126 protein-coding genes, 1 tRNA gene and 2 pseudogenes are annotated in these 108,126 nt (G+C 58.8%); 82 read left to right on the forward strand and 47 right to left on the reverse strand.

All coding sequences use genetic code 11. The features are described 5' to 3' along the window. From nuoC to cspD, 13 genes are all read right to left on the reverse strand, one after another. Window positions 1-1,583 (reverse strand): NADH-quinone oxidoreductase subunit C/D (nuoC, locus tag ACQKEN_RS16710; RefSeq protein WP_427687126.1); only part of this gene is annotated, 1,583 nt, incomplete at its 3' end. A gap of 74 nt (window positions 1,584-1,657) precedes the next feature. Beyond that, window positions 1,658-2,332: a NuoB/complex I 20 kDa subunit family protein gene (locus ACQKEN_RS16715; RefSeq protein WP_065989126.1), complete on the reverse strand. Its 675-nt coding sequence runs from the start codon at window positions 2,330-2,332 to the stop codon at window positions 1,658-1,660. A 10-nt stretch (window positions 2,333-2,342) separates the two neighbouring features. Then, window positions 2,343-2,756: an NADH-quinone oxidoreductase subunit A gene (locus tag ACQKEN_RS16720; protein WP_037008823.1), complete on the reverse strand. Its 414-nt coding sequence runs from the start codon at window positions 2,754-2,756 to the stop codon at window positions 2,343-2,345. Window positions 2,757-3,244: 488 nt separating this feature from the next. Continuing rightward, window positions 3,245-4,570: an isocitrate lyase gene (gene aceA / locus ACQKEN_RS16725; RefSeq protein WP_427687129.1), complete on the reverse strand. Its 1,326-nt coding sequence runs from the start codon at window positions 4,568-4,570 to the stop codon at window positions 3,245-3,247. A gap of 637 nt (window positions 4,571-5,207) precedes the next feature. Continuing rightward, on the reverse strand, window positions 5,208-5,996 hold the full coding sequence (locus tag ACQKEN_RS16730) for a secretin N-terminal domain-containing protein (RefSeq protein WP_427687131.1): 789 nt from the start codon (window positions 5,994-5,996) through the stop codon (window positions 5,208-5,210). Window positions 5,997-6,160: 164 nt separating this feature from the next. After that, the gene (locus ACQKEN_RS16735; protein WP_427687133.1) at window positions 6,161-6,586 is read right to left on the reverse strand and encodes a GNAT family N-acetyltransferase; all 426 of its coding nucleotides are present in this window, start codon (window positions 6,584-6,586) and stop codon (window positions 6,161-6,163) included. Beyond that, entirely contained in the window at window positions 6,579-7,745 is a 1,167-nt protein-coding gene (locus tag ACQKEN_RS16740; RefSeq protein WP_074892009.1) for a cupin domain-containing protein, read from the reverse strand. Before ACQKEN_RS16740 ends, ACQKEN_RS16735 begins: the two co-directional genes overlap by 8 nt. An 84-nt stretch (window positions 7,746-7,829) precedes the next feature. Next, window positions 7,830-9,200 (reverse strand): adenylosuccinate lyase, encoded by a 1,371-nt coding sequence (gene purB, locus ACQKEN_RS16745; protein WP_410935464.1) that lies wholly within the window; start codon window positions 9,198-9,200, stop codon window positions 7,830-7,832. A gap of 132 nt (window positions 9,201-9,332) precedes the next feature. Continuing rightward, window positions 9,333-9,953, reverse strand: coding sequence for a high frequency lysogenization protein HflD (gene hflD / locus ACQKEN_RS16750; RefSeq protein WP_122536337.1), 621 nt, complete (start codon window positions 9,951-9,953; stop codon window positions 9,333-9,335). Next, window positions 9,953-11,083: a tRNA 2-thiouridine(34) synthase MnmA gene (gene mnmA, locus ACQKEN_RS16755; protein ID WP_122536338.1), complete on the reverse strand. Its 1,131-nt coding sequence runs from the start codon at window positions 11,081-11,083 to the stop codon at window positions 9,953-9,955. Before mnmA ends, hflD begins: the two co-directional genes overlap by 1 nt. Window positions 11,084-11,176: 93 nt before the next feature. Then, entirely contained in the window at window positions 11,177-11,617 is a 441-nt protein-coding gene (locus tag ACQKEN_RS16760) for an NUDIX hydrolase (RefSeq protein ID WP_427687137.1), read from the reverse strand. Between the two features lie 198 nt (window positions 11,618-11,815). Then, window positions 11,816-14,041: an NADP-dependent isocitrate dehydrogenase gene (locus ACQKEN_RS16765; RefSeq protein WP_427687139.1), complete on the reverse strand. Its 2,226-nt coding sequence runs from the start codon at window positions 14,039-14,041 to the stop codon at window positions 11,816-11,818. Window positions 14,042-14,639: 598 nt separating this feature from the next. After that, complete coding sequence (cspD, locus tag ACQKEN_RS16770) at window positions 14,640-14,906, reverse strand: cold shock domain-containing protein CspD (protein WP_427687141.1); 267 nt, start codon at window positions 14,904-14,906, stop codon at window positions 14,640-14,642. A 222-nt stretch (window positions 14,907-15,128) separates the two neighbouring features. On the opposite strand from cspD, the gene clpS reads away from it, so the two are divergent. Then, window positions 15,129-15,491: an ATP-dependent Clp protease adapter ClpS gene (gene clpS / locus ACQKEN_RS16775; protein WP_237252308.1), complete on the forward strand. Its 363-nt coding sequence runs from the start codon at window positions 15,129-15,131 to the stop codon at window positions 15,489-15,491. A gap of 30 nt (window positions 15,492-15,521) precedes the next feature. Next, window positions 15,522-17,792, forward strand: a complete 2,271-nt coding sequence (gene clpA / locus ACQKEN_RS16780) for an ATP-dependent Clp protease ATP-binding subunit ClpA (protein WP_427687143.1) — start codon at window positions 15,522-15,524, stop codon at window positions 17,790-17,792. Between the two features lie 301 nt (window positions 17,793-18,093). On the opposite strand, the gene infA is transcribed toward clpA, so the two are convergent. The 3 genes from infA to aat form a co-directional block, all read right to left on the reverse strand. Then, window positions 18,094-18,312, reverse strand: coding sequence for a translation initiation factor IF-1 (gene infA / locus ACQKEN_RS16785; protein WP_002553999.1), 219 nt, complete (start codon window positions 18,310-18,312; stop codon window positions 18,094-18,096). Between the two features lie 101 nt (window positions 18,313-18,413). Then, the gene (locus tag ACQKEN_RS16790; protein ID WP_133777202.1) at window positions 18,414-19,121 is read right to left on the reverse strand and encodes an arginyltransferase; all 708 of its coding nucleotides are present in this window, start codon (window positions 19,119-19,121) and stop codon (window positions 18,414-18,416) included. A gap of 47 nt (window positions 19,122-19,168) precedes the next feature. Further along, on the reverse strand, window positions 19,169-19,858 hold the full coding sequence (gene aat / locus ACQKEN_RS16795) for a leucyl/phenylalanyl-tRNA--protein transferase (RefSeq protein WP_427687146.1): 690 nt from the start codon (window positions 19,856-19,858) through the stop codon (window positions 19,169-19,171). Between the two features lie 453 nt (window positions 19,859-20,311). Here aat and ACQKEN_RS16800 point away from each other — a divergent pair, with 453 nt between their 5' ends. From ACQKEN_RS16800 to cysG, 6 genes are all read left to right on the forward strand, one after another. Next, complete coding sequence (locus ACQKEN_RS16800; protein ID WP_427687148.1) at window positions 20,312-22,717, forward strand: DNA translocase FtsK; 2,406 nt, start codon at window positions 20,312-20,314, stop codon at window positions 22,715-22,717. 76 nt (window positions 22,718-22,793) lie between these two features. Next, window positions 22,794-23,417, forward strand: a complete 624-nt coding sequence (gene lolA, locus ACQKEN_RS16805; protein ID WP_427687150.1) for an outer membrane lipoprotein chaperone LolA — start codon at window positions 22,794-22,796, stop codon at window positions 23,415-23,417. Window positions 23,418-23,435: 18 nt separating this feature from the next. After that, complete coding sequence (locus ACQKEN_RS16810) at window positions 23,436-24,758, forward strand: replication-associated recombination protein A (protein WP_192174829.1); 1,323 nt, start codon at window positions 23,436-23,438, stop codon at window positions 24,756-24,758. After that, entirely contained in the window at window positions 24,758-25,135 is a 378-nt protein-coding gene (gene crcB / locus ACQKEN_RS16815; RefSeq protein WP_427687152.1) for a fluoride efflux transporter CrcB, read from the forward strand. The genes ACQKEN_RS16810 and crcB overlap by 1 nt, the downstream gene beginning before the upstream one ends. A 13-nt stretch (window positions 25,136-25,148) precedes the next feature. After that, on the forward strand, window positions 25,149-26,429 hold the full coding sequence (gene serS / locus ACQKEN_RS16820; protein ID WP_427687154.1) for a serine--tRNA ligase: 1,281 nt from the start codon (window positions 25,149-25,151) through the stop codon (window positions 26,427-26,429). After that, a complete protein-coding gene (gene cysG, locus ACQKEN_RS16825) occupies window positions 26,430-27,824 on the forward strand; it encodes a siroheme synthase CysG (RefSeq protein WP_427687156.1) in 1,395 nt (464 codons plus the stop codon). 160 nt (window positions 27,825-27,984) lie between these two features. On the opposite strand, the gene ACQKEN_RS16830 is transcribed toward cysG, so the two are convergent. The 7 genes from ACQKEN_RS16830 to ACQKEN_RS16860 form a co-directional block, all read right to left on the reverse strand. Next, window positions 27,985-28,986: a glutathione S-transferase family protein gene (locus ACQKEN_RS16830; RefSeq protein ID WP_427687158.1), complete on the reverse strand. Its 1,002-nt coding sequence runs from the start codon at window positions 28,984-28,986 to the stop codon at window positions 27,985-27,987. 97 nt (window positions 28,987-29,083) lie between these two features. After that, window positions 29,084-30,085: a glycosyl transferase family protein gene (locus ACQKEN_RS16835; protein ID WP_427687160.1), complete on the reverse strand. Its 1,002-nt coding sequence runs from the start codon at window positions 30,083-30,085 to the stop codon at window positions 29,084-29,086. Beyond that, on the reverse strand, window positions 30,082-30,417 hold the full coding sequence (locus ACQKEN_RS16840; RefSeq protein ID WP_427687162.1) for a TusE/DsrC/DsvC family sulfur relay protein: 336 nt from the start codon (window positions 30,415-30,417) through the stop codon (window positions 30,082-30,084). The genes ACQKEN_RS16835 and ACQKEN_RS16840 overlap by 4 nt, the downstream gene beginning before the upstream one ends. Further along, window positions 30,414-30,713 (reverse strand): sulfurtransferase complex subunit TusB, encoded by a 300-nt coding sequence (tusB, locus tag ACQKEN_RS16845; RefSeq protein WP_427687164.1) that lies wholly within the window; start codon window positions 30,711-30,713, stop codon window positions 30,414-30,416. Before tusB ends, ACQKEN_RS16840 begins: the two co-directional genes overlap by 4 nt. Further along, window positions 30,713-31,075, reverse strand: a complete 363-nt coding sequence (gene tusC / locus ACQKEN_RS16850) for a sulfurtransferase complex subunit TusC (protein ID WP_427687166.1) — start codon at window positions 31,073-31,075, stop codon at window positions 30,713-30,715. Before tusC ends, tusB begins: the two co-directional genes overlap by 1 nt. A gap of 1 nt (window position 31,076) precedes the next feature. After that, window positions 31,077-31,469 (reverse strand): sulfurtransferase complex subunit TusD, encoded by a 393-nt coding sequence (tusD, locus tag ACQKEN_RS16855; protein ID WP_427687168.1) that lies wholly within the window; start codon window positions 31,467-31,469, stop codon window positions 31,077-31,079. Between the two features lie 114 nt (window positions 31,470-31,583). Then, window positions 31,584-32,255: a Bax inhibitor-1/YccA family protein gene (locus tag ACQKEN_RS16860; RefSeq protein ID WP_074891968.1), complete on the reverse strand. Its 672-nt coding sequence runs from the start codon at window positions 32,253-32,255 to the stop codon at window positions 31,584-31,586. Window positions 32,256-32,425: 170 nt separating this feature from the next. Here ACQKEN_RS16860 and ACQKEN_RS16865 point away from each other — a divergent pair. Continuing rightward, window positions 32,426-32,516 (forward strand) — tRNA-Ser (locus tag ACQKEN_RS16865). 125 nt (window positions 32,517-32,641) lie between these two features. Here ACQKEN_RS16865 and ACQKEN_RS16870 read toward each other — a convergent pair. The 5 genes from ACQKEN_RS16870 to ACQKEN_RS16890 are packed head-to-tail and all read right to left on the reverse strand — an operon-like array spanning window position 32,642 to window position 35,681. Continuing rightward, the gene (locus tag ACQKEN_RS16870; RefSeq protein ID WP_427687170.1) at window positions 32,642-33,691 is read right to left on the reverse strand and encodes a tyrosine-type recombinase/integrase; all 1,050 of its coding nucleotides are present in this window, start codon (window positions 33,689-33,691) and stop codon (window positions 32,642-32,644) included. 1 nt (window position 33,692) lies between these two features. Continuing rightward, window positions 33,693-33,935, reverse strand: a complete 243-nt coding sequence (locus tag ACQKEN_RS16875; protein ID WP_427687172.1) for a DUF4224 domain-containing protein — start codon at window positions 33,933-33,935, stop codon at window positions 33,693-33,695. 22 nt (window positions 33,936-33,957) lie between these two features. Next, complete coding sequence (locus tag ACQKEN_RS16880) at window positions 33,958-34,578, reverse strand: hypothetical protein (RefSeq protein ID WP_427687174.1); 621 nt, start codon at window positions 34,576-34,578, stop codon at window positions 33,958-33,960. A 54-nt stretch (window positions 34,579-34,632) separates the two neighbouring features. Beyond that, a complete protein-coding gene (locus ACQKEN_RS16885) occupies window positions 34,633-35,358 on the reverse strand; it encodes a hypothetical protein (RefSeq protein WP_427687176.1) in 726 nt (241 codons plus the stop codon). Further along, window positions 35,355-35,681 (reverse strand): hypothetical protein, encoded by a 327-nt coding sequence (locus ACQKEN_RS16890; RefSeq protein ID WP_427687178.1) that lies wholly within the window; start codon window positions 35,679-35,681, stop codon window positions 35,355-35,357. The genes ACQKEN_RS16885 and ACQKEN_RS16890 overlap by 4 nt, the downstream gene beginning before the upstream one ends. A gap of 140 nt (window positions 35,682-35,821) precedes the next feature. Between ACQKEN_RS16890 and ACQKEN_RS16895 the strand changes: the two genes are divergently transcribed. Further along, a complete protein-coding gene (locus ACQKEN_RS16895; RefSeq protein ID WP_427687180.1) occupies window positions 35,822-37,081 on the forward strand; it encodes a hypothetical protein in 1,260 nt (419 codons plus the stop codon). Between the two features lie 87 nt (window positions 37,082-37,168). Here ACQKEN_RS16895 and ACQKEN_RS16900 read toward each other — a convergent pair whose 3' ends face one another. Then, window positions 37,169-38,092 (reverse strand): DNA cytosine methyltransferase, encoded by a 924-nt coding sequence (locus ACQKEN_RS16900; protein WP_427687182.1) that lies wholly within the window; start codon window positions 38,090-38,092, stop codon window positions 37,169-37,171. A gap of 80 nt (window positions 38,093-38,172) precedes the next feature. On the opposite strand from ACQKEN_RS16900, the gene ACQKEN_RS16905 reads away from it, so the two are divergent. Together ACQKEN_RS16905 and ACQKEN_RS16910 are read left to right on the forward strand one after the other, a co-directional pair. Continuing rightward, window positions 38,173-39,066, forward strand: a complete 894-nt coding sequence (locus ACQKEN_RS16905) for a hypothetical protein (protein WP_427687184.1) — start codon at window positions 38,173-38,175, stop codon at window positions 39,064-39,066. A 64-nt stretch (window positions 39,067-39,130) separates the two neighbouring features. After that, window positions 39,131-39,334: a hypothetical protein gene (locus tag ACQKEN_RS16910; protein ID WP_427687186.1), complete on the forward strand. Its 204-nt coding sequence runs from the start codon at window positions 39,131-39,133 to the stop codon at window positions 39,332-39,334. On the opposite strand, the gene ACQKEN_RS16915 is transcribed toward ACQKEN_RS16910, so the two are convergent. Beyond that, a complete protein-coding gene (locus ACQKEN_RS16915; protein ID WP_427687188.1) occupies window positions 39,328-39,582 on the reverse strand; it encodes a hypothetical protein in 255 nt (84 codons plus the stop codon). The two genes, ACQKEN_RS16910 and ACQKEN_RS16915, sit on opposite strands and share 7 nt — an antisense overlap. A gap of 93 nt (window positions 39,583-39,675) precedes the next feature. On the opposite strand from ACQKEN_RS16915, the gene ACQKEN_RS16920 reads away from it, so the two are divergent. After that, window positions 39,676-40,050, forward strand: coding sequence for a hypothetical protein (locus tag ACQKEN_RS16920; protein ID WP_427687190.1), 375 nt, complete (start codon window positions 39,676-39,678; stop codon window positions 40,048-40,050). 31 nt (window positions 40,051-40,081) lie between these two features. Here ACQKEN_RS16920 and ACQKEN_RS16925 read toward each other — a convergent pair whose 3' ends face one another. The 5 genes from ACQKEN_RS16925 to ACQKEN_RS16945 all read right to left on the reverse strand — a co-directional run bounded on the left by ACQKEN_RS16925 (window position 40,082) and on the right by ACQKEN_RS16945 (window position 42,278). After that, window positions 40,082-40,303, reverse strand: a complete 222-nt coding sequence (locus tag ACQKEN_RS16925; RefSeq protein ID WP_427687192.1) for a LexA family protein — start codon at window positions 40,301-40,303, stop codon at window positions 40,082-40,084. A 91-nt stretch (window positions 40,304-40,394) separates the two neighbouring features. Next, entirely contained in the window at window positions 40,395-41,207 is an 813-nt protein-coding gene (locus ACQKEN_RS16930) for a DUF2303 family protein (RefSeq protein WP_427687194.1), read from the reverse strand. A 30-nt stretch (window positions 41,208-41,237) separates the two neighbouring features. Next, window positions 41,238-41,585, reverse strand: coding sequence for a hypothetical protein (locus tag ACQKEN_RS16935; protein ID WP_427687196.1), 348 nt, complete (start codon window positions 41,583-41,585; stop codon window positions 41,238-41,240). A 94-nt stretch (window positions 41,586-41,679) separates the two neighbouring features. After that, the gene (locus tag ACQKEN_RS16940; protein WP_427687198.1) at window positions 41,680-41,994 is read right to left on the reverse strand and encodes a hypothetical protein; all 315 of its coding nucleotides are present in this window, start codon (window positions 41,992-41,994) and stop codon (window positions 41,680-41,682) included. Further along, window positions 41,991-42,278 carry a hypothetical protein gene (locus tag ACQKEN_RS16945; protein WP_427687200.1) on the reverse strand — a complete coding sequence of 96 codons (288 nt, stop codon included), beginning with the start codon at window positions 42,276-42,278 and terminating at the stop codon, window positions 41,991-41,993. The genes ACQKEN_RS16940 and ACQKEN_RS16945 overlap by 4 nt, the downstream gene beginning before the upstream one ends. Before the next feature lie 442 nt (window positions 42,279-42,720). On the opposite strand from ACQKEN_RS16945, the gene ACQKEN_RS16950 reads away from it, so the two are divergent. After that, window positions 42,721-43,044 carry a hypothetical protein gene (locus tag ACQKEN_RS16950; protein ID WP_427687202.1) on the forward strand — a complete coding sequence of 108 codons (324 nt, stop codon included), beginning with the start codon at window positions 42,721-42,723 and terminating at the stop codon, window positions 43,042-43,044. Window positions 43,045-43,434: 390 nt separating this feature from the next. Here ACQKEN_RS16950 and ACQKEN_RS16955 read toward each other — a convergent pair whose 3' ends face one another. Continuing rightward, on the reverse strand, window positions 43,435-43,623 hold the full coding sequence (locus tag ACQKEN_RS16955) for a hypothetical protein (RefSeq protein WP_427687204.1): 189 nt from the start codon (window positions 43,621-43,623) through the stop codon (window positions 43,435-43,437). A gap of 6 nt (window positions 43,624-43,629) precedes the next feature. Continuing rightward, entirely contained in the window at window positions 43,630-44,205 is a 576-nt protein-coding gene (locus ACQKEN_RS16960; RefSeq protein ID WP_427687205.1) for a hypothetical protein, read from the reverse strand. Between the two features lie 743 nt (window positions 44,206-44,948). Here ACQKEN_RS16960 and ACQKEN_RS16965 point away from each other — a divergent pair. Beyond that, a complete protein-coding gene (locus tag ACQKEN_RS16965; protein WP_427687326.1) occupies window positions 44,949-45,266 on the forward strand; it encodes a DUF1654 domain-containing protein in 318 nt (105 codons plus the stop codon). A 231-nt stretch (window positions 45,267-45,497) separates the two neighbouring features. Here the strand turns inward: ACQKEN_RS16965 and ACQKEN_RS16970 are convergent, their stop codons facing one another. Continuing rightward, window positions 45,498-46,364 (reverse strand): XRE family transcriptional regulator, encoded by an 867-nt coding sequence (locus tag ACQKEN_RS16970; RefSeq protein ID WP_427687328.1) that lies wholly within the window; start codon window positions 46,362-46,364, stop codon window positions 45,498-45,500. 83 nt (window positions 46,365-46,447) lie between these two features. Between ACQKEN_RS16970 and ACQKEN_RS16975 the strand changes: the two genes are divergently transcribed. From ACQKEN_RS16975 to ACQKEN_RS17040, 14 genes are all read left to right on the forward strand, one after another. Next, a complete protein-coding gene (locus tag ACQKEN_RS16975) occupies window positions 46,448-46,687 on the forward strand; it encodes a hypothetical protein (RefSeq protein ID WP_122537659.1) in 240 nt (79 codons plus the stop codon). 81 nt (window positions 46,688-46,768) lie between these two features. Then, the gene (locus ACQKEN_RS16980) at window positions 46,769-47,371 is read left to right on the forward strand and encodes a hypothetical protein (RefSeq protein ID WP_427687207.1); all 603 of its coding nucleotides are present in this window, start codon (window positions 46,769-46,771) and stop codon (window positions 47,369-47,371) included. A 64-nt stretch (window positions 47,372-47,435) separates the two neighbouring features. Continuing rightward, window positions 47,436-48,194 (forward strand): phage antirepressor KilAC domain-containing protein, encoded by a 759-nt coding sequence (locus ACQKEN_RS16985; protein ID WP_427687209.1) that lies wholly within the window; start codon window positions 47,436-47,438, stop codon window positions 48,192-48,194. A gap of 11 nt (window positions 48,195-48,205) precedes the next feature. Continuing rightward, window positions 48,206-48,982 carry a helix-turn-helix domain-containing protein gene (locus ACQKEN_RS16990; protein WP_427687330.1) on the forward strand — a complete coding sequence of 259 codons (777 nt, stop codon included), beginning with the start codon at window positions 48,206-48,208 and terminating at the stop codon, window positions 48,980-48,982. Then, complete coding sequence (locus ACQKEN_RS16995) at window positions 48,982-49,662, forward strand: replication protein P (RefSeq protein ID WP_427687211.1); 681 nt, start codon at window positions 48,982-48,984, stop codon at window positions 49,660-49,662. The genes ACQKEN_RS16990 and ACQKEN_RS16995 overlap by 1 nt, the downstream gene beginning before the upstream one ends. After that, window positions 49,662-50,174 (forward strand): hypothetical protein, encoded by a 513-nt coding sequence (locus tag ACQKEN_RS17000; RefSeq protein WP_427687213.1) that lies wholly within the window; start codon window positions 49,662-49,664, stop codon window positions 50,172-50,174. The genes ACQKEN_RS16995 and ACQKEN_RS17000 overlap by 1 nt, the downstream gene beginning before the upstream one ends. Then, window positions 50,171-50,395, forward strand: coding sequence for a DUF3310 domain-containing protein (locus ACQKEN_RS17005; RefSeq protein WP_423574326.1), 225 nt, complete (start codon window positions 50,171-50,173; stop codon window positions 50,393-50,395). Before ACQKEN_RS17000 ends, ACQKEN_RS17005 begins: the two co-directional genes overlap by 4 nt. Window positions 50,396-50,501: 106 nt before the next feature. After that, window positions 50,502-50,747, forward strand: a complete 246-nt coding sequence (locus tag ACQKEN_RS17010; RefSeq protein ID WP_427687215.1) for a hypothetical protein — start codon at window positions 50,502-50,504, stop codon at window positions 50,745-50,747. Next, on the forward strand, window positions 50,729-51,031 hold the full coding sequence (locus tag ACQKEN_RS17015) for a DUF1364 domain-containing protein (RefSeq protein WP_427687217.1): 303 nt from the start codon (window positions 50,729-50,731) through the stop codon (window positions 51,029-51,031). Before ACQKEN_RS17010 ends, ACQKEN_RS17015 begins: the two co-directional genes overlap by 19 nt. Window positions 51,032-51,143: 112 nt before the next feature. Next, window positions 51,144-51,560, forward strand: coding sequence for a VRR-NUC domain-containing protein (locus ACQKEN_RS17020; protein ID WP_427687219.1), 417 nt, complete (start codon window positions 51,144-51,146; stop codon window positions 51,558-51,560). Continuing rightward, window positions 51,557-52,846, forward strand: a complete 1,290-nt coding sequence (locus tag ACQKEN_RS17025) for a tyrosine-type recombinase/integrase (protein WP_427687220.1) — start codon at window positions 51,557-51,559, stop codon at window positions 52,844-52,846. Before ACQKEN_RS17020 ends, ACQKEN_RS17025 begins: the two co-directional genes overlap by 4 nt. Then, a complete protein-coding gene (locus tag ACQKEN_RS17030; protein WP_427687222.1) occupies window positions 52,843-53,037 on the forward strand; it encodes a hypothetical protein in 195 nt (64 codons plus the stop codon). Before ACQKEN_RS17025 ends, ACQKEN_RS17030 begins: the two co-directional genes overlap by 4 nt. Beyond that, window positions 53,034-53,348, forward strand: a complete 315-nt coding sequence (locus ACQKEN_RS17035) for a hypothetical protein (protein WP_427687223.1) — start codon at window positions 53,034-53,036, stop codon at window positions 53,346-53,348. Before ACQKEN_RS17030 ends, ACQKEN_RS17035 begins: the two co-directional genes overlap by 4 nt. A gap of 10 nt (window positions 53,349-53,358) precedes the next feature. After that, entirely contained in the window at window positions 53,359-53,907 is a 549-nt protein-coding gene (locus ACQKEN_RS17040; RefSeq protein ID WP_427687225.1) for a hypothetical protein, read from the forward strand. 358 nt (window positions 53,908-54,265) lie between these two features. Here ACQKEN_RS17040 and ACQKEN_RS17045 read toward each other — a convergent pair whose 3' ends face one another. Beyond that, a complete protein-coding gene (locus ACQKEN_RS17045) occupies window positions 54,266-54,538 on the reverse strand; it encodes an XRE family transcriptional regulator (RefSeq protein WP_427687227.1) in 273 nt (90 codons plus the stop codon). A 41-nt stretch (window positions 54,539-54,579) separates the two neighbouring features. Then, complete coding sequence (locus ACQKEN_RS17050) at window positions 54,580-54,798, reverse strand: hypothetical protein (protein WP_427687229.1); 219 nt, start codon at window positions 54,796-54,798, stop codon at window positions 54,580-54,582. A 366-nt stretch (window positions 54,799-55,164) separates the two neighbouring features. On the opposite strand from ACQKEN_RS17050, the gene ACQKEN_RS17055 reads away from it, so the two are divergent. From ACQKEN_RS17055 to ACQKEN_RS17205, 31 genes are all read left to right on the forward strand, one after another. Then, the gene (locus tag ACQKEN_RS17055; RefSeq protein WP_037010788.1) at window positions 55,165-55,533 is read left to right on the forward strand and encodes a hypothetical protein; all 369 of its coding nucleotides are present in this window, start codon (window positions 55,165-55,167) and stop codon (window positions 55,531-55,533) included. Next, a complete protein-coding gene (locus ACQKEN_RS17060; RefSeq protein WP_037010785.1) occupies window positions 55,533-55,871 on the forward strand; it encodes a hypothetical protein in 339 nt (112 codons plus the stop codon). Before ACQKEN_RS17055 ends, ACQKEN_RS17060 begins: the two co-directional genes overlap by 1 nt. Further along, complete coding sequence (locus ACQKEN_RS17065) at window positions 55,872-56,369, forward strand: DUF2514 family protein (RefSeq protein ID WP_427687232.1); 498 nt, start codon at window positions 55,872-55,874, stop codon at window positions 56,367-56,369. Between the two features lie 130 nt (window positions 56,370-56,499). After that, a complete protein-coding gene (locus ACQKEN_RS17070; RefSeq protein ID WP_427687234.1) occupies window positions 56,500-57,006 on the forward strand; it encodes a hypothetical protein in 507 nt (168 codons plus the stop codon). Further along, entirely contained in the window at window positions 56,993-57,211 is a 219-nt protein-coding gene (locus ACQKEN_RS17075; protein ID WP_427687236.1) for a hypothetical protein, read from the forward strand. The genes ACQKEN_RS17070 and ACQKEN_RS17075 overlap by 14 nt, the downstream gene beginning before the upstream one ends. A 72-nt stretch (window positions 57,212-57,283) precedes the next feature. Next, the gene (locus tag ACQKEN_RS17080; RefSeq protein ID WP_427687238.1) at window positions 57,284-57,574 is read left to right on the forward strand and encodes an HNH endonuclease; all 291 of its coding nucleotides are present in this window, start codon (window positions 57,284-57,286) and stop codon (window positions 57,572-57,574) included. A 157-nt stretch (window positions 57,575-57,731) separates the two neighbouring features. Next, the gene (locus tag ACQKEN_RS17085; protein WP_427687240.1) at window positions 57,732-58,247 is read left to right on the forward strand and encodes a terminase small subunit; all 516 of its coding nucleotides are present in this window, start codon (window positions 57,732-57,734) and stop codon (window positions 58,245-58,247) included. Then, on the forward strand, window positions 58,248-59,936 hold the full coding sequence (locus tag ACQKEN_RS17090; RefSeq protein ID WP_427687242.1) for a terminase large subunit: 1,689 nt from the start codon (window positions 58,248-58,250) through the stop codon (window positions 59,934-59,936). Further along, on the forward strand, window positions 59,933-60,094 hold the full coding sequence (locus ACQKEN_RS17095) for a hypothetical protein (RefSeq protein ID WP_427687244.1): 162 nt from the start codon (window positions 59,933-59,935) through the stop codon (window positions 60,092-60,094). Before ACQKEN_RS17090 ends, ACQKEN_RS17095 begins: the two co-directional genes overlap by 4 nt. After that, window positions 60,087-61,388 carry a phage portal protein gene (locus ACQKEN_RS17100; protein WP_427687246.1) on the forward strand — a complete coding sequence of 434 codons (1,302 nt, stop codon included), beginning with the start codon at window positions 60,087-60,089 and terminating at the stop codon, window positions 61,386-61,388. Before ACQKEN_RS17095 ends, ACQKEN_RS17100 begins: the two co-directional genes overlap by 8 nt. Before the next feature lie 2 nt (window positions 61,389-61,390). Further along, window positions 61,391-62,254, forward strand: a complete 864-nt coding sequence (locus tag ACQKEN_RS17105) for a head maturation protease, ClpP-related (RefSeq protein ID WP_427687248.1) — start codon at window positions 61,391-61,393, stop codon at window positions 62,252-62,254. 70 nt (window positions 62,255-62,324) lie between these two features. Beyond that, a complete protein-coding gene (locus ACQKEN_RS17110; protein WP_427687250.1) occupies window positions 62,325-63,521 on the forward strand; it encodes a phage major capsid protein in 1,197 nt (398 codons plus the stop codon). Window positions 63,522-63,574: 53 nt separating this feature from the next. Beyond that, entirely contained in the window at window positions 63,575-64,078 is a 504-nt protein-coding gene (locus ACQKEN_RS17115; RefSeq protein WP_427687252.1) for a hypothetical protein, read from the forward strand. 1 nt (window position 64,079) lies between these two features. Beyond that, window positions 64,080-64,421 carry a head-tail connector protein gene (locus ACQKEN_RS17120; RefSeq protein ID WP_427687254.1) on the forward strand — a complete coding sequence of 114 codons (342 nt, stop codon included), beginning with the start codon at window positions 64,080-64,082 and terminating at the stop codon, window positions 64,419-64,421. Further along, entirely contained in the window at window positions 64,422-64,742 is a 321-nt protein-coding gene (locus ACQKEN_RS17125) for a head-tail adaptor protein (protein WP_427687255.1), read from the forward strand. A gap of 8 nt (window positions 64,743-64,750) precedes the next feature. Beyond that, window positions 64,751-64,942, forward strand: a complete 192-nt coding sequence (locus ACQKEN_RS17130) for a hypothetical protein (RefSeq protein WP_427687257.1) — start codon at window positions 64,751-64,753, stop codon at window positions 64,940-64,942. A gap of 2 nt (window positions 64,943-64,944) precedes the next feature. Further along, window positions 64,945-65,379, forward strand: a complete 435-nt coding sequence (locus ACQKEN_RS17135) for an HK97-gp10 family putative phage morphogenesis protein (protein WP_427687259.1) — start codon at window positions 64,945-64,947, stop codon at window positions 65,377-65,379. Then, on the forward strand, window positions 65,376-65,762 hold the full coding sequence (locus ACQKEN_RS17140; RefSeq protein WP_427687261.1) for a DUF3168 domain-containing protein: 387 nt from the start codon (window positions 65,376-65,378) through the stop codon (window positions 65,760-65,762). The genes ACQKEN_RS17135 and ACQKEN_RS17140 overlap by 4 nt, the downstream gene beginning before the upstream one ends. Window positions 65,763-65,841: 79 nt before the next feature. Beyond that, window positions 65,842-66,321: a phage tail tube protein gene (locus ACQKEN_RS17145; RefSeq protein ID WP_427687263.1), complete on the forward strand. Its 480-nt coding sequence runs from the start codon at window positions 65,842-65,844 to the stop codon at window positions 66,319-66,321. Window positions 66,322-66,405: 84 nt separating this feature from the next. After that, window positions 66,406-66,768: a GTA-gp10 family protein gene (locus ACQKEN_RS17150; protein ID WP_427687265.1), complete on the forward strand. Its 363-nt coding sequence runs from the start codon at window positions 66,406-66,408 to the stop codon at window positions 66,766-66,768. 404 nt (window positions 66,769-67,172) lie between these two features. Then, on the forward strand, window positions 67,173-67,469 hold the full coding sequence (locus tag ACQKEN_RS17155; protein ID WP_427687267.1) for a hypothetical protein: 297 nt from the start codon (window positions 67,173-67,175) through the stop codon (window positions 67,467-67,469). An 88-nt stretch (window positions 67,470-67,557) separates the two neighbouring features. Continuing rightward, window positions 67,558-74,133, forward strand: coding sequence for a tape measure protein (locus ACQKEN_RS17160; RefSeq protein ID WP_427687269.1), 6,576 nt, complete (start codon window positions 67,558-67,560; stop codon window positions 74,131-74,133). Beyond that, window positions 74,130-75,038 carry a hypothetical protein gene (locus ACQKEN_RS17165; protein ID WP_427687271.1) on the forward strand — a complete coding sequence of 303 codons (909 nt, stop codon included), beginning with the start codon at window positions 74,130-74,132 and terminating at the stop codon, window positions 75,036-75,038. The genes ACQKEN_RS17160 and ACQKEN_RS17165 overlap by 4 nt, the downstream gene beginning before the upstream one ends. After that, the gene (locus ACQKEN_RS17170; RefSeq protein WP_427687273.1) at window positions 75,038-76,225 is read left to right on the forward strand and encodes a pyocin knob domain-containing protein; all 1,188 of its coding nucleotides are present in this window, start codon (window positions 75,038-75,040) and stop codon (window positions 76,223-76,225) included. The genes ACQKEN_RS17165 and ACQKEN_RS17170 overlap by 1 nt, the downstream gene beginning before the upstream one ends. Then, entirely contained in the window at window positions 76,222-76,869 is a 648-nt protein-coding gene (locus ACQKEN_RS17175) for a hypothetical protein (protein ID WP_427687275.1), read from the forward strand. Before ACQKEN_RS17170 ends, ACQKEN_RS17175 begins: the two co-directional genes overlap by 4 nt. A gap of 13 nt (window positions 76,870-76,882) precedes the next feature. Next, on the forward strand, window positions 76,883-77,419 hold the full coding sequence (locus tag ACQKEN_RS17180) for a hypothetical protein (RefSeq protein WP_427687277.1): 537 nt from the start codon (window positions 76,883-76,885) through the stop codon (window positions 77,417-77,419). Between the two features lie 94 nt (window positions 77,420-77,513). After that, on the forward strand, window positions 77,514-77,960 hold the full coding sequence (locus ACQKEN_RS17185; RefSeq protein ID WP_427687279.1) for a structural protein P5: 447 nt from the start codon (window positions 77,514-77,516) through the stop codon (window positions 77,958-77,960). A 36-nt stretch (window positions 77,961-77,996) separates the two neighbouring features. Next, complete coding sequence (locus ACQKEN_RS17190; RefSeq protein WP_427687281.1) at window positions 77,997-78,212, forward strand: hypothetical protein; 216 nt, start codon at window positions 77,997-77,999, stop codon at window positions 78,210-78,212. Continuing rightward, window positions 78,209-79,456 (forward strand): SGNH/GDSL hydrolase family protein, encoded by a 1,248-nt coding sequence (locus tag ACQKEN_RS17195; RefSeq protein ID WP_427687283.1) that lies wholly within the window; start codon window positions 78,209-78,211, stop codon window positions 79,454-79,456. Before ACQKEN_RS17190 ends, ACQKEN_RS17195 begins: the two co-directional genes overlap by 4 nt. Window positions 79,457-79,786: 330 nt before the next feature. After that, the gene (locus tag ACQKEN_RS17200; RefSeq protein WP_427687285.1) at window positions 79,787-81,658 is read left to right on the forward strand and encodes an AAA family ATPase; all 1,872 of its coding nucleotides are present in this window, start codon (window positions 79,787-79,789) and stop codon (window positions 81,656-81,658) included. Window positions 81,659-82,048: 390 nt separating this feature from the next. Next, on the forward strand, window positions 82,049-82,819 hold the full coding sequence (locus ACQKEN_RS17205; protein ID WP_427687287.1) for a DNA adenine methylase: 771 nt from the start codon (window positions 82,049-82,051) through the stop codon (window positions 82,817-82,819). Here ACQKEN_RS17205 and ACQKEN_RS17210 read toward each other — a convergent pair. Then, window positions 82,803-83,513, reverse strand: coding sequence for an SOS response-associated peptidase (locus tag ACQKEN_RS17210; protein WP_427687289.1), 711 nt, complete (start codon window positions 83,511-83,513; stop codon window positions 82,803-82,805). The genes ACQKEN_RS17205 and ACQKEN_RS17210 overlap by 17 nt on opposite strands. A gap of 98 nt (window positions 83,514-83,611) precedes the next feature. On the opposite strand from ACQKEN_RS17210, the gene ACQKEN_RS17215 reads away from it, so the two are divergent. The 5 genes from ACQKEN_RS17215 to ACQKEN_RS17235 all read left to right on the forward strand — a co-directional run bounded on the left by ACQKEN_RS17215 (window position 83,612) and on the right by ACQKEN_RS17235 (window position 86,353). Continuing rightward, complete coding sequence (locus ACQKEN_RS17215; protein ID WP_427687291.1) at window positions 83,612-83,908, forward strand: hypothetical protein; 297 nt, start codon at window positions 83,612-83,614, stop codon at window positions 83,906-83,908. Between the two features lie 4 nt (window positions 83,909-83,912). Continuing rightward, window positions 83,913-84,251 carry a LexA family protein gene (locus tag ACQKEN_RS17220; RefSeq protein WP_427687332.1) on the forward strand — a complete coding sequence of 113 codons (339 nt, stop codon included), beginning with the start codon at window positions 83,913-83,915 and terminating at the stop codon, window positions 84,249-84,251. A 2-nt stretch (window positions 84,252-84,253) separates the two neighbouring features. Further along, a complete protein-coding gene (locus ACQKEN_RS17225) occupies window positions 84,254-84,463 on the forward strand; it encodes a hypothetical protein (protein WP_427687293.1) in 210 nt (69 codons plus the stop codon). A gap of 461 nt (window positions 84,464-84,924) precedes the next feature. After that, window positions 84,925-85,803: a hypothetical protein gene (locus ACQKEN_RS17230; protein WP_427687295.1), complete on the forward strand. Its 879-nt coding sequence runs from the start codon at window positions 84,925-84,927 to the stop codon at window positions 85,801-85,803. Window positions 85,804-85,819: 16 nt separating this feature from the next. Continuing rightward, window positions 85,820-86,353, forward strand: coding sequence for a hypothetical protein (locus tag ACQKEN_RS17235; RefSeq protein WP_427687297.1), 534 nt, complete (start codon window positions 85,820-85,822; stop codon window positions 86,351-86,353). A 330-nt stretch (window positions 86,354-86,683) separates the two neighbouring features. On the opposite strand, the gene ACQKEN_RS17240 is transcribed toward ACQKEN_RS17235, so the two are convergent. Continuing rightward, window positions 86,684-87,175, reverse strand: a complete 492-nt coding sequence (locus ACQKEN_RS17240) for a DUF4145 domain-containing protein (protein WP_427687298.1) — start codon at window positions 87,173-87,175, stop codon at window positions 86,684-86,686. A 1,029-nt stretch (window positions 87,176-88,204) separates the two neighbouring features. Further along, window positions 88,205-89,830 carry a methyl-accepting chemotaxis protein gene (locus tag ACQKEN_RS17245; RefSeq protein ID WP_427687300.1) on the reverse strand — a complete coding sequence of 542 codons (1,626 nt, stop codon included), beginning with the start codon at window positions 89,828-89,830 and terminating at the stop codon, window positions 88,205-88,207. Window positions 89,831-90,091: 261 nt separating this feature from the next. Here ACQKEN_RS17245 and ACQKEN_RS17250 point away from each other — a divergent pair, with 261 nt between their 5' ends. Next, on the forward strand, window positions 90,092-90,976 hold the full coding sequence (locus ACQKEN_RS17250) for an EamA family transporter (RefSeq protein ID WP_427687302.1): 885 nt from the start codon (window positions 90,092-90,094) through the stop codon (window positions 90,974-90,976). 80 nt (window positions 90,977-91,056) lie between these two features. Here the strand turns inward: ACQKEN_RS17250 and ACQKEN_RS17255 are convergent, their stop codons facing one another. Together ACQKEN_RS17255 and ACQKEN_RS17260 are read right to left on the reverse strand one after the other, a co-directional pair. After that, the gene (locus ACQKEN_RS17255) at window positions 91,057-91,506 is read right to left on the reverse strand and encodes a DUF805 domain-containing protein (RefSeq protein WP_427687334.1); all 450 of its coding nucleotides are present in this window, start codon (window positions 91,504-91,506) and stop codon (window positions 91,057-91,059) included. A 16-nt stretch (window positions 91,507-91,522) separates the two neighbouring features. Continuing rightward, window positions 91,523-91,876, reverse strand: coding sequence for a DUF4190 domain-containing protein (locus ACQKEN_RS17260; RefSeq protein ID WP_427687304.1), 354 nt, complete (start codon window positions 91,874-91,876; stop codon window positions 91,523-91,525). A 329-nt stretch (window positions 91,877-92,205) separates the two neighbouring features. Here ACQKEN_RS17260 and ACQKEN_RS17265 point away from each other — a divergent pair, with 329 nt between their 5' ends. Beyond that, complete coding sequence (locus ACQKEN_RS17265) at window positions 92,206-94,428, forward strand: TonB-dependent siderophore receptor (RefSeq protein WP_427687306.1); 2,223 nt, start codon at window positions 92,206-92,208, stop codon at window positions 94,426-94,428. Between the two features lie 45 nt (window positions 94,429-94,473). Here the strand turns inward: ACQKEN_RS17265 and ACQKEN_RS17270 are convergent, their stop codons facing one another. After that, on the reverse strand, window positions 94,474-95,202 hold the full coding sequence (locus tag ACQKEN_RS17270) for an SOS response-associated peptidase family protein (RefSeq protein ID WP_427687308.1): 729 nt from the start codon (window positions 95,200-95,202) through the stop codon (window positions 94,474-94,476). Between the two features lie 98 nt (window positions 95,203-95,300). Between ACQKEN_RS17270 and ACQKEN_RS17275 the strand changes: the two genes are divergently transcribed. The 15 genes and pseudogenes from ACQKEN_RS17275 (at window position 95,301) to ACQKEN_RS17345 (ending at window position 107,390) form a co-directional block, all read left to right on the forward strand. Beyond that, window positions 95,301-95,741 (forward strand): LexA family protein, encoded by a 441-nt coding sequence (locus tag ACQKEN_RS17275; protein ID WP_122625290.1) that lies wholly within the window; start codon window positions 95,301-95,303, stop codon window positions 95,739-95,741. Window positions 95,742-95,851: 110 nt separating this feature from the next. After that, window positions 95,852-96,821: pseudogene (locus tag ACQKEN_RS17280) on the forward strand (transglycosylase SLT domain-containing protein); the annotation flags it as partial. A gap of 1,251 nt (window positions 96,822-98,072) precedes the next feature. Continuing rightward, complete coding sequence (locus tag ACQKEN_RS17285; RefSeq protein ID WP_427687311.1) at window positions 98,073-98,939, forward strand: sigma 54-interacting transcriptional regulator; 867 nt, start codon at window positions 98,073-98,075, stop codon at window positions 98,937-98,939. Between the two features lie 148 nt (window positions 98,940-99,087). Beyond that, on the forward strand, window positions 99,088-99,996 hold the full coding sequence (locus ACQKEN_RS17290) for a sigma 54-interacting transcriptional regulator (RefSeq protein ID WP_122536368.1): 909 nt from the start codon (window positions 99,088-99,090) through the stop codon (window positions 99,994-99,996). Between the two features lie 168 nt (window positions 99,997-100,164). Then, window positions 100,165-100,494, forward strand: coding sequence for a hypothetical protein (locus ACQKEN_RS17295; RefSeq protein ID WP_427687313.1), 330 nt, complete (start codon window positions 100,165-100,167; stop codon window positions 100,492-100,494). 53 nt (window positions 100,495-100,547) lie between these two features. Further along, entirely contained in the window at window positions 100,548-101,600 is a 1,053-nt protein-coding gene (locus ACQKEN_RS17300) for a type III secretion system effector HrpZ (RefSeq protein ID WP_427687315.1), read from the forward strand. A 41-nt stretch (window positions 101,601-101,641) separates the two neighbouring features. Continuing rightward, window positions 101,642-102,016, forward strand: a complete 375-nt coding sequence (sctI, locus tag ACQKEN_RS17305; RefSeq protein ID WP_065989211.1) for a type III secretion system inner rod subunit SctI — start codon at window positions 101,642-101,644, stop codon at window positions 102,014-102,016. A gap of 9 nt (window positions 102,017-102,025) precedes the next feature. Next, on the forward strand, window positions 102,026-102,829 hold the full coding sequence (sctJ, locus tag ACQKEN_RS17310; protein ID WP_427687317.1) for a type III secretion system inner membrane ring lipoprotein SctJ: 804 nt from the start codon (window positions 102,026-102,028) through the stop codon (window positions 102,827-102,829). Further along, window positions 102,829-103,371, forward strand: a complete 543-nt coding sequence (locus ACQKEN_RS17315) for a type III secretion protein (RefSeq protein WP_427687319.1) — start codon at window positions 102,829-102,831, stop codon at window positions 103,369-103,371. Before sctJ ends, ACQKEN_RS17315 begins: the two co-directional genes overlap by 1 nt. 38 nt (window positions 103,372-103,409) lie before the next feature. Beyond that, entirely contained in the window at window positions 103,410-103,991 is a 582-nt protein-coding gene (gene sctL / locus ACQKEN_RS17320) for a type III secretion system stator protein SctL (protein WP_427687336.1), read from the forward strand. A gap of 90 nt (window positions 103,992-104,081) precedes the next feature. After that, entirely contained in the window at window positions 104,082-104,306 is a 225-nt protein-coding gene (locus ACQKEN_RS17325; RefSeq protein ID WP_133777273.1) for a type III secretion protein, read from the forward strand. Next, complete coding sequence (locus ACQKEN_RS17330) at window positions 104,293-104,721, forward strand: type III secretion protein (protein WP_205484174.1); 429 nt, start codon at window positions 104,293-104,295, stop codon at window positions 104,719-104,721. The genes ACQKEN_RS17325 and ACQKEN_RS17330 overlap by 14 nt, the downstream gene beginning before the upstream one ends. 1 nt (window position 104,722) lies before the next feature. Then, window positions 104,723-106,828 (forward strand): type III secretion system outer membrane ring subunit SctC, encoded by a 2,106-nt coding sequence (sctC, locus tag ACQKEN_RS17335; protein WP_427687322.1) that lies wholly within the window; start codon window positions 104,723-104,725, stop codon window positions 106,826-106,828. Continuing rightward, window positions 106,825-107,028, forward strand: a complete 204-nt coding sequence (gene hrpT / locus ACQKEN_RS17340; RefSeq protein ID WP_074891941.1) for an HrpT family type III secretion system protein — start codon at window positions 106,825-106,827, stop codon at window positions 107,026-107,028. The genes sctC and hrpT overlap by 4 nt, the downstream gene beginning before the upstream one ends. Window positions 107,029-107,030: 2 nt before the next feature. Next, window positions 107,031-107,390 carry a type III secretion protein HrpV gene (locus tag ACQKEN_RS17345; protein WP_427687324.1) on the forward strand — a complete coding sequence of 120 codons (360 nt, stop codon included), beginning with the start codon at window positions 107,031-107,033 and terminating at the stop codon, window positions 107,388-107,390. Window positions 107,391-108,032: 642 nt separating this feature from the next. Here the strand turns inward: ACQKEN_RS17345 and ACQKEN_RS17350 are convergent. After that, window positions 108,033-108,125, reverse strand: a pseudogene (locus ACQKEN_RS17350) (alkaline phosphatase family protein); the annotation flags it as partial. Window position 108,126 lies beyond the last annotated feature (1 nt).

Here is a 108,126-nt window from a genome sequence, read left to right on the forward strand (position 1 = left end):
GAGATTCTGTAACGGCGGGATGGGTGCCCTTGGGGAGTATCGTGCAGGAAGTGCGTGATCAGGGTTTCGATGTGCTGCAGGGTGCGTTCTTTCGGCGGCGGCGTGGTCAGCGGGTGATCCGCCTTGTACGGGCCGGCCGGCATGTTGCGCATGCACTGCTCGATGATTTTCAGGCTCTGGCGCATCTCTTCGACGCGCACGATGCAGCGATCGTAGGCGTCGCCGTCGTGGGCCAGGGGCACTTCGAATTCGAAGTTCTCGTAACCCGAATACGGACGCGCCTTGCGCAGGTCGAAGTCCAGACCGGTCGCGCGCAGGCTGGGCCCGGTGACGCCCCATTCCAGCGCTTCCTTGGTGTTGTACGCGGCAACGCCGACGGTACGACCTTTAAGAATGCTGTTCTGCAGCGCTGCCTTGGTGTACTCGTCCAGACGCTTGGGCATCCAGTCGATGAAGTCCTTGACCAGTTTCTCCCAACCGCGAGGCAGGTCGTGGGCAACGCCGCCGATGCGGAACCAGGCCGGGTGCAGACGGAAACCGGTGACGGCTTCGATCACGGTGTAGGCGCGCTGACGGTCGGTGAACGTGAAGAACACCGGGGTCATGGCGCCCACGTCCTGGATGTAGGTCCCCAGGAACAGCAGGTGGCTGGTGATACGGAAGAACTCGGACATCATGATGCGGATGACGTTGACCCGATCCGGCACGGTGATGCCGGCCAGTTTCTCGACCGAGAGCACGTAAGGCAGGTTGTTCATCACGCCGCCGAGGTAATCGATGCGGTCGGTGTACGGAATGTAGCTGTGCCAGGACTGGCGCTCGGCCATCTTCTCGGCGCCACGGTGGTGGTAACCGATGTCCGGCACGCAGTCGACGATCTCTTCGCCGTCCAGCTGCAGGATGATGCGGAACGCACCGTGGGCCGAAGGGTGGTTCGGGCCCAGGTTGAGGAACATGTAGTCCTCGTTGGTGCCGGAACGCTTCATGCCCCAGTCTTCCGGACGGAAACGCGCGGCTTCCTCTTCCAGTTGCTGCTTGGCGAGGGTCAGGCTGTACGGGTCGAATTCAGTGGCGCGAGCCGGGAAATCCTTGCGCAGCGGGTGACCTTCCCAGGTCGGCGGCATCATGATGCGGGTCAGGTGCGGGTGGCCCGGGAAGTCGATCCCGAACATGTCCCACACTTCACGCTCGTACCAGTTGGCGTTCGGCCAGATACCGGTCACGGTGGGCATGCTCAGGTCGCTTTCGGAGAGCGCGACCTTGATCATCACGTCACTGTTACGTTCTATCGACATCAGGTGATAGAACACGGTGAAATCGGCATCCGGCAAGCCGCGGCGCTTGGTACGCAGGCGTTCGTCGACGCCGTGCAGGTCGTAAAGCATCACGTACGGCTTGGGCATCTGACGCAGGAAGGTCAGAATTTCAATCAGCCGCGCACGTTGCACCCACAGCACAGGCATGCCAGTGACGGTGGACTGGGCGCTGAAGGCTTCAGCGCCAAAACGGTTATGGAGTTCAACGACGACTTCTTGGTCGTCAGCCTTGTGAGGCGGGATGTACAGAGCGGTGTCTGCAGTCATAGGTCTCGATCGCTATCGGTCAACGTACAGAATGAACCCAGGTTCAGGCTTCTTTTTGTAAAAGAAAAACTGGATCAGACTTCGTCGGGGCTGCGCAGGTTGGTCACCGCAATACGCTGTTCGCGGCGCTGTTCCTTCTGCGACGGCATCTCGGCGCGATAAACGCCCTGGTCACCGACGACCCAGGAAAGGGGACGACGCTCCTGGCCAATGGATTCCTGCAGCAGCATCAAGCCTTGCAGAAACGCCTCTGGACGGGGCGGGCAGCCGGGCACGTAAACATCCACAGGGAGGAATTTATCCACGCCCTGAACCACGGAATAGATGTCGTACATGCCACCGGAGTTGGCACAGGCGCCCATGGAAATGACCCACTTGGGCTCCAGCATTTGCTCATAAAGACGCTGGATGATAGGGGCCATCTTCAGAAACGGTGTGCCGGCGATCACCATGAAATCCGCCTGACGCGGCGATGCCCGGATCACTTCGGCACCAAAGCGCGCGATGTCGTGGGGCGCCGTGAAGGCGGTGGTCATTTCCACATAGCAGCACGACAGACCGAAGTTGTACGGCCAGAGGGAGTTCTTGCGACCCCAGTTGACGGCACCGTTCAGTACGTCTTCGAGCTTGCCCATGTAGATGTTTTTGTGGACTTGGTCTTCTAACGGATCGGAAACGACTTCGCGTTCGCCGATGGGGTACTGCTCGTTAGGAGCATCCGGGTCGATCCTGGTGAGATTATATTGCATTGCCAAAGCCTCATTGTTTTAGCTTCGCCTGCCGGTTACGACGACCAACGGGAGCCCAATCGAGCGCCCCTACCCGCCATAGGTAGACAAGACCTGCCAACAGAATTGCTATGAAAACGAGCGCTTCGGCGAAGCCGGTCCAGCCGCTTTCGCGGACGGACACAGACCAGGCGTACAGAAAGAGGGCTTCAATGTCGAAAATCACGAACAGCATCGCGACCAGATAGAATTTTGCCGAGAGCCGCAGACGGGCGCCACCGGTGGGCAGCATGCCGGATTCGAACGGTTCGTTCTTGCTGCGGCCCCAGGCTTTGGAACCCAGCAGGCTGGAGAGGCCGAGCATGAAGGCGCAGAGGCCGACGACACCAAGGAGAAACACGGCGAAGCCCCAATTGTGGGCAATCAATCCTGTCGAGTCGGGCATGCTGGCAGTCCTTAACAGAGAGCAAAGGTCTCTGGGCTTGAAAGAAGTAGAAGCAGTGACGATATGTCGCAGTGCGATCAATCCCGGGATTTTATGTGCAAAAGGAGGGCAAGTAAATTTTCTGCATCAAATTTATTCGCAGGATTAATGAGATAGGTCACGGTTTTCATGCTCAGCCCCAGCGGGGACGGGCATCCAAGAGGGTTTGGAGAAATATGTTTCGCACAACGGAGAGACAGTACAGCGCGGCTTAAATGATAATAAATATCATTTGGCGGCTGTGTTTGATGTGTGTCACAGGAACGTGACGAAGTTCCCGATTAATTACCCGGGAGAAGAAGTCGGTAATTGATTGTGTGGTTAATTAACTTTTACGCGCTGATTTGAGTTGTCTATCGTTAATAGTTGACTGGCATCGTAGGTTAAATCGGCCGCTGTCATGAGAAAGCCGCCCGAAGGCGGCCTCTGAATCCCCACTCTATGGTGGCTTAATGGAACTGTTCTTCTTCCGTCGAGCCCGTCAGTGCAGTTACCGAAGACTTGCCCCCTTGAATGACCGTGGTCATGTCATCGAAGTAACCGGTGCCCACTTCCTGCTGGTGCGCCACGAAGGTGTAGCCCTTGGCGGCGTCGGCAAACTCCTGCTCTTGCAGTTTCACGTAGGCGGTCATGTCGTTGCGGGCGTAGTCATGTGCCAGGTTGAACATGCTGTGCCACATGTTGTGGATGCCGGCCAGTGTGATGAACTGATGCTTGTAGCCCATTGCCGACAACTCGCGCTGGAATTTGGCGATGGTCGCGTCGTCCAGGTTCTTCTTCCAGTTGAAGGAAGGCGAGCAGTTGTACGACAGCAACTGATCCGGGTATTCCTTCTTGATCGCTTCGGCGAAGCGACGGGCCTCGTCCAGATCCGGCTTGGCGGTTTCACACCAGATCAGATCGGCATACGGCGCATACGCCAGGCCGCGAGCAATCGCCTGGTCCAGACCGGCGCGTACTTTGTAGAAGCCTTCCGGCGTGCGAGTGCCGGTGACGAACGGCTGGTCATACGGGTCGCAGTCCGACGTCAGCAAGTCCGCCGCGTTGGCGTCGGTGCGCGCCAGAATGATGGTCGGCACGCCGGCCACGTCAGCCGCCAGACGGGCGGCCACCAGTTTCTGTACGGCCTCCTGGGTGGGGACCAGCACCTTGCCGCCCATATGGCCGCATTTTTTCACCGAGGCCAGCTGGTCTTCGAAGTGCACACCGGCAGCGCCTGCCTCGATCATGCTCTTCATCAGTTCGTAGGCGTTGAGCACGCCGCCGAAACCGGCTTCAGCGTCGGCAACGATCGGCGCGAAATAATCGATATAGCCTTCGTCACCCGGGTTCTTGCCGGCTTTCCACTGGATCTGGTCCGCGCGGCGGAACGAGTTATTGATCCGCTTGACCACGGTTGGCACCGAGTCCACCGGGTACAGCGACTGATCGGGGTACATCGATTCGGCAGAGTTATTGTCCGCAGCGACTTGCCAGCCAGACAGGTAGATCGCCTGGATGCCGGCTTTGACTTGTTGCACGGCCTGGCCACCGGTGAGGGCGCCCATGCAGTTGACGAAATCCTTGTCGGGACGGAAGGACGGCTTGGCCCCCTGGGTCACCAGCTTCCACAGCTTGTCAGCGCCCAGCTTTGCAAACGTGTGTTCAGGCTGAACCGAGCCACGCAGGCGGACGACGTCAGCAGCGGAGTAGGTGCGGGTTACGCCTTTCCAGCGTGGATTCTCGGCCCAGTCTTTCTCGATGGCTGCAATTTGTTGTTCGCGTGTCAGTGCCATGGGGTAAACCTCGTTGCTTGGTGTTGTGGGTCTTGAGGTGAAGCTCCTTGCTTCGCCGGCGCCGGTCTTTCTTCAAGGCGCACTGATGGCTGCTCACTGAATCGGAAAGCATGGTTTCTCAGTCAGATTTTTTTCGCCATCAGGATGATGAGGCGATGAAGCCGCCTTTTGGACGGAAATGACGCTAATCGGCACGAACATGATGAGTTCGGGCGCGATCAGGAGGCGTTCTGCACAACCTCCGATCAGCGGGAGCGAGGCCATCATGCCTCGGCAATTTTGCCTCGTCAAACACTTTGTAGTGCTTTTTAGGTCGCACTACATCTTTCATCTAATGCGACTTGTCGGTCAGTTTCGGGCGGGCAAGTGCTGGAAGGGGAAGTCACCGTGAATACGGGGCGGTCACGGGAGAGGGACTAGATGTAGTGCCGGATCGGGCACTACATTTATCAGTGAGGCCGTTGAGTCTCAGGATCGATGTCATTACCCACGTCTGGTGCGAAATGTATAGGACCCGGCTGCTGGCGAATCCATTGTGTCAGGCAGCATATGCGCACCTGACCCAACGCGTTCGCCAGCAAGCCGGCCCCTACAGATTGCAGGGCGTCGATTCAGTGGAGGCGTAAACGATGTCCCCTCAATCCAGGCTGTCGACCTTCACCCGCAGTTGCATGTCGTTGCTGCCCTGTGTCGAGTAGCGTCGGACGACGCCATGCTCGTCGGCGCGAGACTGATCGCTGGCGCCGGCCAGCGTGATCCACTCACCCAGCCGACCGCTGACTTGCGTGTCGGTGCTTTGCACCTTGATCGCGTCAGCCTGTTGCTGGCTCATGCGGTCATTGTTGGTGCTGATGCTCAGGTGGACGATGTCGCCGGTGACCGTCGCCGTGACATAGAAGCCCTGGGTCACATTTCGATACTGCGTGTTGGTCTGCGGGTAGCCATAGCCATCGGACTGCACCGAGGTGATCGGGATGCTCTGGCCCATCTGAATCAGCGCCGGCGTCCCTTCGTTGGCCTGAACCTGTTGTACGCCACCCTCGCGGCTGGCGGTACCGTAATTCTGGATGCGCGTCCGGCCGTCGGCGCTGATGCGTCCGTCCTGCGAACGCACGGTGCCGTTGACCGAGTAACCCTGGTCGCTCTGGACCGTGCTGTCACTGGTGTCGACGCTGATCATCAGCCGCTTGGGCGCGGTGTCGAGTTGCCCGAGAAGATCGCGCAGTTCGCTGATCTTGTCCGGTTCGGCGTTGACGATCAGCTTGTTGCCATAGGCATTGACGCTGCCTTCATTGCCCAGAAACGACTTCACGGTGGGCAGCAAGTCATCGCTGGTGCGGTAATTCAGGGGGATGACTTCAGTGGCGGCCGCGGCCGTGAAGCTGCAAGCCATCAGCAGTGAAGCGAGCAGGGTGCGTAATGACATCGATGTGGTCTCCGCAAAAGGCGCGTCTGAACGACGAGTTTGCCAGTTTGTCGGCCCGCGCAGCACCAAGTTGAATTGCCGACAGCAAAACGCCCCGGCGATCGCGTTCCAGCATAGGCAACTGAAGCGCGAGCAGCGGGGCGCAGAGATGTCGCAATGGGCAATCAGTGCGAGTTACGCACCATGTCCACGTGGGGCAGGCCGGCTTCGAGGAACTCGTCGCTGACCACGGTAAAGCCAAAACGCTCGTATAACGCTGTGGCATGAACCTGCGCGCTAAGCCGCTGCTGTTTCAGATCGCGGCGCTCTGCTTCGGCGAGGATGGCAGTGATCAGCGCCTCGCCCACGTTCAAACCGCGCCAGTCTTTCAGCACGGACAGGCGGCCAAACTCACCATCGGCGAGCAAGCGCGCGGTGCCCACCGCGTAATCGCCTTCCAGTGCCAGAAAATGCAGGGCGCCTGCATCTTCCGAGTCCCATTCCAGTTCAGGCGGCACCGACTGCTCGGACACGAATACAGCGTCGCGAATGCGCCGGATGTCGGCGTTGTCTTTCTGCCAGTCGGCTACCCGTACGTGGATCTTATTCATCAGCAAACCCCAGACTTCCTTGTTTGACCAGCTCACAGAGCAGGTTACGTCCATCGTCATCTGCCAGCCATTGGCCCAGATTGTCGATGTGCAGCGCATCGGCCGCGCAGATCATTTTCAGCAGTTCACGCAGATGGCCCGGCAACAGACGGCTCTGACCGCTGGCGAACAGCAGCAGGTCGTCGTCGACTTCCGACCACGCCAGTCGCGCGCTCGGGTTGCGGATCAGCACGGCGCCCTGTTCCAGGCTGTCGAGCAGCTCGCTCTCGGCCAGTTCCGGGCCAACCACCAGCTCGGGATAACGAGGCTCGGTCATGAACTGGCCAAACCAGGTCAGCAGCAGGCGCTCGTCACCCATGTGCTCGGCCAGCAAGCCCTTAAGGCGGTCGAGTGCATCATGTTGAATCTGATGCGGATCGCTGACCGGTTGCGCGTCGGCGTCGGTGTAGCGTTCTTCTTCAGGCATGAACTGGCTGAGGAAGTCGGTGAAGTGGGTCAGTACTTCGGCGGCGCTTGGCGCGCGGAAGCCCACCGAGTAGGTCAGGCATTCATCTACCGCGACACCACAGTGGGCCAGGCGCGGGGGCAGGTAGAGCATGTCGCCCGGCTCCAGCGTCCACTCGTCGGTACCCTGGAAGTCGGCGAGGATGCGCAGGTCGGCGTGCTCGAGCAGTTTGCTCTCGGAGTCGCACATCTGGCCGATCTGCCAGTGACGCTTGCCGTGGCCCTGCAGCAGGAACACGTCGTAGTTGTCGAAATGCGGACCCACGCTGCCGCCCGGCGCGGCGTAGCTGATCATCACGTCATCGATGCGCCAGCTTGGCAGGAAGCGGAAGTTTTCCAGCAGTTCGCTGACTTCAGGCACGAACTGATCCACAGCCTGGACCAGCAGGGTCCACTCGCGCTCCGGCAGTTTGCTGAAGTCGTCCTCGGCGAACGGACCGCGACGCAGCTCCCACGGACGCTCGCCTTTCTCGAGGACCAGGCGCGATTCAACTTCTTCTTCCAGCGCCAGGCCGGCCAGTTCGTCGGCGTCGATCGGGCTCTGGAAATCCGGAATGGCCTGACGGATCAGCAAAGGTTTCTTCTGCCAGTAGTCGCGCAGGAACTCGCGCGCTGTGATGCCACCTAGGAGCTGAAGAGGGATGTCAGGATTCATGTGTAACCTATTGAAAAAACGAGTTTTTACGACGGGAATAAAAACGCCCGGCTCAGCCGGGCGTTCAGAGCGGGTGCCGTGCAGTCAGATGCGCTTGGCTTGCGCGACAGCGTTGCCGATGTAGTTCGCCGGCGTGAGCTTCTTCAGCTCGGCCTTGGCTTCGGCAGGCATGTCCAGACCGTCGATGAAGGTCAGCAGCGCTTCAGGACCAATGCCCTTGCCGCGCGTCAATTCCTTGAGCTTCTCGTACGGGTTCTCGATGTCGTAGCGACGCATGACCGTCTGGATCGGCTCGGCCAGCACTTCCCAGCAGGCGTCCAGATCGGCGGCGATCTTCTGCTCGTTGAGCTCCAGCTTGCCGATGCCTTTCAGGCTCGCCTCGTAGGCAATCACGCTGTGAGCGAAGCCCACGCCCAGGTTGCGCAGCACGGTGGAGTCGGTCAGGTCACGCTGCCAGCGGGAGATCGGCAACTTGCTGGCCAGATGCTGGAACAGCGCGTTGGCGATGCCGAGGTTGCCTTCGGAGTTTTCGAAGTCGATCGGGTTAACCTTGTGCGGCATGGTCGACGAACCGATTTCACCGGCGATGGTGCGCTGCTTGAAATAGCCCAGGGAGATGTAGCCCCAGATGTCGCGGTCGAAGTCGATCAGGATCGTGTTGTAACGGGCGATCGCGTCGAACAGCTCGGCGATGTAATCGTGGGGTTCGATCTGCGTGGTGTAGGGGTTGAAGCCCAGGCCCAGCTCGTCTTCGATGAAGGCGCGGGCGTTGGCTTCCCAGTCGATGTCCGGGTAGGCCGACAGGTGCGCGTTGTAGTTGCCGACGGCGCCGTTGATCTTGCCCAGCAACGGCACGGCAGCGACTTGAGCGATCTGACGCTCCAGGCGGTAAACGACGTTGGCCAGTTCCTTGCCCAGGGTGGTCGGCGAGGCCGGCTGACCGTGGGTGCGCGAGAGCATCGGCACGGCGGCGAAACGGATCGCCAGCTCGCGGATGGACTCGGCTATCTGACGCATCAGCGGCAGCAGCACGGTGTCACGGCCTTCGCGCAGCATCAGCGCGTGGGACAGGTTGTTGATGTCTTCGCTGGTGCAGGCGAAGTGAATGAACTCGCTGACCTTGGCCAGCTCCGGCAACTTCGCAGCCTGCTCCTTGAGCAGGTACTCGATGGCCTTGACGTCATGATTGGTGGTGCGCTCGATCTCTTTGACGCGCTCGGCGTGCTCGAGGGCGAAGTCATTGGCCAGGGCATCGAGGATGGCGTTGGCTTCGGCGGAAAACGCCGGGACTTCAGGGATCTGCGGGTGAGCTGCCAGGCGTTGCAGCCAGCGTACTTCCACCAGGGCGCGGAAACGGATCAGGCCGTATTCGCTGAAAATCGGGCGCAGGGCCTGGGTTTTGCCGGCGTAGCGGCCATCTACAGGGGAAACCGCAGTGAGCGAAGAAAGCTGCATGGGGTGTTCTCGGACTGTCAGGCGACGAAAAGGGGCGCGTATCATACATGAAAATTCCGGTCAGCCGAGGCTGGCTGACCGTTATGAATCGCGCGATGTCGGGTTCGGAGCGGGCTGAATGGCGTTGGTCACTCAGCGGTGAAGCAATGGATACAGTTCTTTCAATAACTTGCGACGGCTGATAACCAGTTGCCAGCGGTGACCGCCCACTTGTCGCCAAAGTCGCGCGCAGCGAATTCCGGCCAGTAACAGTGCGCGGATTTTCGAGGCATTGTTGGGTTGCTGCAGATTGCGCATGTCACCGTGGACCTGAATCCGCTGACGCAAGGTGCTCAGGGTGTCCTGATACAGCGCGCCGCTGGCGGCAATGACGTTCTCGTGAGCGATGCCGAAATGCTCGACCTGGGATTTGATCTGCGGCAGGCGCTTGCCGATGGTGTCGAGCATGTCGTCGCGCTTGGACAGTTGACGCTCCAGGCCCAGCATCGCCAGGGCATAACGCAAGGGTTCCCGCTGCAGCGTGGCCGGATCGCGTTCCAGGGCGCTGGCGAGGGCGCGATAGCCCTCGTGCAGATTGAGGTCGTCGCCACCGAACACGTCCAGCGTGTCTTTCGGGTCCATGACCAGCAGCGTGCCCATCAGGCAACCAACGGCCGCTTCACCGGCCTGGCCGGTCTTGGCGATGCGATCGACCAGCACGGCGGCCTGAAAGACCCCGGCCAGTGCGACAAGTTGTTCCTGAATCGGGGTCATCAACGTGCATCCCTGGTGTGCCACGGCTCGGCGATTTCGATGACGCCGCCACCCAGGCAAACCTCGCCGTCGTAAAACACCACGGACTGGCCCGGCGTTACCGCGCGTTGCGGCTCGTCGAAGGTGGCCCGGTAACCGGTTTCAGTGCGTTCCAGGGTGCAGCGCTGGTCGCTCTGGCGGTAACGCACCTTGGCGGTCAGCTGGCGCGGGCTGCTCAGGTCGATCGGGTTGACCCAGTAGATCTCCGACGCGAGCAGGGCGCGGGAGAACAGCCACGGGTGTTCGTTGCCCTGGCCGACGATCAGCTCGTTGTGCTCCAGGTCCTTGACCAGTACATACCACGGCTCATCGCCGGCATCTTTCAGTCCGCCGATGCCCAGGCCCTGACGCTGGCCGATGGTGTGGTACATCAGGCCGGCATGCCGACCGATGACTTCGCCTTCGGTGGTTTTGATCTCGCCGGGCTGCGCAGGCAGGTATTGCTTGAGGAAGTCGGTGAAACGACGCTCGCCGATGAAGCAAATGCCGGTCGAGTCCTTCTTCTTCGCGGTCGCCAGCTGGTATTTCTCGGCGATGGCGCGCACCTCGGGCTTCTCCAGTTCACCGACCGGAAACAGGGTCTTGGCAATCTGCTCGCCGCCGACGGCATGCAGGAAGTAGCTCTGGTCCTTGTTCGGGTCCAGGCCCTTGAGCAGTTCGGTGCGGCCGTCGATGTCGCGGCGACGCACGTAGTGACCGGTCGCGATCAGGTCGGCGCCGAGCATGAAGGCGTAGTCGAGGAAGGCTTTGAACTTGATCTCGCGGTTGCAAAGGATGTCCGGGTTTGGCGTGCGCCCGGCTTTGTATTCTTCGAGGAAGTGCTCGAAGACGTGATCCCAGTACTCGGCCGCGAAGTTCACGGTGTGCAGTTTGATGCCGATCTTGTCGCACACGGCCTGGGCGTCCGCGAGGTCGTCCATGGCGGTGCAGTATTCCGTTCCGTCGTCTTCTTCCCAGTTCTTCATGAACAGGCCTTCCACCTGATACCCCTGCTCCATGAGCAGAAGCGCGGAGACCGAAGAATCCACGCCGCCGGACATGCCGACAATGACGCGCTTCTTTTCTGTATCGGAAAAGGCTGAATCAGACATAGGAATTCGATTGGGTAGCAGCAGGAAAGGGCGGGATTCTAACAGGGAGTCGGCGCCAAGGCTAAAAGCTATTCAGTTGCGCTGGGCGGCCGGTCAGTCGCGTACAACCTCCAGGCTGTGAATCGGACCTGCGAGGTAGTCATCGATGCATCGCAACACCAGCTCGCTGCGCCAGCGCTCCGGTTGGCTGGCGAGTTCGTCGCGGCTGAACCAGGGCGCGCCGACGATGCCTGTGTCCAGCGCACGCTCGGGGTGGTGCCGCGTCGCTTTGGCTGAAAAACATACGCGCTGGTATGTCACGCCATTACTTGGCGCGGTGTACAGGTAAATGCCGACGACGCCCGTCAGTTCGACGTCCCAGCCGGTTTCTTCCAGGGTTTCGCGGATGGCCGCTTCACGCAGCGTCTCATCAGCCTCCAGGTGACCGGCAGGCTGATTGAGCACCAGCTTGCCGTTTTTCAATTCTTCGACGAACAGAAAACGGCCGTTGTCTTCGATGACGGTTGCGACGGTGATGTGGGGGTGCCAGGTCATTGGGGCTTCTCGTTAATCTGTAGGAGCCATCCGAGTTTACGAGGGTCGCGAAGCGGAGTGTCAGTAAACCGCATTCGCGACCGTCGTAACTTTCGATGGCTTCTACAGGGAGCGGTGTCAGCAAAAAAAAAGCCCCGGCGCAATGGCCAGGGCTTTCTTGTCGCAGTTGGCAGCTTTTCAGCCGCCGACTGGCGCGCCTTACTTCAACGCATTGATCGCGTCGTTCAGGGTCTTGCTTGGGCGCATGGCGTTGCTGGCCAGTTCCGGGGTAGGGAAGTAATAGCCGCCGATGTCCAATGGCTTGCCCTGTACGCTGTTCAGCTCGGCGACGATGGTCGCTTCGTTGTCAGCCAGGGTTTTTGCAAGCTCCGTGAACTTGGCTTGCAGCGCCGTATCTTCGGTCTGTGCCGCCAGAGCCTGAGCCCAGTAGGTGGCCAGGTAGAAGTGGCTGCCACGGTTGTCGATACCGCCGACCTTGCGCGATGGTGACTTGTTGTTGTCCAGGAACTGACCGGTGGCCTTGTCCAGGGCTTTTGCAAGTACCAGCGCTTTCGGGTTGTCGTAGACGTTGCCCAGGTGTTCGAGGGAGGCGGCCAGTGCCAGGAATTCGCCCAGCGAATCCCAGCGCAGGAAGTTCTCTTCGTTCAGCTGTTGAACGTGCTTCGGCGCCGAACCACCTGCGCCGGTTTCGAACAGACCACCGCCACTCATCAGCGGCACGATGGACAGCATCTTGGCGCTGGTGCCCAGTTCCATGATCGGGAACAGGTCGGTCAGGTAGTCGCGCAGCACGTTGCCGGTCACCGAAATGGTGTCCTTGCCCGCACGGATGCGCTCCAGGGAAACCTTCATCGCGTCGACTGGCGACTGGATGCTGATGTCCAGGCCTGCCGTGTCGTGATCCTTCAGGTAGTGCTCGACCTTCTTGATCATCGCCGCGTCGTGGGCGCGCTCAGGGTCCAGCCAGAAAATGGCCGGTGTGCTGCTCAGGCGCGAACGGTTGACGGCCAGTTTGACCCAGTCCTGAATCGGCGCGTCCTTGGTCTGGCACATGCGCCAGATGTCGCCGGCTTCAACGTTCAGCTCCATCAAGACCTGACCCTTGTCGTCGGTCACACGGACCACGCCATCGGTTTCGATCTGGAAGGTCTTGTTGTGCGAGCCGTACTCTTCGGCTTTCTGCGCCATCAGGCCAACGTTTGGCACGCTGCCCATGGTGGTCGGGTCGAAGGCGCCGTGTTGCTTGCAGTCTTCGATCACAGCCTGATAGATGGTCGCGTAGCAACGATCCGGGATCACGGCCTTGGTGTCCTGCAGGACGCCGTCGTTGTTCCACATCTTGCCGGAATCACGAATCATCGCCGGCATCGAGGCGTCGACGATGACGTCGCTCGGCACGTGCAGGTTGGTGATGCCCTTGTCGGAGTTGACCATGGCCAGAGCAGGGCGGGTCGCGTAAACAGCTTTGACGTCCGCTTCGATCTGCGCTTGCTGATCGGCCGGCAGGTCTTTGATGCGGGCGTACAGGTCGCCGATGCCGTTGTGCAGGTTGAAGCCGATTTCTTTCAGGACGTCAGCGTGCTTGTTCAGCGCTTCCTGATAGTACTCGGCGACGAACTCACCAAACATGATCGGGTCCGAGACCTTCATCATGGTGGCTTTCAGGTGCACGGAGAACAGCACGCCCAGCTTCTTGGCGTCTTCGATTTCACGGGCCACGAAAGCGCGCAGGGCTTTCTTGCTCATGACGGCGCAGTCGATGATCTCGCCGGCCAGTACCGAGGTCTTGTCCTTCAGCACGGTGGTGCTGCCGTCTTTGCCGATCAGTTCGATCTTCACGGCGCCAGCGGCTTCGATCAGCGAGGATTTTTCGCTGCCATAGAAATCGCCGTTGTCCATGTGCGCCACGTGGGACTTGGAGTCCGCAGACCAGGCGCCCATTTTGTGCGGGTGCTTGCGCGCGTAGTTCTTGACGGAGAGCGGCGCTCGACGATCAGAGTTGCCTTCACGCAGAACCGGGTTCACGGCGCTGCCTTTGACTTTGTCGTAGCCAGCCTGGGCAACCTTGTCGGCTTCGGTCACGACTTCATCCGGATAATTCGGGATGTCGTAGCCCTTGGCTTGCAGTTCCTTGATCGCGGCCTTCAGTTGGGGAACCGAGGCGCTGATGTTCGGCAGCTTGATGATGTTGGCTTCCGGCGTCGTCGCCAGTTGGCCCAGCTCTGCCAGATCGTCGGAAACCTTCTTGTCACCCAGGCGCTCGGGAAAGCTGGCGAGGATGCGGGCTGCAAGCGAGATATCGCGGGTTTCAACGGCGATGTCAGCGGAGGCGGTGAACGCTTCGATGATAGGCAGCAGTGAGTAGGTGGCGAGGGCTGGCGCTTCGTCAGTGAAGGTGTAGATGATCTTCGAGCGGTTGGACATATTCGGGATAACTCTCTTCTTTGCTGAGCGTACACAAAATTTCGAGATGCGCAGGGTAGGCACTTTCGCCCAAAGTATCGATGAGCCGAAAGTCGAGAATTTCGTCGCGTGATAGGGGGTGCATCAGTCGAGCGTCAAACGGTCGGACCCGGGTAGCGGTCTGGCCTGTCGAGGGCTGAAAGCCTGGCTTCAGGTGGTTCGGCCCCCAATGACCCAACGGTCACCGGCGCTGAGTATATCACTGCACCCGGCCATTACTACGGTACTCGTGTGACGGCTTTACGGTGTCCGGCGCGATCGCGCGGGCCTCGGGAGGTGTCAGGATTTCCCTGGAAAACCTTCAGCCCTTGTAGCACGGGGGCTGCGGCAACCTGTCGCAGTATCATCAAGACGACAAGGCTGGTCCGATCGCCCACCGGATTTCGACTAAAGGAGCACCTGTGGCCCGGTGCCTTTTACTCGCTTCTATATAGATGCGCGCAATGTATAGAGGAGCCGCAGAGATGAGCAGCACAAAAAAAGCCGGTCAACCCTGAACGGATTGACCGGCTTCTCGAATCTCGCGCTTGAACGGTCCGGCTCAGGCGTGATTGTTGCGCTATGCCTGTTGCTTCTCGAAATGTCGCTCTTGCTGGTGTGCTGCCTCAGGAAGATCAGCAACAGCTTTCGCACTGATGCCTACGGCATGAAGACCCTTGGGGCCCTGAGTGATTTCGAACTGAACCGGCTGGCCGGCCTTCAGCGTCTTGTAGCCTTCCATAGTGATCGCCGAGTAGTGCGCGAACAGGTCTTCAGACTTGCCGTCTTCAACGATGAAGCCATACCCCTTGGCGTTGTTGAACCACTTGACCTTACCGCTGTGCATAGTCACATCCCTCTGCAAAGGACTCCGATGGGAGTATCATCACCTCTCATCCGCCGGACCTAAAAAATTTTGGTTGACTGCGCGGACCCTTTTTACCCAATGTGGGTTCTATTGTTTGTAACACCGATTGGCCGATAGTCAAGGTCAAGCGGCGGTCCAGTTGAAAACCGGTATCACCGCCACCATTTATTTCAATCACGTCCTCTGTGAACCTTCTTTACCATGCATGCAATCAGCAAGATTCGACTAACATTCAATCAGGATGACTCGCATCCCCATGAGGACGATGCGTCGGGCACCGCTGTACAGGAAGCCAAGCCGACATTGCAGGTGCCGCCTATGTACAAGGTGGTTTTGTTCAACGACGACTACACCCCGATGGATTTCGTTGTCGAAGTGCTCGAGGTGTTTTTCAACCTGAATCGTGAGCTGGCGACCAAGGTCATGCTGGCCGTCCATACAGAGGGACGGGCCGTTTGCGGATTGTTTACCCGCGACATCGCCGAGACCAAGGCTATGCAGGTCAACCAGTACGCCAGGGAAAGCCAGCATCCGCTACTCTGTGAAATCGAGAAGGACGGTTAACCGCCGGACACTTGGGTATGAGGTGAAGCTATGTTAAACCGTGAGCTCGAAGTCACCCTCAATCTGGCTTTCAAGGAGGCCCGCTCCAAACGTCATGAGTTCATGACCGTCGAGCACCTCCTGCTGGCCCTATTGGACAATGAGGCTGCCGCCACCGTACTGCGTGCCTGCGGCGCAAACCTCGACAAACTCAAACACGACCTCCAGGAGTTCATCGACTCCACCACGCCGCTGATTCCCGTCCATGACGAGGATCGCGAGACCCAACCTACACTCGGCTTCCAGCGCGTTCTACAGCGTGCGGTTTTTCATGTGCAGAGCTCCGGCAAGCGGGAAGTCACTGGCGCAAACGTGCTGGTGGCAATCTTCAGCGAGCAGGAAAGCCAGGCAGTGTTCCTGCTCAAGCAGCAGAGCGTTGCCCGTATCGATGTCGTCAACTATATCGCCCACGGTATTTCCAAGGTGCCGGGGCATGGCGATCAATCTGAAGGTGAGCAAGATATGCAGGATGACGAGGGCGGTGAGTCTTCTTCCTCAGGCAATCCTCTGGATGCCTATGCGAGCAACCTGAATGAGCTGGCCCGTCAAGGCCGCATCGATCCGCTGGTAGGGCGCGAGATGGAAGTCGAGCGCGTCGCTCAGATTCTCGCGCGGCGTCGCAAGAATAACCCGCTGCTGGTGGGCGAGGCAGGGGTGGGTAAAACCGCCATTGCCGAAGGCCTGGCCAAACGCATCGTCGACAACCAGGTGCCGGATTTGCTGGCCAACAGCGTCGTGTACTCCCTCGACCTGGGCGCACTGCTGGCCGGCACCAAGTACCGTGGCGATTTCGAGAAGCGCTTCAAGGCGTTGCTCGGCGAGTTGAAGAAACGCCCCCACGCGATCCTCTTTATCGACGAAATCCACACCATCATCGGTGCGGGCGCCGCGTCCGGTGGCGTGATGGACGCCTCCAACCTGCTCAAGCCGCTGCTGTCGTCGGGTGATATCCGGTGCATCGGCTCGACCACGTTCCAGGAATTCCGCGGCATCTTCGAGAAAGACCGTGCGCTGGCTCGTCGCTTCCAGAAAGTCGACGTCTCCGAGCCATCCGTCGAAGACACCATCGGCATCCTGCGCGGCCTGAAAGGTCGTTTCGAACAGCATCACAATATCGAATACAGCGACGAAGCCCTGCGTGCTGCTGCTGAACTGGCATCGCGCTACATCAATGACCGTCACATGCCCGACAAGGCCATTGACGTGATTGACGAGGCGGGCGCCTATCAGCGGCTACAACCAGTGGAAATGCGCGTCAAGCGCATTGAAGTGCCACAGGTTGAAGACATCGTGGCGAAGATTGCGCGGATTCCCCCAAAACACGTCAACAGCTCAGACAAAGAGTTGCTGCGTAACCTGGAGCGCGACCTGAAGCTGACGGTGTTCGGTCAGGATGCCGCCATCGACTCGCTGTCCACCGCGATCAAACTGTCGCGTGCAGGCCTCAAGTCGCCGGACAAGCCGGTCGGTTCCTTCCTGTTCGCCGGTCCGACCGGTGTCGGCAAGACCGAGGCAGCGCGTCAGCTGGCCAAGGCGCTGGGGATCGAGCTGGTGCGTTTCGACATGTCCGAGTACATGGAGCGTCACACCGTTTCGCGTCTGATCGGTGCGCCGCCGGGCTATGTCGGTTTTGATCAGGGCGGCCTGCTGACTGAAGCAGTCACCAAACAGCCGCATTGCGTGCTGCTGCTCGATGAGATCGAGAAGGCGCACCCGGAAGTCTTCAATCTGCTGCTGCAGGTCATGGACCATGGGACGCTGACCGACAACAACGGGCGCAAGGCGGACTTCCGCAATGTAATCGTGATCATGACCACCAACGCCGGTGCAGAAACGGCGGCGCGGGCTTCGATCGGTTTCACCCATCAGGATCACTCCTCTGATGCGATGGAAGTGATCAAGAAGAGCTTCACGCCGGAATTCCGCAACCGTCTGGACACCATCATTCAATTCGGTCGCCTCAGCCATGAGGTTATCAAGAACGTGGTGGACAAGTTCCTTACCGAACTTCAGGCGCAACTGGAAGACAAGCGCGTACTGCTGGAAGTGACCGACGCGGTGAGGGGTTACCTGGCCGAAGAGGGTTACGACGCAGCGATGGGTGCGCGTCCGATGGCGCGTCTGATCCAGGACAAGATCAAGCGTCCGCTGGCCGAAGAGATCCTCTTTGGCGAGTTGTCCGAGCATGGCGGTGTTGTACACATCGACTTCAAGGACGGCGAGATCACCTTCGATTACGAGACCACGGCTGAAATGGCCTGACGTTTCGGGTTACTGCAATAAACCTGAAAGGCGCCGATTGGCGCCTTTTTTGTGGGCGTCATGGTCGTGATTCGTGAGGCATGGTTAGACGTGACGCTTCTTGCAATCTGTAGGAGCCGGCTTGCTGGCGAACGCGGTCGTTCAGGGATGAACATGTCGGCTGGCACAATGCTTTCGCCAGCAAGCCGGCTCCTACGGTGTCAGGGCCCTGCAACGATGGTGAGCTTTCAAACAGAAGGGGGGCTGAATCCCGCGCACACAAAAACGCCCGGCATGTGCCGGGCGTTTTTGTTAAGACCTGTTAGCGGGCGCGGTAAGTGATGCGCCCTTTGCTCAAGTCGTAGGGCGTCAGCTCAACGCGGACCTTGTCGCCGGTAAGAATGCGGATGTAGTTCTTGCGCATCTTGCCGGAGATGTGCGCGGTTACGACGTGCCCATTTTCCAACTCCACACGGAACATGGTGTTGGGCAGGGTGTCGACGACAGTGCCTTCCATTTCGAAGCTGTCTTCTTTCGACATGCAGTAAAGCCCTCGGTATCCAATGAATGGCCCGGTGCAAACGGCAGCCAGGCAAAAGCGGGCTGCATTGTGCCCGAAAATTGAGGGTTAAGCCAAGGGCTTCAGTAAAGAGTGACCCATCTTTGATTGGTGAGCAGTTCGATGGGGCGATATTGAGTCTTGTAATTCATCTTTTTGCAGTTTTTTATCCAGTAGCCAAGATACACCGCATGCAATTGCAGACGTGCGGCCTCGGCGATCTGCCAGAGAATCGCGTAACGCCCCAGGCTGCGGCGCTCTTGCGAGGGTTCGTAGAACGTGTAAACAGCAGAAAGTCCGTTAGGCAGCAGGTCAGTGACGGCTACGGCGAGCAGCCTGCCTTCCAGGCGGAATTCGTAAAAACGCGAAAACGGCAGGTCCCGGACCAGGAAGGTGGAAAACTGGTCGCGGCTCGGTGGAAACATATCGCCATCGGCATGGCGCTGCTCGATGTAGCGCTGATACAGATCGAAGTACTCCTCGCTGAAATGCGGCTTGGTGCTCGTCACTTCGACGTCGGCGTTCCTTTTGAAAATACGCTTTTGCTGACGATCGGGCACAAACAGTCCGACCGGAATGCGCGCAGGCACGCAGGCGCTGCAGTTCTGGCAGTGCGGACGGTAAAGATGATCGCCACTGCGGCGAAACCCCATGTCCGAGAGATCGGCATAGACCTGGACGTCCATCGGCTGGCTGGGGTCGAGAAACAGCGTGGTGGCTTGTTCCTCGGGCAGGTAGCTACAGGAGTGGGGTTGAGTGGCATAGAACTTCAGCCGCGCCAGCTCGGTCATGATCAACCCTCGAGAAAAACTGTAGACATCAGTGTAAGCCAGCCCAATCAAACTCGCCTAGGCGACCAATCGGTGTAATTGCTCGCGTCGAGGTGTTTATGCAGATAGTCGGCGAACGTCTGCCGCGCAATCGAGCGCGCGCCAAGGCTTAGCAGGTGCTCGGTAGGCATTTGGCAATCAATCAGAACAAAACCTGATTCTTTCAAGTATTCGACCAACGTTGCGAAGCCGACCTTCGAAGCGTTGTCGGCGCGGCTGAACATCGATTCCCCGAAAAACAGCTGGCCCATCGCCAATCCGTACAGGCCGCCCACCAGCGCTTCGCCGTCCCAGACTTCCACGCTGTGGGCGAAGCCGCGGGCGTGCAGTTCAATGTAAGCCGCCTGCATGGAGTCGGTGATCCACGTGCCGTCGGCGTAGGCCCGGGGTTCGGCGCACGCTTGAATGACCGCCGCGAAATCCTGATCGAAGGTGACCCGATAACGCCCCTGGCGCAGCAGCTTGCCCAGACTGCGTGATACATGGAGCTCATCCGGAAACAGCACGGTGCGCGGGTCCGGTGACCACCAGAGAATCGGCTGGCCCTGCTGGTACCAGGGAAAGCAGCCATGGCGGTATGCGGCAATCAGGCGATCGGCAGACAAATCGCCGCCACCGGCCAGCAGTCCGTTGGGCTCGCGCATGGCTTTTTCCAGCGGTGGGAAATCAAGGGTGTCGCGTTGTAACCAGGTCAGCATGGCATCCAGACTTTACGAGAGGGGAGGGGAGTCAACGCCGGCTTGCAACTCCGTCCTGCAACTGCGGTCACAAGCCGCTTGGTTGCGCCCGGAAATGCGAACCCTTGGTTCCTTCATTCGGGCATGGCCTTTTGATAGTTCAAGGGAGCAGGAAAAACACGTCATAAGCCTTTGTCGGCAAAGAAAATGCGTGCTCAAATTGTCAGCGGCCGGCGAGGCTTGAACATCTGCAAGCACCGCGCCAGACTAACGTAGCGCGCGGCGCGCAAATCCGTACAATGCCGATGTTGTTTAACCTCATTTCAAGTCACCTGTCGAGCGTGCGTTATCGCAGGCACGGTTTTCCAGGCCGATGTTCGGGCCTGTATCGGGAAAGCCACTGCCATTTCGTCAAGGCAGTCGTACACAGTCAATCATCAGATGTTCGCGCTTGCGCGCAGGAATTGAAGCGTTTTGAAGAAATCCACCATAGCACCCACCCCCGTTCCGCTTTGGCGGCAGCACCTGCACTACCGGCTCAAGGAAGGTGCACTGATCGCGTTCGGCGCGCTGTGCCTGTATCTGATCATGGCGCTGCTGACCTACGATCAAGGCGATCCTGGCTGGAGCCACACGAGCAGCTCGGCCCAGGTGCAGAACGCGGCAGGCGTTGCCGGTGCTTATTGCGCCGACATCCTGTTCATGATCCTCGGCTACTTCGCCTACATCTTCCCGTTGCTGCTGGGCGTGAAGGCCTATCAGGTTTTCCGCCATCGTCATGAGCCATGGCAGTGGAGCGGCTGGCTGTTCTCCTGGCGCATGATCGGTCTGGTGTTTCTCGTGCTGGCCGGCGCTTCGCTGGCGCACTTGCATTTCCATTCGGCGTCGGGCCTGCCGGGTTCGGCCGGCGGCGTGCTGGGCGAGGTGCTGGGCGATCTGGCCAAGCGCGCGCTGAACGTTCAGGGCAGTACCTTGCTGTTCATCGCCTTGTTTCTGTTCGGTCTGACCGTGTTCACCGATTTGTCCTGGTTCAAGGTCATGGACAACACCGGCAAGATCACCCTGGACCTGATCGAACTGTTCACCGGATCGCTCAACCGCTGGTGGACCGCCCGCAACGAGCGCAAGCAGATGGTGGCTCAGCTGCGTGAAGTCGACATGCGTGTCGACGAAGTGGTCGCTCCGGTGGCCCCGGATCGACGGGAGCAGGCCAAAGCCAAGGAACGCCTCATCGAGCGCGAGCAGGCGCTGACCGAACATATGGCCGCCCGCGAGAAGCACGTGCCCGCCGTCATCGCGCCAGCACCTCCACGCGCACCCGAGCCGAGCAAACGCGTACAGAAAGAGAAGCAGGCGCCGTTGTTCGTCGACAGCGCCGTGGAAGGCACCTTGCCGCCGATCTCGATCCTCGACCCGGCCGAGAAAAAGCAGCTCAACTATTCGCCTGAATCCCTGGCGGCGGTGGGGCATCTGCTGGAGATCAAGCTGAAGGAATTCGGCGTTGAAGTGACGGTGGACTCGATTCATCCGGGCCCAGTGATCACCCGTTACGAAATCCAGCCGGCTGCCGGCGTGAAAGTCAGCCGTATCTCGAACCTGGCGAAAGACCTGGCGCGCTCCCTGGCAGTGACCAGCGTGCGTGTGGTCGAGGTCATTCCCGGCAAGACCACCGTCGGTATCGAAATCCCCAACGAGGACCGCCAGATCGTGCGCTTCTCCGAGGTCCTCTCGACGCCGGAATACGACGACGCTAAATCGCCGGTCACCCTGGCGCTGGGTCATGACATCGGCGGCAAGCCGGTCATCACCGACCTTGCGAAAATGCCGCACCTGCTGGTCGCCGGTACAACCGGTTCCGGTAAGTCGGTGGGCGTGAACGCCATGATCCTGTCGATCCTGTTCAAGTCCGGGCCGGAAGACGCCAAACTGATCATGATCGACCCGAAAATGCTCGAGCTGTCGATCTACGAAGGCATCCCGCATTTGCTGTGCCCCGTGGTCACCGACATGAAGGACGCCGCCAATGCCCTGCGCTGGTCGGTGGCCGAAATGGAACGCCGCTACAAACTGATGGCCAAGATGGGCGTGCGTAACCTGTCGGGCTTCAACCAGAAGGTGCGCGAAGCCGAGGAAGCCGGCACGCCGCTGTCCGACCCGCTGTACCACCGCGAAAGCATTCACGACGAAGCGCCGCTGCTGACCAAGCTGCCGACCATCGTTGTGGTGGTGGACGAGTTCGCCGACATGATGATGATCGTCGGCAAGAAGGTCGAAGAACTCATCGCCCGTATTGCCCAGAAGGCGCGTGCGGCGGGTATCCACCTGATTCTCGCGACCCAGCGACCTTCGGTGGACGTGATCACCGGCCTGATCAAGGCGAACATCCCGACACGCATGGCGTTCCAGGTGTCGAGCAAGATCGACTCCCGGACCATCATTGATCAGGGCGGCGCCGAACAACTGCTCGGTCACGGCGACATGCTCTACATGCCGCCGGGCACCAGCCTGCCGATTCGTGTGCACGGCGCGTTCGTGTCGGACGAAGAGGTTCACCGCGTCGTTGAGGCGTGGAAGCTGCGTGGCACGCCGAACTACAACGACGACATCCTGGCTGGCGTTGAAGAACCGGGCAGTGGCTTCGACGGTGGTGGTGGCGGCGGTGATGGCGAAGACAGCGAAAGCGATGCGCTGTATGACGAGGCCGTCAAGTTCGTGCTGGAAAGCCGTCGCGCGTCGATCTCCGCCGTGCAGCGCAAGCTGAAGATTGGCTACAACCGCGCCGCACGCATGATCGAAACCATGGAAAACGCCGGCGTCGTGACACCCATGAACACCAATGGCTCGCGTGAAGTGATTGCGCCAGCCCCTGTGCGTGACTGACACTTCCCGGTCACGCGTTACCGGGCGGCGCCATCGCGGCGGCGCCCGGCTTCAACCACACTCAAAGAGGAATCCCATGCGTCTTATCCGCATGCTGTTGGTATCTGCACTGGCTTTTTCGGCTGTCTCGGCCCACGCCGACAGCAAGGACGTGGCGCGCCTGACCCAACTGCTGGAAAACTCGAAAACCCTGAGCGGGCGTTTCTCCCAGCTCACCCTCGACGGTGGCGGCACCCAGTTGCAGGAAACCACCGGCGAAATGACCTTGCAGCGCCCGGGCCTGTTCTACTGGCACACCGACGCGCCGCAAGAGCAACTGATGGTTTCCGATGGCAAGAAGGTTTCCCTGTGGGACCCTGACCTGGAGCAGGTCACCATCAAGACCCTCGACCAGCGTCTGACCCAGACCCCGGCGCTGTTGCTGTCCGGCGACGTGTCGAAAATCAGCGAGAGTTTCGACATCAGCGCCAAGGAAGCCGGTGGCGTGATCGACTTCGTGCTCAAGCCCAAGTCCAAGGACACCCTGTTCGATAGCCTGCGCCTGTCCTTTCGCAACGGCATGATCAACGACATGCAACTGATCGACAGCGTCGGCCAGCGCACCAACATCCTGTTCACCGGCGTCAAGGCCAACGAGCCTGTCGCGGCGAGCAAATTCCAGTTCCAGATCCCGAAGGGCGCTGACGTCATTCAGGAATAAAAGGGGTTCACCTGTTTCATGGACCTGTTCAGCACTGAACCGATCGCGCAACCGTTGGCCGCCCGCCTGCGAGCGACCAATCTGGACGAGTACGTCGGCCAGCAGCATCTGCTTGCCCACGGCAAGCCGCTGCGTGAAGCGCTGGAGCAGGGCGCCCTGCATTCGATGATTTTCTGGGGACCGCCCGGCGTGGGCAAAACCACGCTGGCGCGGTTGCTGGCAAAAGTCTCCGACGCGCATTTTGAAACGGTGTCGGCAGTGCTCGCGGGGGTCAAAGAGATCCGCCAGGCGGTGGAGATCGCCAAGCAGCAGGCGGGTCAGTACGGCCGCCGCACCATCCTGTTCGTCGACGAAGTGCACCGCTTCAACAAGTCGCAGCAGGACGCGTTTCTGCCCTATGTCGAAGACGGCACGCTGATCTTCATCGGCGCCACCACCGAAAACCCCTCATTCGAACTCAACAACGCGCTGCTCTCCCGCGCCCGTGTCTACGTGCTCAAGAGCCTGGACGAAGGGGCGCTGCGGCAGTTGGTCAACCGCGCGCTGACCGAAGAACGCGGGCTGGGCAATCGCCATCTGACCCTGGGCGACGAGGCGTTCACGACGCTGCTGGCTGCAGCGGATGGGGATGGCCGGCGGATGCTCAATCTGCTGGAGAACGCCTCGGACCTGGCAGAAGACGGCAGCGAAATCGATCCTGAATTGCTGCAGAGCCTGCTCGGTGACAGCCGCCGTCGCTTCGACAAGGGTGGCGAAGCGTTCTACGACCAGATTTCCGCGCTGCACAAATCCATTCGCGGCTCCAACCCAGACGCTGCGCTGTACTGGTTCGCGCGGATGATCGACGGCGGCTGCGACCCGTTGTATCTGGCGCGGCGGGTGGTGCGCATGGCCAGCGAAGACATCGGTAACGCCGATCCGCGCGCCTTGCCGCTGTGCATGTCGGCATGGGATGTGCAGGAACGCCTCGGCAGCCCGGAAGGCGAGCTGGCCGTGGCGCAGGCCATCGTTTACCTGGCTTGCGCACCGAAGAGCAACGCCGTGTACATGGGCTTCAAGATGGCCATGCGAGAAGCCACCGAGCATGGCTCGCTGGAAGTCCCGCTGCATCTGCGCAACGCGCCGACCAAGCTGATGAAACAGCTGGGCTACGGCGAAGAATACCGCTACGCCCACGACGAGCCGGACGCTTACGCGGCGGGCGAGGATTACTTCCCGGACGAACTCGAACCGCGCCAGTATTACCAGCCGGTCCCCCGCGGCCTTGAGCTGAAGATCGGCGAAAAGCTCAAACACCTGTCGGCGCTCGACCGCGCCAGCCCACGTCAGAGGAGAAAATAGTGCTTCAATTGATTCTTGCCGTGTCCGCCGGTGGCGTCGCTGGTACATTACTGCGTTTCGCCACGGCTAACGTGGTGGCTGCGAACTGGCCGCGCTATTTCTACACGGCGACATTGGCGGTGAACCTGGTGGGCTGCCTGCTGATCGGTCTGCTCTATGGGCTGTTTCTGATTCGCCCGGAGGTGCCGATCGAGTTACGCGCCGGATTGATGGTGGGATTTCTCGGTGGTTTGACGACGTTTTCGTCTTTCTCACTGGACACGATTCGTCTGCTTGAAAGCGGCCAGGCTCCTCTGGCCATTGGCTACGCCCTCATCAGCGTACTGGGCGGGCTGCTCGCGACATGGGCCGGCCTGTCTTTGACCCGAATTCTATAAACGAGAGACCGATATGCTCGACTCCAAACTGTTACGTACCCAACTTCAGGACGTAGCGGATCGCCTGGCTTCCCGTGGCTACACACTGGACGTGGCCCGCATCGAAGCGCTGGAAGCCCAGCGCAAGACGGTGCAAACCCGCACCGAACAGCTTCAGGCCGAGCGTAACGCCCGTTCCAAATCCATCGGCCAGGCCAAGCAACGCGGCGAAGACATCGCGCCGTTGATGGCGGACATCGATCGCATGGCCGAAGAGCTGAGCACCTGCAAGAAAGAGCTGGACGCCATTCAGTCCGAGCTCGATGCCATGGCGCTGAGCATGCCGAACCTGCCCCACGAATCAGTGCCGGTGGGCGCTGACGAAGAAGAAAACGTCGAAGTGCGCACATGGGGTACGCCGGCGTCGTTCGACTTCGCGGTTCAGGATCACGTTGCCCTGGGCGAGAAGTTCGGCTGGCTGGATTTCGAAACCGCCGCCAAGCTGTCCGGCGCCCGTTTCGCCCTGTTGCGTGGCCCGATTGCGCGCCTGCACCGTGCGCTGGCGCAGTTCATGATCACGCTGCACATCAATGAGCATGGTTACGAAGAGACTTACACGCCATATCTGGTCCAGGCGCCTGCGTTGCAGGGCACCGGCCAGCTGCCGAAATTCGAAGAAGACCTGTTCAAGATCTCCCGCGAAGGCGAGGCCGATCTGTACCTGATCCCGACCGCCGAAGTGTCGCTGACCAACATCGTCTCCGGCGAAATCATCGACGCCAAACAGTTGCCGTTGAAATTCGTCGCCCACACCCCGTGCTTCCGCAGCGAAGCCGGCGCGTCGGGCCGCGACACCCGCGGCATGATCCGTCAGCACCAGTTCGACAAGGTCGAGATGGTGCAGATCGTCGAGCCGGAAAAATCCATGGAAGCGCTGGAGAGCCTGACCGGTCACGCCGAACGCGTTCTGCAACTGCTCGAATTGCCGTACCGCGTCCTGGCGCTGTGCACCGGCGACATGGGTTTCAGCGCAGTGAAAACCTACGACCTGGAAGTGTGGATTCCAAGCCAGGACAAATACCGTGAAATCTCGTCGTGCTCCAACTGCGGCGATTTCCAGGCGCGTCGCATGCAGGCACGCTGGCGCAACCCGGAAACCGGCAAGCCGGAACTGGTCCACACGCTGAACGGTTCGGGTCTCGCGGTGGGTCGCACGCTGGTGGCAGTGCTGGAAAACTACCAGCAGGCCGACGGCTCGATCCGCGTGCCTGAAGTCCTCAAGCCCTGGATGGGCGGCATCGAGGTGATCGGCTAAATGGAATTCCTGCCGCTGTTCCATAACCTTCGTGGCGCTCGGGTGTTGGTGGTGGGCGGCGGCGAGATTGCCTTGCGCAAGTCTCGCCTGCTGGCTGATTCCGGGGCGGTACTACGCGTGGTTGCCCCCGAGATCGGAGTGGAGGTGCGCGAGCTGATCGAGCGCAGTGGTGGCGAGCAGATTCTGCGCGGCTACACCGAGTCTGACCTCAACGGCTGCGTGCTGATCATCGCTGCCACCGACGACGAGCCGCTCAATGCGCAGGTGTCAGCCGATGCACGCCAGCGTGGCGTGCCGGTCAACGTCGTGGATGCGCCTGCGCTGTGCAGCGTGATCTTCCCGGCGATCGTCGACCGGTCGCCGCTGGTGATTGCGGTGTCCAGCGGTGGCGATGCGCCGGTGCTGGCACGTCTGATCCGCGCCAAGCTGGAAACCTGGATTCCACCGACTTACGGGCATCTGGCCGGTCTGGCCGCACGCTTTCGTCATCAGGTGAAAGGGCTGTTTCCTAACGTTCAGCAGCGTCGGGCGTTCTGGGAGGATGTATTTCAGGGGCCTATCGCCGATCGGCAACTGGCCGGGCAGGGCGCTGAAGCCGAGCGTCTGTTACAAGCCAAGATCGATGGCGATGCGCCGCCCACGACCGGCGAGGTGTACCTCGTGGGCGCGGGGCCGGGCGATCCTGATCTGCTGACCTTTCGCGCACTGCGTCTGATGCAACAGGCGGACGTCGTTCTGTACGACCGCCTGGTCGCGCCGGCGATTCTGGATTTGTGCCGCCGCGATGCCGACCGGGTTTACGTCGGCAAGCAGCGCGCCGATCACGCCTTGCCTCAGGATCAGATCAACCAGCAATTGGTGGATCTGGCCAAGCAGGGTAAACGCGTGGTGCGGCTCAAGGGCGGCGATCCGTTCATCTTCGGCCGTGGCGGCGAGGAAATCGAAGAGTTGGCGGCCCACGGCATTCCCTTTCAGGTCGTGCCGGGCATTACGGCGGCCAGTGGTTGCGCGGCCTACGCCGGGATTCCGCTGACCCACCGCGATCACGCGCAGTCGGTGCGTTTCGTGACGGGTCACCTGAAGAACGGCTCTACCGACCTGCCGTGGAAGGATCTGGTGTCGCCATCGCAGACCCTGGTGCTCTACATGGGCCTGATCGGGCTACCGGTCATTTGCGAGCAGTTGGTCAAACATGGCCGCTCGGCCGATACGCCCGCTGCGCTGATCCAGCAGGGCACCACGGTCAACCAGCGCGTCTTCACCGGCACGCTCGCCAATCTGCCGCAATTGGTCGCGGAGCATGAGGTTCATGCGCCGACGCTGGTGATCGTGGGGGAGGTGGTGAAGTTGCGGGAAAAACTGGCGTGGTTCGAAGGCGCTCAGGCGACCGTCTGATCTCGCCCGTGCGCCTGCGCTGAATTCGCAATAAGCGTGTGTGGTGGGACAAAATCTGTAGGAGCCGGCTTGCTGGCGAACGCAGCTGATCATTGACGAATGTATCGACTGACACGCCGCGTTCGCCAGCAAGCCGGCTCCTACAATTGCATCGTTCAGGTCAGCTGTTCTGCAAAATCCCTTTCCCGCTCAAACGCCCGCGATCATGCTCGCCGCTGAAATCCTGCTGCGGCCCTTTCGGCACAACACCGGTCGGATTGATGGTGGCATGGCTGCCGTAGTAGTGATGCTTGATGTGTACAAAATCCACCGTCTCAGCCACACCCGGCAGCTGGTACATCTCGCGCACCCAGTGGCTCAGGTTCGGGTAGTCGGCAATGCGCCTCAGGTTGCACTTGAAGTGCCCGTGGTACACCGCGTCAAACCGGATCAACGTGGTGAACAGGCGTACATCCGCTTCGGTCAGGTATTCACCTGCCAGGTAACGCTTTTCGCCCAGCAGTGTTTCCAGCGCATCCAGCTCGGCAAACACTTCATCGAACGCCTCTTCGTACGCACCTTGTGACGTGGCGAAGCCGGCGCGATAGACACCGTTGTTCACGGCCGGGTAAATACGGTCGTTCAGCCGGTCGATTTCGTTGCGCAGCGGCTCTGGATAGAGATCCAGGTGATTGCCGGTCAGTTCGTCGAACGCCGAATTGAACATCCGGATGATTTCCGACGACTCATTGCTGACGATACGATTCAGCTGCTTGTCCCACAGCACCGGTACCGTGACCCGACCGGTGTAATCGGCGGTGTCGGCGAGGTAGCGCTGGTACATGAAGGTATGGCCGTCCAGCGCATCGCCGGTGGAGCCGGTCTGCTTGTCGAACGTCCAGCCGTTTTCGCGCATCAGCCAGCTGACCACGGAGACGTCGATCAGGCTTTCCAGGCCCTTGAGCTTGCGCACGATCAACGTGCGGTGGGCCCACGGGCAGGCCAGGGAAACGTACAGATGGTAGCGACCCGCTTCTGCCTTGAAGCCGCCTTCACCGGACGGTCCGGGACGTCCATCGCTGGTGACCCAGTTCCGGCGCTTGGCTTGCTCACGCTGAAAAGCGCCGTCTTTGCTGCTTTCGTACCACTGGTCTTGCCAGCGTCCTTCAACGAGAAGGCCCATGTCTGACTCCAAATTGAGCTGTACCGAAGTACGTTGGAGATCAGTCTAAAGGCAATCGTTCGAACGAATAACGCAAAGACTGGGGAGTAGCTATCGGCTAAATCGATCTGTTGCGATTCGCCCAATATTGCTCGGCTTGCGTGAAGGCTTCAGCCCGCGGCATTCCGAGGCCGCGCAGCGCGAGCGCCATGGTTGCGATCAGCGCCAGTTGCGGGTAGCTGTCCTCGATATCACCTTTCCAGATCGCGACCAGATGCTGCGGGTCGAGGGTGGCCGGCTTCACGTGGCGACGGTCCGACAATGCCGGCCATTCCTCATCCCACGGCTGGCCATCGGTGGTGCCGTACAAGTGGCTGATGGTGTCGGGATTGATCTCGACCTCACCACCGTCGCCCTTGATCACAATGGCGTGGTCGCCGAGCAGGCTGCTGGCGTCGCGATGCACGCCCTGATAGCCAGGATGGAAAATACTCTGCAGCCCGCACCGCGCGCCCAGCGGATTGAGAATGCGCGCCAGCGAGTGGATCGGCGAGCGCAGCCCCAACGTATTGCGCAGATCAATCATTCGCTGCAGCTGTGGCGCCCAGTCGCCGAGGGGGAAGAACGCAATGTTCTGCTGCTCCAGCGCTTCTCCCACCGCTTGCCAGTTGCGGCACAGCGGAATGCCCAACAGCTCCAGCAACTGCTCGCTGTACAGGCGGCCAGCGGTGTGAGCGCCGCCACCGTGCATCAATACGCGCACGCCATTCTGCGCCAGGCACTTGGCCGCCAGCAGGTACCACGGCAGATGGCGCTTCTTGCCGGCATAGGTCGGCCAGTCGATATCGACCGTCAGTTCCGGCGCGTGCAGACGTTCACGCACCGCATCGGTGAAGCCTGCGAGTTCATCCGGGCTCTCTTCCTTGTGCCGCAGCAGCATCAGAAAAGCACCGAGCTGGGTGTCTTCGACTTTTTCATCGAGCACCATGCCCATGGCTTCCCGGGCTTCAGCCCGGGTCATGTTGCGCGCACCACGCTTGCCCTTGCCGAGAATACGAACGAAGGGCGCGAACGGATGCTCGGCGGGGGTTTCGGTGAGAAGGGGGGCGAAGTCGGTCATAGGCAATTGGTCGGCTTGGGCAGGCCCGCCAGCTTGGCGGCAAGTTTGGCGGGAGTGCCGTTGAACAGACGATTCAGGTGCAAACTGTTGCCCTTGTCGGCGCCCAGTTTCAGCGCGGTGTACTTGACCAGCGGCCGCGTGGCCGGGGACAGCTGAAACTCCGCGTAGAACGCGCGGAGCAGTTCGAGGATTTCCCAGTGCTCCGGCGTGAGGACGATGTCTGCCTCAAGGGCCAGGGCTTCAGCGACTTCGCTGGACCAGTCGTGCAGGTCGTCGAGATAGCCGTCTTTGTCGAGCGCGATGCTGCGTCCGTCGACGATGAGCTGTTTCATAGCCACGTGTTGACCTTGTCGTATTGCACCGAGAGCGCAACGAAGCCGGCGTAGTCGACGCCTTCGGCCCAGTCAGGCAGCGCGATGTGTCGAGCGGTGGCGTCTTCATTGAGCACGAACAGCTTCAGGCTGCCGGTTTTCGCGCTCAGTGTCTGGGCGGTGGCGGTATCTGCGTGCAACGCATAGGTCGCGTCGCCGCACAAAAGGATTGCGTCTTCGCTGCCGAGCACGCGCAGGCAACTGCTCAGGCGTGAGTCGGTGAACGGGGAGTGAGAGAGTACGTGCAGGGTAGCCATCAGATTGTGATCACCTGGTCGTAACGGTCAATGAGCGCGGCGATTTGCGGGTCATCCAGTACCTGAAGCGGTTCGACGCTCAAGCCGACCGGTTGCATCCCTCGCTCCCTCAGGCTGGTGCTGCAGGCGAACAGGTCTTCCACGCCAAACATCGACAACGCCTGAAGGTTGGCGGTCAGGTCTTTCTGCTGCACCTGACTGGCGTTCTGCGCCGTCGCCAACTGAAATACGCCGTCGTCCATGAACAGCATAGCGACCGGCAAATCGAACGCGCCGCCGGCCAGGGCAATGTCCAATGCCTCGCGGGCATCCGGACCGGACCAGGGCGCCTGACGGCTGATGATCAATAAAGACTTCGCCACTTCACGGTCCTCCAAAGCAGATCAAGCGATCGGCCGTCTGCACTGCGTCGTGCAGCTGACCCAGCCCCGACAATTCCCAGGGTGCCGGCAGGTTTGCCGCAGGTCTTGAATAACGCTCCGCTTCTTCAGCATTCAACACGCCCCGGCGCAGGGCCGCTGCAATGCAGACCACGCCGTCCAGCTGGTGAGTGGTGACGAAATCACGCCATTGCGCGGCGGTGTCCGACTCGTCCTGGGGCGACACCACATTGCCGGACGCGCTGTGCACGCCGTCCTGATAGAAGAACAGGCGCACGATTTCATGACCCTGCGCCAACGCGGCTTTGGCGAACAGCAACGCCCGTCGGGAGGAGGGCGCGTGGGCGGGCGAATGCAGGGCGATGGCGAACTTCATGGGCGGCTCGGTGGGGCGCTGACAGGGAACATGGGCGCAATGATAAAGAATTCACGAACGCCGGACAGCAAAAAGCCCGCCGAAGCGGGCTTTTTGTTGAAGCGGGCAGACTGATCAGTCTTTGCTGCCCATGATGCCGAAGATCTGCAACAGGCTGATGAACAGGTTGTAGATCGATACATACAGGCTGATGGTCGCCATGATGTAGTTGCGCTCACCACCCTGAATGATCGCGCTGGTCTGGAACAGAATGCAGACCGACGAGAACAGCACGAAGCCGGCGCTGATCGCCAGTTGCAGGCCGCTGATCTGGAAGAACATGCTGGCCACCACGGCCCCGAGCAACACGAAGAAGCCTGCGGTGATGAAGCCGCCGAGGAAGCTCATGTCCTTGCGCGTGATCAGCACATAGGCCGACAGCCCACCGAAGACCAGTGCCGTCATCGCGAACGCGGAAGCAACGACTTCAGCGCCGCCCTGCATGCCGATGTAACGGTTGAGGATCGGGCCGAGGATGAACCCCATGAAGCCCGTCAGCGCGAACGCCGAGACCAGCCCCCACGCCGAATCGCGCAATTTGTTGGTGAGGAAGAACAGACCGTAGAAGCCGATCAGCACGACGAAGACGTTCGGGTAACGGAAGTTCATCTGTTGAGAGACGAACGCCATGACGCCGCTGAAGGCGAGGGTGAGGGCCAGAAGGCCGTAAGTGTTGCGCAGGACGCGGCTAACCTCTAGCTGCTCGACCTGCACGCGGTTGTTGACTGCGTAATCCTGTTCGCGCATGGCGCTACTCCTGATGGTGAAAATGAAGGGTTTGAAACCTCAAGTTGCAAAGATCATAACAGAGGCGCGGCAGCGCGCTAGCCGGAGAGTTTGACAGCTTGTTTCATTACGGTATTATGGCGCCCGCAAAGCGAGGGAGGGTTCACAAAACCTTCCGGCGCAGATGCTTCGGGGAATTGGCAGAGTGGTTGAATGCACCGGTCTTGAAAACCGGCGAACGTTAATAGCGTTTCTAGGGTTCGAATCCCTAGTTCCCCGCCAAACACAGTAAAAAGCCCTGCTTATGCAGGGCTTTTTCGTTTCCGGGGTTTGGTGCTCGCTGGGCTGTATTTGATCGTTTTGGGAGGGGTTCCGAAACTTTCAGGGAACGAGTTCCGAAACTTCCCCTAGTTGGAAGGCTTCGCCGTCACGCCGACGCGTCTGTAAACGCGTTTGGTGATCTCCTGTTTGGTGTGTCCCAGCAGCAAGCTGGCATCGCCGATATCGACAATTTCCGACGCGGCCTTTGGCCTGATGTCCCGGAACTGAAATCCCCCTATCTTCGCTGCCAGCATCGGATCGCCGTCCTTGATCGCCTTCTGCTGAGCTTTCTCCCGGGCCTTGTCCCACCGCAAACGCAACATCCCCTTCGTCATTCGTTTCCCGTGCTTGCTGATCAGCAGGTACTTGGACGAGTGGTGCGCGTTCCGCTCCGTGATCTCCCTGATCAACCTTCCCAGGCTGTTCTCCCCTAACTCCGTCGTCAGCAAGATCCTGAGCTTCTGCTTCGTCTTCCCCTGGATGACCATGAAGTAATCACCGTCACGGTCGTCGCTGCGCATTAGGATGACATCGGCAGGGCGTTGGCCGGTCAGATACCCCAGATCCATTGCTTCCTTGAGCTCGGGCTCCGCCATGGCGTACACGGCATCCCACACCACCGCGTTTGCGTAGTAGTCACGCGGCGTCTCCTTGTTTTTTCTGATGCCTTGGCACGGGTTCTCCCTTTCGGTGATTCCCCACTCGCGCGCCATGTTGAAGATGTGCGACAAGAGGGCGATCTCCCGGTTGGCGCGGACCTTTGCCGTCCGAGCGTCCCGGAATCCAGCGATCATGGACGGCGTGATCGAATCTATCGGCGCTTCATCGAAGAGCGGGCGGAGCTGCCTCAGCTCCGCGCGGTTGTCCACTTGAGTGCGCGGAGCCTTTTTTGGGATGATTTCCCGGTCATACCGGTCGAAAATTGCTTTCATCACCTTCAGGTCAGCCGGCTTATCCTTTGCTTCGAGCTCTGCCCATTTCACCCGGGCCTTGTCCAAGTCGCTGCCCAGCGGGATCTCTTTCCCGGTTGAATCCCGGTAGTAGTACCCAACCCACACCTTGCCGTTTTTGCGCAGGCGCTTGCGGCGCACTACACCCGGTGGCAAGTCCCGGTTCTCTGTCTTGCGTGGGCGCATATCAGCTCACTCGGGAGAAATCTGGCGTCCAGACCGGGCGCGGCGGCGGCGGATTTGCGTCGACAATGCCTGGCGAGAGCATGCCGAGCTTCATCCGTGCGTACTGCCGGCCAACGAGCGGCCGCTTGCCGCGGCTCTCGACATACAGCCACTTGCGATCATCCAGCCACCGGCGCTGGTAGGCCCTGGCCTTGTAGCCGGTGATTTCGGCGAGTTCTTCATCCGAAAGGATTTCAGAATCCATATTGGCTAACTCCGTCCGGGGTCTATGCGGGGTTGAGTGGCGGGTACTTCGCCAGAACTGCGTCGGCAACCTTCATCGCCGCCTGGGCGTCGTTCACGTAGGCCGGATCGAAGCCGCCGGCGTAATGGATAGTGGCCTGGCAGGCGCGGAGGTTTTCGCGGTTCAGCTTCAGCGCTGCGGTCAGATCTTTGCGCGCTTCACCCTCGGCCCGGCCGATGTCCCAAAACTGCTTTGCCCAATGCCCCTCGGGCGGTGGATTCGCGTTCTGGTATCCGAACGCCATGGCGCCGGTGATGCTGTCGCACAGATCGAGTTTGTAGGCGTTCTTGCCGTCGATGCTGGCTCCCATGCGGCGGAGGTAGTTCAGCGTCGCGTCGAAGTCTTCCCGGGTGAACTCGACGACGTTTTTGCTGAGGGCGGTGACCTCGGCTTGCAGCTTGGCGTTTTCCTCACGCAGGACATTCACTTCTGATTGCGCATCATCGACTATAACTTGGGCGGCATTACGCTCGATCCAGTAGCCGACGCCCTCTACCCGCACGACACCGTTGCCGCGCTCATTCAGCAGGAATCCGTAATGCGGAATGGCGTTGAGCCGATCCCAGAAGTCGAAGCCCTCGCGGGTTTTGATATTTCGAGACATAGCAATACCTCGCCCGCCGTACACCGGCAGGCATATGGATAGATGGGGAAGGGGTTACAGAGCGAGCTCGGTTTGTCTCTCGCGAAGCCAGATAGGCGAACTGGTGTGTGCTTCTATCCGGTCGGCAATCACGTTGGCCCGTTGTCCGGCAGTGGGCGGGGCGTACATACCGAAGCGGCTGATGCTTCCACCATTCACTGCGGCATTCGTACTGTCGGCTGACGCGAACGGTAGATGTTGGAAGATGGAGGGGTCGAGCATTCGCAGGCCGTGAAGTTTGCAGGCCGGGCGGCCCTGGTCGTCGCAGATCGCATCCATCGCAGCGCCCATTCGCTTCCACCAACTTGCGGTGCCTGGCGAACGCCACTGCCCGGAACTGCCGAACGCAACTGTTTGCCAGTCGGCTGCCAGGCGCTGCAGCCGATCGAGAGATTCGTGCAAGTGCCATACAGGCACCCCGCGCAACTCAGTGGGCCACTCAGCAATCAGTGCATCATTCGCTGTCTCGTCACCGTCGATCACGTCCGGGATAAGCGCCCACTCAAAACCCGGGTGGCGGTGCCACTTCTCGACCCATTCTATGTAGCCAGACACGTCCAGCGTGCCGCCCTTGGTCCAGATCGAGAAAGCACCGTTATCGAAGACGAATGACTGACACACATCAGCGACAACGCCGATGTCGTCCTGCCTCGGAAACGGCACCAGAGCGTGTCTCCCGGCGAGGAACTTGGCGGCATCCTCGCGCCTGCCCCCGACTGGGGTACCGTGGTACGCAATCATCCGCTAAGCCGCACGGTTTCGATTTCGACGCCTTGGTGCACAGCGGTGATTGTTTGATCGCCGCCCAGCCTTTCAGCCAGGTGGTCGGCGATTTGTTCGTGCCAGCCTTTCTTGATCAGCGCGGTGGCCGTCTTTATGTGCTCCACGTGAATCATCGACCGCGACCTGACCTCAAGCCGATAGATGATAGTTTCGTCGTCGGCCGGGCAGACTGCGGCGAACGTGTGCCGGTAAATGTTCATACGGATCCTCGCCGCATAAGCAGCAGGCAGTTGGGATGATAAAAATATGGATGCCAGCGCGATCGGGCGGAGCATCAGCAAGATTTGGAATCGTCGCTGCGGCCCTACTTGCCATTACGGAAGATAGGGGCTAGGTAGCGTTCTTACAGGTAATATATAGGGGGATGACTCGCCCCGGCATCGTTCGGCCATTGCGAGATATTTTTCGACCGGAGCCGAGATTGAAAATAGCGTGGAGAACAAACAAGAAGCTGAAGCCGATAATTATCTTGGAGAAGATGATTAAGATTGCGTCAGTTCTTCCGGACGGTCGCGTGTCATTTACTGGATTCGAGAAATTTGAACTAGACTCCATCCTATTCTCAATGATTGAGTTTCATAAGGATTTTAGTTATTCCACCTCCAAGACCTTTTACACAAAGTCGTTGAGCAGATGGGTCGCCAGCGGCGTTCACACTGCCGAGAGTTTTATTCTAGAGTTGAACAGGGAGGCGATTGGGTACGGCAGGAAGCCGGTTTCTGAATTTGTCGTAGTGACCTCTATCTCTATTGAGGGTGGTTTTCCAAAGCCAAGAATAGTGCTGCCGTCGGTGTCGATCCAAAGCTGGCCGTCCGGACTGCCAAAGAAATATCACGGCCGGTTCGGTTTTGACGATATGTGGCCAGAAGGAGGAGATGCTATGCCTGCATCCTACTGCCCCGTGGTCATTAAGTTCAATGCAAAAAATGGGCATGACGGAGTTGAACTGGCTTTAGCTGAACTCGACTATGTAAGGGGGCTGTTTTGCTTAATCTCAAACTCAGTATTCAAGATGGCGCTTGGAGATGATTCAAGTCTGCGACTTCCCATCAATGAGATAATGCTCGGCGGTATGCATACGCTGCACAGAAGCGACGGGAGATTATTTTCCAGTGACACATATTGGTATGAGCCTGAATACACCGAGGTTAAAGCGAAACGGATGCCCTCAGAAAAACGTTCGGCGGTTCTGGATCACTTTACGAGTCTGAACGAGAAAATCCATGCTCATAGAGATGCTCATACGATAAAGGAGTCAATCGTCAGGTATGCTAGGGCTTTTGACGGTCGAGATAAGAACTTTGCTTTGCAAAAAACCTGGGCTGCATTAGAGACGCTAATGGCGCCCAATGATAATAATACTGATCTGCTAGTGCGCAGATGTTCTTATATGTGGCGCGACCGCTTGTACCATCGTCAGGTACTCGAACACATTAAAGACTACCGCAATCGAAGTGTTCACACAGGGCGCGTGCTGGATAACCCGAGCGACCAATGCTACCTATTGCAGAAATACTTCCGTCAAGCCGTGATATTCCATGCATCGAATGCCAACGTCTTCACTGATTTACGCGAGGCGAACGAGTTCCTCGACTTGTCTGATGACAGAGATGAGTTGGTTCGAAAAAGTTTTCTAATCGAAAAAGCAATTACTTTCCTTGGGCCCGCGGAATCCAAATGATAAATGCCCGAGCTTGCCTGAGCGCATATCGGTATCCTCGCCGTGGGCTTGCTCAAGTAAATGTCTTGCTTAGTGATGTCCTACAGGTCAGGCGGCGTTTATAAGCGCTTCGATAACGCGTTGACCCGCGAGCGGGGGAACTGCATTGCCGGCCATGTGCATGGTCTGGCGGTGGTTGTTCGGCCGCAGCGTGCCAGCGGGAAAAGACATGGCGGCCAAGGCCTCGTCAGCGCTGAGCATTCGCATCTCTTCGCCGCGAACCAAGGCCCAGCGGTCCAGCGTGGTGATAGTGCCGATCGGTCGGTTGGTGTCTCGGCCCGTGAGGCCAGACCCTTTGCCGTAGTAAGGCATAATGAATTGCTCGCCGAAGCGTGCACGTCCATTCTCCACACGTTGCAGTGTTGCGGCGGCGCGTCCGTGCTTTACGATCGGCGACCATTTACCACCCTCGAAATCCAGAAAGCTCGAGGCGGCGACGTGCTGGCGCCGGTGCAGCTCGAGCATCAAAGGGGCTTTACTGCGCGTCAGCACCAGGAACAAGCGCACGCGGTGTTGAGGCACGCCCAGGTCGGCGCAGTCCACGATATGCGGCGCCACCTGGTAGCCGAGCGCCTGCACAGCTGCCGTCCAGGCCGGATAGAGCGCCCAATCCGCGAACTCGAGAACGTTCTCGACGAGCGCTATACCGGGGCGGTGACATTCCAGCGCTGACACGACCGCCCATGCTGTCGACCGGGAGGCATCATGCTGGGGATTGCCGTTGGCTTGGCCGCGTGCCCTCGAGTGACCCTGGTAGGACGGCGAGGCCAACAGGATGTCGTGCGCCGGAACCTGATCCCAACGGGCCTGATGCAGATCCTGACAAACGTGAAGCGTGTCGGGGTGGTTGGCGCTGTGCCATTCGACCGCGACCGGCCAATGGTTTGCTGCCCAGAGGACTTCGAAGCCCGCCGCGCGGGCACCGGTAGACCATCCGCCGATGCCGGCAAATAAATCGATTGCTGTGGTCATGTATATTCATCAGAAAGCGCTACAAGCGTAGCGCAGGGATGTGGTTGAATTAGCTCTTTAAGGCATTTCAGGAGCAAGCTATGCCCGAGGGAATTTGCAAACTGTGTAAAAAAGACAGTGAACTTCAACTCAGTCATTTCATACCGAAATTTATCGGCAAATGGTTGAAGGATACTTCTGCTACAGGTTTTATACGATTCAATCAGTCGATAAATAAGCGTTCACAAGATATTGCTAAGGACTATTGGTTATGCAGGTCATGTGAACAGCTTTTCTCAGCTTGGGAGCGTGAATTCGCTAACAGGGTGTTTTATCCATTTATGGATAAGGAAGAGAGCGAGGCCCGGTACGGTAGCTGGCTTTCAAAATTTTGCGCATCACTTACTTGGAGAACGTTAACTTACGCTCGTAGCTTGGATAACACTCATTCTCCGAAGGTCTCTCAGAAATATGATCTTGCAGAGGCTGCGTTGGCCGCCTATCTATTGGGAGAGGGTAGAAGTCTAGGCGTGTATGAGCAGCATCTTTATCCCATAGCGGGCATCGCGGAGACAAACGTAATAGGCGCTCCACCTAACCTGAATCGGTATCTCCTCAGGACCATGCAAATGAGTCTGCCGGAGTCTGAGACTAGTCAGATGATATATACAAAGCTTCCTGGATTTATTCTTATTGGCCTAACAGGGCACAAAGATTCCAATGCTATGCGGTCGAGTCGAGTTGCATTGGCCGAAGGTCGGCTCTCGCTACGCTCGCACCGGCTTCCTAGAGGATTTTTGCAGTATATATTCGATGAGGCCCAGGATATGACAGATAACTACTCTAATATGGACCAGAGTCAGAAGGATAAAGTCTCAAAGTCAATCTTATCCAATCCCGAACGCTTCAAGTCTTCCAAGACCTTTGAAGCATTTAAACGCGACTTGTCCAACTTTGGAGTGAAAGCGTTTTCGCAGGATAATCGCGAAATATAGCCCAATGCGAGTCTTTCCAGCCTAAGTCGGCTACGCTTACCTCTCCACAGGAAGGAATACGGTCATGAGCGAAGACAGGGAAAGGGTTTTGCGGATGGCGCTGAAGGCGGTGCTGGTTGCGGCGCAGGAATGCTGCGTCGATATCGACGAGCTCACGGAGTTGGCGATTCAGTCGATGTACGGCGAGCAGCTCTACAACCCAGCGGATGTGGCTGAGGCGACGGTGGCGATCGAGGTGGCGGCTGATGCGCTACCGGTGATTCACTGATCAGGTGCAGCCTTTAGCTGTACCGTCACCGGTCCTTCTCGGAGGTCGCCATCAAACCATCCGTCCAACGCTTTTAGTTCCTTTTTGGTCAGATTCCGCCATTTCGCAATGACGTAATCTCCCTTCAGGATTGGAGCTGGATGCATCACGCACGTTGGGCCGTAGCTGTATCCGTTTTCCTCCAGCCAGCGCTGAGCGGCGTATAGGGCCTTGAATGCGCCTGGCTCGGTGAACACCTTTTTGAACATAGCAATGCTCCATGCGAAAGCCTCCGAAACTTCGGTGGCGAATAGGTTGGTGGTGGGCTATACGTGGTGCGAAACCAAACGAGCGGATAACAGATGGAAGAAAAAGAGGCGTGTATCTACGAACCACTGGTAATTCGTGCGAGGAATGGTTTCATTGCCTACGCGCTGCTTGCCATACTCGTTCCAGTTGTCGCCGCCGCGCTCTGCTACGGTTTAGAAAAGCCCAGCATTTGGATCGCAAGGGGCGGTGCGATAATGGCGGGAGTTGCTTTTCTTGCAGACCTTAAAGCCAGAGACATGGCTGATGTTTTCAAGCCATCCGGTTTTGTTTCCGACACCTTCAATGCGACCCGATCCAAGTACATCTCGCAGGTTGCCATCTGCCAGAAAATCGGCATCCTCCTGATATTGGTCGGGACGGCAGTCTGGGGGTTTGGGGATATCCTGCCTTCTGGCGCTGCAGCATAGGGAACTGATGACTTGTTTCGTTTACAAGGCATCAGGCCTGAACGACTGGTCGGATGCTCCGCGCAATTCCATCAGCTTTTGTGACTGCACCCTTCTTGATCAGCGCCGCGACGCGTTCGCCTATGGCGTTAACGTTGACCTTTTCAGCTTTGGCGATCTCCGCGTAAGTTGGGGAGTAGCCATTTTGAGCAATGTATCGGGTGATAAAGGCCAGTGTTTCCGCCTGTACCTGAGTGAGTTCGTTCTTCGGCATCTTGGTTTTCCTCCGCCCTTCGGGCCGCGCAACGGCATGGGCGTTATCTCTGCGCGACACCGACCTTGCGATGCCACGCTCGCGTTACATGTCAGGCCGAGAAGCTGCCAAGCGCGAGTTTCGCCGCCGCGCCGATCTTGTCTTCCAACACTGACTTGAATTCCTGCGCGATCGCTTCCCGCTGCACTTCCTCGCCGACCCACCGCAGTTTCAGGACCGGCACCGGCCCGCTGGTGATGACGGAAATGCGCAGGGTGATGAGCTGCTCGGTCAAACCTTCGAATGGCACGACGTGGAACTGTAGCGCCGCCGGCAGGGTTTCTTTGCTGCGCGCCTCGATCTGGTCCATGGCACTGCGGCTTGCGCTGGTGTCGCCGACCGTTGTCTCCGATTCGCTGGTGGCCTTGATGGTGATTGTGCGTACCGCCGCGATGGCCTTGGCGATTGGAATGGCAGCGCCTGCGTCGTCGACCGGGGTCAGGTACTGGTGCCAGTCTTCGATCCAGTCGCTCAGGTCTTTCTGGGCAAGGCGATTGCCTGCGACTTGCTGCGCCGCGGTGTAGCCGGCGGTTGCCTTGAGCTTCAGCACGGCACGATCATCGGCGTGGCCAGGCTCAGAAGCGGTGCCGAGGTTGAACAACAGAACGCAGCTCATTTCCTCCTGGTTGATGAAGCCCCGCGCGCCAGTCGCTGCGCGGTCGGCTACGTAGGTGCTGAAGTCTGCAAGTGCGTGAGTGGCGTAGGTGCCACGGAAGCGGCTACGACCAGCTTGGTACTTTTCCAGATCCACAACTTTGGTGCCTTCCGGCAGCAGTGCGGTGGGAGTGTCAGTAGGCAACGCCTTGCCGGTGGCTTCCAGCGCGGTGTCGGTGATGAGTTGAATCGCTTCTTTGCTCAGGGACATGTCACAAGTCTCGTGTGGGGATGGGAGGTATTAGGTGCGGGGCTTGATGGGTGCTTCGTCACGACTGAACAGCTGGTCGTGCTTTTCCTGGAAGAGCGAGATCTTGCCGCCGGTACCGACGTGCATCGGCGTGTCGAGGCTGGTGTTCTCGCTGCGAGTGCCGCGCTTGGTTGGCACCTTGTAATCGAGCTTGTGCTTGATCTTCACCTGGTGGGATTCGCCGATCTGGCTGAAGTCCAGGGTGATGACCAGCTTGCCGGCCTTGCCGTGATCAACGACCCCGGCGGCTACTTCGGAGAGGGCGTGCCCGATCTGGCTGGCGAACGCCCCGCCGTTCAGCTCTTCGAGGAATTCGGCGGTATCTGTGGGAATGGACATGCGTGTTTCTCCGGTGGGGCCGGGAGCCCGCTTGGTGGGAGGTTGTGTTGAGTTTGGCGGCGACGGTGGTTCGCGGACTGTTGAAGGCGCCGCATCAGTTGCCCGCGGTGAGGGTAATGCCGTGCTCTTTTGCAATACGCTGGACGGTTCGGCTGTCGATGCCGACAGCGGTGGCGATTGCAGGCGCGGTGTTGCCGTTGGCCGCCAACTCGCGCACACGGGGCTCGTGCAGGTCGCGGCGCGCTTTAAGATTCTTCGGATGGTTGCCAATCGCTGTGAGCGAAACAATGCCGCTCTTGCCTGCCGGTATGTCCTGGACGCGCTTACCCGTGGCAAGGAAGTGATCGATCTGGGCGGCGAGCTGCGCGATCGCCTGCTTATGCTGATCCGGCACGCTCTCGCCGATCATTGCAGCACCGCCTGCGACAGGGTGACGACCACACCGTCAGCGCGCGATTCGAGGATCTGGGCGTAATTGGCAGCCTCCTTGTAGCTGAAACGGAAGCCGCGGACTTTGCCGGTGCTGATCTCCACAACGTGCCAAGCGTTGGCGCTCTTGGCTACTGCTTGGTAGCGAATCTTCTGGGCGGGAGGTTCTTTACCGATCATGGCGTAGAACTCCGCCGTGGCGAGATTAGTGCGAGCGCGCATGGCGTTCAGGCCATCCACGCGCTGTTGAATTTGTGGGTGCATGTCCTTTCCTCAGTTCGGTGCGTGTACTCGTCAGCACTCTGGCCGCCTGACACATGCCGGTGGGCGCAGGGGAGAGTGCTGACGGGTAAACGCTGGGTAAAAAAAAAGCCCCATCACTGCGGGGCTTTTCATGTCGCTGGTTCACGAGGCCTCCCTACGTGAACCTTGCTTGCCGGCGCCGCCTGATGCGGTAGGCCGGGTCAATGTCGTTTACATGGCTGCCAATCCTCTGTTGCTTGCTCACTGGGAAGGCAGTGGCCACCTGTTCAGTGGGGTGCAGGCGGCGGGCGCTGACATATGGTCGTTTCCTGTATGATCTGCCCCGGCTTACTGCACAGCACTAATCAAGCGTAGATAGCTGTGGTGGCAATCACCGGGTCCTGAAAGAGTGGCAAAAGCTGAACCCTAAGGACGAAATAGATTTGCAAAAAGGAGAAATGAAATGAGAAATCTGGTTTTCGCACTCATGACCTGCACCGCCTTGGTGGGTTGCAGTGACAAGGGCAAGGACTTTGTTGGAGTCTGGAAATATTCCGATGAGTTGTCCGAAACACTTACTGTTACCAAGGCTGATGATGGCTATCGCGCTCTGGCACACATTGATAAAGACGAAAACGGCTATATGGACGTGGAAGTCTTTTTGTATCCCGAGTCCGACAAGCTTCTTGTGACGAAACAGAAGAAAATAGCCTTGGAGCTGGGGGACGACGGCAAGATCACCAGCCATCTGCGCAACGGGATTGAGACGTTTACTAAAGCTAAGTAACTCCCCCGTAAAAAAGGCGCTACGGCGCCTTTTTTTGCTTGATTTTCCCGAGCTCAAACATCTAGGAAGCAGATGAACTGGATGCGCTGGGCAAGCCTTGATTATCTCTCTGCCAAGTCCGTCATGATGCAATTGGGCAGTTATACGCCGCAGTGTCATCCGAATCGGAGAGTGATCGAAACACCAGGTCGCTATGCCTGCTTGTTTCCCGCCGCGTTTTTGGTATTGGCCGTCTCGCGGGTGCCGGCTCAGGACATTCACGGGGCTTTGCGATCCTAGCGCTGCAGCCCGCTCGGGCACGCTTCGCTCACTCTCCGATGCGGCCTGGTCAGCGTTGAAGCGTTCCAGGTATCGGGCAGTTTTCGTCAGGCTGACGCTGGCGCAGGTTGTCTATCTGCCGACTGCTTCCAGTTCGGCGTAGCTGGCCTGTAGGCGCTCGATCAGGGCCCGTCTTTCTTGCCCGTTCAGGTGCCGCGCTGCGAGGTACAGCCCCTCGGCCAAGTCGCCCTCGAACTTCATCGAGCCAGCGGGATGTTCCAGCTCGAGCGTGATGTTTTTGGTGGCATCCAAGGTCGACATGCGTTTTCAGTCGTAGCTGCTGCTGGACGAGCCACTGTCGCTTGAGTAGCTGCACGAGCTATCGCTTGATGAGCTGCTCGAACCGTAGTCGCTGCTGGTGTGGCTAGTGCTTGAGCATTGATCCGACGAGGTTTGAGGCGAGTTATCGAACGTGGTATTGAGCGGGCTGAATGGGCTCAGCGGGTTCAGCGGGTTGGTCATATCCAAGCTGTTGTCAGTGCTGGATCTTGCCGCCGTGCGAGATCGTGAAGTGGCTCCTCCCGGCGCCGGCGTGAGCATCGCTACGCCAGCGGCATCAGTTTTGTCTCGCGCTGCAACCAGATGCGCGATGGCGCGTTCGGCAGCGCCTTGCCCGTTGTCGCGGTCGTAAAGGCGGGTTTCGACTTCGTCGCGATCCAGGCTGATCTTCATCACTCGGCCATCCAGGTAATCGAAGTCCCCGGTAATTTTGAGGATTTCCGCTGCCCGCTCTTTCGTCATATCGCGGCCGCCGCGAGAATCCAAAAAGCCCATCCCTTGCTGGTGTGACGCATTGAAGAGGGCCGCCAAGACCTCTGCCTTATCCAAACCCTTGATGTTCATGCTGCTGCCCTCCAGGGCGGTTGATTTCCCGTCTGGCCCTCAGCATCTAAGGCCAATCGGTGAAATCAGGTGCCGGTCTCTTCCCGGCTGTCATCCAGTCCTCGGCACTGGCGCCGCCCATTACCCGCTGCTGATTGCAGGCTCTGAGTCATCGTCGGTTTGGGCGTTGCGCTTCCTCCTCGTCACCTCAATCAGCATCTGTAGGTTGCGTATCAAAGGTCCTTACAACATGCACGCTACAGCGCGATGTGCCCGACTGAGTGGGGCAGGGTGCATGAGGTCCGGCGTTCCCAGCCGAGGCTATCGGGACCGCTAATTCAGTTCGTTGTCTCTCCCTTCTGCCGCTGGGATTCGCGGTTTGCATTGCTTGCCCGGGTCATTCACGCGGTTCTGACGTTTCGTCATCGATCAGCCGTCCAGGGTTGTCCCTGTCGTTGGCAGGCTTTCCTCGTTCGCCTGTCTGATCGCCGGTCGCCGGTAGAGGCACTGCGGTCTGTTGATTTGTTGCGGCTGATTTTTAAAGAGCGGCTACCTCGCTTGGCAGCTCGCAGTGGTTTATCGCTGCGATGAGCCAAATATGAACTATCGGTTCATATTGAGTCAAGTACCAAAAGTACAAATTATTGACATGACTGTTTCCCGTGAAGGCACCGCTCGCGCATTTAGGATTTACGACGAACCTAAGGTTCGCTATGCTCGTCCTCGATTACTGGATGGATATACAGTATTATTGGGAGGAATTTATGGCGCAGCAAGGCAAGAAAAAGGAAGCAGTTCTGAAACCGATGAGCGCGATGGAGCGGCTATCACTGCGCGTGTCGTCAATGATCAATCACCCGATCGCCCAAGAGCGGCGGGAGGTTAGGATTCATCGGCTGGATACGGACGGGGAGAGGGAGTGGAGCGAGATCGTGAGCGCGCTGTCAGAGGCGGACGGGATTGAGCTTGCGCACAATCACGAAGATGCGTCGATCACGTTGAGGTGGGAGCCATCGGCGGATGACGAGAGGCCGGCCCAGGCCGCCGATCCATTCGAGCCAGAAGAACCGGCGCCTTTCTAGCTGGCGCAAAAAAGCCCGCACTTTATGCGGGCTTCTGTAGCAGGCGACGATGACGGTTGGTAGCTACCGACATCCGGGCTGATTTGGAGGGTCCATGCTGCAGTACAAGTTTGGACCGCTGCTTGCATCGCGATAGGGGAACGGCTGCGAGTAGGCGCTGCATCCCGCGGCTAGCAAAATACACGCGATAATGGCTAACTTCAGCCCAGTCATTTTTGCTCCTTGCCTTAGCTAAACGAGATTCCCGTTCCACACAAATAGAACGCGTGCCTGGATGTAGGTCTCGTCGATGATGATGTCCTCGGCCTTGTGCTTGCGGTTGTCCGAGATCATTTTAAATTTGTCCTTGCCCTTCATCTGCAAGCGCTTAATGTACTGGAAGCCGCCGTACGAAAAGTAGTAAATCCCGTCGCCGATGAATTCCTTGATGCTGATGTCCACCAGGCACGGATCGCCATGCTTGATGGTGGGCGTCATCGACTGACCCCACCCAGTGATGACCTTCAGATTGTAGTGTTCCTTGAACTCGACACCCATCGAGCGAAGATGGGAAGGGCTGATGCGGATGTCCTGAAGCAGCTCCGGGAAGTCGTGAGCCACCTCACCATCACCCAGCGCGCCGCGCACATCGTAGTGCGCAATCCAGACCTCATCTCCGACCTTGCCTGGCCTGTAGGCATCGTTCACCAGTACGCTGACTGTTCCCTCTGGTTCGTTCCCTTCAGCAACGGCCAGCAGCTTCTGCAGGCGATCTTCCCCCAAGCTTTTCCCGGCAAGCATCTGGCGAATCTTGTCTGCGGCGGAAGGGGACCCTAGATCCGGCGCTTCCGAGGCTTGACGAGGTGCGAATGCCTCTGGGCCATCCCCCGATGCGTGCTGCAGCCATTCGATTCTGACGTCTAAAAAAGCCGCAATCGCATGCATTTTAGCGGGCCCTGGAATCGACTCGCCATTCAGCCATTTGCTCGCTGCTTTCGGAGTGACCTTCGCTACTTCTGCGAGGCGAGCGCCCGCTCCCCATTGATCAATGCCTTTGGCAGCAAGTGACTTTTTGAGGCGAGAGGCGAAAGCAGTGCGGATTTCTTCTATTTGAACCATAGGTTCAATATCGCACGGCCTTGCATGTACTTTCAGTTCCGACATAATATGTACTGCAAGTTCATATTATCTATGGAGGCCACATGGGCCCGCTTAAGAAATCGATTGATGACGCCGGCGGCGTTCCAGTGGTTGCCCTGGCGTGCGGCAAGTCGCCCCGCGCGGTTTACAAGTGGCTGTCTGCAGAGTGCCTGCCTCGTACCGAATACACAGGCGAGACCCGATACGCAGAGCGTATCGCGGCACTCGCTTCGGCCAGGGGCAAACCCTTCGAACCGTCCTGGCTGCTCGCTGAAGCCCATCCAGGCAAGTCCGTCGCTTGAAGAAGTTGGAGCGGTCATCGACTCGTCCTTGATTAGTAGTAGCGAAATGGCATGACCACAGATTACGAGCGAGAGAGCCTCATGGAAACGTCGAACTTGCGACACGAAACACGCGATGCGGTGCTGGTTGCCATTGCCCGCGACATGATCGCCCGCACCAGCATGAGCCAAGACGGTTTCGCTGAGCAGCTCAATCATCAGTTGTTTGATCGAGCGCCGGCGCGCTGCAAGGAGAAAGGCTTTCCTGATCTTCAGGCTCTGACCAAGACCGCAGATATGCAGGCATACGGCCGCGCCTACAAGGCGTGGAGTAAGCGTGTCGAGCGTTGGCTTGATGACAGCGGCGACCGTATCGAAATCCCATCGTGGATTGAAGAGTCGTGGGTGGCCGCGCTGGATCAGCCATGGCGTGACCGAGCTCTGACCGAGCTGGCGAGTCGTTATGGCTTGTTGGCCGTCAAGCAGATCGGCTCCGGTGTGGATGACGCTCTGCAAGTGTTCGCTGGCATCGCCACGAACTTCGGCCTGGTCGCCGGGCTGGGCGGGAAAGTATTCGCGGATGGCGTGTTTGACCAGAAGGACCACATGTACGCCGAGTCCTTCGAATCCTTCTGCCGCTCGCTAGCCGCCCACGCAGTCGCTATGGCCGATCAGGCATCACTCATCGCTTCGAAGCTTCACTAAATCCCGGGCACAAAAAAGCCGACGGTCGAGGTCGGCTCTTTCTACAGCGTTAGCGAGGTCGATTATGCACACCACGAACACCCAGAGCAATAGGGCCCCTGATTCGTCAGTTTTCCCTATGCGACAGACCATGACGCGTCAGTCCATGTCGTCGCGTGAGATATCGGACCTGCTCAATTCTCGTCACGACAAGGTCAAGCAATCCATCGACCGCCTTGTTCAGCGCGGCACCATCGTCCAGCCCCCAGTGGGGGACGAACAGACCAAAGACTCGCTGGGCCGTCCGCGCACTGAATCCGTTTACCACCTGTGCAAGCGTGACAGCTTTGTCGTCGTGGCCCAGCTCAGCCCGGAGTTCACCGCTCGGCTCGTTGACCGATGGCAGGAACTGGAGGATCAGGCCGATGGCCGTCTCCGGATTCCGGCCAACTATGCCGAGGCGCTCCAAGTGGCAGCCGATCAAGCGAGGGAAAGCCAGCGCCTCCAGCTGCTGGTTGACCATCAAGCGCCAAGGGTCGCCGCAATCAATCGTCTTGCCGCTGCATGTGGCTCGATATGCATCAGCGATGCTGCGAAGCATCTGCAGATTTCTCCGACCCAGCTTTTCGCGTGGCTTGAAGCCCATCGCTGGATATTCCACCGCGGTGGCTCCAAGCGCTGGACGGCGTATCAGCCTCGGATCACCAAGGGCTTCATGGTCCACAAGGTGACGGAGCTCAAGCCTGATGCTGAGACGGGCGCCGATCGCGCTGCGTACCAGCCCCTCGTCACCCCGAAAGGCCTCGCCTACCTGGCCGAAAAGAATATTGGAGCGGCGCTGTGAGCGTTCAAGCTATGTCATGGGCTCTTGCACTGCCGAAGGCTTCCCTCGAAAACCCTGCTGCCCGTCATGTGTTGCTTTGCCTGGCGAACTACGCCGGTAGCGATGGCCGTGGTGCCTTCCCGTCTGCGCTGACCCTGTCAGACGACACCGGTCTTTCCGAGCGCACCGTGCGCCTGAAACTGGATGAGCTGGAGAAGGCGGGCTTCATCACCGAGGGCAATCAGGCCATTGCCGCCGCGTATATCGATCGCCGTGACCGCCGCCCAGTCGTGTACGACCTCCAACTTAAACGGGGTGCAAATGCTGCACCCCGTAAAGAACGGGGTGCAGATAACCGCACGGGGTGCAGCTCACAGCAGAACGGGGTGCAGGAAAACGCAGAACGGGGTGCAGCAGCTGCACCCAATACATCACTTAACCATCAATTAACCGAAGAGCAGCAGCTGCAGCGCGATTTGGCCGCTGAGATTGCCGAGCAAGACCTCGCCGCCGCTGAGTGCCCGCCGGCGAACCAACGCTTCGCCATGTTCGCCACGTGGGAGCCAAACGCCAAAGCCTTGGCCGACCAGATCGCAATCGCCGGCATCCCGGCAGACTCGGTGCCGGACGCGGCAGTTCGATCGTTCAAGGGTTTCTACGCTGCCCGCCCGGGCACTGTCGATTCTTCGCATGGCTGGTGTTATCGCCTGGTGCAGTGGGTCAAGCGTGAGCGAGTCAAGGCGGCAGGCCAAGGCCAGGCACCAGATTTCGACGACACCAGCTGGGCTGAAAATCTGGGAGGTCTGTGATGAAGTCCGTCGCGAGCATCATGCAGCAACTGCCGAACGTTCCATCTGCCGAGGTCGTGCCGCTCACGATCGACGCGGGCACCGTCCACGTGATCAACCAGCTGTTCCGTGAGCTGAAGGCGATCTTCCCTGCGTGGAAGCAGGCCTGGCCTGACAAGGAAGACATCGGCGCGGCAAAGGCCACATGGGTCAAAGCTTTCATGGCCGAGAACATCACGCGCATCGAGCAGATCCGCTTCGGCATCGAGCAGTGCCGCAAGCTGGGCTCGGACTTCGCACCGAGCGTTGGCAAGTTCATCAAGCTGTGCCAGCCCACGCCGGAAATGCTCGGCATCCCTCCACTGGAGAAGGCTTTCCGAGAGGCCTGCCGCAACGCTCACCCATCTATGGCTGGGCAGGGCAAGTGGTCGCATCCGGCTGTCTGGCACACAGCGAAGGAGTGCGGCTTCGAACCGCTCAACCGCCTCGAAACCTCCCTCGCCATGAAGCTGTTCGAGCGCAACTACGTGGTCACCTGCCGCCGCATGATCGAGGGTTTGCCATTGCAGCCAATGCCGTTGGCCCTGCCAGCTCGGGCCGAAGCCCGCCGCACTCCCGACATCGGTAACAAGGCCCTGGCCGAACTGCGCGCCCGCCGCGCCGCTCCCTCGCCAGCTGACCGCACCGCGGAGGCTCGCTGATGGCCTTTACAGATTCCCGTATTCAACAGCTGCTAGCCGGGCAGTCCTCCACCGCTCGAAAGATCTTTGAACACGTGCCTATCCAGGAACCGTGGAGCGCCCATGAGATTCACTGCGCCGCCCTGGCAGCGAACGCCACGTCTGTTGCCGTGCACGCGGTCCGCCGCGCGCTCGGCGAATTGAAGGACGCCGGAATTATCCGCGAACCAGTTGGCAGCAAGTTTCAGCGCGACGCCGTAACCACAAAATTGAGGATTGAAAAGCCCATGCCAAAGCCTGCCAACGAAACCGTCGTCCCCCTCAAGAAGCCGGATGTCCAGGCGCTGGATGCGCTGGTGGGTCTCTCCGCTGAGGTCATCAATCTGGCTGACGATATCGGTGCGCGCCTGAAAGGATTGGCGGCACGCATCGAGGAGGTTGCCCTGTCGGTTGAGGTTGAGCGCGATACCAACGCCGAGGCGCTGGGCAAGCTCAAGCAGCTCCAGACCTTGCTGAAGGGGATCGCCCAGTGAGCGCGCTCAATACTCAGGTGTCCGGCGACCACTACAAGTCGCTGAAGATTCAGCCCATTGAATTCATCCATGCCAACGCCATTCCCTTCGCCGAGGGCAGCGTCATCAAGTACGTCACGCGCTGGCGCGCCAAGGGCGGTATCGCCGATCTGGAAAAGGCCAAGCACTTCATCGAGCTGCTGATCGAACTCGAGAAAAAAGCGCAGGGGCTGGCCGAATGAAGATCTTCCATGCACTGATCCGCGTCCTGTGCTGCGCCGTGCTGCTGATCGAGCACGGCTATTCGCATCAGGTGATCCCTATCGAGTTCCAGTTCGGGGGCAGCTTATGAACTCTCACGTTACCCGCACCCACGCCACGACCCTCAAGGCGACCGTATCGGAAGCGGAGATCAACGAAGCGCTTTGCGACCTGTTGGCGAAGGAACACGGATACAGCCTGGACAGCAACAACGTTATTTACCGGGGCTGGCACACCACAAAAACCACCGACGCCATGCTTTCCCATTGCTGGGAGATTGAGGTCACTGTCGATCATTCTCGGGAGCCAACAGCGTGCGACAAACCAAGCTGACAAAGGCGGCCCGCGGGCGTGACTGCCAGATCCGCATACCAGGTGTATGTAACGGCAATTCCGAAACCACGGTGCTGGCTCACCTCCGAATGGCCGGGACGCGGTGCGGCACCGGCCTGAAGCCGCACGACTTGCAGGCTGCCTGGGCTTGCTCGGCCTGCCATGACGCCGTCGACGCGCGCCGCAACACCGTGTTCAGCCGTGAAGAACTCCGAACGATGCACATGGAAGGCATGGTGCGGACCATCGACATTCTTGTCAGCGAAGGGAAGGTGGCGGCGTGATCACGACTTGGGACCAACTGAAAGCTCTGCTGAATAACTCCATCGTGCTCCGCGCCGGCCGGGACGGTTTCGTTTTCACCCCGGCCCGCGGCTCAGCTAAAGGCGCATCCAAGTGAGGCTGTTCAAGCAGCGGGTCACTCGCGCCAAGCCGGTCGATCGCGAAGGCCTGGAGCAGGCTGCGCTGATCAAGGAACTGGAACTGCGCCTGCCGGACGTAGCCTCCTTGATCTACCACGTGCCCAACGGCGGGCACCGCCACAAGCAGGTCGCCGTCAAGCTGAAAGGGCAGGGCGTCAAAGCGGGCGTGCCCGATCTGGTGCTGCCGATGGCGCGCGGCGGCTACTTCGGCCTTTACCTCGAGTTCAAGGCGACGGCACCGAACGACGCGGCGGTATCGGCCAGCCAGCACGTGTGGATCCGCCGGCTCAACGATCAGGGCTATCTGGCAATCGTGTGCCGGGGCCACTTCGATGCGATGGAGCAGATCCGCGCTTACCTTCGACTCGCTCCGACTGTGGTGGCTGCATGACGACGGCAGCAGTCAAAATCACTGACGCCGAAATCAAACGGCAGGCGGTCGGGACGGTCCGTGACCTTCGGGATTACGAGCATCGAGGCCTCTACCTGCGCTTTGCCAAAACCCGCGCCCGGGCGTCGTGGTTTCTGGTCGTGCGTGGCAAGTGGAATCGGATCGGCAGCTACCCTGACCTGTCCGTCAAGCAGGTCATCGCGGCGCTACCTGACATCCGTCTACGGCTGGACGCCGGCGCGAGCACGAACCTTTCAAAGTGGCTGACCGTGGGCGAGCTGCTGGAGTGGTACGCGGAGCGCATGTCTCGCGATCGCAGCCTCTCCGACAAGCGCAAAGACACTGCCGCCTCTGCGATCAAGTGCCACCTGCTGCCGCGCCTTGGCCCTGCAGCACTGACCGATATCGACAAGGCTTTCCTCGACCGTGAGCTCATGTGGCCGATGCAGGAGACACTGTCCATCGATTACGTGCGGCTCGTCTTCCAACTGTTGGCGCTGGCATTCCGTCAGGCCCACAAGCTGGGTCTGATCGCGAGCAACCCTCTCACCGGGATCAAGTTCAGCGACTTCTCGAAGGCGAAGGTCACCGTCAAGCCGTCACGTCTCCGCGGTGTACACATCGAGGAGCTGCTGCGGTTGTTACTGCGTGAGCTGTTCCCCATCCCGAATGACGCGATCCTGGCGCTGATGATGCTTTGCCATGGCACCCGCATTGGTGAAACCCGCCAGGCTCGTTGGGACCACATAAGCCTTGCCGAACAGGTCTGGTTTATCCCAGCGGCTGACACGAAGACCCGGGTGGAGCATTACCTGCCACTGACCGACGCTGTCCGGCACCTGCTGATGCTGTATCGCCAGGTGCAGCAGAACCGAGGCTACACCGGGCCATTCCTGTTCCCTGGACGCCGAGGCAGGCCGCTGAGCGAGAGCCAGGCCAGTGCCGTGTTCACGCGTCTGGGGAAGGGCGAGTGGACCAGTCACGACCTGCGCAAGCTGGCCCGCACAGGCTGGGCTGATATCGGGATCGACCACCTGATCGGTGAGCTGCTGATCAACCATGCCATGGGCCACAACGTGAAGGTGTACATCCAGTCCGACGTAATGGCTCGCAAGCGTGACGCGCTGGAGAGATGGCACCGCCATCTAGACGGCAAGGGGCTGAACGTCATTCTCGGATTGACCGGCTTTAGATTTGAGGACTCCGACAAATCGCTACAGGCCGCGCCGCATATGGCCTGCAACCCCATTCAAGAATCAACCATAGGCGAGGTTTCAAAACGATGATTGAGGTCGAAATCAAGTACTACATCGGTGATGAGCCTTGGCATTCAATCCGTCGATCGAGCGTTCCGTCCCGTGGTGATTTCGTAAGAATCGATGGTGTGATTTATGAGGCGGAGTCGCTCCTTTGGTGTGAGCGCGGTGACGGGAATGCGAGCGTTTCCATTGAGCTGAAAGCGCTGGAGGCCAAATGAAACGAAGCCACGGCCCTGCCTTCCGGAAGGAATTGAAGCCGCTGATGGAGTGCGCTACCTGCCGAGGGAATGGCGCTGTCAGCGGGATTTTCCATCAGTTGGACTGCACGGCCTGCCGTGGGTCGGGCTGGGTGTGCCAAGTGACCGGCGAGGCGCTGCCGCTTGAAGACCTGGTGCCGCAACTGAACATGAAGCTGCGCAATGTCACCGCGGAGCTGAACCGCGCACGGCACAGCCAGGGCGGTGCGCACGAACAATACGAACAGAACAACCGCCGCGGTGCCGGCGGCTCGAATTACACCGGGGATTGAGGGGCAGACCATGAGCTTTTATCGCGACGTTCAGTCAGCAGTAGTGAGGGCGCTTGCCGCCGAAACCATAAACAGCGCGGGTGGGTGCGACTTCGAGCCGAAGGTTCAAGCCGCTAAACAGAAGGGGGAAATCGTTGGCAAAGAGGCGGCTTTTCTCGTGGATTGCATGGTGTTCAGCCGTCTGCACAAAAACCTTGCTGCTCACCACTGGCGCGCCCTCGTAGCGAAGTACTCGACACATGCGGGCCGCAAGCACGCAGCAATAGGTGAGCTGGTAAAGCAGTTCCAATCGCCTGCGCCTGAGCGTTTTCGTCACTGTGCGATTGTGACCTGGGCAATGCCGCGGCTTGCTGGTGTGGAAGGCAAGCGCAGCACCAGCGTCCTGCCGGCTGGCTGGTACGACATGGACAACTGGAGTGATGAGCCTCGTCCGATCAAGACCCAAGAGCGGTGGAGGCGTGATATTCGCAAGAGCTTGGAGGGCATGGTTGATCAGGCTCTGGTCGAGGTTCAGCACATGCTTGATGATGAAGGCCTGTTAGTTTCAGCGGTTGCTTGACTGTCGTTGCTCCAATGAGCCATTATCTCCATATCCTGTCATTCCTGCGTGTATAGGACTGCGTCGCGAGCCTCGCCAGAGAAATCTGCCGGGGCTTCGTCATATCTGGCTATTGGAGGCTGATATGACAAGAGCACAACGACGGCATGACACACGCCGCATTAAATCGAAGTTTCATCAGGCGCAGAAATCCAAGCAGTGGCAAGCATCCCCAAGGGACGCCGGAATTTTCGCCAATCACGGCAAGGTCTGTTCCTGCTGGATGTGCTGCAACCCACGCAAGCTGGGCCTCGTAACCCTTCAAGAGAGACGCGTGGCATTACGCCACGACCCGCTTGAATAACTGCCACCTGGTGGTTCATTCGGCGAAATCGATCTCGGCTCCCATCTCGCGCATTTGCGCGTAGATCGCCTCAAGCTGATCCGGGTCAAGGGTCAGCCGGGCTGCAATGAAGAAGAGCATTTGTGCGCTTACCTCACGCGGTTTTGCTCCGCCTGTGTATTTGCGCCATTGCCGCCCATCAGAGAGCCCAGCTAAATCAGCCATGCCGTTGCCGGTTAGTTCGAGGCGGGTCTTCAGCGCTTCCAAAGCGACTGTAGTTGGCGGCGAATAGTGCTTGATGGTTTTCATATCTGCCTTATGAGAAGCCCCGCTGTCGCGGGGCTTTTGGATCAGGAGAGGTATTTGCTCAGTGCCAATGTCGCTGCGGCTACCGCACCGACCAGACCCGATGCCATCGCCAGTGGGTACCAGAGAGCTTCGCGGCTCATCTTGTGAGCTTCGGAGCGGAACTTGATGGTCTCAGCGTTCAGCTTGCTGGTTTCGGCCATCAGTTTCGCGATCTCCGAGTGAATCTTTTCGAGTTCGGCGTTGGTCATTTCGATGCTCATTTGTTCGTCCCCTTGGGGTTGTCGGGCCGGGCGGTGTGCGCTTCCCATGTGTTAGATATTAGGCCCATTGGGCCTAGTGGTCAAGTGTGTTTTTGAAGTTTTTTTGTGTGAATGACACCATAGCCAAGGTGGCCTGCAAGGGAGGGCTTGGACGCGGTATAGCCGGTTGTCACGCGTACGGAAAGAACACCGGCAGTTGATGCGTCCGTCACCTCTGATTCACTGGGCGGCATCGGCAGACAGGCGTGGAAAGACACGCAACCATTCTGAGCCTCGGCATTTGCCGGGGCTTTTTCGTTTTCGGTCCTGCCACACCCATCGCTCCGAGCTGGGAGTGCTGCGGGGCTGATTTATTCTGGAGTTGCAATGGACCCAACCGACCTCGGCCCAGGCACAGCTACCTGGCTGGGCGGTACTGGGACTGTGCTGCTGGCAGGCTTCCTGTGGTTGAGGAAGTTTCTGTCCCGTGACGCGGCAGATCGCGCCATGGACAACGCCGATATCGGCACCGTCCGAAGGCTTAACGAACTGCTCGACTCTGAGCGTGCCGCCCGGAAGGAGTCGGACGCGCGTGCTGACCAATTCGCAAAAGAACGCAACGAACTCGCTGCCGCAGTTGGCCGGATGGAGGGAAAGATTGAAGCCCTCACCAGCCAGGTCGCACAACTCACAGATAAGGTGGCTAGCCAGAGCTCGGAAATCGCCCGGCTGTCCCAGCTTGGAGGAGCAGCCTGATGGACAGATGCGCAATGGAATTCATCGCCCGACGCTGGTGGCGTCGGGTCGAGGTATGGGTCATCGCTTTGCTGATGGTTGCCGGATCGTTTTCGTTGGGATTCGGTGCGTCGCAATGGTCGCTCGCCAGTTGGTACAGCAATCAGGTTGCACAAGTACGCACTGGCTACGACGAAGCCCTGAAGCAGCGCGATCTGCGCTTGAACACGCTCGCAGACAAAGCGGGCAAGGCTGCGGAGAAGGTGGAAGCCGCTGCTAGCACCGCGACCGAAGCCGCCGGCGTTGCCAGCAAGGCCGCCGACAAGGTCAACGAGGCCGTCGACAGAGTTTCGCCGTAAATGGGCGCGCTTAAGCTGGTGCCTGCTTGGGCCTGGGTACTGCTGATCCTGCTGGCAGCGACCGGTTATCTGTACATCAGGCTGGATCACACGACCACAGCCCTGACTGCCGTGACAGGCGAGCGTGACGCCGCCACGGCCCGCGCTGCATCGATCAGCAAGACGTTGAGCCTGCAACGCCAGCTCACTGAAGACTCGAACAAGGCGACAGACCATGCCACCGAACAAGCTGAACATGTCACGGTTGCTGTTGCTGTTGCTGATGACCGCGCTCGCAGCCTGCAGCAACAAGTCACCGACCTGCTTGCCAGCCGAAAGGGTTGTCCTGTCGCCCCTGCCAGCACAGGCAAGACAAGAGACGACCTCGCCGCTGTGCTTGCCGAGCTGCGTCGAAGTGCTGACGAAGAAGCGGGAAGCCTGGCAGCAGCGCTTGACCGAAGCCGAATAGCCGGCCAGTTGTGCGAGTCGATGTACTCGGCAGCTATGAAGACCAGATGAAGAAGTCCTGGTACGTCACAGTGCCGGGCTACCCACCATTCCCCATGATCATGCCGGAAGACCACGACCATGCAGGCGCGCTGGCAGTTGCGCGATGCAAGTGGCCGGCCTGCACAGTTGAGTAGATGCCATGACCCAAGTTATAGAAATCGTTGTCATCGGCGCTGTTGGCTCGGGCAAGTCCCATGTTCTGGAGCTGATCGATCGCGCCCTTCACGACGAATACGGCCAGCACGTACAAGTGGCATCGCATGAGCTGTCCCGCGAGCGCTACATGGGTTCGCCGGGCACGAAGCCAAAGGTCGCTGAAACCATCTTCAATCTCCGTGAGCAGGCTCCGGCGAGTGGCAAGCTCGACGAGCTGAAGGTGAGTGTCGATGCATCCGCGCTGACGTCTGCAATCGATAAGCTTGGTGCGGTCCAGGGTGAGGCCGTCAGCTTCATGCTTGACCCGCTTGAACAGGCTGTTGAGTCAACCGTTCGCGTAATGCAGGGCGAGCGTGATCAGTGCAGTGAGATCAGCACGACGGAGAGCGGCAACGTCCGCACCACCTCTCTCTACGCTCGGCTGGGCAAGCATCTCGATGAGCTGCTTGCAGCACAACTGAAGCGGGTGACTACTCATGAAGCGAGCTGATCAATCCCGACTCAGTTATCTGCTGTCGTCGCGCCCGTTGATCATCAAGAAGAACGGCGTGCATGTCTGCGTACATGACGCGTTCAGTGGTGAGGTGCTCGGCGGGCAACTTCGAGTTGAGCTGATCCAAGGGCCGGAGTCGTTTGCTGTGCTACGAGTGGAGTTCGCGGTCGATGGACAGATGGTTCGGCTGGAAGGCGAGTGAGCTTCTACTGCGGTGTTTAAGCGTTGGATCGGGTGACCAAACATGTCTCGACTCACAACTCTCGCGCCTCGCATGAAGCAGGCAGAGGGAAGGCAATACGCGGCACCCGTAGCTTCTGAAGCCGAAAGCGGTTGGGGCTCCGGCCGTGGTGGTCGTCCATGGCGCCGTAAGCGCGATTCGATCCTGCTGCGTGACAAGTACACCTGCCAAGCCTGCGGAATAGTGACGCTCGACCTTGAGGTGGACCACATCGTCAACATTGCCCGAGGCGGAACGGATGACGACGTGAACCTCCAAGCGCTTTGCGTTCCTTGCCACAAGGCGAAGACGGCCGTGGAGGCTGCTCAGGGCGGCGGCTGGTAAGGCACGCCCCTAACGTGCGCCAAGGCGGAGCCCGCGCCGATCTTGTGTGGCACGTCACTCCCCGGGTGGGGCGGGTCGAAACCGTACAGCCCTTGGCGCTGGACACCGCCCCCGACCGCACGCAGAGATTTTTTCCCCCACACAGGTTTTTTGTTAAATGGCACTGACCCCGAAAAAGCAGGCTTTCGTCGCTGCCAAGAAGGATGGTGCGTCCAATAAAGATGCAGCGATAGCCGCAGGTTACGCGGCCTCCAGCGCTGCTCAGGCTGGCGCACGCCTGGCGAAGGATCAGTTCGTTATCGCTGCTTTGGCCGGACCAGCCGTTAACAAAAAAGTTAACAAATTTGTTAAAGGGGACGCGCCACCAAAGTCGAGCGGCAGCTCCTCTCGCGGGGAGCATTCCGCTGACGACGACCCTGGCGATGAAAGCTTCGACTTGGTTAAGGCCATGCGCTTCTCAGACCCGAAAGAGTTCCTGCTCGCGACGATGAACGACTTTGAGACCGACTCGAAGTTGCGCGTCGACGCTGCGAAGGCCCTGATGCCATTTATTCACCCCCGCAAAGGCGAGGGCGGAAAGAAAGAGGGGAAAGAGAACGCTGCCAAGATCGCGGCCAAAGGGAAATTTGGCGCCGCACCTCCACCCCCGGGTCATCTGCGAGTAGTGAGATAAATGAACGTACCCGTCTGGGACACTTCGTGCCCAGACTGGGAGACGAAGATTGTAAACCGCCATTCCCTCGTACCATTTGCCCCTTTATTTCCGGACGAGGCGCGGGCGTGCATGGAGGTCCTGAACAACCTCCGGATCGTCGATGCACCAGGTAGCCCCCTGATTGGCGAGTCTTGCGCCCCTTGGATTGATGATCTTGCCAGCGCCATTTTCGGCGCCTACAACTCCGATACCGGCGAGCGGCTGATCCAGGAATTCTTTCTCCTGATCAGCAAGAAGAACGCGAAAAGCACGATCGCCGCGGCGATCATGCTGACGGTGCTGATCCGCAACTGGCGGCAGTCGGCAGAGTTCATCATTTTGGCACCCACTATTGAGGTGGCGAACAACGCTTACGCCCCGGCGCGGGACATGATTAAGCACGACGAAGAACTGTCGGCGCTGCTGCACGTGCAGGACCACCTCCGCACGATCACGCATCGCGAGTCCGGCGCGACCCTGAAGGTAGTGGCCGCTGACCAGAACACCGTGGGGGGCAAGAAAGCTGCGGTCGTGCTTGTAGACGAACTTCACCTATTCGGCAAAAACCCGCACGCAGCGAACATGCTACGTGAGGCTACCGGTGGCCTGGCTTCGCGGCCGGAAGGCTTCGTTATTTACCTGACGACGCAATCCGATCAGCCCCCTGCGGGTGTTTTCCGCGAGAAGCTTCAATATGCCCGCGGCGTGCGAGACGGGACCATCATTGATCCCAACTTCCTGCCGGTTATCTACGAGTTTCCGCAGCACATCCTGAAGGCCAACGAACACCGCAACCCCGAGAATTTCTATATCACCAACCCGAACATGGGTTACTCGGTCAGTGAGAAATTCCTGATTCGGGAAATGAAAAAAGCCGAAGAGGCGGGCGAGGCCGAAGTTCTGGGCTTTATGTCCAAGCACCTGAATGTCGAAATCGGTCTGGCGCTGCGCTCGGATCGCTGGGCAGGCGCCGACTTTTGGGCCGCTTCAGCTGTGCCGGTACTGACTCTGGACATGCTCATATCAATGTCGGAAGTGATCGACGTGGGTATTGATGGCGGGGGCCTTGATGACTTGCTGGGTTTCGCCGCAGTGGGCCGTGACAAGCGCACGCGCGACTGGCTTATCTGGACGCATGCCTGGGCTCATCCCTCGGTGCTGGAGCGCCGCAAAGCAGAGGCCCCGCGCTTCCACGACTTTGAGAAGCAGGGTGACCTGACACTGTCCGCCCGCATCGGCGATGACGTGAATGACGTTGCCGACCTGGTCGAGCAGATCGAAGCGTCTGGCTTGCTCGATAAGGTGGGTTGTGACCCTGTCGGCATCGGTGCCATTTACGACGCCATGATCGAGCGGGAGATTCCACCGGAGAAGATCGCGGCTATCAGCCAAGGCTGGAAGCTGGGCGGGGCCATCAAGACAGCCGAACGCAAACTGGCCGAGGGCGGGATGAAGCACGGCGGCCAGCCGATGATGGCCTGGTGCGTGAGCAACGCGAAAGTCGAACCGCGCGCCAACTCGATTCTGATCACCAAGCAAGCCAGCGGGTCGGCCAAGATTGACCCACTCATGGCCCTATTCAACGCTGTGACCCTGATTTCCCTGAACCCCGAAGGCCGGGGGAATGACGACTTCATGGTCGCCATTCGAGATCCGATAATCGTATGAATCCACTGAACGTATACATCCTGCTCGCCCTGTGCGGATTTGCCTCGGCAGTTGCTGGGGTATACGTCCTGCAAGGGCTGGGCTGGGCGCTGATCGCCGGCGGAATTTCGCTACTTTCAATTGCTGGTTTTGTGCGCAAGGGGCTGATCGGTGAGTAAATCCTTATCGGCGGTGCTCGGCCGCGCCGCGCGCAAGCCGAGTGCATCGCTTAGCGAATGGCTGGGCAAGCCTATAGGCCTGAGCGACGGGGGTTTCTGGAGCCAGTTCCGAGGTGGACAGTCCAGCTCCGGCAAAACAGTAACAGTCGACAACGCCATGCAGCTTTCAGCCGTCTGGTCCTGCGTCCGGATTATCTCGACGTCGGTTGCGGGCCTTCCGATGGGCGTCTATCGCCGGGAGTCGGACGGCGGCCGGAAAGATGCTCGGGACTTCGCGCTTTATGACGTGATCCACACGAGCCCCAACGAGGACATGACTGCTTTCCAGTTTTGGCAGGCAATGGTTGCCTCGATGCTGCTCAGGGGAAATGCATACGCGGAGATTCATCGTATTGGCTCGCGCGTCATTGCTCTGGACTTTCTGTTGCCCGGGCGCGTGGACCTCGACCTGGATGACGACGGCAGAGTGACCTACTGGTTCCGACCACGTAAGGGCGCGCGCCGCCAGATCGAGCGACAGGACATGTTGCACATCCCCGCGTTCAGCCTTGACGGTCGTGTTGGGCTGTCGGCCATTCGCTATGGTGCGGACGTGTTTGGCGCGGCCATGTCGGCCGATGACGCGGCCAATAGCACTTTCAAGAATGGCTTACTGCCGGCGGTGGCATTTAAGGTCGACCGTGTGCTCAAGCCCGAGCAGCGTGAGGAATTCCGCGACTATGTGAAGCAGGTTTCCGGCGCCCTCAATGCGGGCCGCTCGCCCGTACTGGAGCAGGGCATTACGCCAGAGACTATCGGCATCAATCCAGTGGATGCCCAGCTGCTTGAGTCCAGGGCCTACAGCATCGAAGAGGTCTGCCGGTGGTTTGGCGTGCCGCCTTGGATGGTCGGCAAGACTGACGCTGGTAGCAATTGGGGGACCGGGCTTGAACAGCAGATGATTGCGTTCCTGACCTTCAGCATCAGTTCCATCACCAACCAGATTCAGCAGTGCGTGAACAAGCGGCTACTGACCCCCGTTGACCGCCAATCTTACTACGCAGAGTTTTCGCTCGAGGCGTTCCTCAAGGCTGACAGTGCGGGCAGGGCGGAGTGGTACAGCAAGATGACGCAGAACGGGATCATGACCCGCGACGAATGCCGCGTTAAGGAAAACCTGCCACGCCACGGCGGCAATGCTGCGGTGCTCACCGTTCAAACCAACCTTGCGCCTATCGACAAGCTCGGACAGTCCAGCGACGGGCAAGCCGCTCAAAACGCTTTGAAAAACTGGCTCGGCCAGGCTCAGGAGTAACCATGCCATTGAATGTAAATGCTCGCAGTTTCAACTGTGAGCTGAGCCCGCGCGCGCTCGATTTGTGGAACCCGGATCTGCGCGCCGCGTTGGAAGCCGGCACTGACACCATCACCATGTACGGCATCATCGGTGAAGACTGGTATGGGGAGGGGGTTACGCTAAAGCGGGTCGACGCCGCGCTGCGCGCAATCGGTGATAAACCGGTCACGGTCTATATCAACTCCCCTGGTGGTGACATGTTCGAGGGGATCGCGATCTACAACCGCCTGCTTGAGCATCCTCAAGAGGTCACCATCAAGGTCCTCGGCTTGGCTGCCTCGGCGGCGTCTGTCATCGCAATGGCTGGCGCCAAGCGTGAAGTCGCCAAGACAGCGTTCCTGATGATTCACAACTGCTGGACCTACTTCGCCGGAAACCGCCACGCCATCCGTGAGCTCGCTGACACGATGGAAGAATTCGACCGCGCGATGATCAGCCTCTACGCCGACACCAGCGGCCAGGATGAAGCCGCGGTGGAGAAAATGCTGGACGCAGAGACCTACATGAACGGCTCGAACGCCGTTGAGAAGGGTTTCGCTACTGGCCTGATCTCGGCGGCCGAAGTGGAGCAAGCCCCCAGCGAAGAAAGTAATCAGGCGCACTCGGCTCGCAAGCTCGACGCCGCTCTTGCCAAATCAGGGATGCCGCGCAGCGAGCGCCGCAAGCTCATCTCAGAAATCAAGACCAGCACGTCTAGCGCTGCTGGCGGCGACACGCTTCGCGCTGTCGTGCCGGGCAAGCCTAGCGCTGCCCTTGATGTATCCGCGTTTGAAGAAACCGCAAATCAGGCGTCGGCTCTTCGGGGGCTCATCCCCGCCTGCTGATCGACTGGAGCTGCAACCCACTTGATAACCGCCCGAGAGGCGGTTTTTTCATTTCTGAAAGGACAAAATCATGGCTGTAGATCTTTCTGCAATTGAAGCTTCCCAGAAGCAAACCCAAGCCGACCTGAAAGCCGTTGGCGACCAGATCAAGACATACGCCGAGCGCACGGAGAAGGAAATCAAAGCCTCCGGCGAAATGCAGGCTGAGACGCGTGGCAAGGTCGACGAGCTTCTGATGAAGCAGGGCGAGCTGCAAGCGCGGATGCAGGATGCTGAGCAAAAGCTCGTCAACGCTAATAAGCGTCACGAGCCGGAAATCCAACAGTCGGCAGGTCAGCTGGTCGCAGCAAAAATGGCGGAAGAGGGCGTCAGCAGCTCGTTCCGTGGTTCGCGCCGCGTGGAAGTGCCTCGCGCTGCAATCACCTCCGTGCCGACCTCCGGTGGGGCGCTGGTTCAAACCGAGCGCGTAGGCATTGTCCTCGCGCCGCAGCGCCGCTTGACCATCCGCGATCTGGTTGCGCCTGGCACCACCGATAGCAACGCAGTCGAGTACGTCCGTGAAACCGGCTTCACCAACAACGCTGCGATCGTGGGCGAAGGCCTGGCCAAACCGTACAGCGAGCTGAAGTTCGGGCTGGAAAACGCCAACGTGCGGACCATCGCGCACCTGTTCAAGGGCAGCCGCCAGATTCTGGACGACGCCTCTGCACTGCAGAGCTACATCGACGCCCGAGCGCGCTACGGTCTGTTGCTGGCTGAAGAGGCGCAGTTGCTGTACGGCAACGGCACCGGCAACAACCTCAAAGGGATCATCCCGCAAGCCCAGATCTATGCACCTCCTGCTGGTATCGCGGTTCAGGCGATCCAGCGTATCGACCGGATTCGTCTGGCGCTGCTGCAGGCAATGCTCGCCGAGTTCCCGTCCACCGGCATCGTGCTGAACCCGATCGACTGGGCTGCCATCGAGCTGCTCAAGGACGGCGAAGGCCGCTACATCATCGGCAAGCCGCAAGAAGGCACTGCGCCGCGCTTGTGGAACCTGCCGGTGGTGGAGACCCAGGCGATTGTCCAGGACCAATTCTTGGTGGGCGCGTTCAGCCTGGCTGCGCAGATCTACGACCGCATGGGCATCGAAGTGCTGGTGTCGACTGAAAACGACAAGGACTTCGAGAACAACATGGTGACCATCCGCGCTGAAGAGCGCTTGGCCTTCGCCGTGTACCGCCCAGAAGCCTTCGTAACCGGCCCACTGACCCCGGCCGCTTAACCCTTCCCATTGAGCCGCCTGCGGGCGGCCCTTTTGATTCAGGAGAGACGAACATGGCACGTGCAAACGCGAACGATGCAGCCAAGGCGCCGGCTACAGCGGTGGCTACCACTGCTGCTACGCCCGGGGAGACTCCAGCACAAGGCACCACCGCATCGGCCATCGGCCCCGGCGTTCAAGGCGGAAGCATGGCACCAGATAACGCTTCCTTGGCAGGCGCAGGGACTGCCCCGCTCCAGCCTACTGACCCAGCCAACGGCATTGGGAGCACCGTGCAGGCAGCGCAGCCGGCCGCTGCGGCCGTAAGCAATGACGCGGATGCGGCAGCAGTCGGTACTGCAACGACTTCGCCTGACGTGAAATCCTCCACCGGTGAGGGGATCGAGGCGGCTGTCGTTGCGGAGGACAGCACCGAAATCACGATTTACCCGTTGCGCAGCTACTTGGACGGAAAGGAGATTCGCCGCGCAGGCGGGAAGCCATACAAGTCGCCTAAGCACGATGCCGTGTCACTGATCGCGGCTGGCTTGGCCACCGACAAACAGCCGAAGTCCTGAAATGAACGCCATCTCTACCGACGAGGCCATGCAGCACGTTCGGGCCGAGGAAGGGGATCGAGCGCATGTCGAGCTGTTACTCGCGGCAGCTGAAGACAGCGCGGCTCAGTTCATGAACCGACGCTTCTACGGCGACGCGGGCAGTCTGGCCGCCGCGGTGTTAGACGGAACCGCCGGGTCTGACCCAATTTTGGTGAATCCTTCCGTCCGCGCCGCCTGCCTGCTCATCCTCGGTAGTTTGTACGCCAACCGAGAGGACGTAGCGGTGGGTGTCACGTCCACTGCGCTGCCGATGGGATCGCGCTCGCTGCTGACGCCTTACCGCGTCGGCTGGGGGGTCTAAATGCGTGCTGGTCCGCTGCGCCACCACTGTTCTGTCCAAAAACAAACGCGCATCCCAGACGGGATGGGTGGCTACGAAGAAGGCTGGACTGAGATTCGCTGCATATGGGCGGAAATCACCATCCCAAGCGGACGCACGTCCGTAGTCGCGCAGCAAGTCGAGTCCTTGATCACTGTGGAAATCCGTGTGAGGCCTGCGGCCGATGTGTTGCCAGGAGTGCGTCTCGTTAATTTGGGTGTTACCTACCTGATTGAGGCTGCGCTACCCGACAACGAGCGCTCAATGCTGCGTCTGTTGTGCTCAAACGTCGCAAATCCATGAGGCAAATCATGAAAGTAAAAGCACTGGCAAGTTTGTCCACTGCTCAAGGCTGGAGAGCCGCGGGCGAAGAGTTCACCGTGAATGCGGCAGATGCGGAGGAGCTCGTTGAACGCGGTCTGGTTGAGCGTTCCGTCGCCGAGCCCCCTGCACAAGTCGAGCCCGCAGAGAAAGCCACCAAACCTACGAAACAGAAGGGCTGACCATGGCGCGCCGGTCAAGTATCCAGGGGGACTTCAAGCTGCGCGGCTTGTTGCGCCGGATCGGCAACGAGATGGAAAGCGACTTGCGGCCCGCCATGGTTGAAGCCGCCAATTTGGTGCTGGCTACGCAACAGCATCTCATCCCACGTGACCCGGGATCGTCCGATCACATCGAGGATGCACTTGAGGCATTCGTTTCTAAAAGCGGTCTAGATGCGCAGATCGGGGTTCGAGGCAAAAAGGCCAATCGGCATTACTTCTACGGTAAATTCCTCGAGTACGGCACGAAGCAATACGCAAGAGGCGATCACACCGTAGCAGCACGGCCCGCGCACCCTTGGCTCAGGCCTTCGTTTGACATGAACCGAGACCAGATCGCGACCATTATCAGTCGGGCGATTGAAGCGACACTGCGCCGGGCTGCGGAGGGCGCATGAGTGACCCCGGACTGGCGCTACAGAAAGCGCTGTTTGAAAAGCTCACGACGGCGCTCACTACGCCTGTTTTCGATGCGGTGCCTGCAGGCACGCCTTACCCGTACGTGACCCTCGACTACGAGGCTGTCGATAACACCACACCTGTCAGCGGCAAGAAGCGCGAAAACCGCCTGTTCTACCTGTCGGTCTGGTCGGACTATCAGGGCCAGGCCGAAGTTAAGCGCATCAATGGCGAGATCGCCGAGGCGCTGGACGAAGTTGCACTACCGCTGAGCACGGGCACAGCCGTCTCGGTCCGTGTGCTGCGCACGGAAACAAACCGCGAACCGGACGGCAAAACCTACATGGGCTCGGTGACCCTTCGGATCATCACCCAGCACTGACACCGCCGAGCAACACCAGCACCCGCCATCGAGCGGGTTTTTTATTGCCAAAAAACCACCCGCGCCCTGGAGGGCAACCATGACTATCAAAACTTCTGCCGGCGTTCGAGTCCTGATCGGCCCGGCCCAAAACGTCACCTACGGCGAAGACGCTGCTGGGCGGACCGCTGCGCTGGCTGCCTTGAAGGCTCTGACCTACGTCGAGATCGGCGAAGTGGAAGACGCCGGCGAGCTGGGCGACGAGGCCAGCACTGCTGACTTCACCGCGTTGGCGAACCGCCGCAAGCGCAAAGTCAAAGGCACCTTCGACGCCGGCACCCAGCAGGTCACCTTGGGTTCTGACCCGACTGATGCCGGCCAGAAAGCGCTGAAGGCAGCTCTGTCCAGCGACTCCAACTTCGCTTTCCAGATGGATTACGGCGACGGCACGGCCGATTTCTACCTCGGCCAGGTGTTGAGCTTCCGCAAACAGATCGGCACCGCTGAATCGATCCGTAAGGCCTCGGTGTCGGTTGCGATCAACTCCGCGATCTACGAGCAAGCCGCGCCGGCGGCGTAAGGCCCGCAGCTCAACGCAATGCACAGGCGTCGCCATCGCGGCGCCTGTTTTGAATCTCCCACTTCCTGTAAGGAACACTGATCCATGTCCAAGACTGACCACGGTACTGTTGAACTCTCGATCGGCGAAGAACAGTACGTTCTGGCCTTCAACCTCAAGGCCGTGAAGAAGATCGAGCGCGCCCTGGGCGGCATTCTTCCGGCAATGCAGGAAGTCCAGCGCTTCAACCTGTCCGCAATTATCCAAGTCATTGTTGCTGGCGCCGGCCTCGCGCTGAAGCCGTCGGCACTCGAAGAGCTGGAAGAAGCCGTTTACCAGGCGGGCATCATCAGCGTCACCCCGACGCTGATCGAGTACCTGAGCGCGCTGCTGAACCCTGCCGCGAAGACTGCCGACCAACTGGCCGAAGCCGAAGTAGCCGACGCTAGCGGCAAGGCAAAAAAGTAAAGCGGGAGGGCAACGGCAGCTATGTCGATGAGCTTTTCGGCATAGCAACCGGTTGCCTGGGATGGACGCCGGAGGTGGCTTGGTCGGCGGCTGTTCCTGAAATTCTGCTGGCGTGGGACTGCAAGGTCGAGTTCTTGCGCAACACCAATCCCCTGGGTGCGGCAGGGAAGGCAGGAGCGCCGCCAGCGCCCCCGCCGAACGAAACGCCGGAACAGAAGCGGCAGCGGATCAAGGCTCAGATTCGGGGGTCGCGCGGGTAGTGATAACGTTTTTAACGCGCTTCTGAGCTGTTTCTGATGTCCTGCGCCGGGTGCTAAAGTGGTGTCTTTCTCAGGCATCAGGGTTCGGGCATGGAGTCGCGAAAGGTAGATCGGTCGGCAGTACGAGAGCTGGTCCGCAAAGAAATGGAAGAGCTTATCGCCCACGCAAAAGCAGGGGGCAACGTTCATCAAAAAGCCCTAGACCAGAAAGATTTCATCACCGATATGACATCTAGGCTGTCCCCCGAAGACAGCGCCGCGTTTTATACGGTTTATGCTGAGGAAATGAACGCTAAGAGCGCCGAAGTTGAAAGCCAGACCGCCCGAATAGGCGGCAATGCCGAGCCTCAGGGCGCCAATGAGGAGAATGTCGGCAAGATACTCGTCGGCTTTATATTCATCGTTTTGTTTCTGTACCTGTTGTTCAAGTTAATAAAGTGACGCCCCACATTTTGTTAGGACCGCTGTTGTAAGCGGTGCTTAACCAGTAAAGGCCTTCGGGCCTTTTTTTTCGCCCGGAGAAAAGTGAATGCCAGGTCAAGAAGTTCGCGGGATGCTGATCCGGCTCGAAGCGACCACGGCGCAGCTTCGTCAAGAAATGGCTAAGGCGGACACCACCGTAGCCCAAGTCGCCGGGCGGATTGATAACCAACTTGGTCGAGTTGACAGTGCTTTTGATCGAGTAGGCGCGAGTGCCCAAGCAGCAGCTGGTTTGCTGAAAGGCGCAATTTCTAGCGTGGCGGGCACTGCTGGGATCAGTCAGTTGCTACAGCATGCCGAGGCATATACCACTATTGCCAACCGGTTGAAGTTGGTCACGACCAACGCGGCCGAGTTTCAAGCCGCCCAGAAATCTGTATTCGATATCGCTCAGCGCTCCGGCCAGCCCCTGACGGCTACCGCCGAGCTTTATCAGCGCATCGCGACAAATCAGAAAGAGCTAAAGCTGACCGGGCAGGGCGTGGCAGGGATTGTTGAGACAATCAGCAAGACTCTCGTCATTAGCGGGACATCTGCAGCATCCGCTGACGCCGCGCTTGTGCAGCTCGGTCAGGCGTTTGCCTCTGGCACATTGCGCGGCGAAGAGCTCAATTCGGTGCTGGAGCAGGCGCCTGCCCTTGCGCAGGCAATCGCCAAGGGCATGGGCGTTTCTGTTGGCGCGTTGCGCTCGCTAGGCGCTGCCGGCAAGCTGACTGCTGATTCCGTCGTGCATGCACTCCAAGCGCAAGCGGCCGCTGTGAATGATCTGTACGGGAAGATGCAGAGCACTGTCAGTCAGGGCATGACGAAGATCGATAACTCGGCAACTCAACTCATCGGCAAGCTTGACCAGACCTCAGGAGTAAGCCAGAAGCTCGCTGGCGTGCTGACCGCAATGTCGCAGCGTCTTGACGAAGTTTCTAAGAATGGCGAGTCTCTGGCCAGCACCGTCGCCAGCGTGACCAGCGCCGTTGAGAAGCTTGCAATCATCGTTGGTGTGCGCTTGGCGTTTGCGCTCCAGCAAACCATCGCCTCATTTCTGTCTTCGGCTGGCGCCGCGATTAAGCAGGCTGCGGCGGTAACTCAATCCGCCATCGCGGCCGACAGGCTAGTGCGGTCCGACGCCGCGTCTGCTGCCCAAGCATTGCTGACCGCCCAGTCTCGCCAAGTAGACGCGAAAGCGATGCTCGAGCGCGCGAACGTGGAGTTGGCTACTGCTGAGCAAAAAGTCGCATCGGACCGCGTACGCCAGGCGTCCGAAGTTGCCAATATACAGGCCGTTCAGGCCGCCCTGATCGCGGAACGCGGGCTGGAAGAGCAGCGACTGCGAGCTCAAATAACCGATACCGGCCGCGCGCAGTCCATTGCTCGCATTGTGGAACTGCGCCAGTCAGAAATCGCTATTTCAAATCAGGTGAGGGCATCGGAAGCCGCCCTAGCCGAGACATCGGCGGCCACGTCCGCGCAGATTCAGGCAGCTTACCAGCGCCGAGCCGCAGCCGCCGGCGCCTATGGGGAAACCACGCTCGCGGTCAATCAAGCTGTTGCCGCATCAGAAAAAACTACCGCCGCTGCATCCAGCGTATCGAGGGGTATCGCGGGACTGTCGGCGGCTGGCGGTGGCTTGCTTGCTCTGCTAACCGGTCCTGTTGGCATGATTGCTACCGTGGCGCTCGTTGCTGCCTCGTTCATTGATTTTGGCGGCAGTGCGAAAACCGCTACTTCGGCGCTGATTGACCAGAACCTGACGGTTGACGACTCCATCGCCAAGTTCAAGGAGCTGGGTGCCGCGCAGCGGACGCTTCAAGTTTCCACCTGGACCGAGAAGCAGGTGGAGGCCCTGGACAGCGTCGGCGCCGCTCTGAATGAATATTCGCTGCGGGGCATGGAGGCATTTCAGCAACTCGGTGTTGCAGGGGAGGAAGGCGCTGACGCATTCAGCAAAATGGTCGAGAAGGTCCGCGCTGGGACACTGCCGCTCAATAGCGTCACCGAGTGGGTGAAAGAGAACAAGGCAATCTTGCCAACATACACCGCACTGCTGGAGCAGTCGGCCGCAGCGTATGAAATTAACGGTCTTAAAGCCGATAAGTACGGGAAGCTCCTCGGGCAGGTCAATAGCGTCACAGTCTCCGCCACGGCTGCAACCGGTCAGCTCGCGGCATCGCAGCAGAACTCCGGCCAAACCGACGCGAGCAAGGTTGCATGGGACAAGTACATTGACCAGCTGACAAAAACTCGCGATCTGCTTGGCGCGAACGCTGCGGCCGAAGCCGCGTACACCGCGGCAAAAATGGGCGCAACCCCGGCTCAGGCGGCCCAGGCAAAGATCATTGCTGATCAGACCGATACGCTCAAAAAATATCAGGACGCAATCAAGGATAGTTCGGAGGCAGAAAAGGTTCGTCTCAAGGCCCAGTTGGTCGCGCTTTACACCGCTGAAGACGCTGCCAACGAAGCCGCTGCAGCGCAGAAAAAGGCGTTGGACGATACCGCCAAGGCTGCGGAGGAAAGCGCGGCACGCCAGGTTAATGCAATGCAGTTGGTCATTAATCAGGCCGTGAATCTGACCAAGGGCCGTAATCTTCTCCTGCTGCCAGAAACAAAGCCGGACACCAAAAACCAGACCGGTTACGGCCTTCTTACCAATGGTGGGACTGCACCAGTTGCGCCAGTGAAGCCGAAGGCCACGCCGGATCAGCGGGCTGAAACTGCCATCGCGCAGTTGGACGCGACCACTGAGGCGAACAAGCGTGTGGACAAGGCGGCCAATGCGGCGGCCACTGCGCTAAAAAACCAGCAGAAAGCTCTGGAGGATCTGCTCGCCAAGTCTGGCATCGCGACCAAGGCTTCCAACGATATCGCCGATGCATACCTGGCTGGCGCGAACAACGTCCGTGAGCTGACCATCAAGCAGGAGATCGAGACCGAGGTTTTGAAAACCGGCGCCAAGGCCTATGACCGCGTCGCAGCTGCCGTCAATGCGATGCACGATGCGAAGGATCGCGCGGAGGTCATGAAGCATGTGGCCGAACTGCGCGTGGAGATCGACAGCCTTCAGAAAGAGGCCGTTGCGACCCTTCAAGGCCAAAAGGCTATCGACGCATTCAACGTTGCCAAGTCTGTGCAGGCTGAGCTGATTGATAAGAAGATCGCTGTCGGCTCCGCCGAGTACGACCAGCTTGTTGCTGTCACCAAGGCTCAACTGGAAAGCAACAAAGCGCTCGAGCAGGCCAACGCCGCGAACGGCATCGTCGACCGGCTCTATCCACAGACAAAGTTGTTGCGCGATTACACCCAAGAGCAGGAAGCGCTGAACAAGGCGATTGAGCTCTATCCTGAAAAAGCTGACGCCTATCGCGATGCGCTTCAACGGCTGGGCGTGGAGTACCAGCAAAACAAGAACGCCGCGACAAGCTGGGGCCAGTTCACCGAGGGGGCGATTGACCGAATCGACGACGCATTTGCAGACATGTGGAAGTCCGTTCTTAGCAAATCCGGCAACTTCATGGACACGCTCAAGGACGGCTTCCGGCAGTTCCTCGCGGAAATGCTTCACCTGGCAATCACCAAGCCGATCATCGTTCAATTCGCCAGTGCACTGGGGGTAGGCGGGGCCTCGGCTCAATCTTCCGGGCTGTTTGGAGACCTGACCGGTGGAGGCGGTGGCGGCGGCATAATGTCGTACCTCAACACTGCTAAGAATGTGATGTCTGCGGCCGGCAGCAAATTCGGTGAGGCCATCATGTCCGGCTGGTCGAGCGGTGATGGTCTGGTCGGTGGGCTGCAAGGTGCGTTCAGCAACGGCGCTGACTACGTCCAGAGCGCGATCAGCAGCGCATTCACATCAGGCTCTGCGTTGGCTGCGGCGAACGTTTCTGAGTCAGCCACTGCCGCGCTGACTGCCAGCTACGGCAACTATGCCGCTCAGTTCGGCACCGGAGTTTCGCAAGGCTCATTCAGTGCAGCGGCCGTAAGCGCCGGAGCCAGTGGCGCGGCAAGCTCTCTGGCAACTCTCAGCACGGTGCTGGGGTACGTTCAGGGCGTCTACACAATCTTCAATTCCTTCAAAGACTACGGTCTAAAGGGCGGGGCTGTGACGGGCGGGATGGCGGCGGCGGGCGCTTACATTGGCTCATTCGCTGGGCCTATTGGTACAGCCGCTGGTTTCGCGATCGGCGCAACCTTGGGCGCGCTGGGCGCCGGCAAGCTTTTCAGCAGCGGGGAGAAATACCCCGACCTGAGCACCTCGGCGACGGGGCACTACGATAATGGCGTGTACACAGACCAGGGGATAGCGACCAGCTGGCAGCGTAAAGCGCCGAAGTATGGGCCTGCTGCTGATAACGCCATGTCTTCGACGTTGAACCAATTTGCGTCAACGTTGGGCAACCTCTACGAAGCGCTTGGCAATGGAGCGGAGGTTTCGGCTTACAGCACCCTGCAGCAGCGCAAGACCTCTGGGAAATATTCGAGCACGTTCGGCGTTCAGTTGGACGATGGTTCGGTCATCAGCGCAAAGCAGCAGTTCAAGGCCAACGACATCGCGTCGGCGTTGACCGCTGACTATGACGACATCATGGGCACCTTCCTTGCGAAGGCGATCGTGAGTTCCAAGTCGCTGCCGGAGTACTTCAAATCCCAGTTCACGGCTTTCGCCAACGATTGGAACACCACGGCTGATCAGGTCATCAAGGCGATCGAGGGCGTCTTCACCCGCTTCAACGGCGTGAACGACGCGCTGTCCTTGATCAACGTTGCGAACCTGAAGTTGGATAACACCGGCCTCATTGCCTCCGATTCGATTCTGAACATGATCGGCGCGATCTCCGACCTGGACACCACCACCGCAACTGCGAAGGAAAAGGTGGATGCGCTTAACAAAAGTGTGGGCACCTACTACCAGGCTTTTTTCAGCGCCGACGAGCAATTCGCCGACCTGACCAAAAGCCTACAGGCTGCGTTCGCTGGCTTCGGCCTGAAGCTGCCGGACACGCGTTCCGCCTATCGCAAGATGGTTGAAGACATTGACGTCACGACCACCGCGGGCCAGGCGATGTTCGCCACGATGATGGGTCTGGCAACCAACGCGGACACCTACTACACGCAGATCGACAAACAGGCGCAGGCAGCAGTGGATGCAGCCAAGGAGGCAGCACAGGCGGCCGCCGATGCATGGTCGAACTACTACGGCCTGTTCACTTCCGACACGCAGAAAGCCGCCGACACGTTGTCGGTGGTGGGCCAGCAATTCGCTGCGCTCGGCTTGGCGATGCCTGCAACCCGGGATGGCTTCGCCTCAATGGTGGGCTCAATTGACCAGACAACCGCGAAAGGTAAGGCGCTGTTTGCCTCGCTGCTCGGGCTTGCCACAAATGCTGATGCCGCTTTCGACATCATCGAGGCTCAGACCGCCGCGGCGAATGAAGCAGCGGCGGCTGCCGCTCAGGCCGCCAAGGACGCCGCGACCGCAGTCAAGGATGCCTTGAATGTCGCAGTCACCAACAGCCTGTCCGCCGTGCAACGAGCAATCAGTGCACAGCAGGAAGCCGCTGAAGCCGCCTATAACGCAACGAGCGCGTCGATCAACGACATGCTCGACACGGCCAATACGCGGGTAAGCGACCTCACTGCCGTCAGCAACAGTCTCGGTGCTGCCTTGAAGTCTCTGCGCGGTGACTCCGACGCAGCGGTGCAGATGCTCCGTCGCCAGGCGCAGGCCACTTTGCAGAGCGCGCTTGCAACGGCGCGAGCTGGCGGGTCGTTGGCGAACTTCAGCGGCCTGGACGACGCGCTGAATGCGGTCACCAGTAACACCACCGACCTGTATTCATCGCTTGAGGACTTCAACCGCGATCAAGGCCGCACGGCCAACGTGGTGGCGGAACTCAACCTGCTGAACGGCAAGCAGCTGACCAGCGCCGAGAAATCGGCAAAGGCGCTGCAGGATCAGCTTGATCAGGCGAAGAAGGCGTATGACGCGCAGGTGGCGCAGTTCGATTCGCAACTGGCATTTGCTCAGTCGCAGTTGGATGCGTTGAACGGCGTCGACACATCGGTGCAGTCGGTGGCCGTTGCCATCCAGCAAATGAACGCCGCCGTTGTGGCTGCGCTCCAGGCGCAGGAAACGGGAGCGGCTGCCGGCAACACGTACGACAACAACGTCGCGTTGATCCGATCGGTCTACAAGCAGGTTCTCGGTCGGGATCTAGACGGCAACGGCCTTGCGACCTGGACGGCGGGCCTGGCTAACGGGACGGTCACCTACGCCAATCTGGTCGACATGATCGCCAAGGGCGGCAAGGCGAACGGCGAAACCGTGAAAATCCCAGGCTACGCCGCCGGCGGCAACTTCGGCGGTGGTCTGCGCCTGGTTGGTGAGAACGGCCCGGAGCTTGAAGTAACGGGCCCGAGCCGGATCTTCGATGCTCGCACGACTGCAGCAATGCTCAACGGTGGCGGCTCAGACGCTGGCGTCGTGGCAGAGCTGCGCTCTATTCGCGCAGAACTGGAGATGATCAAAGCCAACACCCAGGCCGGCGCGGTGAACAGCAGCAAGCTTGTGAGGATCGTTGATCGCGTGACTGACGGCGGGAACGCCATGCTTACCAAGGAACTTGCATGAAGGTCATAAAGCCGCACGTCATCACGGACATGATGATGCTGAGTTCGTCAGTTCAGGAGAACGACTATCCGGCGTGGGCATCGGGCGCCGCCTACGCCCTCGGCGCGCGGGTGATCCGGACCAGCGTGCATCGGGTTTACGAAAGGCTGGTGGCGGGGACGGGGACAGTCGCCCCCGAGCTGGACACCACCAGCCCGCCGGTGTGGATGGATGTCGGCCCGACAAACAAGTGGGCGCCTTTCGATGATGTGGTCGGAACGCTCGCGACCGGTCCGTCTCCGCTCAGCTATGTGCTCAGCGTCGGGTTCACCGACAGCCTGGCATTGTTTGAACTGAGCGGCCGGTACGTGGATGTTGTGATGAAGGACGGCACTGGCGGGGTCGTTGTGTACCAGAAGAGGATCGACCTCGAAGTCACCGATATCGAGACCATCTTCGACTGGTTCTTCAGCGATCTGGATCTGCGGACCGACATCGTGATCACTGACCTGCCGGGCCAATACGCGAGTGCTGAGCTCTCTCTAACCATTACCTCAACCAGTGGCGGCGCGTCTGTTGGCGTGATCAAGCCTGGGCTGATCAGTGACTTGGGTGAAACGCAATACGGCGCCCGGGTCGGCATCGATGACTATAGCCGCAAGGAGCGGGATCCATTCGGAAACACGGTCATCACCAAGCGCGCTTACAGCAAGCGTGGCAGTTTCACGATGTTGACCACGCTTGGCACCTTCAACCGGATCTATCGAACGCTGGCGGCGCTGCGGGCAACTCCGTGCGTTTACATCGGCACGGAGGCGGCCGGCTATGAGCCGCTGCTGATCTACGGGTTCTTCACCAGCTTCAACATCGACATTTCCTACCCCAGTTACCACCTCTGCTCGCTTGATATCGAGGGCCTCATCTGATGGCAGTTACTCCACTCCCGTTCCTTGACCGGACCGCGGCAACGTTCAAAAACGACGTCGATGCTTTCTTCGCCACCAAGCTGCCCACGTTTTCTGTGCAGGTGAATCAGGTTGCCACCGATGCGCAGAGCGCTGCGGATGCTGCCAACACCTCGAAAAACGCAGCGGGCACCAGCGCCACCAATGCCAAGACCAGCGAAACCAATGCCGCGAACTCGGCCAGCGCCGCTAACACCTCCAAGAGCAACGCGGCTACCAGCGCCACCAACGCAGCGGACTCTGCGACCGCTGCGAATACATCGAAGAACGCAGCCGCCAGCAGCGCGACGGCCGCGGCTACCAGCGCCACCAACTCCGAGTCCTCTGCCGTCCGCGCCAAACAAGCGGCAGACAGCATCTCCAGCGGCCCGGTGACCAGCGTCAACAGCAAGACCGGTGTTGTGACTCTGAACAAGGCTGACCTGGGCCTTTCGCTGGTTGATAACCTTTCCATATTTGCGCGAGGCATGACTGCCAGTCCTACGGTACTGCCAACCATTGCAAACCTGGACGAGTTTATTAACCTAACCAATGGCTGGTATGGGGTTGCAAATACTTCTAGTGGTGCAAGGCCACCGGGCGAATCATGGGGCACCCTTCTTGTGGCTGGCCGGGCGTTTCAAAGTGATGCGCGGGTTAACCAATTCTTTTTTGGTGAAGGCAATGCACGGGTTTGGCTTCGTAGAAATAATGGTGGATCTTGGAGCGGTTGGCGTGAACTTACTCGGCCAGTTCCCGGTACCGGTAATACTCGGAAACCGTTGGTTGCTTCTGCTGATGGCGTGAATGATGAATGGTCAAACATCATAAGCATTGCCAACTATCTGGACAAAAGTTTTACTGGCACTGCGGCGGCTGCACAAACGTTGGATGTCAGCGTGTATTCGATCTTTGACTTTCTACTCGCTGCTGCAACAACTTTCAGTTTTGCGAACATCCCTAGTCTCGCTGGTGAAACTATCACTGTGGTGGTCAGAATTCGGCAAGATTCCACCGCGCGCCTGATTACATGGCCGTCGAATATCACCTGGTTGACTCCGCAAGGCATCAGTCCTCAGACGCCGACTGCTGGTCAAATCGTTGAATATATTTTTTCGACCGTTGGCTCTCCCGCTAACTGGTATGGTCGAGTGGGGGCTTCGACATGAGATTGGCTGCGGCGCTTTTGGGATCGCAGCAAAAAGTCCCGACTAAGCCGGGCACCCCGTATGCTGGTGGGTATTATGCTGGCCGCATGAAGATCAGCGGCCAGAGCTATGCATTGATCGTTTCCCCGAAGGCGCAAGGCGAAACATTTCTGGCTTGGAAAAATGCGAATACGGTAACGCTAAATACTTCAAGTAGCTGGGATGGACAGAGCAATACTGCAGCAATGGTTGCTGATAGCGCAAACCATCCGGCGGCACAATTCTGTGCAGGTCTCTCAATCAATGGATATGCAGACTGGTTTTTGCCCGCAAAAGACCAGCTTGAAATCTGCTATCGCAATCTGAAACCCAAAACTAACCCCAATGATACCGGGTCAGGTGTCAATAACTATTCTGATCCGGTTGGCGCTGCATATACTTCAAGCAACCCAGCTCAGACTGTATCGGATGACTTTTTATATACGCTTGCCACTGGCACCTATGGCCCTCAAGCTTTTAGGGCAGCCAGTGGTGAAATATATTGGAACTCGACAAACCTTAGCGCTGGGGTTTCCGGGACCCAAGAGCTTCTTACCGGCCAGCAATCTAACGCTAGCAAAATCAGTCAGTTGTATGTTCGTGCTGTTCGAATGATCAAAATCTAAAGGAGCGTTTAGCATGGCCGTAATCATTGAGGAAACTCAGGAAGTTGTTAGCGGTTGGGATTTCAAAATGCGTTACCCAAACGTTTCATTCCCGTTTGAAAGTGACTGGGATGACGAAATGCTGGCGCCTTATGGGGCATTTCGCATCTACGAGGACGTCTATCCGGACCTGCAGATGCTGGAAACTGCAATTCCCGGCGCCATTGAAAAAAGAGAGGATGGCAAGTATCACCAAGCATGGATTGTGCTTCCTGCCGATCCTGAACAGTTGATTGCAGCAATCACAGCCGAATACAAAGGCCAAGTTGAGCTGTATATGAACAACACCGCTGTGGCTCACGGCTACTTGAACATGCTGGAGGTCATCAGCTACGCAGATGAGCCTGTCGTGGCCAAGTTCCAGAACGATGGCCGCGCGTTCCGGAAATGGCGCTCGCTGGTCTGGGAGTATGCCCAGGTGCAGATCCCGCTGATCGCCACCAAGCAACGTCCTAAGCCGACGGCGGAAGCCTTCCTCGCCGAGTTGCCTGCCCTGGCGCTCAACAAGTAAGCCGGGCGCCGCGCATAAGGCCGTGCAGGCCAGTATGCAGCAACACCACAAGACCCCGACCCGTTCGGGGTTTTTTACCTCTGGAGATAAGTGAATGCCACCTGCTACCCGAGGTTTCCGCAATAACAACCCCGGCAACATCGATTACAACCCGCGCAACCAATGGCAGGGCCAGCTTCCCCCTGATCCATTGATCGAGAAGCGCTTTGCGCGTTTTGACACTCCCGAGAACGGCATTCGGGCTTTGGCAAAGCTTGTGCTGGCCTACCGGGGCAAGGACGGCATGCCCAAAATCGGCGGGCAAGGCATCGATACGGTCCGCGAGGTAATCAACCGCTGGGCACCTGGCGTCGAAAACGACACTGAGTCCTACATACAAGCGGTAGCAGCAGGCGTAGGCGTCCAGGCAAATCAGCCGATTGACCTGCGAAACTTTCGAACACTGATCGCGATCACCACCGGAATCATCAAACACGAAAACGGCGCCGTGCCTTATCCAGCAGACGTTATCGCCGTGGGCGTTCAAAAAGCTCTGTCCTGAGCGACCTAACCCACAGACAAAGCCCTCGGAGGCGAAGTGCGCACAGATCAATTTGTGATGAAGTACAGCTACGGGCCGCACACGCTGTCCGTGAAGGCAAATGGCGGAAGCGTGCTTGTGGAAAAGGCCGTGGGCACTGACTGGGTCACCGCTGACACATTCAGCACTGATGGCGCGTGGCGGCTGGATCTGGGCAGCTCGCCCACACGCTTCACGCCTAAAGGCGGCGCGGCTTATGAGGTGGCTAAGTGACCTTGATAATAGGCGCTGCGCCTACCAGCAAAAGACGTATCCGGCGTGGGCTGGGCCTGCTGGGCGACAGCTTCAGCGCGAACTGCCACACGATTGATCCGAAGGCATACGGCACGGAGGCATACGGTTACGCCGGCGCGATCGCCGCAAAGACAGGTCTGTTTCCCAGCTATCTGGACAATCAGGGCAAGGTCGGCGACCACTCTGGGCAGTTCATGCCACGGCTGCCGTCCTGCCTGACTTCAGCGACGGCCGATTTGTGGATGCTGCTGTCGCGCACGAACGACAGCACGACGCCCGGCATGACGCTCGCCGACAGCAAGGCCAACGTGATGAAGGCCATCACAGCGTTCCAAAACACGCCAGGGAAGTACCTGATGGTCGGCACCGGAACGCCGCGGTTCGGCGCGAAGGCTTTGACCGGCCAGGCACTGGCGGACGCGATTGCTTACAAGGACTGGGTGCTGACCTACGTCATACAGTTCGTGCCAGTCGTGAACATCTGGGATGGCTTCACCCAGGCCATGACCGTCGATGACTTGCACCCGAATCTGATCGGCGCAGATTTCATCCAGTCCAAGTGCGTGCCGGTCATCAATGCCAATTTCGAGTTCTTCGGCGTGCCGCTGCCCACGGACGCCGCCGATCTGTACTCGGCGATTCGCCCGTTCGGCTGCTTAAACGCGAACGCGCTGATGACCGGCACCACTGGGGTCATCAACGCATCGGTCAACCCAGTCGCCGGATCAGTGTTGGCTGACAACTACAAAGCATCCGGCTCAGGCCTCAACGGCATCACCACTCGCTGGTACAAGGAGCCCTCAGCATTTGGTGAGGCGCAGTGCATCGAGTTGGCCGGGGCCATGGCGGCCGCCGGCGGGTACATCTATCTGCAGCCGGCCGCGAACGTGACGCTTTCCAATCTCCTGGCTGGGGACGTCATCGAGATGGTCTCGGCACCGGAGATCGTCGGCAACAGCCGGGGCATCCTCGGCTGGGAAGCAGAATTGGTCATCACCAAACCGGTGGCGGCTACGTCCACCACCATCTACTACCGCTCGATGGACAAGTACCAGGAGCCGTTCACCCTGCCGGCGAACTGGAAAGGCGCGCTGGAGACGCAGCGCTACACGTACGATGCGACGGAAACGGTCGTCACAGCGCGCATGGGTCTGTACCTGGCCGCGGGCATTGCTCAGGACTCTCTGGTAAAGGCCGCCCAGTTTGGAATCCGCAAGACCTAAGCTCCGAATTTTGCCGAAAATCACTCCTACCTCAACGGCTAGAGCGCGAACGACTTTACACAACCTTTTACTGGGGGCGCTATGCCGGACGCCACCCCAAACGCAACCACTACACCGTTGCCCCGCAACGGACGGCTAGCGCAAACAAATGCGGCGTTTCGGGTAACACATTTTCTTCAAGGAAATCTCCGCGAAGCGCTCAAACCCTGGCGTGCACTACCACGGCAACGGCTGACTATTATGACTTCTCCGGAACAGGTCAGGCTTGCTGATTTCCGGCTCGACAATCGGTAATAATCACTCGCACTTATAAAAGGAGCTTGATAGGCCATGATAAAAATTTCCGCGCCCGACTCAAATTCAGGCCCTGAGTTGAGACAAATTGTCGAGCTGAGCCCCGGCATTACTGTGGTAACGGGCAAAAATGGTAGCGGCAAGACTCGTCTTTTAGAACTTATTGAGAATCGCTCGGAGCTGTTGGAGGGCACCCTCAGAGTGTATGCGAAAAGATTTTCTCAAGAATCCCTCTCGCCAAGCTTTGGCGATATCAATCAGGCTGCTAGTTTGCAAACCCGACAGGATGAAAGCATTAATGCCTTTCTTGCCGACCCATTCAGCTACAGTCTACCTCCTGCTCCAGGACGGCGTATGCAAAACGCCCAAGGCATTGGGCACGAAGGAATTCGCAGAATTTGCTTAGCGATTATGGAAAGTACTGAGAAAGCTCCTTCGGAAATTACTGGTGACGACTTTAGAGCATACTGGATTGAACCTAATGGAGAATTTTTTGGGTCTCAAGACTTGGCAAAGCTTTTCAATACTTATATTAAACGGAAACACGACATTCAATACGCTTGCTTCGAGGCTTTCTTACGGTCGGATGAGCATGAGCTAACGCGGAGTTCGTTGGCCGGCTTGCATAGTGACGCCAAGGCCCCTTGGGAACTGCTGAATGAAGTTTTAGATAGAGTCCTAGGTGGCAAGTTTTACTTTGCGCCTCCTGATGAGAGCCTGCGGGTATTCAATCAGCGAGCGCGCCTTTTCGAGCGAGGTGGTGGTGAATTGTCAGTGGCTAGCTTGTCGTCCGGCGAAAAAACACTGATGTGGCTGGCGTTGACCATCTTTAATTCGCAGTGTTTTGAAGACAGCTCATCGTTAGTTCCAAAGCTTCTTTTGCTAGACGAGCCGGACGCTTTTCTGCACCCGCATATGGTCGTGAAACTTTACGAGACTTTGGATATCTTAGTCGAGCAATTTAGGATTTATGTTTTAATTGTTACCCATTCGCCAACCACTGTTGCACTCGCACCCGGTAAAATCTTTCAATTACAAGACGGTAAGCTACTCAGTCAAGATAAAGACTCTGCTATCTCTGGTCTGCTAGATGGCGTGACTCAGATTTCTGTAGATCCGGAAAACAGACGTCAAGTATTCGTCGAAAGTGTAAAAGATGCTGAGATATACCAGTTATTATTCAGCGTGATAGCCGGCTCGCACTTTTTGGTCGATGCAAAAATATCTCTGTCTTTTATTCCGGCAGGTCGTAAGACGGAGGATGAGCTCCTTAAGAACTGCGTATTTAAGATATTCGGTGAACAGTCTTCTGATCAGGTAGAGCTTTTTATAAAAATGGTTAACGGTGGCGGCGATTGTAGTCAGGTAAGCACCTACGTTAAAGCTCTCAGCGAAAGTAAGACTGTAAGAGGAATCGTCGACTGGGATCGCCGGCACACTACAAGGCCTAAGGGAGTTGTTGTCTCTGCTCAAGATTATGCCTACACCATAGAGAACCTGCTGCTGGATCCTATCTGTATTCTGCAGATGGCGCGGCAGATGGACCCCACTAAATACAGTGTCTTGAAGTTATGTGAGGTTGACGTCGCAGATCCAGATGAATGGTTTAATAATGATCAGCTGATGCAATTGTCAATTGACAAATATTTATTGAACATACTGGGTAGGGCAAGTGCTGGTGATGCAGTGCTACAGTACCTTGGTGGTCGTGAATTTAAAACGGATCAAGAATACCTCAAAATGGATGGTAAGGAATTGGAAAAGTCTGTGTTGGAAAAGTATCCTGAGCTCTTAGGTTATAAAAAGAATCATGGGTTTCTTTACGGTGTTGCGAAACAGATGAAAGTCAAAGGTTGGAAGTACGTACCAACAGAGTTCGCTCGGACATTCGCGCAGCTGCAGAAATGAAAGTGCGGCTCAGATTTTTTCCCGATTGACAGGAAACTGCTTAATTCGTGCGTCTCGGGACAGTGACTCCATCGATAGAGACTGGCGCTGCTTGATTCGAAGATCAATGTCGGCCAGATCGGAGTTCTAAAAGTCTGAGCCTCTGCAGCTTGCGCAAAATCGGAAGTTGCACCGTGTGATCCGACCGAGCTACGAGTCGCATCACTATCAGAAAGGCAGGTCGACGATGACCGCTTCGCTGCACAAAGGAGCGGCCAGCAGGATGCGTCAACATCCAAGCTGGCCACCGAACCGCAGACTATCCCTGCAAGTCCAGCCAAGGCTCCCGCTCTGTGCACAAAGCGCGGCGAGCCTAGCACCTGTTTATCCATACAGTAAAGGCTTGCATAAATGACCAACCCGATTGTTCCGTGGATGGGCGGCAAACGTCGCCTTGCAAAACCGTTGCTCGCGCTGTTTCCAGCGCATGATTGCTACGTTGAAGTGTTCGCCGGCGGCGCAGCGCTTTACTTCAAAAGGCCGGAGCCTGCAAAGGTCGAGGTTCTGAACGACATCAATGGTGATCTGGTCAGCCTGTACCGGGTTGTGCAAAACCACCTTGAAGAATTTGTTCGCCAGTTCAAGTGGGCGCTCAGCTCACGGCAGATTTTCGAATGGCAGAAGATGACCCGGCCGGAAACATTGACCGACATCCAGCGTGCCGCACGGTTCTTCTATCTGCAGCACCATGCGTTCGGCGCGAAAGCGACCGGCCAGACCTTCGGTACCGCCACTACTGGGCGCCCGATCAACCTCTTGCGGATTGAGGAAACGCTCTCGGATGCGTGGCAGCGACTGGCCGGCACGTACGTGGAGAACTTGCCATGGTTGAAGTGCGCTGAGAAATACGATCGCCCTCACACGTTCCACTACATGGATCCGCCGTATTGGCAGACCCAGGGGTACGGGACAGAGTTCGGGCTGGGCGAATACCACGCGATGGCCGACTTCATGCGGCGGTGCCAAGGGAAGGTGATGGTCAGCATCAATGACCACCCCGACATCCGCGAGGTGTTCGCGGGCTTCCGGATGCAGGAGCTGAGTATCAGGTACAGCACTGCAAACCCCAGAACCGGAAAAGCTTCGGTGACGGGCGAACTGGCGATCATGAACTGGGAGTAGGCTTTGACGGCTTTATCAGGTGTTCGCCCTGATTCCGCACGTTTCCGACATCCTTGCTCACCTCAAACCAGGTGAATTCCTCAGTCGGCCTGCAGCACTCTTTCGCGATCTGGGCGGCGCGCTCCGGCGTCGTTTCGGGGTCCACCCATTCCCGAGCGTGCTCTGGGCTCAGGACCACCGGCCGCCGATCGTGAATGTCGACCATCCCTTGATCGCTGTCGGCGGTGATGATCACGAAGCCGTCCTGCGGGTCGGGATCAAGCCCCTGATGCACTTCCGCCAGCGCGGCGAAGAACATCGGGCCTTCCTCCCTCTGCCTGATGAAATAAGGCTGCTTCCGCTTCGGGTCGTCTGGGTCCTTCACCCATTCAAACCAGCCGTTGGCCGGCGCCAGTGCCCGGCCATTCGGCCAGAGCTGTTTGAAGTACTTCCCCGTGAGCACCGTCTCGACCCTGGCATTGATCGGGGCCGGACGCTTCCCTTCACCTTTCGCCCAGAACGGCGACCATCCCCAGCGCACCTTGTCCACACTCAAGCCGTCCTCGGTCGGCCTGATGATCTCGACGCGAGTCGTCGGCGCGACGTTGTAGCGCTCGATCGGCCATAGGTCGTATCCATTGATGACCAACTGCTCTGGAGCAAGCTCCTTGAGGTAGTGGTCCATCGGCTCGTAGATCGAGTAGCGTCCGCACATAAGGTCACCTGTCGCAAATCGGCTTATACAGTGTTGACCACAACCCTCGCGCTTAGTTAACTGTACGCATATACAGTATTAATAAGCGAAGCATTCCCATGTACGTCCTGATCACTCCGCGCCGCCAGATGGGCGTCGCCGTTCCGAAAGACCAGCTCAGCAAGCTCCCGCCGTTCAGAGGCGACGTGCAGATCGTTGAGTCTCAGTGCTCCGCCCTCGGCCGCGTCACCCGGGAAGCCTTCATTTTGAACAGCGTCGGGCGCGCGCGGGATGCTTTGCCAAGGCTTCTGGATGCCAGCGTGACGAGCATGGGGACCCAGGGCTTGATTATTTCCGGTATCGAGCAAGTCGAGGAGGCGTTCTACTTTCAGTCGTGGTGGTGCCGCTTTGAATGACGACATGGCTCCGGATCACCTGGACATCTCACTGGACGAGTTCCTGAACATCCGCGCGCCCGGCACTTACCTGGTGAAGGTTGAAGGCGACAGCATGGAGGGTGCGGGCATCTTCTGCGGTGATCTGCTGATCGTGGATAAGGGGATCGACGCCACGGCCGGGCAGGTCATCATCGGAGTGGTGAACCAGCAACCGCTGGTCAAGTACTTGGCCTTTGTGGGCTGCCACGCTGTGCTGCGCTCGGCGAACCGAAAATATCCCGACCGATTCATCATGGAAGGGGACGACTTCGATATCTGGGGCGTGGTAACACACAGCATCCGCGATCACGCGAGGAATTGAATATGGCTCTCGAACAACGCGGAATCGAGATCCGACATGACCTGGTGGATATCGCGGCGCGGCATCAGTCCGCACTTGAGCGCTGGTCCGGCCACGCCGAGGAGTTGCACCGCGTAGGCCTGCTGGACGAGGAGGAAATGCTGGACATGGTGTTTTACGCCGATGCGGCTTATGCACTCGTGACTGAGGAGCTGAAGTACCGGATCGGATAGAGCCTGGTGGAGCTGGAAACGAGAGGAGTTGGTGATGTCGGCAGGACGCCGTGATGGGTGTAAGGAAGGGCGCAGTTGATTGAGTAAGGGGATCGTAACCACTTGTGGATAACTTCGATCGACAATCAACTTGGGCTTTTTTGTACGTGCAATTGTACGTGGGGCCCAAAAACGAAGGGCCCGCATTTCTGCGAGCCCTTGTTTTGTATGGTGCCGGCACCAGGAGTCGAACCCGGGACCTACAGATTACAAGTCAGGTAGTTAAGCCTTTATAATCAATTGTTTACCTGACTATTCTTTACTGCTGAGTCGCGAAATCGGGCTATACACACTGACCTCCAAGCGTTTTTACGAGACGTTGATGCAGTCTGAGCGGCGTCTCGGTTGCCCGCAAATTTTTGGCTATGCCCGGAAGAAAAACAATGTGATATTCTGATAGCATCAATAAAAGGGATTTTGCTATGAAAGTTTACTTCACCCCAATAAAGATTGCTGTGTCGGGCAGCAGGCTTAGTGCGACCGAGTTTTTCCATTACTTGATTAATAGTTACAGGGGTGAGGCTGATTTCAGATCCGTGAATAAAGAGGTTAAGTTTAAATTTTTCGAAGATTCTCAGGTGTTTATAGTTGTAGCGTTAACAACTAAGGAGTTGAAGAACTTTTGTGAGGGTGACGATACAGGAGCTGATTTTGTTTGGAAGATGAGTGGTGATCTGACCAATAAGATAGCGGAAACCAATATTCTTATACTTAGTAAAATAAACTTCGCTGGCGCCTATCTGCACAACGAAGGGTCAGTGAGAATTAATAACTTTGAGTCAAAATTGAGATGGATGTTTAGAAAAATATTGAAAAATCAATATGGGAAGTCAAAAAGAGACGAAAAATTCAGCATCGAAAGACTAGTAGACTCTGACGATATTCTTAGGAAAGTTTCAAGGCTGAGTGAGATTGACCAGATAAATGCTACGTTTACCAACCCGACCACTAAGCAGAGACTGAATGGTTCGGTTTTTAAAGACACGCAGTCGATCAGAGTAACACAGCGCGTAGGCTCCTATTCACTCAAGAGTCTGGCTAAGCGAAAGGAAATTTCCGAGTACTTAGAAGATTTGATCAAAGGAGGTGGTGGTAATGTTAGTATTAGGGGGGTTTTATCAGGAAGTCTTGCTGGAGAAACCATAGGTGTCGCTGATGCTGTGAATAGCATATACGCAATGGAATATTCGGAATATATTTCTGAACTGGACGGCACTAGCTTGAGTAAATTTGTTGGAAGTGAGCTTTTTGAGAAGGTAAAGAAAAAGGTTCTTGATTCAGCTCTCGTACAGAAAGCCTGAGAGGGTGTCATAGAAAATGAAAATTATACTTATATGCTGTGCAGCTGCATTGATAGGTTATGGTATTTCAATCTCTGTGGCGTTTACGTTGGCCGGATGCTGGGATATGTTAATCAACGCTTATCAAACCAGTATTAGAGGTTACATGTTTGCAGCGTTCCTTGGGGCATCTTCATTTCTCATATCTTTGCTGACGTTTCTAGTAACAAATATTAAAGAAAAAATGTTCGATAGCGCAGATTATCTCAGGGTTTATGTCTCCCATAATAAACTAAAGAAAGGTGACTACATATCTAAGCGAAAACTATATAGTCCGCTTAGGTTAATAGGCATGCTTTTAGTGTGCGCTATTTTTACCTCAATACTCTGCTCTGTGAGCCAGCTCACGCTGGGGTTTTCAAGTAACAAGTACATCCTCTTTATTCCTACTTTTACTCCGTTTCTAGCTGTGTCATTTTTAATTTCTGCTCTCAGCCAAATCCACAGCCTAATTCGGCAGTGGCTCGATTCGGGAAGTGATGTAATCAAGGTTAGCGAAGAGCACTTGTGAGCGCACTCAAATTGCCCTCTGCCCCTGCTTCTCCCATGTCAATTTGCAGCTAGGGTCTCGGATCTCGGATCACGATAACCGCTTGCCTCCAGTTTATTTGCTCGTTTACCAGCAGTATCCGTGATACTCATTCGCTTCAAGTCGTGTAATGCGACATGCTGCTCCGGTGTGATCACGTGCTCCTTGAGTGCCAGTGTAATGAACGCTGCTTACGGTAATAAAGCTCAACTCGCTTAGTCGTACCGCCGTGGGCAACGTAAGTTCGAAAAATTATGTTTCAAGATAACCTCCATATTCAGCCTTGGTACATATGCTGCGTAGCCATCTGCTTCATTTCGTAGTAGGGATTGACGGAGCAAACAACACCCTAGATGGAGTGCCTTTTTTTAGTGCAGCTGCGGAACCTTGAAGGGCTTTTTTCTGAAGCAGATTTTCCACGATGTCCATGACATGAGTGATCTGGTCGGATGTGGGGAGGTGCCCTCGATGAGCAGCCGCGTGTCCAGCTTCCAAGGCTGCCTCAAGAATATCCCGATCCTGACGGCCTAGGTGCCCATCGGTGACCAGCTTGTTGAGCTTTTTGACGAACCCGCCGATGTCCCCTACGGTTTCGTTCATATACATATCCACAAGAGCTCTGGCGCCCATCATGGCTAGTCGCCGACTGTCTGCATGGAGCGCGGCGTAGATTTCCCGCAGCATCAGCTGCAAGTCTCTAGGCAGATTTTGGTGCCAATTTGGAGCTTGACGAGAAATCCTAGGGGGGTAGTAATCAGTGTCATCGCTTACGTCGAAGTCGGAATGCCACCAGTCGACGCGCAAGGTCACCTCCTCGCAGCCACGGCATTCAATAAATCGGCTCGTCCTTGACCACTCAGAATATGCACCATCGACAACGTGACTGTCTGACTTCACTTTGGTACTTCTGCAGTCGTGCTTGGTTTCCCCTGAGCATCGGTTGCAATATGACCAGATCGGTGCCTTAACGCCCATCTAAAATCTCCTTGTAGGGTTTCAAGATGCTTCTGATTACAGCACATCTCGCGGCGCGAAATTGCCTCAATGTTGCTCGTGTTTTCAGTCGCGATATGAGCTGGACGACCATAAGAGGCGCAGGCCTGTCCTATCATGGGTAAAGGTATTTTTTCACTCGACTGCTGCTTCGTAGGTGAGTCCACCTCGGATCACTCGTGACATTACGAAGGCTCCTAGAAATCGAGATTAAGGTTATGACTGTGGTCAAGTCTCTAAACCTTTTTCCTATGCGCTACAGCTGGCCGCCCTGTGGCTCGCGACGCGCCTGGACCTCAAGGCCCTGGCTCTAAGAAGCTCAAGGCGATCTGGGCGAGAACCATTTTGTGAACATTTTCAATGCCACGTTCGACGGCCGAATTAACCCGCAAAGCGAAGCTGAGTGGGACCTTCACAAGTTAGCCAGCGGCGATGATGGCAAGCGCAATGCAGCGCTTCTGCGAGGGGAGGCGCTGGTCGCGCTCTCGGTTGTGCTGCAAGGAGTCGCGACATGCTTAGGCCCAGACTGACGACTGGCCCAGATTTTCTGGCGCGCATGGGCGAAATCAGTTCCGAAACTCAACGGGCGCCCCGCGTGGAATGCGGTCTGTAGCCCAGTGGTTTTAAAAAAGTATGGGAACGCCAATCGCCTCCAAAGGAGCGCCCCGCTGGTTTTTCCATAACGGTCTTGAAAACCGGCGAACGTTAATAGCGTTTCTAGGGTTCGAATCCCTAGTTCCCCGCCAAACACAGTAAAAAGCCCTGCTTATGCAGGGCTTTTTCGTTTTCGGGATTTGGTCGGCGAGGGCCCTGAAGCTCGTGCTTCAGGGCAGCGAAGGTCTAGAGCCGGAACTTGCCGACCATGTCGTTGAGCCGGACCGCCAGCTTCGACAGCTCGTTGCTGGCTTCCAGCGTCTGTCTCGCGCCCTCGGTGCTTTGCATGGCCAAATCGCGAATGCTCACCAGGTTTCTGTCCACATCGCGGGCAACATGGGCTTGCTCCTCCGACGCCGTCGCGATCTGCATATTTCGTTCATTGATTTCCAGGACCGCGTCGGTGATCAGCCGGAGGGACGAGCCGGCGTCTTTCGCAGAGGTCAGCGTGCTGTAGACCTCCTGTCTGCTTTTGTCCATGGACTCCACCGCAGCGGCAGACCCTGACTGGACCTTGGTGATCATCTGCTCGATTTCCTGAGTCGACAGTTGGGTCCGGTGCGCCAGTGCTCGTACCTCGTCTGCCACCACAGCAAAGCCGCGTCCTTGTTCCCCGGCGCGCGCTGCTTCAATCGCTGCGTTCAGCGCGAGCAGGTTTGTCTGCTCGGCAATGGCCCTGATGACGCTCAGCACTTTTGTAATATCGTCAGCCTGACTGGCCAGGGCCTTGACCTGAACCACAGAGTTGTCCACGAGGTCGGCGAGGTTCGTCATGGCCGTCACCGTGTTGACGACCCGGCGGTTGCCCTCTTCGGCGGATGTGCTGGATGACTGTGCGGCCTCGGACGTTGAGTTCGCATTTCTCGCCACTTCTTCTACTGCCGCACTCATCTCGGTGACCGCAGTAGCCGCCTGTTCGATCTCGCTGTTCTGTTTTTGAAGTGTCCGGTCCGCGCTTTCGGTGATCGATGTCATTTCAACGGACGCGGTGCTCAGCTGGTCTGCCGCTCCTGATATTTCGGCTATCGTGGTCTTTAAATTGCCGGCCATGACATTGAGCGCAATCATCAAACTGGATACCTCATCCCGCCCCGTCACAGCGAGGACGCCGGAGAGGTCGCCCGTCGCGATTTTTTCCGCGAAGGTCAATGAGCTGGCGACCGGCTTTAAGATGCTTCGGGTCAGGGCATACGCCAGGCCTATGGTGAGAACCGAAGCAGCCAACACGACGGCGACAAGCACCATGATGCTGTGACTATAAACCTCTGCAGCGCGATGCCCTGCGCTGACTGCGTTCTGTGAATTGATGTCACGCAGCTTTGTGAGCTCTGCCTGATACTGCGTCGCGGTCTGCGCTTGCTCGGTGTTGGCGAAGTCCAGTGCACGTTGATGGTCGGCTGTATTCAGCGCGATGATGTTTTTGACGCCTGATATGTACTTTTCCATCAAGCCGTTTGCTATTTCAAACTGCTTTTTATCGTCATCGTTAGTGACCAGATGCGCGCGGTAGTAACCCGTCTTGTCGTCGAGCGTGGCGATGTATTGAAAAATATTATCGGTGACCTTGCGTTCTGCATCCGGGCCCGACACCGCCAATAACCGTATGCTTTCCAGCCGGGTATGCAGCAGTGCAATCTGGATATCGTCAATCACCTGAATGCTGGGAACCACGTCAGTTTCCAGGCTTTGCTCAGTGGCACGCATTTCATCGATTTGAACGTAGGCGAATAGGCCAAGGCCCAGCAGGATCAGCGTAATGAGACCAAAGCAAAGCAGCGCTCTGGTCGAAATCTTGAAGTTTTGTAGTTGCATGGGGGTCTCTCCGGAGCTCCAAAGGAATGCTGAGGTCCGTTCCAGCAATCAGCGTGTCTGCCGGATTTTCCATTACTTAAGGTGCGTTCAGCGGAAAGGCAGGCCTATGGCTATCATGGTCGCGTGCTTGCGCAGTGCTAAATAATCAATTAACTAATTCTTCATTTAAAACTGCCAATGCGTTTGCAAACGCCGCGAGCGTGAGGCGATTATCGCTTCTCGGGATCGCCCCGAAATACCTGCCAACTATTAAGGAACACCATGCCGCTTAAAGACCTTTGCCTGGCATTGCTGGTCATCATCGCGTGGGGGTTGAATTTCATCGTGATCAAATACGGGCTGGATGGCCTGCCGCCGATGTTGCTGGGCGCGCTGCGGTTCACGCTGGTCGCGATTCCCGCCGTGTTCTTTATCCGTCGTCCGCAGTTGCCCTGGTTCTGGCTGCTTGCGTATGGCGCGACCATTTCCTTCGGTCAGTTCGCCTTTCTGTTCGAGAGCATGGCCCATGGCATGCCACCGGGCCTGGCCTCCTTGCTGCTGCAGGCGCAGGCGTTCTTCACGCTGCTGTTTGCGGCGATATTCATCGGTGAGAAATTACGCGTGTACAGCGTGGCGGGCTTACTCATCGCCGCGGGCGGTTTGACCCTTATCGGCATGGGTACGGGGGCTGCGACACCGCTGCTGGCGGTATTACTGGTTTTGTGCGCGGCGTCGATGTGGGCGTTGGGCAACATCATCACGCGCCGGTTCGGGAACGTCGATCTTGTCGCCCTGGTGGTGTGGGGTGCGATCGTTCCGCCGCTGCCGTTTCTCGCCATGTCGCTGTGGCTGGAGGGGCCAGCGCTCATTGAGCATTCGTTGCTCAATCTGGGATGGAGCTCGGTGCTGTCGCTGGCTTACCTGGCTTTCGTCGCCACGCTTTTCGGTTACATCAGCTGGAGCAAGCTGCTGTCTCGCTATCCGGCGGGCAAGGTCGCGCCGTTTTCCCTGCTGGTGCCGGTGGTCGGCCTGAGTTCCTCGGCGTTGGTGCTGGGCGAGCGACTTAGCGTGCTGCAATGCGCGGGGGGTGTGCTGGTGATGCTGGGTCTGACCGTCAACTTGCTAGGGCCCAGGCTGGTCAGCCGCGGGCGACGAGCGACCGCTTGATGCGGGGGGCATGAAGCTGTCGCAACGCATGCCGGATTCAGGCAGTTGCGCCGTCCAGGACGGCGCCCCTGCCTGTCAGCTTATTGGGGAGCCGGCCCAAAGCGGTTATCGCCTTTCTGACCTTCCGTGGCCAGGAACACGATGTTGGCGAACGGCACAATGAGCCACCAGCCGCTGCGATCAGTGTCGTGCAGTCGCCGAACGCCAACGGCGAGGCCGGGTATCAATACCGCCAGGCTATACACGTTCGAGAGGATTGAATTGATGCCGACGATGGATTCGACAACGGCAATCGCGACAGAGATGAGGACGTTGATCAGGAAAAACATCCAGTATTCCTTGCGTTGCGCCCTCCCACTGAACACCGCGTACTTTTTCAGGACGTCCACATACCAGTGAAAAAAACCTGGCTGGGCGACAGCGGCAGCGCTATTGCCGCCCCCTGCGTAGGCCAACTGCGGCGCGCCGCACTGCGGGCACGTGACCGCACCATCACTGATTTCCTTTGCACAACCACGACAAAATGCCATTTGAATCTTCCTTTGATTAATTAACACACAGTCCAACGAAAACAAGCAGCGAGACACCGGACAACACAGTCCCGGCGATGGCCATGCCATAGCCCGGTCTTTTGGTGTTGATAGTGATGATCCCCAGAATCAGCGCGACGACGGAGAACAGGCCCAGGCCCTGAATCGTCTCTGTGTCCCATTCACTCTCGTCAAAGAGCGCAAGCGTGCACACGATACTGAGCATGAGCGAAATGATTGCCATCCAGGGGGAGCGAACGTTTGCAGGGGGGAGTGTTGCTGAGGTGATTTGACTCGCGCCACATTGTGGGCAAGTGACTGCCGTTTCATGCAGCTCCTTTGCACAGCCACGACAAAATACCATCGCCATCTCATTTCCCTATAGTAGAAAGGCTTGTAGGTGGGTGTCGGCAGCACGGCTGAAATCTTTAGAAAAGATTTTGTGGGCATCCCTCCCGGCCTGTCTCGAACCCCGCACGCCCGTCATTGCAGAGCATCTGGCCGCCTGCTCATCCTCTTACAATGCCAGCCCTGGCAAGACGAATCAGAAACCTTAACAACTGATAACGCTTTGCATTACCAATTTATAAAAAAATTGTTACGATCGGCGCCCTCATAGCTTTTCGCCATGCGGACCGTCGCTCTTCAGGGTGCCGTGCCGCAGATCAGCACGCCTTCGTCTTCTCCAGGAAGCACCCGATGCTACGTCCCGCCCTGCCAGCCTTGTCGGCACTCGTCGCCCTTGGTTTCTCCAGCCATTCCTTTGCAGCGCCGGTGCAGCAGGACTCGCCTGATCAGCCATCGGCAACATCGCTCGCTCAACCCGGCAGTGCCAGCAACAACTCGGCGCCGGGCGCAGTCGCGCTGGAAGGTCTGAGCATCAACGCCGATTACGGCCTCGCGGGGCAGGCGACCACGGAGAGTTCGGGCTCGTACACAACGGGTTCCATGAACACGGCGACCAAGCTGCCGCTGTCGATTCGCGAGACGCCGCAGTCGGTGAGTGTGATCACCCGCCAGCGCATGGACGATCAGGGCATGAATGACCTGAACGACGTGGTGAAATACGCACCCGGCGTGACGTTGCACCGAACGGCGTCGGACCGTCAGGAGTTTCTGGCGCGCGGTTTCAAGATCGACAACATCATGTACGACGGCCTGCCGAGCAGCATCAGCGCCTACACCCAGGACGTGATTTCCGGCGCGGACCTGGCCATGTATGACCGCGTCGAAGTGGTTCGCGGTGCGACGGGCCTGATGACCGGTGCGGGCAGCCCGGCGGCGACGCTGAACCTGGTGCGCAAGCGCCCGACCGCCGTGCCGCAGGTGAGCGTGACCACCAGCGCCGGCAGTTGGGACCGGTACCGCACCGAAGTCGATGCGTCGAACAAGCTCAACGATTCCGGCACCGTTCGCGGCCGGGTGGTGGCGGCGTACGAAGACGACAAGAGCTTCTCCGACATCCGCAAGAATCAGCGCCAGACCTTTTACGGCATTCTCGAAGCCGACCTGAACGACTCGACCACCTGGACCGTCGGCGCGTCGAAGCAGCGTGACGACAACACCTCGGACTGGGGCGGTCTGCCCAGCGGTCCGAACGGCGAAGACCTGCACCTCAAGCGTTCGACGTTCCTCAGCAACGACTGGTCGTACTGGAACAAAGACAACATCATGTTCTTCACCGACGTCACGCACCGTTTCGACAACGGCTGGTCGGCCAAGCTGGCGGGGCAGAAGATCTGGGCCGAGGCGGATACCTTCTCCAGCTACGTCGGCAACTACGACGGTCTGGGCTTTCAGCAGTACCACGGCAAGTACCGCGACGACGATGACCAGACCAACCTCGATGCGTCCCTCAGCGGGCCGTTTCAGATGTTCGGTCGCGAGCATGAACTGGTCGTGGGCGTGAGCCACCGGCAGGAGAAGTTTCACCAGTGGGGCGGCTGGACCGACGGCACGCCGATCGACCTCTACAACCCGACCCACTCAGTGACCAAACCTGACGTCGACACCAGCCTGTACGAAACCCGCAACGCCGCCACTGAAGAAGGCGTTTACGCCGTGGCGCGCCTGAACCCCATCGACCCGCTGCATGTCATCCTCGGCAGCCGCGTCAGTTGGTATGACTTCGACAATCGCGTCGGCAGTGGCGATTACAAGGTGGTCCGCGAAGTCACGCCGTACGCCGGCGTCATCTACGACCTGAACGACACGTACTCGGCCTACGCCAGTTACACCGAAATCTTCAAGCCGCAGACCGAGATGGACTCCTCGCGCTCGGTATTGAAGCCGATGACCGGCAAGAACTACGAGATCGGCCTGAAGGGCGAGTACTTCGACGGCGCGCTGAATGCGTCGGTGGCGCTGTTTGAGATGGAGCAGGAAAACCGCGCGTATCTGCTACAGGACCAGAATTCCACCAATTGCCCGAGCTTCCCGGCGTCCAGCTGCTACGGCGCAGCGGGCAAAGTGCGCAGCCGCGGGATAGACACCGAACTGAGCGGCGCGCTGACGCCGGACTGGCAGTTCTCGGCGTCCTACACTTACGTGCTGAGCCAGTTTGTCGAAGACGGCACCAAAAGCAACGAAGGCAAACTGTTCGCCCCAGAACAGCCGAAGCATCTGTTCAAGGCCGCGACCAGCTACACCTTGCCGGGCGAGCTGCACAAATGGCGAGTGGGGGCGGACGTGCTGGCCCAGAGCAAGACCTTCAACCGCGTCGGCGACGGCCAGGCGGATCAGGACGCTTACGGCATCGTCGGCCTGATGGCCGGCTACAAGCTGAACGAGCACTGGGACGGCCGGGTCAACGTCAACAACCTGTTCGACACCCGTTACTGGCAGGGCATCCCGACAAACTCGGGCACCGGCGTTTACGGCGATCCGCGCAACCTGATGTTCTCGGTGAAGTGGACGCTCTGATCACTCGCCGTACCCGGCACATCGTTTGATCGCAACGCACTGCGATCAAAGGTCCTCGGCCTGATCTTCCGCCAGCAAATCGAGCCCGGCCAAGGGCTCGATCAGCTGCGCGCCTTCGTTGCGCACATTCCCGACGTCCTTGCCCACGGCATGCCAGTGAAAATCGCTGACCGGCCGGCAGCCTTCCTGGGCGATTTGCACGAGCCGTGACGCTGGCGTCTGCGGGGCGACCCATTCCCGGGCCAGCTCGGACGTCAGTACCAGCGGGCGGCGGTCGTGGATGTCGAGCATGCCGGCGTCGCTCGCTGCGGTGATGATGACGAAACCATCGCGTTCGTCCGGCTCAAGGCCGGGCCTGACCTGTCCCAGTGCGGCGAAGTACATCGGTCCCTGGTCTTTTAAATGGATGAAGTACGGCTGCTTGCGCTTCGAGTCGTTCGGGTCTTTGACCCATTCATACCAGCCGTTTGCCGGGGCCAAGGCGCGACCGTTTGGCCACAGGTCCTTGAAGAACTTGCCGGTCATCACCGTTTCGACCCGCGCATTGATCGGGTCGGGCCGTTTGCCTTTCGCCCAGTGGGGCGACCAGCCCCAGCGTACTTTGTCGACGCTCAGGCCGTCAGCCACCGGACGGATGATCTCGACGCGGGTGGTCGGCGCGACGTTGTAACGCTCGATGGGCCAGAGATCATAGCCGTTGATTACCAACTGCTCTGGCGCCAGCGTCTTGAGGTAATGGTCCATTGGCTCGTAGATCGAGTAGCGTCCGCACATGTGTCACCCGTCGAATTTTCCTGCTTACCAGATTGACCGCACGCGGCTGAGAACGTTAACTGTATATACGTACAGTTAACAAACACAAGGTCAGTCCCATGAGTGTCACCATCCTTGGCCGGTTGTCGGCGGCGGGCGAGCGGTTTCCCCTTTATGCCTTTCAAGTCCCGGCAGGTTTTCCCTCGCCGGCGGCCGATCACATCGAGCGGCACATCTCGCTGGACGAGTTGTTCGATATCCGCGCCCCCCATGTCTATCTCGTGAAAATAGAAGGCGACAGCATGCAGGGCGCGGGCATCTATTGCGGCGATCTGGTGATCGTCGACCGCAGCCTGTACGCCGAGCATGGCGACATTGTCATCGCCGCGCTGAATACCGAGCCGGTCTGCAAGCGCCTGCACATGCGGGGCAACGAGGTCATCCTTAAATCCGAGAACAGCAAATACCCGCCGCGTTACGTCATGGAAGGCGACGAGCTGCTGATCTGGGGCGTGGTGAAATACAGCGTTCGCGATCACGACAAGGTGATGCATTCGTGATGGCGAGGCTTTCTCTATAAGGAAGGGTGGAGAGGGTGTGGATGCACGGGCGTGTTGGAACCATTCAGGCGCCCGTACCACACAGCATAAACCTCTCAGGATGACCTCCAATGCCGCCTGCCTTCCGCCCGTACCCGGGCGCGTTGCGTGTCGTTCGACCGATGCGCATCGCTTCACTGACTGTCGCGATGTTGTGTGCCGGTTGCCAGTCTTACGGGCCGCCCGAGGCGAGTACCGAACGCACGCCGCGCCTGGTGGCGGGGCTCCATCGCAGCGAAGAGCCGGTGGCTTCGCGGCCGACGCAACCCTACGACGGCAGTGATATCTGGCAGCGGATGGGACAGGACTTCCGCCTGGCCGACGACAACGGCGTCAACGAACGCATCGTGCGGCAGCGCAACTGGCTGCTGGGCAACGCAGGCTTCATCCGCACTGCCAGTCAGCGGGCCAGCCCGTATTTGCATTTCATCGTCGAAACCCTGGATCAACGCGCGATGCCGGCCGAGCTGGCCTTGTTGCCGATCATCGAAAGCGCCTACAACCCCAAAGCCAACTCGATCCGTGACGCGGCCGGCCTGTGGCAGTTCATGGCCGCCACCGGGCGCGATTTCGACCTGCGTCAGACTGCCTGGTATGACGGACGCCGGGACGTGGTGGCGTCCAGCAAAGCGGCGATGGATTACCTGACGCGTCTGCACGGCCAGTTCGGCGGCGACTGGCTGCTGGCGATGGCGGCGTATAACGCAGGGGAGGGCACGGTGAGCCGGGCCATCGACGCGAATCAGCGAAAAGGTTTGCCCACCGATTACTGGCACTTGAGCCTGCCGAAGGAAACCCAGGATTACGTGCCGCGCCTGCTGGCGCTGTCGTTGCTGGTGCGCGAACCCGAGACCTATGGCGTGAAGCTCAGCCCGGTGGCCAATGCGCCGTATTTCACCGTGCTGGAGCTGGCGCGGCCGGTGGATCTGGAGCGCCTCGCCGTCAGTGCCGGCATTGATCGCTCGGTACTGTTGAACCTCAATCCGGCGTTTCTACGCAAAAAAACCGTCGACGGACCCTCTCGCCTGCTGGTGCCTCGCGACCAGTTCGAGCAGCTTTCCGCCACCCTGGGCAAGATGACCGACGACGTCATGCACGGTAACGAGGCACTGGCGTTCAGCACAGCCACGGCGTCAGCGGAGATCGTGCGTCCCTGACACACCCTTTCAGCCGCGAGGTTGTCCGCCTCGGGCCCATTTTTGGCAGCAACCGGTTCCCCGTGTGTCGGAGCGGATACACATTTGCGCGCCTGCTGTTCACGCCCCATCGACCCGCGCCAGTCGGGTCAGACGTATTCAAGCAATCAATTAACGAAAATTTCACCGAACTTTTCGGGCGTTGTGTAAAAGCGCTGATACATCCTCGCCAGCTGCCGCCTAAGACACAATTAGAAACATCCACCTCGACGGCTTGATGGGAGCCTCGGTTCTGTTAGCTCGGCCTGATAAGCCATCTTCCGCCGCAACGAGTAGTTGGATCCTGTTATCGGATCTGTATGGATGCGCAAACCTTTGCTTTGCTTTTAATCGTCCAGATGAGAAGAGGCGTGATGCCCGACCCCCTAAATTCAAGGGGTCTGGACCTATACGCGAGAGTACAGTAAAGCGTGTTCGGAAAACCGAGTTGAAGCAGTCGGATTTCCGAACGTAGTTAAACTAACGGTTCTTTAAACTAACAGTCTGTCTGCAAGCAGTCCGGCAACTTTGAGTGTGCACGTTTAGTTATATAAGTTTTCGGGGAGGGCGGCATATAAGTCTGGCGAAAAAGTTAGTTCTTCTTAATAGCAAGCGCAAGCGCATATTTATGAGGCGGCGGCCGGGCGCGCATGATGAATAACGGCGAGTGTGAAGCTGTTTGAATAAGCGTGCTTGAGCGTCAACAGCCACCCGACAGGTGAGGCGACCAGACAGAGCGAGAGGGAATGCACCATGGCAGAGCATAACCTGATGATTGTTAAGCTATTGTGATGCAAGCGTCAGGCGGGCCGGGCCTTTGGCAGCGCGCGTATGTCATCGTCCAGTCGGGGGCAAGGGACAATTTTAAATAGTCGTTTGAATGTTTCGCGGATAATTAGTTGTCGGCGTCAATAAAGTCAAAGTGCTATCACCGAGGCGTTGTGAAGTAGGTCTCACCGTGTTGGGGAACTAAATTTAATTATTGCTGCCTTTGGAATGCGTGGTATTAATAAATCGCTTGCTCCCACTACGAGAGGTATCGATGAAAGAAGAAATCGATGTAAGCGACTGTTCCTGTCAGCCCGGAAATGTGGCACTGGATATCCAGCAGATAGCATTGAATACCGCAAACCTGAGTATGGATTTGCTGCTGTGCGGGGAGACTGGAACAGGCAAGGATACGCTGGCCAAACGTATTCACGACTTGTCCGGTCGGACAGGTTCTTTCATTGGCATGAACTGCGCGGCTATTCCGGAATCCCTTGCGGAAAGTCAGTTGTTCGGGGTTGTGAATGGCGCGTATACCGGCGTCAATCGGTCCCGGGAGGGGTACATCGAAGCGGCCTGCGGCGGCACGCTGTACCTGGACGAGATCGACAGCATGCCGCTGAGCCTGCAGGCCAAGCTGCTGCGGATTCTGGAAACCCGGGGCATCGAGCGATTGGGGTCGACCGATTTCATTCCGGTGGACCTTCGGGTCATCGCCTCGGCGCAGCGCCCTCTGGATGAACTCGTGGAACAAGGGCTTTTTCGTCGCGACCTGTTTTTTCGGCTCAATGTGCTGACCATTCAAATGCCAGCCTTGCGCAAGCGTCGCGAACAGATCCTGCCGTTGTTCGACCAGTTCACCCAGCAAGTCGCCGCCGATTTCGGTTGCCCGGTCGCCGAGCTGGACAATCGTCTGGTACAGGTGCTCCTCAGCCATTCATGGCCCGGCAACATTCGCGAACTGAAGTCTGCCGCCAAACGTTTCGTGCTGGGCTTCCCGCTGCTGGGCGGCGATGCACCGGCGGATCGCGATCTGGAAACGGGGTTGAAGACCCAGCTGCGGGTCATCGAAAGGATGCTCATCGAAGACGCGCTCAAGCGTCACAAACACAGCCTGGAAGCGGTGGTGCAGGAGCTCGAAATTCCCCGGCGCACCTTGTATCACCGGATGAAAGAGCTGGGCATGAACGATGCGGAAGAAGCGGCGATTTCGTAGGACCGGCTAAAGCCGGTCCTACAAAAGCGAGTCCCGCCCTGAGTCCCCAAATACCTGTCCCACCAAGCGCGCTGTCTCGCAATGGACGCCTCGCAGCCAATCTCGCGCAGCCAAATGTCGCGTAACCCTGAACTACCAGAGGTCGTGGATGAGTGTGTACGAGTTATTCGATGAGCAACTGGAGGACGACCATCAGGTGCCGAACCTGCGGGTAGTGGCCCGCAGTCTGGGTCAGTTGGGGATCGACCTGCTGCTGTCAGGCGAAACCGGCACTGGCAAGGACACCGTCGCCAGCCGGATTCACGCGCTGTCCGGTCGCAAGGGCCGGCTGGTCGCGATGAACTGCGCGGCCATCCCGGAATCCCTGGCCGAGAGCGAGCTGTTCGGCGTGGTCAGCGGCGCCTACACCGGTGCGGATCGGGCGCGGGTCGGCTATATCGAAGCGGCTCAGGGTGGCACGTTGTACCTCGACGAGATCGACAGCATGCCCCTGAGCCTGCAAGCCAAACTCCTGCGGGTGCTGGAAACGCGCTCGGTCGAGCGGCTCGGTTCGACAACACCGATTGCGCTGGACGTCTGCGTCATCGCCTCGGCCCAGCGCTCCCTCGACGAGATGGTCGAGCAGGGACGCTTTCGCCGTGATCTGTATTTCCGCCTCAACGTACTGACCGTCACCCTGGCGCCGCTGCGCGAGCAGCGGGCACGCATCCTGCCGCTGTTCGCCCGCTTCGCGGAGGCCGCAGCGCAGGAATCAGGTATTCCGGTGCCCGAAACCACGGGTGTGCTGCGCCACGTCCTCCTCAACCACGACTGGCCGGGCAATATTCGCGAACTGAAATCAGCGGCCAAGCGTCACGTCATGGGTTTTCCGCTGCTGGGCGGTGAGTCCGGCGAGGAGGGCGAGTCATCGGGCCTGAAATCGCAGTTGCGGGTGATCGAAAAAGCGCTGATTCAGGCGGCGCTCAAGCGTCACAACAACAGCGTCGAGGCCGTGAGCCAGGAGCTCGACATCCCCCGTCGCACGCTCTACCACCGCATGAAAGAACTCGACGTCTGACGCCGCTCAGCCCGTCGCTTCTGGCGACACCCCCCCGTTTACACAGCCAGAGCCGCAGCTTCCGGCCCATCCCGAATTTTATTGAGCCACATGGGGAACCGATTCTGAGGTGCGGGCCACCCATTGGCACCAAGCACTTTCGCTGGTGATGACTCAGGAGTGTTCGACATGAATCCAATCTCAATGGTCGGTGGTTTGGCCAACAGCGCGATCAATGCGGGCGGGCAAATGACTCAGCAAGCAGCCAGCGCTGTGACCAATGTCAAGCAGGAAGGCCAGATTACCGACGCGGCCGGCCCTTCCAAGGCCGAAGCGGCACAAAGCGCCGCTACCGAAAAGGCCGATGCCAGCCAGGCGCGCCTGATTGCCATGCAGACCGAAGCCGACATCCGCAAGCAGACCAACGACGTCCTCAGCGCTATCCGTTCCGGCAAGGAAGACAGCGCCAACAAGGCGATCAGCGCCGAAGCGCAGAACGCCAAGGGCATCAGCTACTGATCGGTCCGAGCGCCCCCTGAAAAGGGGGGCATCCACCTGAGGATGGAGGTTTCATGCTAAGTCTCAATGCCAATACCAATCCGCTGCAAAGCCTGCACATCGGCACCGTTGTTTCCCAGCCGACGCTGGGCAGCGACAAGACCCCGCAGTCGCTCAAGGACGTGATCGATCAGCTCGCTCAGGCGCTGACCAAAGGCGGGCACCTGGACAAGGAATCGCCGCTGGGCCAGATGGTCGGCAAGCAGATGGAAAAGAACAATCCGTTGGCGTCTTTGATCGGCGGCAATCCGGACATGATCAAGGCCGCATTGGGTGACCTGATCAAAGACAAGCTGGGCGACAACTTTGGTGCCGCAGCCGATGCGGGCCAGTCGGGTGCCGGCGCGCCGGACCTGATGTCGCAGACCCTCAACGGTCTGGCCAAGGCGTCCCTGGATGATCTGCTGACCAAGACGGACAACGGCACAACCTTCTCCAAGGAAGACATGCCGCTGCTGGACAAAGTCGCCGAATTCATGGACCAGCGCACGGCCCAGGATCCGGTCAAATTCCCGGCACCGGACTCGGGCTCCTGGAAGAACGAACTCACGGCTGAGGGCGACGACTTCCTCGACGGCAAAGAGACCGCTGACTTCCGTTCTGCGCTCGATTCTCTGGGTGGTCAACTCGGTCAGCAACAGAACGGCCTCAGTGATGCCGGCGGCGGATCGCCATTGGGTAACCCGGTGAGCAGCCTTTCCCCCGCTGATTCATCGGGCGGCGCTGCGCAGACCCCGAACAGCGTGAATCAAGACCTCGGCCAACTGCTCGGCGATCTGCTGCAGAAGGGCGTCAACGCCAGCGTCGGCGGCGGCCTCGGCACACCGATGAACGACGCGTCTCAGTCCGGCGGTGCCGGCAACAGCGTGACCCAGGACCTGGGGCAATTGCTCAGCGGCCTGATCAAGAAAGGCCTTGAAGCTGAACAAAACGGTGCCGGCGTCAGTGGCGCAGGTGGGCAAAACCCGTTCGCCCAGCACGATCAGCAAAACATGCTGGCCCAGGCTGCTTCCGCCCTTGTCTCGGCATTGGTGGGCGGCGGTAGCAATAGCAACAACCTTTCCTGAAGCAAACCGTACGCATCGACACCGTCTGCCGGAGATCGCCCGTGACCCTTTCCAATGTCAACCAACTCAAATCGCCGTCCACCGATCTTGAGCCGCGCCTGGATCAGGGATTGGTCAGCGGGCCTTCGCAGGCGGACGTCGATCTGTTCAACGCCGCGATGCGCCCTGAACTGTCGATGCAGCAGAGTCATTTGTCCGAACAGATCGCCAGTGCGTTGTCGGAACGTCTTGGCGCCACCGACAAGCTCTCGCAGCAAGCGGCGCGCAAGATGAAACGAGCGTCCACCACCGATGACCCGCTGGAAATTTCCCAGATGAGCCGGTCGCTGTCGCAGTACTCGCTGCAGATGGCGCTGACCACCAAAGTCGTCAGCAAGAGCGCCCAGGCCCTCGATAAATTGACCAACCTGCAGTAGAGGCATGCCGTGAACTACCTGACTGCGGGACTGATCTGCCTGATGCTGTTGCTCAGCGGGTGCAGTGATGACACGGACCTGTTCACCGGGATGTCCGAGCAGGATTCCAATGACGTGATCGCCAGCCTCGCCGACCAGCACATTGACGCGCGCAAGCGCAGCGAGAAGACCGGCGTGGTCATCAGCGTCCCGACCGCCGAGATCAATCGCGCGGTGCGCATCCTCGATGCCGCCGGGCTGCCGCGCCGTTCGCGCACCAGCCTGGGTGAAATCTTCAAGAAGGAAGGGGTGATTTCCACACCGCTGGAAGAGCGCGCGCGGTACATCTACGCCTTGTCCCAGGAGCTGGAGGCGACGCTGTCGCAGATCGACGGGGTGATCGTCGCCCGGGTGCATGTCGTGCTGCCCGAACGCATCGCGCCGGGCGAACCGGTGCAGCCAGCGTCGGCGGCGGTGTTCATCAAACACACCGCGGCCCTCGACCCCGACAGCGTGCGCGGGCGTATTCAGCAAATGGTCGCCAGCAGCATTCCCGGCATGTCCGGTGAGCCTTTGGATTCGAAGAAATTCGCCATCGTGTTCGTGCCGGCGGCGGAGTTTCAGGACACCGAACGGCTGGTGAATTTCGGGCCGTTTCTGGTGGACAGCGCCAATGTCGACTTCTGGAATCGCATGCTGTGGCTCGCGCCGTTTGCTGCGCTGCTCCTGATTGCCTTGATCGTGTTGATGCTGCGCGGCGACTGGCGCAATGCGCTGCTGCAACGCATCGGCCTGCGCCGCAGTGCCCGGACGAGCATGCCGGTGCGGGCGTAATGCTCAGCGCCGAGGAGCACTGGATTCGTTGGTGGTGCGCGCCCTGGGAATGGGCCCATGCCGACTGGATCGACGTGTTCGCCGACCATTGCGGCATGACCCGCGAGGATTGCACCGAATTGCTCGGCACTCGCCACGACGTGTTTCTGCACAGCGTCGGCGTAGTCCCGAGCCAACCGCCGCCCCCCGTTGAATCGCTGATGCAATGGCTGCAACTGGATGAGGCGCAGCAGCAGCGGGCGCTGTCCCTGGCGGGCCGAATCTGTTTCGGCCAGGGCACGCAGGCCAGCGCTGACGACGCCGGGCAGGTGCATGAGCCTTGGTGTCGCGCGGTGGCCAAGGCGTTGCGGCCCGGGTTGTGGCTGGACGCCTCGGTGAACGATGCGCGCGTTTTGCTGGCGGCGTGGACGGGCGAGCCTTGCTGGTCGCGGCTGCGCCTGTCATGGGCGCCGGATGCCTTGCCGCCACCCTGCGCCGAGCTGCCCGAGAACAAGTTGCAAACCCTGTGGCACTCGGTGTTATGGCGGGTGACGACGCCTTGATGATTGCAGTTACCCCCATTGTCCTTCAGGAGCTGAACATGCTCGCCAAGCGTCGTCTCGTGTTGTCTTCCTCCGCCGTGCTGGTCACCGACATCCTGCGGCGCGAAGACCTGGCCGGTACCGTGCTCGCCGCCGAAGTGCTGGACAACGCCCGCGCTGAAGCTGAGCAGATTCTCGCTGCTGCCCACGCTCAGGCGCAGCACGAAAAGGATCAGGCGCTGGCGCAGTTCTGGGACAGTGCCAACGGTTTTCTGCAGCAGCTTGAGCAGCAGCGATCGGCTCTGGCGCAGGAATCCATGGCGGCTGTAGAAGCCCTGCTTAATGAGGCGCTCGCCGAGTTGCTCGACCAGACCAGCCTCGCGGAACGCAGTCGCGCGCTGATGAGGAATCTTGCCGCCGGCCAGACCGTCGAAACCAGGGCCGCGCTCAGCGCTCATCCGGCCATGCTCGACAGCCTCGGCGAGTGGTTGTCGGCCAGTCGCTTCGCTGATCACTGGCAGCTAAAGAGTGACCCGGCGATGGCGCCGGAGACCCTGCGCCTGAGCGATGCCAACGGCGCGTTCGACATCGACTGGGACAGCTTGCGCCGTGGGCTCGCGAGCCCTTCGGCGCATTCATGAGTTTTTCTTGACCCGGTTGTGACGGTTGATGGAACCGGAGCGGCCGCCGGTTCCACTCAGGGGGTGAATCCCTCAGTTGGAGCCACCGGCATGATCAGTTTCAAATCCCTGCAAAACCATCTCGATCACTCCTATTCCCGCGCCCAGGACGACATGCAGGACGCCGCCGAAACCGCCTCGGAAAGCGGCAGCATGGAAGACTTTCAGGCGTTCAGCGATGCCTCGCAGCAGACCAACGTCGCCAACATGATTCTCAACGAAGGGCTGCGCGCCAAACACGGCATCACCAAAGCGATCATCGATGGAATTCAGTGAATTCAGCGCGATCCTCGCTCAGTGGTGCGAGCGACGTCCGCTCGCGCCGCTGGACTGCTGGATCGACGACGCCAACGCGCGACTGGCGGTGTCGGGCAACGGCATTCGCCTGAGCCTCGATGTGCTCGATCCCTATGACGGCAGTGACCCGCAGCGCCTCGACGCAGTGCTGACCCAGGGCGGCGCTGGCGTGGCCTGTGCCTGTGAGGGCGGACTGGCCATTGACCCCGACACCCGCTGCGTGGTGTTGGTCAGCTGGATTCCCGACCCCTGTAATCCCACGCAACTGCTCGAACGTCTGGAGCGCCTGGCCAATCAGCGCGCCGCGATGCTCAGCCTCATGCAAACCTCGATTCGCAGCGCGACTGCCTCGTCGTCCCGCTCGACCCTCAAAACCTGGCAACCGGGAGTGTGAAATGCGCAAGGCCTTAATGTGGTTGCCTTTGCTGATGATCGGCATTGGTGCGCCGGCGCTGGCCGCGGTGCCTGACGCCTGGAAACACACCGCCTACGCCTACGATGCGCGGCAGACCGAACTGGCGACTGCCCTGGCAGACTTCGCCAAGGAGTTCGGCATCGGCCTGGACATGCCGGCGATGCCGGGCACGCTGGACGGGCGCATTCGTGCGAAGAACCCCCAGGAATTCCTCGACCGGCTGGGTCAGGAGCATCACTTCCAGTGGTTCGTCTACAACGAAACCCTGTACATCAGCCCGACCAGCGAGCAGACCTCGGCACGGATCGAAGTGTCGCCGGAAGCGGTCGATGACCTGCAGCAGGCGCTGTCCGATGTCGGCCTGCTGGACAAGCGCTTCGGCTGGGGCGCATTGCCCGACGAAGGCGTGGTGCTGGTGCGCGGTCCGGCCAAGTACGTCGACTTCGTGCGCAGTTACAGCAAGAAGGTCGAGGCGCCGGAAAAAGCCGAGAAGCAGGACGTCGTGGTCCTGCCGCTGAAGTACGCCAACGCCGCTGACCGCACCATTCGTTATCGCGATCAGCAACTCACCGTCGCCGGTGTCGCCAGCATTCTTCAGGAGTTGCTGGAAAGCCGCTCCCGTGGCGAGTCCATCAACGGCGTCAACCTGCTGCAAGGGCAGGGCGCAGCCGGCAGTTCGATCAATGGCGGCAACAATTCCTCGGGCTTGAACTACGGCGGCATGCAAGGCCAGGGTTTCGACACCGGCGCCATCGAACAGGGGCTGGACCGGGTGCTGGGTTCCAAGGGCAAACGCGGCGGGTCGTCCAGTGAATCGGCGAGCCGCTCGAAGATCCGCGTCAGCGCCGACGTGCGCAACAACTCGGTGCTGATCTACGACCTGCCCAAGCGCCGGGCGATGTACGAGAAGCTGGTCAAGGAACTGGACACGCCGCGTAACCTGATCGAGATCGACGCGGTGATTCTCGACATCGATCGAAATGAGCTGGCGCAGCTGTCCAGCCGCTGGAATTTCAAGGGCGGCAGCGTGAGCGGCGGCGCCAACCTGTTCGAGCAGGGCACCAGCACCACGTTGTTTATCCAGGATGCCGGGAAGTTTTCGGCAGACCTGCATGCCCTCGAAGGCAACGGCGCGGCGTCGGTGATCGGCAATCCATCGATCCTGACCCTGGAAAACCAGCCGGCGGTGATCGACTTCAGCCGCACCGAATATCTCACCGCCACTTCCGAGCGGGTCGCTGACATTGTGTCGATCACGGCGGGCACCAGCTTGCAGGTGATTCCGCGCTCCCTGGACCAGAATGGCAAATCCCAGGTGCAGCTGATCGTCGACATCGAGGACGGCCAGATCGACACCTCGCAAATCAACGAAGACCAGCCAGCGGTGCGCAAGGGCAACGTCAGCACCCAAGCGGTGATCGCTGAGCATGGTTCACTGGTCATCGGCGGTTTTCATGGGCTGGAAACCACCGACAAGGTCAACAAGATCCCGCTGCTGGGCGACATTCCGGTCATCGGCAAACTGCTGTTCCAGTCCCGCAGTCGCGAGCTGAACCAGCGTGAGCGGCTGTTCATCCTCACGCCGCGGCTGATTGGCGATCAGATCAACCCGGCGCGCTATGTGCAGAACGGCAACCCCCACGACGTCGATGACCAGATGAAGCGCATCAAGGAACGTCGCGACGGTGGCGAACAACCGACCCGTAGCGATGTGCAGAACGCCTTCACCCAGTTGCTCGACGGCGTCACCCCGGTGGGCTTCAACAGCGGCGAGACCTTGCCGTTCGAAGCCGACAGCCTGTGTGATCCGGGTACCGGGCTGACCATGGATCGTCAGCGTTCGCAGTGGTTTACCCGCAAGGATTGGGGCATCGCGGTGGTCGTGGCGCGCAACACCACCAGCAAACCGGTGCGCATCGACGAAAGCCGCTGCGGCGGTCGCTGGGTGATGGGTGTCAGCGCCTGGCCCCATGCGTGGCTGCAGCCGGGGGCGGAGAGTGAGATCTACATCGCCCTGCGCCAGCCGCAGGTGTCGAGCAAGGCCAAACAGAACCGACCTTCGCTGCTCAAGGGGGCTACACGATGAACCTGCGCGGTTTGCTTTTGCTGTTTCTGGTCACCGCCACGCTGGCGGGGTGTGCCACCCATGGGTGTTCGGGTTATTCGTGCAAGCGGCCGGATTCCAATGACCGGGAGCTGGTGATCTGGTGGCCGCCGGACATGCGTCAGGGGATCGATGAGCGTGACCATGAGCAGGATTTTACTGTGGTGCCATTGAAGGACTGAGCATGATTCGGGTATCGGAAAAATCAGCGTTTTACGCCCACGTCGCCGCCGAGCGTGCGGCGATCTGGCCGGTGGCAACGGGCGTTGCGTTTGTCAGTCGACGTGAGCACCGGGACTGGGGCATCGCGCTGCATATCGAGGGCCGGGCCTTGCGCCCGGAGCAGTTGCGCGATGCGTTGGAGCGGCGGTTTTCGCAGGCGGAGTTGTTCAACGATTTCTTTCTGTTTTTGGATGTGCAGCGGGATTTTGTGGTTTGGCATGCGGTGCCGGATGCGCAGGGGGCTGGGGTGAGTCTGGACAGTATTCGTCGGCAGGAGCTGGAGCTGGCGGGGTTGGGGCATCTCAGTGATGTTTTGCAGTGATTCAAGATCCTTAAGATCAAGGGCGTCTGCCTGGGGGCAGACTGTTTCGCCTTCGGCGAGTTACTTGGAAAAGCACCCCAAGTAACCAAGGGTGCCTGCTCCTGGTTTGGCCCTCCTTCGTCGGGTTCCCTCACTCCGACGACGCTCCGTGGGCCCGCGCCGAACGGACATCCCTGTCCTGACGGCGCTCTCGCCGCATCCATGCGGCTCGACCCACTGCGCGTCGTCTACGTTCGGCCTGCACCCAAGTCGCGATGGGTGTCGTTTGGACTTTTTGCGTAGGAAGATCAAGAGCAGATCAAAAGCAGAGCAACAGCTTCCCGGCTGAAGCCGGTCCTACGGGGGCGCCGCCGGGTTCACTGACTGCACGCGTTGCTTTTTAGTGGGACCGGCTTTAGCCGGGAAGAGGCCCGTCCAGGCGCTGATATTTGATCGTCCCCACGCTCCGCGTGGGAATGCATCCTGTGACGCTCCGCGTCACCTCCCAAGGCCTGAATGCGCGTCGTCTGCGGGACGCGGGGCGTCTGGGGCGGCGTTACCACGCGGAGCGTGGGAACGATCGGCGTCATCGTCCTAACTGACGGAACGCATTTTCTGTAGGAGCCGGCTTGCTGGCGAACGCGGTGGGTCAGGTACGAATAGGGACAGCGACGGCAGTTCGCATTCGAGTTTGTACAACGCCGCGCGGCCTGCATTTCGGTAGGCCAGCAAATGCCCCATCGCATGGTGCGCCACG

Origin of the sequence: Pseudomonas sp. NPDC078416, from assembly GCF_050268485.1 — a bacterium.
Lineage (GTDB): Bacteria > Pseudomonadota > Gammaproteobacteria > Pseudomonadales > Pseudomonadaceae > Aquipseudomonas.

Coding starts and splice junctions, on each gene's coding strand:
- ACQKEN_RS17145 (WP_427687263.1), top strand. CDS start 65,842: ATGACTATCAAAACTTCTGCCGGCGTTCGAGTCCTGATCGGCCCGGCC.
- ACQKEN_RS17290 (WP_122536368.1), top strand. CDS start 99,088: ATGAGTGTGTACGAGTTATTCGATGAGCAACTGGAGGACGACCATCAG.
- mnmA (WP_122536338.1), bottom strand. CDS start 11,083: ATGTCTGATTCAGCCTTTTCCGATACAGAAAAGAAGCGCGTCATTGTC.
- ACQKEN_RS17040 (WP_427687225.1), top strand. CDS start 53,359: ATGAGCTTTTATCGCGACGTTCAGTCAGCAGTAGTGAGGGCGCTTGCC.
- ACQKEN_RS16950 (WP_427687202.1), top strand. CDS start 42,721: ATGAGAAATCTGGTTTTCGCACTCATGACCTGCACCGCCTTGGTGGGT.
- ACQKEN_RS17120 (WP_427687254.1), top strand. CDS start 64,080: ATGAACGCCATCTCTACCGACGAGGCCATGCAGCACGTTCGGGCCGAG.
- ACQKEN_RS17265 (WP_427687306.1), top strand. CDS start 92,206: ATGCTACGTCCCGCCCTGCCAGCCTTGTCGGCACTCGTCGCCCTTGGT.
- ACQKEN_RS17080 (WP_427687238.1), top strand. CDS start 57,284: ATGAAGCAGGCAGAGGGAAGGCAATACGCGGCACCCGTAGCTTCTGAA.
- ACQKEN_RS17345 (WP_427687324.1), top strand. CDS start 107,031: ATGATTCGGGTATCGGAAAAATCAGCGTTTTACGCCCACGTCGCCGCC.
- cysG (WP_427687156.1), top strand. CDS start 26,430: ATGGAATTCCTGCCGCTGTTCCATAACCTTCGTGGCGCTCGGGTGTTG.
- ACQKEN_RS16885 (WP_427687176.1), bottom strand. CDS start 35,358: ATGATTGCGTACCACGGTACCCCAGTCGGGGGCAGGCGCGAGGATGCC.
- ACQKEN_RS17175 (WP_427687275.1), top strand. CDS start 76,222: ATGAGATTGGCTGCGGCGCTTTTGGGATCGCAGCAAAAAGTCCCGACT.
- ACQKEN_RS17065 (WP_427687232.1), top strand. CDS start 55,872: ATGGGCGCGCTTAAGCTGGTGCCTGCTTGGGCCTGGGTACTGCTGATC.
- hrpT (WP_074891941.1), top strand. CDS start 106,825: ATGAACCTGCGCGGTTTGCTTTTGCTGTTTCTGGTCACCGCCACGCTG.
- ACQKEN_RS16910 (WP_427687186.1), top strand. CDS start 39,131: ATGAGCGAAGACAGGGAAAGGGTTTTGCGGATGGCGCTGAAGGCGGTG.
- aceA (WP_427687129.1), bottom strand. CDS start 4,570: ATGGCACTGACACGCGAACAACAAATTGCAGCCATCGAGAAAGACTGG.
- ACQKEN_RS16915 (WP_427687188.1), bottom strand. CDS start 39,582: ATGTTCAAAAAGGTGTTCACCGAGCCAGGCGCATTCAAGGCCCTATAC.
- ACQKEN_RS17060 (WP_037010785.1), top strand. CDS start 55,533: ATGGACAGATGCGCAATGGAATTCATCGCCCGACGCTGGTGGCGTCGG.
- ACQKEN_RS17055 (WP_037010788.1), top strand. CDS start 55,165: ATGGACCCAACCGACCTCGGCCCAGGCACAGCTACCTGGCTGGGCGGT.
- ACQKEN_RS16920 (WP_427687190.1), top strand. CDS start 39,676: ATGGAAGAAAAAGAGGCGTGTATCTACGAACCACTGGTAATTCGTGCG.
- ACQKEN_RS17050 (WP_427687229.1), bottom strand. CDS start 54,798: ATGAGCATCGAAATGACCAACGCCGAACTCGAAAAGATTCACTCGGAG.
- ACQKEN_RS17325 (WP_133777273.1), top strand. CDS start 104,082: ATGATCAGTTTCAAATCCCTGCAAAACCATCTCGATCACTCCTATTCC.
- ACQKEN_RS17330 (WP_205484174.1), top strand. CDS start 104,293: ATGGAATTCAGTGAATTCAGCGCGATCCTCGCTCAGTGGTGCGAGCGA.
- ACQKEN_RS16715 (WP_065989126.1), bottom strand. CDS start 2,332: ATGCAATATAATCTCACCAGGATCGACCCGGATGCTCCTAACGAGCAG.
- ACQKEN_RS17315 (WP_427687319.1), top strand. CDS start 102,829: ATGCTCAGCGCCGAGGAGCACTGGATTCGTTGGTGGTGCGCGCCCTGG.
- ACQKEN_RS16720 (WP_037008823.1), bottom strand. CDS start 2,756: ATGCCCGACTCGACAGGATTGATTGCCCACAATTGGGGCTTCGCCGTG.
- hflD (WP_122536337.1), bottom strand. CDS start 9,953: ATGACCCCGATTCAGGAACAACTTGTCGCACTGGCCGGGGTCTTTCAG.
- ACQKEN_RS17130 (WP_427687257.1), top strand. CDS start 64,751: ATGAAAGTAAAAGCACTGGCAAGTTTGTCCACTGCTCAAGGCTGGAGA.
- ACQKEN_RS17105 (WP_427687248.1), top strand. CDS start 61,391: ATGCCATTGAATGTAAATGCTCGCAGTTTCAACTGTGAGCTGAGCCCG.
- ACQKEN_RS16840 (WP_427687162.1), bottom strand. CDS start 30,417: ATGAAACAGCTCATCGTCGACGGACGCAGCATCGCGCTCGACAAAGAC.
- ACQKEN_RS16960 (WP_427687205.1), bottom strand. CDS start 44,205: ATGAACATCAAGGGTTTGGATAAGGCAGAGGTCTTGGCGGCCCTCTTC.
- ACQKEN_RS16975 (WP_122537659.1), top strand. CDS start 46,448: ATGGGCCCGCTTAAGAAATCGATTGATGACGCCGGCGGCGTTCCAGTG.
- ACQKEN_RS17165 (WP_427687271.1), top strand. CDS start 74,130: ATGAAGGTCATAAAGCCGCACGTCATCACGGACATGATGATGCTGAGT.
- ACQKEN_RS17215 (WP_427687291.1), top strand. CDS start 83,612: ATGTACGTCCTGATCACTCCGCGCCGCCAGATGGGCGTCGCCGTTCCG.
- ACQKEN_RS16905 (WP_427687184.1), top strand. CDS start 38,173: ATGCCCGAGGGAATTTGCAAACTGTGTAAAAAAGACAGTGAACTTCAA.
- ACQKEN_RS17185 (WP_427687279.1), top strand. CDS start 77,514: ATGCCACCTGCTACCCGAGGTTTCCGCAATAACAACCCCGGCAACATC.
- ACQKEN_RS16790 (WP_133777202.1), bottom strand. CDS start 19,121: ATGACCGAGCTGGCGCGGCTGAAGTTCTATGCCACTCAACCCCACTCC.
- ACQKEN_RS16965 (WP_427687326.1), top strand. CDS start 44,949: ATGGCGCAGCAAGGCAAGAAAAAGGAAGCAGTTCTGAAACCGATGAGC.
- ACQKEN_RS17075 (WP_427687236.1), top strand. CDS start 56,993: ATGAAGCGAGCTGATCAATCCCGACTCAGTTATCTGCTGTCGTCGCGC.
- ACQKEN_RS16860 (WP_074891968.1), bottom strand. CDS start 32,255: ATGCGCGAACAGGATTACGCAGTCAACAACCGCGTGCAGGTCGAGCAG.
- ACQKEN_RS16955 (WP_427687204.1), bottom strand. CDS start 43,623: ATGTCGACCTTGGATGCCACCAAAAACATCACGCTCGAGCTGGAACAT.
- cspD (WP_427687141.1), bottom strand. CDS start 14,906: ATGCACAGCGGTAAGGTCAAGTGGTTCAACAACGCCAAGGGGTATGGC.
- ACQKEN_RS16995 (WP_427687211.1), top strand. CDS start 48,982: ATGAAGTCCGTCGCGAGCATCATGCAGCAACTGCCGAACGTTCCATCT.
- ACQKEN_RS17110 (WP_427687250.1), top strand. CDS start 62,325: ATGGCTGTAGATCTTTCTGCAATTGAAGCTTCCCAGAAGCAAACCCAA.
- ACQKEN_RS17025 (WP_427687220.1), top strand. CDS start 51,557: ATGACGACGGCAGCAGTCAAAATCACTGACGCCGAAATCAAACGGCAG.
- ACQKEN_RS16740 (WP_074892009.1), bottom strand. CDS start 7,745: ATGAATCCTGACATCCCTCTTCAGCTCCTAGGTGGCATCACAGCGCGC.
- ACQKEN_RS17160 (WP_427687269.1), top strand. CDS start 67,558: ATGCCAGGTCAAGAAGTTCGCGGGATGCTGATCCGGCTCGAAGCGACC.
- ACQKEN_RS17205 (WP_427687287.1), top strand. CDS start 82,049: ATGACCAACCCGATTGTTCCGTGGATGGGCGGCAAACGTCGCCTTGCA.
- ACQKEN_RS16810 (WP_192174829.1), top strand. CDS start 23,436: ATGGACCTGTTCAGCACTGAACCGATCGCGCAACCGTTGGCCGCCCGC.
- ACQKEN_RS17230 (WP_427687295.1), top strand. CDS start 84,925: ATGAAAGTTTACTTCACCCCAATAAAGATTGCTGTGTCGGGCAGCAGG.
- ACQKEN_RS17210 (WP_427687289.1), bottom strand. CDS start 83,513: ATGTGCGGACGCTACTCGATCTACGAGCCGATGGACCACTACCTCAAG.
- ACQKEN_RS17125 (WP_427687255.1), top strand. CDS start 64,422: ATGCGTGCTGGTCCGCTGCGCCACCACTGTTCTGTCCAAAAACAAACG.
- serS (WP_427687154.1), top strand. CDS start 25,149: ATGCTCGACTCCAAACTGTTACGTACCCAACTTCAGGACGTAGCGGAT.
- ACQKEN_RS17250 (WP_427687302.1), top strand. CDS start 90,092: ATGCCGCTTAAAGACCTTTGCCTGGCATTGCTGGTCATCATCGCGTGG.
- ACQKEN_RS17300 (WP_427687315.1), top strand. CDS start 100,548: ATGCTAAGTCTCAATGCCAATACCAATCCGCTGCAAAGCCTGCACATC.
- ACQKEN_RS16940 (WP_427687198.1), bottom strand. CDS start 41,994: ATGATCGGCGAGAGCGTGCCGGATCAGCATAAGCAGGCGATCGCGCAG.
- ACQKEN_RS17045 (WP_427687227.1), bottom strand. CDS start 54,538: ATGAAAACCATCAAGCACTATTCGCCGCCAACTACAGTCGCTTTGGAA.
- ACQKEN_RS17000 (WP_427687213.1), top strand. CDS start 49,662: ATGGCCTTTACAGATTCCCGTATTCAACAGCTGCTAGCCGGGCAGTCC.
- ACQKEN_RS17140 (WP_427687261.1), top strand. CDS start 65,376: ATGAGTGACCCCGGACTGGCGCTACAGAAAGCGCTGTTTGAAAAGCTC.
- ACQKEN_RS17170 (WP_427687273.1), top strand. CDS start 75,038: ATGGCAGTTACTCCACTCCCGTTCCTTGACCGGACCGCGGCAACGTTC.
- ACQKEN_RS17220 (WP_427687332.1), top strand. CDS start 83,913: ATGGCTCCGGATCACCTGGACATCTCACTGGACGAGTTCCTGAACATC.
- ACQKEN_RS17225 (WP_427687293.1), top strand. CDS start 84,254: ATGGCTCTCGAACAACGCGGAATCGAGATCCGACATGACCTGGTGGAT.
- ACQKEN_RS16945 (WP_427687200.1), bottom strand. CDS start 42,278: ATGCACCCACAAATTCAACAGCGCGTGGATGGCCTGAACGCCATGCGC.
- ACQKEN_RS17115 (WP_427687252.1), top strand. CDS start 63,575: ATGGCACGTGCAAACGCGAACGATGCAGCCAAGGCGCCGGCTACAGCG.
- ACQKEN_RS16875 (WP_427687172.1), bottom strand. CDS start 33,935: ATGGATTCTGAAATCCTTTCGGATGAAGAACTCGCCGAAATCACCGGC.
- ACQKEN_RS17275 (WP_122625290.1), top strand. CDS start 95,301: ATGAGTGTCACCATCCTTGGCCGGTTGTCGGCGGCGGGCGAGCGGTTT.
- ACQKEN_RS17255 (WP_427687334.1), bottom strand. CDS start 91,506: ATGGCATTTTGTCGTGGTTGTGCAAAGGAAATCAGTGATGGTGCGGTC.
- ACQKEN_RS17135 (WP_427687259.1), top strand. CDS start 64,945: ATGGCGCGCCGGTCAAGTATCCAGGGGGACTTCAAGCTGCGCGGCTTG.
- sctC (WP_427687322.1), top strand. CDS start 104,723: ATGCGCAAGGCCTTAATGTGGTTGCCTTTGCTGATGATCGGCATTGGT.
- ACQKEN_RS17200 (WP_427687285.1), top strand. CDS start 79,787: ATGATAAAAATTTCCGCGCCCGACTCAAATTCAGGCCCTGAGTTGAGA.
- ACQKEN_RS16835 (WP_427687160.1), bottom strand. CDS start 30,085: ATGACCGACTTCGCCCCCCTTCTCACCGAAACCCCCGCCGAGCATCCG.
- ACQKEN_RS17035 (WP_427687223.1), top strand. CDS start 53,034: ATGAAACGAAGCCACGGCCCTGCCTTCCGGAAGGAATTGAAGCCGCTG.
- ACQKEN_RS17270 (WP_427687308.1), bottom strand. CDS start 95,202: ATGTGCGGACGCTACTCGATCTACGAGCCAATGGACCATTACCTCAAG.
- ACQKEN_RS16990 (WP_427687330.1), top strand. CDS start 48,206: ATGTCATGGGCTCTTGCACTGCCGAAGGCTTCCCTCGAAAACCCTGCT.
- ACQKEN_RS17030 (WP_427687222.1), top strand. CDS start 52,843: ATGATTGAGGTCGAAATCAAGTACTACATCGGTGATGAGCCTTGGCAT.
- infA (WP_002553999.1), bottom strand. CDS start 18,312: ATGTCGAAAGAAGACAGCTTCGAAATGGAAGGCACTGTCGTCGACACC.
- ACQKEN_RS16935 (WP_427687196.1), bottom strand. CDS start 41,585: ATGTCCATTCCCACAGATACCGCCGAATTCCTCGAAGAGCTGAACGGC.
- ACQKEN_RS16870 (WP_427687170.1), bottom strand. CDS start 33,691: ATGCGCCCACGCAAGACAGAGAACCGGGACTTGCCACCGGGTGTAGTG.
- ACQKEN_RS17235 (WP_427687297.1), top strand. CDS start 85,820: ATGAAAATTATACTTATATGCTGTGCAGCTGCATTGATAGGTTATGGT.
- ACQKEN_RS16765 (WP_427687139.1), bottom strand. CDS start 14,041: ATGTCCAACCGCTCGAAGATCATCTACACCTTCACTGACGAAGCGCCA.
- ACQKEN_RS16735 (WP_427687133.1), bottom strand. CDS start 6,586: ATGAATAAGATCCACGTACGGGTAGCCGACTGGCAGAAAGACAACGCC.
- sctL (WP_427687336.1), top strand. CDS start 103,410: ATGCTCGCCAAGCGTCGTCTCGTGTTGTCTTCCTCCGCCGTGCTGGTC.
- ACQKEN_RS16930 (WP_427687194.1), bottom strand. CDS start 41,207: ATGTCCCTGAGCAAAGAAGCGATTCAACTCATCACCGACACCGCGCTG.
- ACQKEN_RS17010 (WP_427687215.1), top strand. CDS start 50,502: ATGAACTCTCACGTTACCCGCACCCACGCCACGACCCTCAAGGCGACC.
- ACQKEN_RS16730 (WP_427687131.1), bottom strand. CDS start 5,996: ATGTCATTACGCACCCTGCTCGCTTCACTGCTGATGGCTTGCAGCTTC.
- clpA (WP_427687143.1), top strand. CDS start 15,522: ATGTTAAACCGTGAGCTCGAAGTCACCCTCAATCTGGCTTTCAAGGAG.
- tusD (WP_427687168.1), bottom strand. CDS start 31,469: ATGAAGTTCGCCATCGCCCTGCATTCGCCCGCCCACGCGCCCTCCTCC.
- ACQKEN_RS17295 (WP_427687313.1), top strand. CDS start 100,165: ATGAATCCAATCTCAATGGTCGGTGGTTTGGCCAACAGCGCGATCAAT.
- ACQKEN_RS17070 (WP_427687234.1), top strand. CDS start 56,500: ATGACCCAAGTTATAGAAATCGTTGTCATCGGCGCTGTTGGCTCGGGC.
- aat (WP_427687146.1), bottom strand. CDS start 19,858: ATGCTGACCTGGTTACAACGCGACACCCTTGATTTCCCACCGCTGGAA.
- ACQKEN_RS17090 (WP_427687242.1), top strand. CDS start 58,248: ATGAACGTACCCGTCTGGGACACTTCGTGCCCAGACTGGGAGACGAAG.
- ACQKEN_RS17085 (WP_427687240.1), top strand. CDS start 57,732: ATGGCACTGACCCCGAAAAAGCAGGCTTTCGTCGCTGCCAAGAAGGAT.
- ACQKEN_RS17260 (WP_427687304.1), bottom strand. CDS start 91,876: ATGGCGATGGTATTTTGTCGTGGCTGTGCAAAGGAGCTGCATGAAACG.
- ACQKEN_RS17245 (WP_427687300.1), bottom strand. CDS start 89,830: ATGCAACTACAAAACTTCAAGATTTCGACCAGAGCGCTGCTTTGCTTT.
- purB (WP_410935464.1), bottom strand. CDS start 9,200: ATGCAGCTTTCTTCGCTCACTGCGGTTTCCCCTGTAGATGGCCGCTAC.
- ACQKEN_RS17180 (WP_427687277.1), top strand. CDS start 76,883: ATGGCCGTAATCATTGAGGAAACTCAGGAAGTTGTTAGCGGTTGGGAT.
- ACQKEN_RS17155 (WP_427687267.1), top strand. CDS start 67,173: ATGGAAGAGCTTATCGCCCACGCAAAAGCAGGGGGCAACGTTCATCAA.
- lolA (WP_427687150.1), top strand. CDS start 22,794: ATGCGTCTTATCCGCATGCTGTTGGTATCTGCACTGGCTTTTTCGGCT.
- ACQKEN_RS16880 (WP_427687174.1), bottom strand. CDS start 34,578: ATGTCTCGAAATATCAAAACCCGCGAGGGCTTCGACTTCTGGGATCGG.
- ACQKEN_RS17150 (WP_427687265.1), top strand. CDS start 66,406: ATGTCCAAGACTGACCACGGTACTGTTGAACTCTCGATCGGCGAAGAA.
- tusB (WP_427687164.1), bottom strand. CDS start 30,713: ATGGCTACCCTGCACGTACTCTCTCACTCCCCGTTCACCGACTCACGC.
- ACQKEN_RS16985 (WP_427687209.1), top strand. CDS start 47,436: ATGCACACCACGAACACCCAGAGCAATAGGGCCCCTGATTCGTCAGTT.
- ACQKEN_RS16830 (WP_427687158.1), bottom strand. CDS start 28,986: ATGGGCCTTCTCGTTGAAGGACGCTGGCAAGACCAGTGGTACGAAAGC.
- ACQKEN_RS16980 (WP_427687207.1), top strand. CDS start 46,769: ATGGAAACGTCGAACTTGCGACACGAAACACGCGATGCGGTGCTGGTT.
- ACQKEN_RS17095 (WP_427687244.1), top strand. CDS start 59,933: ATGAATCCACTGAACGTATACATCCTGCTCGCCCTGTGCGGATTTGCC.
- clpS (WP_237252308.1), top strand. CDS start 15,129: ATGCATGCAATCAGCAAGATTCGACTAACATTCAATCAGGATGACTCG.
- ACQKEN_RS16970 (WP_427687328.1), bottom strand. CDS start 46,364: ATGGTTCAAATAGAAGAAATCCGCACTGCTTTCGCCTCTCGCCTCAAA.
- ACQKEN_RS16760 (WP_427687137.1), bottom strand. CDS start 11,617: ATGACCTGGCACCCCCACATCACCGTCGCAACCGTCATCGAAGACAAC.
- ACQKEN_RS16900 (WP_427687182.1), bottom strand. CDS start 38,092: ATGACCACAGCAATCGATTTATTTGCCGGCATCGGCGGATGGTCTACC.
- ACQKEN_RS16925 (WP_427687192.1), bottom strand. CDS start 40,303: ATGCCGAAGAACGAACTCACTCAGGTACAGGCGGAAACACTGGCCTTT.